Source organism: Pseudomonas sp. TE36184 (assembly GCF_054060055.1).
Genome location: NZ_JBSSCU010000001.1, coordinates 6,563,190 through 6,658,385, shown reverse-complemented (window position 1 = coordinate 6,658,385; position 95,196 = coordinate 6,563,190). Strand labels below are relative to the sequence as shown.

84 protein-coding genes, 1 tRNA gene, 1 rRNA gene and 5 pseudogenes (1 of these 91 cut by a window edge) are annotated in these 95,196 nt (G+C 60.5%); 36 read left to right on the top strand and 55 right to left on the bottom strand.

Translation table 11 applies throughout. The features are described from left to right. Positions 1–115 precede the first annotated feature (115 nt). Positions 116–1,652, bottom strand: a 16S ribosomal RNA gene (locus ACVWZP_RS30240). A 416-nt stretch (positions 1,653–2,068) separates the two neighbouring features. After that, complete coding sequence (locus ACVWZP_RS30235) at positions 2,069–3,250, bottom strand: PDDEXK-like family protein (RefSeq protein ID WP_457370380.1); 1,182 nt, start codon at positions 3,248–3,250, stop codon at positions 2,069–2,071. A gap of 134 nt (positions 3,251–3,384) precedes the next feature. Here ACVWZP_RS30235 and ACVWZP_RS30230 point away from each other — a divergent pair, with 134 nt between their 5' ends. Beyond that, on the top strand, positions 3,385–3,531 hold the full coding sequence (locus ACVWZP_RS30230) for a DUF2986 domain-containing protein (RefSeq protein ID WP_017849362.1): 147 nt from the start codon (positions 3,385–3,387) through the stop codon (positions 3,529–3,531). Positions 3,532–3,555: 24 nt separating this feature from the next. Here the strand turns inward: ACVWZP_RS30230 and ACVWZP_RS30225 are convergent, their stop codons facing one another. From ACVWZP_RS30225 to ACVWZP_RS30185, 9 genes are all read right to left on the bottom strand, one after another. After that, positions 3,556–5,613: a methyl-accepting chemotaxis protein gene (locus ACVWZP_RS30225; RefSeq protein WP_108524621.1), complete on the bottom strand. Its 2,058-nt coding sequence runs from the start codon at positions 5,611–5,613 to the stop codon at positions 3,556–3,558. Between the two features lie 241 nt (positions 5,614–5,854). Then, positions 5,855–6,550: a tRNA (adenine(22)-N(1))-methyltransferase gene (locus ACVWZP_RS30220; RefSeq protein ID WP_026140332.1), complete on the bottom strand. Its 696-nt coding sequence runs from the start codon at positions 6,548–6,550 to the stop codon at positions 5,855–5,857. Between the two features lie 38 nt (positions 6,551–6,588). Further along, on the bottom strand, positions 6,589–7,740 hold the full coding sequence (gene argE, locus ACVWZP_RS30215; protein WP_457370379.1) for an acetylornithine deacetylase: 1,152 nt from the start codon (positions 7,738–7,740) through the stop codon (positions 6,589–6,591). Beyond that, positions 7,737–8,414 (bottom strand): DUF1028 domain-containing protein, encoded by a 678-nt coding sequence (locus tag ACVWZP_RS30210; protein WP_017849366.1) that lies wholly within the window; start codon positions 8,412–8,414, stop codon positions 7,737–7,739. Before ACVWZP_RS30210 ends, argE begins: the two co-directional genes overlap by 4 nt. A 9-nt stretch (positions 8,415–8,423) precedes the next feature. Beyond that, positions 8,424–9,155 carry a class II aldolase and adducin N-terminal domain-containing protein gene (locus ACVWZP_RS30205; RefSeq protein WP_169886377.1) on the bottom strand — a complete coding sequence of 244 codons (732 nt, stop codon included), beginning with the start codon at positions 9,153–9,155 and terminating at the stop codon, positions 8,424–8,426. 50 nt (positions 9,156–9,205) lie between these two features. Then, entirely contained in the window at positions 9,206–10,036 is an 831-nt protein-coding gene (locus ACVWZP_RS30200; RefSeq protein ID WP_079444401.1) for an ABC transporter substrate-binding protein, read from the bottom strand. A 28-nt stretch (positions 10,037–10,064) separates the two neighbouring features. Beyond that, on the bottom strand, positions 10,065–10,937 hold the full coding sequence (locus tag ACVWZP_RS30195; RefSeq protein WP_017849369.1) for a phytanoyl-CoA dioxygenase family protein: 873 nt from the start codon (positions 10,935–10,937) through the stop codon (positions 10,065–10,067). 25 nt (positions 10,938–10,962) lie between these two features. Then, complete coding sequence (locus tag ACVWZP_RS30190; RefSeq protein WP_046382612.1) at positions 10,963–12,480, bottom strand: amino acid ABC transporter permease/ATP-binding protein; 1,518 nt, start codon at positions 12,478–12,480, stop codon at positions 10,963–10,965. Positions 12,481–12,804: 324 nt separating this feature from the next. After that, positions 12,805–13,779 carry a LysR family transcriptional regulator gene (locus tag ACVWZP_RS30185; RefSeq protein WP_457370378.1) on the bottom strand — a complete coding sequence of 325 codons (975 nt, stop codon included), beginning with the start codon at positions 13,777–13,779 and terminating at the stop codon, positions 12,805–12,807. Between the two features lie 196 nt (positions 13,780–13,975). Here ACVWZP_RS30185 and ACVWZP_RS30180 point away from each other — a divergent pair, with 196 nt between their 5' ends. The 6 genes from ACVWZP_RS30180 (at position 13,976) to ACVWZP_RS30155 (ending at position 20,222) form a co-directional block, all read left to right on the top strand. Further along, positions 13,976–14,398 (top strand): RidA family protein, encoded by a 423-nt coding sequence (locus ACVWZP_RS30180; RefSeq protein WP_017849372.1) that lies wholly within the window; start codon positions 13,976–13,978, stop codon positions 14,396–14,398. Positions 14,399–14,452: 54 nt separating this feature from the next. After that, positions 14,453–14,902 carry a type II 3-dehydroquinate dehydratase gene (locus ACVWZP_RS30175; protein WP_169865565.1) on the top strand — a complete coding sequence of 150 codons (450 nt, stop codon included), beginning with the start codon at positions 14,453–14,455 and terminating at the stop codon, positions 14,900–14,902. Positions 14,903–14,990: 88 nt separating this feature from the next. Continuing rightward, positions 14,991–16,241 carry a flavin-containing monooxygenase gene (locus tag ACVWZP_RS30170; RefSeq protein ID WP_046382610.1) on the top strand — a complete coding sequence of 417 codons (1,251 nt, stop codon included), beginning with the start codon at positions 14,991–14,993 and terminating at the stop codon, positions 16,239–16,241. Positions 16,242–16,316: 75 nt separating this feature from the next. Continuing rightward, positions 16,317–16,673: a VOC family protein gene (locus ACVWZP_RS30165; RefSeq protein WP_177029995.1), complete on the top strand. Its 357-nt coding sequence runs from the start codon at positions 16,317–16,319 to the stop codon at positions 16,671–16,673. A 341-nt stretch (positions 16,674–17,014) separates the two neighbouring features. Beyond that, positions 17,015–19,036, top strand: a complete 2,022-nt coding sequence (locus ACVWZP_RS30160; RefSeq protein WP_372812797.1) for an FIST N-terminal domain-containing protein — start codon at positions 17,015–17,017, stop codon at positions 19,034–19,036. A gap of 145 nt (positions 19,037–19,181) precedes the next feature. After that, a complete protein-coding gene (locus ACVWZP_RS30155) occupies positions 19,182–20,222 on the top strand; it encodes an alpha/beta hydrolase family protein (protein WP_457370377.1) in 1,041 nt (346 codons plus the stop codon). A gap of 54 nt (positions 20,223–20,276) precedes the next feature. On the opposite strand, the gene ACVWZP_RS30150 is transcribed toward ACVWZP_RS30155, so the two are convergent. Further along, entirely contained in the window at positions 20,277–21,488 is a 1,212-nt protein-coding gene (locus tag ACVWZP_RS30150; RefSeq protein ID WP_046486823.1) for a YeeE/YedE family protein, read from the bottom strand. Between the two features lie 139 nt (positions 21,489–21,627). On the opposite strand from ACVWZP_RS30150, the gene ACVWZP_RS30145 reads away from it, so the two are divergent. Beyond that, positions 21,628–21,903, top strand: coding sequence for a metal/formaldehyde-sensitive transcriptional repressor (locus tag ACVWZP_RS30145; RefSeq protein ID WP_017849380.1), 276 nt, complete (start codon positions 21,628–21,630; stop codon positions 21,901–21,903). Further along, positions 21,900–22,820, top strand: a complete 921-nt coding sequence (dmeF, locus tag ACVWZP_RS30140; RefSeq protein WP_017849381.1) for a CDF family Co(II)/Ni(II) efflux transporter DmeF — start codon at positions 21,900–21,902, stop codon at positions 22,818–22,820. The genes ACVWZP_RS30145 and dmeF overlap by 4 nt, the downstream gene beginning before the upstream one ends. A gap of 25 nt (positions 22,821–22,845) precedes the next feature. Here the strand turns inward: dmeF and ACVWZP_RS30135 are convergent, their stop codons facing one another. The 5 genes from ACVWZP_RS30135 to ACVWZP_RS30115 all read right to left on the bottom strand — a co-directional run bounded on the left by ACVWZP_RS30135 (position 22,846) and on the right by ACVWZP_RS30115 (position 28,750). After that, positions 22,846–23,643, bottom strand: coding sequence for a DNA/RNA non-specific endonuclease (locus ACVWZP_RS30135; protein WP_046382606.1), 798 nt, complete (start codon positions 23,641–23,643; stop codon positions 22,846–22,848). A 168-nt stretch (positions 23,644–23,811) separates the two neighbouring features. After that, on the bottom strand, positions 23,812–24,777 hold the full coding sequence (locus ACVWZP_RS30130; protein WP_052735766.1) for a fimbrial protein: 966 nt from the start codon (positions 24,775–24,777) through the stop codon (positions 23,812–23,814). Between the two features lie 13 nt (positions 24,778–24,790). Next, positions 24,791–27,271: a fimbria/pilus outer membrane usher protein gene (locus ACVWZP_RS30125; protein WP_457370376.1), complete on the bottom strand. Its 2,481-nt coding sequence runs from the start codon at positions 27,269–27,271 to the stop codon at positions 24,791–24,793. A gap of 182 nt (positions 27,272–27,453) precedes the next feature. After that, a complete protein-coding gene (locus ACVWZP_RS30120; protein ID WP_457370375.1) occupies positions 27,454–28,134 on the bottom strand; it encodes a fimbrial biogenesis chaperone in 681 nt (226 codons plus the stop codon). A 94-nt stretch (positions 28,135–28,228) separates the two neighbouring features. Then, positions 28,229–28,750: a fimbrial protein gene (locus tag ACVWZP_RS30115; RefSeq protein WP_301556449.1), complete on the bottom strand. Its 522-nt coding sequence runs from the start codon at positions 28,748–28,750 to the stop codon at positions 28,229–28,231. 462 nt (positions 28,751–29,212) lie between these two features. Between ACVWZP_RS30115 and arsA the strand changes: the two genes are divergently transcribed. Further along, positions 29,213–30,973 carry an arsenical pump-driving ATPase gene (gene arsA / locus ACVWZP_RS30110; RefSeq protein WP_457370374.1) on the top strand — a complete coding sequence of 587 codons (1,761 nt, stop codon included), beginning with the start codon at positions 29,213–29,215 and terminating at the stop codon, positions 30,971–30,973. Positions 30,974–31,120: 147 nt separating this feature from the next. On the opposite strand, the gene ACVWZP_RS30105 is transcribed toward arsA, so the two are convergent. Continuing rightward, positions 31,121–31,396: a hypothetical protein gene (locus ACVWZP_RS30105; RefSeq protein ID WP_046382602.1), complete on the bottom strand. Its 276-nt coding sequence runs from the start codon at positions 31,394–31,396 to the stop codon at positions 31,121–31,123. Between the two features lie 299 nt (positions 31,397–31,695). On the opposite strand from ACVWZP_RS30105, the gene ACVWZP_RS30100 reads away from it, so the two are divergent. Continuing rightward, on the top strand, positions 31,696–31,926 hold the full coding sequence (locus ACVWZP_RS30100; protein ID WP_017845892.1) for a hypothetical protein: 231 nt from the start codon (positions 31,696–31,698) through the stop codon (positions 31,924–31,926). A gap of 221 nt (positions 31,927–32,147) precedes the next feature. On the opposite strand, the gene ACVWZP_RS30095 is transcribed toward ACVWZP_RS30100, so the two are convergent. The 3 genes from ACVWZP_RS30095 to ACVWZP_RS30085 all read right to left on the bottom strand — a co-directional run bounded on the left by ACVWZP_RS30095 (position 32,148) and on the right by ACVWZP_RS30085 (position 35,671). Further along, positions 32,148–33,161, bottom strand: coding sequence for an isocitrate dehydrogenase (locus ACVWZP_RS30095; RefSeq protein WP_079444408.1), 1,014 nt, complete (start codon positions 33,159–33,161; stop codon positions 32,148–32,150). Between the two features lie 548 nt (positions 33,162–33,709). After that, on the bottom strand, positions 33,710–34,954 hold the full coding sequence (locus tag ACVWZP_RS30090; protein ID WP_046382600.1) for a malic enzyme-like NAD(P)-binding protein: 1,245 nt from the start codon (positions 34,952–34,954) through the stop codon (positions 33,710–33,712). A gap of 486 nt (positions 34,955–35,440) precedes the next feature. Next, a complete protein-coding gene (locus ACVWZP_RS30085) occupies positions 35,441–35,671 on the bottom strand; it encodes a hypothetical protein (protein ID WP_017845889.1) in 231 nt (76 codons plus the stop codon). 141 nt (positions 35,672–35,812) lie between these two features. Between ACVWZP_RS30085 and ACVWZP_RS30080 the strand changes: the two genes are divergently transcribed. Then, positions 35,813–37,474 carry a SulP family inorganic anion transporter gene (locus tag ACVWZP_RS30080; RefSeq protein ID WP_026139891.1) on the top strand — a complete coding sequence of 554 codons (1,662 nt, stop codon included), beginning with the start codon at positions 35,813–35,815 and terminating at the stop codon, positions 37,472–37,474. A 60-nt stretch (positions 37,475–37,534) separates the two neighbouring features. On the opposite strand, the gene ACVWZP_RS30075 is transcribed toward ACVWZP_RS30080, so the two are convergent. From ACVWZP_RS30075 to ACVWZP_RS30065, 3 genes are all read right to left on the bottom strand, one after another. Further along, positions 37,535–37,720, bottom strand: coding sequence for a ribbon-helix-helix protein, CopG family (locus ACVWZP_RS30075; RefSeq protein WP_017845887.1), 186 nt, complete (start codon positions 37,718–37,720; stop codon positions 37,535–37,537). A gap of 131 nt (positions 37,721–37,851) precedes the next feature. Further along, entirely contained in the window at positions 37,852–38,166 is a 315-nt protein-coding gene (locus ACVWZP_RS30070; protein ID WP_057005948.1) for a hypothetical protein, read from the bottom strand. Positions 38,167–38,313: 147 nt separating this feature from the next. Then, positions 38,314–39,699, bottom strand: coding sequence for an aminotransferase-like domain-containing protein (locus ACVWZP_RS30065; protein ID WP_128192368.1), 1,386 nt, complete (start codon positions 39,697–39,699; stop codon positions 38,314–38,316). 416 nt (positions 39,700–40,115) lie between these two features. Here ACVWZP_RS30065 and ACVWZP_RS30060 point away from each other — a divergent pair, with 416 nt between their 5' ends. Genes ACVWZP_RS30060 through ACVWZP_RS30050 form a run of 3 tightly spaced genes read left to right on the top strand, consistent with a single transcriptional unit; the run spans position 40,116 to position 42,730 of the window. After that, a complete protein-coding gene (locus ACVWZP_RS30060) occupies positions 40,116–41,141 on the top strand; it encodes a TauD/TfdA family dioxygenase (RefSeq protein WP_177032352.1) in 1,026 nt (341 codons plus the stop codon). A 28-nt stretch (positions 41,142–41,169) separates the two neighbouring features. Next, on the top strand, positions 41,170–41,955 hold the full coding sequence (locus tag ACVWZP_RS30055; protein WP_017845884.1) for a sulfite exporter TauE/SafE family protein: 786 nt from the start codon (positions 41,170–41,172) through the stop codon (positions 41,953–41,955). A 22-nt stretch (positions 41,956–41,977) separates the two neighbouring features. Beyond that, a complete protein-coding gene (locus ACVWZP_RS30050) occupies positions 41,978–42,730 on the top strand; it encodes an SDR family NAD(P)-dependent oxidoreductase (protein ID WP_017845883.1) in 753 nt (250 codons plus the stop codon). 438 nt (positions 42,731–43,168) lie between these two features. Here the strand turns inward: ACVWZP_RS30050 and ACVWZP_RS30045 are convergent, their stop codons facing one another. After that, on the bottom strand, positions 43,169–44,686 hold the full coding sequence (locus tag ACVWZP_RS30045; protein WP_457370373.1) for an efflux transporter outer membrane subunit: 1,518 nt from the start codon (positions 44,684–44,686) through the stop codon (positions 43,169–43,171). Positions 44,687–44,773: 87 nt separating this feature from the next. On the opposite strand from ACVWZP_RS30045, the gene ACVWZP_RS30040 reads away from it, so the two are divergent. The 3 genes from ACVWZP_RS30040 to ACVWZP_RS30030 all read left to right on the top strand — a co-directional run bounded on the left by ACVWZP_RS30040 (position 44,774) and on the right by ACVWZP_RS30030 (position 49,776). Beyond that, a complete protein-coding gene (locus ACVWZP_RS30040; protein WP_046382597.1) occupies positions 44,774–45,394 on the top strand; it encodes a TetR/AcrR family transcriptional regulator in 621 nt (206 codons plus the stop codon). A 177-nt stretch (positions 45,395–45,571) separates the two neighbouring features. Continuing rightward, entirely contained in the window at positions 45,572–46,693 is a 1,122-nt protein-coding gene (locus ACVWZP_RS30035; RefSeq protein ID WP_457370372.1) for an efflux RND transporter periplasmic adaptor subunit, read from the top strand. Further along, the gene (locus ACVWZP_RS30030; protein ID WP_457370371.1) at positions 46,690–49,776 is read left to right on the top strand and encodes an efflux RND transporter permease subunit; all 3,087 of its coding nucleotides are present in this window, start codon (positions 46,690–46,692) and stop codon (positions 49,774–49,776) included. The genes ACVWZP_RS30035 and ACVWZP_RS30030 overlap by 4 nt, the downstream gene beginning before the upstream one ends. A gap of 834 nt (positions 49,777–50,610) precedes the next feature. Here the strand turns inward: ACVWZP_RS30030 and ACVWZP_RS30025 are convergent. The 6 genes and pseudogenes from ACVWZP_RS30025 to ACVWZP_RS30000 all read right to left on the bottom strand — a co-directional run. After that, positions 50,611–50,793 (bottom strand): annotated as a pseudogene (locus ACVWZP_RS30025) (hypothetical protein); the annotation flags it as partial. Between the two features lie 40 nt (positions 50,794–50,833). After that, complete coding sequence (locus tag ACVWZP_RS30020; RefSeq protein WP_017845876.1) at positions 50,834–51,238, bottom strand: hypothetical protein; 405 nt, start codon at positions 51,236–51,238, stop codon at positions 50,834–50,836. Between the two features lie 10 nt (positions 51,239–51,248). Beyond that, entirely contained in the window at positions 51,249–51,773 is a 525-nt protein-coding gene (locus ACVWZP_RS30015; RefSeq protein WP_288078964.1) for an EndoU domain-containing protein, read from the bottom strand. A gap of 98 nt (positions 51,774–51,871) precedes the next feature. Then, a pseudogene (locus tag ACVWZP_RS30010) lies at positions 51,872–52,087 on the bottom strand (ParA family protein); the annotation flags it as partial. 122 nt (positions 52,088–52,209) lie between these two features. Continuing rightward, positions 52,210–52,285 (bottom strand) — tRNA-Asn (locus ACVWZP_RS30005). Positions 52,286–52,368: 83 nt separating this feature from the next. Next, positions 52,369–53,253, bottom strand: a complete 885-nt coding sequence (locus ACVWZP_RS30000; protein ID WP_301556458.1) for a LysR family transcriptional regulator — start codon at positions 53,251–53,253, stop codon at positions 52,369–52,371. Positions 53,254–53,354: 101 nt separating this feature from the next. Here ACVWZP_RS30000 and lldD point away from each other — a divergent pair, with 101 nt between their 5' ends. Further along, on the top strand, positions 53,355–54,497 hold the full coding sequence (gene lldD, locus ACVWZP_RS29995; RefSeq protein ID WP_288078967.1) for an FMN-dependent L-lactate dehydrogenase LldD: 1,143 nt from the start codon (positions 53,355–53,357) through the stop codon (positions 54,495–54,497). Positions 54,498–54,801: 304 nt separating this feature from the next. After that, the gene (locus ACVWZP_RS29990) at positions 54,802–55,728 is read left to right on the top strand and encodes a GGDEF domain-containing protein (RefSeq protein ID WP_046382591.1); all 927 of its coding nucleotides are present in this window, start codon (positions 54,802–54,804) and stop codon (positions 55,726–55,728) included. Between the two features lie 21 nt (positions 55,729–55,749). Here the strand turns inward: ACVWZP_RS29990 and ACVWZP_RS29985 are convergent, their stop codons facing one another. The 5 genes and pseudogenes from ACVWZP_RS29985 to trhO form a co-directional block, all read right to left on the bottom strand. Next, positions 55,750–56,520, bottom strand: a complete 771-nt coding sequence (locus ACVWZP_RS29985) for a TenA family transcriptional regulator (protein WP_186355089.1) — start codon at positions 56,518–56,520, stop codon at positions 55,750–55,752. Positions 56,521–56,598: 78 nt separating this feature from the next. Then, entirely contained in the window at positions 56,599–59,061 is a 2,463-nt protein-coding gene (locus ACVWZP_RS29980; RefSeq protein WP_046382589.1) for an EAL domain-containing protein, read from the bottom strand. 71 nt (positions 59,062–59,132) lie between these two features. Then, on the bottom strand, positions 59,133–60,950 hold the full coding sequence (locus ACVWZP_RS29975; protein WP_457370370.1) for an ABC transporter ATP-binding protein: 1,818 nt from the start codon (positions 60,948–60,950) through the stop codon (positions 59,133–59,135). Then, entirely contained in the window at positions 60,943–61,545 is a 603-nt protein-coding gene (locus tag ACVWZP_RS29970) for a DsbA family protein (RefSeq protein ID WP_169881343.1), read from the bottom strand. The genes ACVWZP_RS29975 and ACVWZP_RS29970 overlap by 8 nt, the downstream gene beginning before the upstream one ends. 36 nt (positions 61,546–61,581) lie before the next feature. Beyond that, positions 61,582–62,524: pseudogene (trhO, locus tag ACVWZP_RS29965) on the bottom strand (oxygen-dependent tRNA uridine(34) hydroxylase TrhO). 86 nt (positions 62,525–62,610) lie between these two features. Here trhO and ACVWZP_RS29960 point away from each other — a divergent pair. Further along, positions 62,611–62,733 (top strand): annotated as a pseudogene (locus ACVWZP_RS29960) (outer membrane lipoprotein carrier protein LolA); the annotation flags it as partial. 17 nt (positions 62,734–62,750) lie between these two features. Here ACVWZP_RS29960 and ACVWZP_RS29955 read toward each other — a convergent pair. Further along, positions 62,751–63,044, bottom strand: a complete 294-nt coding sequence (locus tag ACVWZP_RS29955) for a BolA family protein (RefSeq protein ID WP_026139887.1) — start codon at positions 63,042–63,044, stop codon at positions 62,751–62,753. A 6-nt stretch (positions 63,045–63,050) separates the two neighbouring features. Then, positions 63,051–63,569, bottom strand: coding sequence for a DUF2059 domain-containing protein (locus ACVWZP_RS29950; protein WP_010567461.1), 519 nt, complete (start codon positions 63,567–63,569; stop codon positions 63,051–63,053). A gap of 193 nt (positions 63,570–63,762) precedes the next feature. On the opposite strand from ACVWZP_RS29950, the gene ACVWZP_RS29945 reads away from it, so the two are divergent. Continuing rightward, the gene (locus ACVWZP_RS29945; RefSeq protein ID WP_457370369.1) at positions 63,763–65,151 is read left to right on the top strand and encodes a class II fumarate hydratase; all 1,389 of its coding nucleotides are present in this window, start codon (positions 63,763–63,765) and stop codon (positions 65,149–65,151) included. Positions 65,152–65,656: 505 nt separating this feature from the next. Here the strand turns inward: ACVWZP_RS29945 and ACVWZP_RS29940 are convergent. From ACVWZP_RS29940 to pap, 3 genes are all read right to left on the bottom strand, one after another. Then, positions 65,657–66,613 (bottom strand): DMT family transporter, encoded by a 957-nt coding sequence (locus ACVWZP_RS29940; RefSeq protein WP_017845864.1) that lies wholly within the window; start codon positions 66,611–66,613, stop codon positions 65,657–65,659. A gap of 108 nt (positions 66,614–66,721) precedes the next feature. Further along, positions 66,722–67,906 (bottom strand): thiolase family protein, encoded by a 1,185-nt coding sequence (locus tag ACVWZP_RS29935; RefSeq protein WP_046483950.1) that lies wholly within the window; start codon positions 67,904–67,906, stop codon positions 66,722–66,724. Positions 67,907–67,998: 92 nt separating this feature from the next. After that, positions 67,999–69,516 (bottom strand): polyphosphate:AMP phosphotransferase, encoded by a 1,518-nt coding sequence (gene pap, locus ACVWZP_RS29930; protein ID WP_046382583.1) that lies wholly within the window; start codon positions 69,514–69,516, stop codon positions 67,999–68,001. Positions 69,517–69,657: 141 nt separating this feature from the next. Here pap and mnmC point away from each other — a divergent pair, with 141 nt between their 5' ends. The 5 genes from mnmC (at position 69,658) to ACVWZP_RS29905 (ending at position 76,996) form a co-directional block, all read left to right on the top strand. Next, entirely contained in the window at positions 69,658–71,643 is a 1,986-nt protein-coding gene (gene mnmC, locus ACVWZP_RS29925) for a bifunctional tRNA (5-methylaminomethyl-2-thiouridine)(34)-methyltransferase MnmD/FAD-dependent 5-carboxymethylaminomethyl-2-thiouridine(34) oxidoreductase MnmC (RefSeq protein WP_046382582.1), read from the top strand. A gap of 284 nt (positions 71,644–71,927) precedes the next feature. Further along, positions 71,928–73,700 (top strand): N-acetylglutaminylglutamine amidotransferase, encoded by a 1,773-nt coding sequence (locus ACVWZP_RS29920; protein ID WP_128192360.1) that lies wholly within the window; start codon positions 71,928–71,930, stop codon positions 73,698–73,700. Between the two features lie 3 nt (positions 73,701–73,703). After that, positions 73,704–75,449: an N-acetylglutaminylglutamine synthetase gene (gene ngg / locus ACVWZP_RS29915; RefSeq protein WP_457370368.1), complete on the top strand. Its 1,746-nt coding sequence runs from the start codon at positions 73,704–73,706 to the stop codon at positions 75,447–75,449. 75 nt (positions 75,450–75,524) lie between these two features. Then, positions 75,525–76,709, top strand: a complete 1,185-nt coding sequence (locus ACVWZP_RS29910) for an osmoprotectant NAGGN system M42 family peptidase (RefSeq protein WP_046382579.1) — start codon at positions 75,525–75,527, stop codon at positions 76,707–76,709. Positions 76,710–76,768: 59 nt separating this feature from the next. Further along, complete coding sequence (locus ACVWZP_RS29905; protein ID WP_003236706.1) at positions 76,769–76,996, top strand: YheU family protein; 228 nt, start codon at positions 76,769–76,771, stop codon at positions 76,994–76,996. Positions 76,997–77,005: 9 nt separating this feature from the next. Here ACVWZP_RS29905 and csrA read toward each other — a convergent pair whose 3' ends face one another. Together csrA and ACVWZP_RS29895 are read right to left on the bottom strand one after the other, a co-directional pair. Beyond that, positions 77,006–77,203, bottom strand: coding sequence for a carbon storage regulator CsrA (gene csrA / locus ACVWZP_RS29900; protein ID WP_017845857.1), 198 nt, complete (start codon positions 77,201–77,203; stop codon positions 77,006–77,008). A gap of 169 nt (positions 77,204–77,372) precedes the next feature. Beyond that, positions 77,373–78,188, bottom strand: coding sequence for an SDR family oxidoreductase (locus ACVWZP_RS29895; RefSeq protein WP_457370367.1), 816 nt, complete (start codon positions 78,186–78,188; stop codon positions 77,373–77,375). A 331-nt stretch (positions 78,189–78,519) separates the two neighbouring features. Between ACVWZP_RS29895 and ACVWZP_RS29890 the strand changes: the two genes are divergently transcribed. After that, positions 78,520–78,672 carry a DUF3309 family protein gene (locus ACVWZP_RS29890; protein ID WP_010208879.1) on the top strand — a complete coding sequence of 51 codons (153 nt, stop codon included), beginning with the start codon at positions 78,520–78,522 and terminating at the stop codon, positions 78,670–78,672. A 54-nt stretch (positions 78,673–78,726) separates the two neighbouring features. On the opposite strand, the gene ACVWZP_RS29885 is transcribed toward ACVWZP_RS29890, so the two are convergent. The 5 genes and pseudogenes from ACVWZP_RS29885 to ACVWZP_RS29865 all read right to left on the bottom strand — a co-directional run bounded on the left by ACVWZP_RS29885 (position 78,727) and on the right by ACVWZP_RS29865 (position 84,514). Then, the gene (locus ACVWZP_RS29885; RefSeq protein WP_046382577.1) at positions 78,727–80,814 is read right to left on the bottom strand and encodes an LTA synthase family protein; all 2,088 of its coding nucleotides are present in this window, start codon (positions 80,812–80,814) and stop codon (positions 78,727–78,729) included. A gap of 414 nt (positions 80,815–81,228) precedes the next feature. Beyond that, on the bottom strand, positions 81,229–81,420 hold the full coding sequence (locus tag ACVWZP_RS29880) for a PLDc N-terminal domain-containing protein (RefSeq protein WP_010567448.1): 192 nt from the start codon (positions 81,418–81,420) through the stop codon (positions 81,229–81,231). 67 nt (positions 81,421–81,487) lie between these two features. Then, positions 81,488–82,018, bottom strand: a complete 531-nt coding sequence (locus ACVWZP_RS29875) for a hypothetical protein (RefSeq protein ID WP_017845854.1) — start codon at positions 82,016–82,018, stop codon at positions 81,488–81,490. 41 nt (positions 82,019–82,059) lie between these two features. Continuing rightward, complete coding sequence (locus tag ACVWZP_RS29870; RefSeq protein WP_017845853.1) at positions 82,060–82,575, bottom strand: ankyrin repeat domain-containing protein; 516 nt, start codon at positions 82,573–82,575, stop codon at positions 82,060–82,062. 111 nt (positions 82,576–82,686) lie between these two features. After that, positions 82,687–84,514: pseudogene (locus tag ACVWZP_RS29865) on the bottom strand (long-chain-acyl-CoA synthetase). A gap of 395 nt (positions 84,515–84,909) precedes the next feature. Here ACVWZP_RS29865 and ACVWZP_RS29860 point away from each other — a divergent pair. Further along, positions 84,910–85,188 carry a DUF3509 domain-containing protein gene (locus ACVWZP_RS29860; protein WP_016970113.1) on the top strand — a complete coding sequence of 93 codons (279 nt, stop codon included), beginning with the start codon at positions 84,910–84,912 and terminating at the stop codon, positions 85,186–85,188. Between the two features lie 55 nt (positions 85,189–85,243). Here ACVWZP_RS29860 and ACVWZP_RS29855 read toward each other — a convergent pair whose 3' ends face one another. The 4 genes from ACVWZP_RS29855 to aroC form a co-directional block, all read right to left on the bottom strand. Beyond that, entirely contained in the window at positions 85,244–85,510 is a 267-nt protein-coding gene (locus tag ACVWZP_RS29855; RefSeq protein ID WP_046382574.1) for a response regulator transcription factor, read from the bottom strand. Between the two features lie 210 nt (positions 85,511–85,720). Next, positions 85,721–86,251, bottom strand: coding sequence for an acireductone dioxygenase (locus ACVWZP_RS29850; RefSeq protein WP_017845848.1), 531 nt, complete (start codon positions 86,249–86,251; stop codon positions 85,721–85,723). Further along, positions 86,248–87,411 carry an MFS transporter gene (locus ACVWZP_RS29845; protein ID WP_046382573.1) on the bottom strand — a complete coding sequence of 388 codons (1,164 nt, stop codon included), beginning with the start codon at positions 87,409–87,411 and terminating at the stop codon, positions 86,248–86,250. The genes ACVWZP_RS29850 and ACVWZP_RS29845 overlap by 4 nt, the downstream gene beginning before the upstream one ends. 52 nt (positions 87,412–87,463) lie before the next feature. After that, positions 87,464–88,555, bottom strand: coding sequence for a chorismate synthase (gene aroC / locus ACVWZP_RS29840; RefSeq protein ID WP_046382572.1), 1,092 nt, complete (start codon positions 88,553–88,555; stop codon positions 87,464–87,466). A 142-nt stretch (positions 88,556–88,697) separates the two neighbouring features. Here aroC and ACVWZP_RS29835 point away from each other — a divergent pair, with 142 nt between their 5' ends. Both ACVWZP_RS29835 and ACVWZP_RS29830 read left to right on the top strand, forming a co-directional pair. Then, positions 88,698–89,660, top strand: coding sequence for an alpha/beta hydrolase (locus tag ACVWZP_RS29835; RefSeq protein WP_126589154.1), 963 nt, complete (start codon positions 88,698–88,700; stop codon positions 89,658–89,660). Between the two features lie 99 nt (positions 89,661–89,759). Then, the gene (locus ACVWZP_RS29830) at positions 89,760–90,566 is read left to right on the top strand and encodes a hypothetical protein (protein WP_017845844.1); all 807 of its coding nucleotides are present in this window, start codon (positions 89,760–89,762) and stop codon (positions 90,564–90,566) included. A 105-nt stretch (positions 90,567–90,671) separates the two neighbouring features. On the opposite strand, the gene prmB is transcribed toward ACVWZP_RS29830, so the two are convergent. Beyond that, entirely contained in the window at positions 90,672–91,580 is a 909-nt protein-coding gene (gene prmB, locus ACVWZP_RS29825) for a 50S ribosomal protein L3 N(5)-glutamine methyltransferase (protein WP_057003896.1), read from the bottom strand. A 240-nt stretch (positions 91,581–91,820) separates the two neighbouring features. Here prmB and ACVWZP_RS29820 point away from each other — a divergent pair, with 240 nt between their 5' ends. The 5 genes from ACVWZP_RS29820 (at position 91,821) to ACVWZP_RS29800 (ending at position 94,601) form a co-directional block, all read left to right on the top strand. Next, positions 91,821–92,411, top strand: coding sequence for a cysteine hydrolase family protein (locus ACVWZP_RS29820; protein ID WP_026139885.1), 591 nt, complete (start codon positions 91,821–91,823; stop codon positions 92,409–92,411). Between the two features lie 140 nt (positions 92,412–92,551). Next, complete coding sequence (locus tag ACVWZP_RS29815) at positions 92,552–92,872, top strand: hypothetical protein (protein WP_457370366.1); 321 nt, start codon at positions 92,552–92,554, stop codon at positions 92,870–92,872. A 75-nt stretch (positions 92,873–92,947) separates the two neighbouring features. Beyond that, on the top strand, positions 92,948–93,505 hold the full coding sequence (locus ACVWZP_RS29810) for a Smr/MutS family protein (RefSeq protein ID WP_017845840.1): 558 nt from the start codon (positions 92,948–92,950) through the stop codon (positions 93,503–93,505). Between the two features lie 78 nt (positions 93,506–93,583). Then, positions 93,584–94,129, top strand: a complete 546-nt coding sequence (folE, locus tag ACVWZP_RS29805) for a GTP cyclohydrolase I FolE (protein WP_017845839.1) — start codon at positions 93,584–93,586, stop codon at positions 94,127–94,129. Between the two features lie 100 nt (positions 94,130–94,229). Then, positions 94,230–94,601, top strand: coding sequence for a glutathione S-transferase N-terminal domain-containing protein (locus ACVWZP_RS29800; RefSeq protein ID WP_017845838.1), 372 nt, complete (start codon positions 94,230–94,232; stop codon positions 94,599–94,601). A 111-nt stretch (positions 94,602–94,712) separates the two neighbouring features. On the opposite strand, the gene ACVWZP_RS29795 is transcribed toward ACVWZP_RS29800, so the two are convergent. After that, positions 94,713–95,030 carry an AtuA-related protein gene (locus ACVWZP_RS29795; RefSeq protein WP_046382567.1) on the bottom strand — a complete coding sequence of 106 codons (318 nt, stop codon included), beginning with the start codon at positions 95,028–95,030 and terminating at the stop codon, positions 94,713–94,715. Beyond that, positions 95,027–95,196 carry the 3' end of an acyclic terpene utilization AtuA family protein gene (locus ACVWZP_RS29790; RefSeq protein WP_288074491.1) on the bottom strand. The gene runs 1,156 nt beyond the window's last position, so 170 of the gene's 1,326 nt are visible here — the last part of the coding sequence; its start codon lies beyond the right edge, outside the window; it ends in the stop codon at positions 95,027–95,029. The genes ACVWZP_RS29795 and ACVWZP_RS29790 overlap by 4 nt, the downstream gene beginning before the upstream one ends.

Genomic DNA, 95,196 nt, shown 5'->3' with positions numbered 1-95,196 from the left:
GTTCTGAAAAAGATCAGAGCTAACTATTCGATTCGAATATTTAGCTCTGCACTTTGACAAACGCATGAATCAAGCAATTCGTGTGGGAACTTATGGAGCAGCTGATGTCGTCGATTAAGGAGGTGATCCAGCCGCAGGTTCCCCTACGGCTACCTTGTTACGACTTCACCCCAGTCATGAATCACACCGTGGTAACCGTCCCCCCGAAGGTTAGACTAGCTACTTCTGGTGCAACCCACTCCCATGGTGTGACGGGCGGTGTGTACAAGGCCCGGGAACGTATTCACCGCGACATTCTGATTCGCGATTACTAGCGATTCCGACTTCACGCAGTCGAGTTGCAGACTGCGATCCGGACTACGATCGGTTTTCTGGGATTAGCTCCACCTCGCGGCTTGGCAACCCTCTGTACCGACCATTGTAGCACGTGTGTAGCCCAGGCCGTAAGGGCCATGATGACTTGACGTCATCCCCACCTTCCTCCGGTTTGTCACCGGCAGTCTCCTTAGAGTGCCCACCATTACGTGCTGGTAACTAAGGACAAGGGTTGCGCTCGTTACGGGACTTAACCCAACATCTCACGACACGAGCTGACGACAGCCATGCAGCACCTGTCTCAATGTTCCCGAAGGCACCAATCTATCTCTAGAAAGTTCATTGGATGTCAAGGCCTGGTAAGGTTCTTCGCGTTGCTTCGAATTAAACCACATGCTCCACCGCTTGTGCGGGCCCCCGTCAATTCATTTGAGTTTTAACCTTGCGGCCGTACTCCCCAGGCGGTCAACTTAATGCGTTAGCTGCGCCACTAAGAGCTCAAGGCTCCCAACGGCTAGTTGACATCGTTTACGGCGTGGACTACCAGGGTATCTAATCCTGTTTGCTCCCCACGCTTTCGCACCTCAGTGTCAGTATCAGTCCAGGTGGTCGCCTTCGCCACTGGTGTTCCTTCCTATATCTACGCATTTCACCGCTACACAGGAAATTCCACCACCCTCTACCATACTCTAGTCAGTCAGTTTTGAATGCAGTTCCCAGGTTGAGCCCGGGGATTTCACATCCAACTTAACTAACCACCTACGCGCGCTTTACGCCCAGTAATTCCGATTAACGCTTGCACCCTCTGTATTACCGCGGCTGCTGGCACAGAGTTAGCCGGTGCTTATTCTGTCGGTAACGTCAAAACAATCACGTATTAGGTAACTGCCCTTCCTCCCAACTTAAAGTGCTTTACAATCCGAAGACCTTCTTCACACACGCGGCATGGCTGGATCAGGCTTTCGCCCATTGTCCAATATTCCCCACTGCTGCCTCCCGTAGGAGTCTGGACCGTGTCTCAGTTCCAGTGTGACTGATCATCCTCTCAGACCAGTTACGGATCGTCGCCTTGGTGAGCCATTACCTCACCAACTAGCTAATCCGACCTAGGCTCATCTGATAGCGCAAGGCCCGAAGGTCCCCTGCTTTCTCCCGTAGGACGTATGCGGTATTAGCGTCCGTTTCCGAACGTTATCCCCCACTACCAGGCAGATTCCTAGGCATTACTCACCCGTCCGCCGCTCTCAAGAGAAGCAAGCTTCTCTCTACCGCCCGACTTGCATGTGTTAGGCCTGCCGCCAGCGTTCAATCTGAGCCATGATCAAACTCTTCAGTTCAAACATCTTTGGGTTTTTAAGAAACCCTAAACTTGGCTCAGCAATCGTTGGTTACATCTTTGATTTCTCGCGGAGTAACTTGTGATGCTGATAATCTTGTTGACTATCAGTCTGACTCCACAAGCACCCACACGAATTGCTTGATTCAGTTGTTAAAGAGCGATTGGTTAAGATCTTTCGTCTCAACCGAGGAGCGCACTCTACAGCACACTCTTCGAAGTAGCAACCCTAAAAGTTTTTAATTTTATCAACAAAATCAATTACTTAAGCCAGACCAGCAGCGAACTGCTCGTTAGCGGGAGGCAAATAATACAGGATTAAATTACGTGGTCAACCCCCGCCTGAAAATTCTTTTCCCTACCCAGGCTCAGGAGTCTGAGTAGGGCAAGTAGCTGTCCAGCGGCGCGGCCCCAAGCCTAGCCTGGCTGATCGACCGCCATGCGGCCCGCGCCCGACGCTGCTGCGCCGTAGAGTTCATGCGCCTTGTACCAGAGGTCATAAAGGTCGTCTGCCATGCGCTCTGCCGCTTGCGCTCGCGTCCCCAATGCAAGCAGTGTCATCAGGTGCTCGTCGCTGGGGTGTTTCATATTGAGTTCGGTGGTGAAGCGCCAGAGCAAGCCATTTTCGCTGACGCCATCGTTCGCCAACAACAGCGTCAACATTTCCAGTTGCCCGAAATCGCGAGGATGGGATTCGGCATCGCAGCAATAGCCACAATAGAAGCGATGATTGAGCTCGATGTAGACCGAGCCCGCCATAAAGCCCAGCTCGTAGTGAAGGCCGTAATAACGGTTATCCCTGGCCGCGCTGTAGTAACGGTCGATAACCGCCGCAGTGGGCGCTTCAGAGGGCTTGGGCAGCGTGGGGTATTTATCTTCGACGCACTTGGCAACGGCTTGCCAGAGTTCCAGTTGCAGGTCTTTGAGCGTCTCGGTGAAGGCTCTCTGCAGGTCCTTGACCACGAGCAGGTTGTTGTCCTGGCGTAACGTCTGCTTGAGCGCGTCCATGTAGGCGTGTCCTTGGTTCTGGAAAGTCAGTTTTGCGATGAGGTCGATGTACTGCAGCAGGCTTTCTCGCACGCCCGCTTCGCGGATCACCCAAGGTTGGCATTGCGCAAGCCAAGGCAGGATGTCGGCGGCGTAGCTGATGCGTTGGTAGTCGATGCCCAGGCAACTGCGCGTGTCGGCATCGCGCCCGTCCAGGGTGAGGTACAACGGCGGGAACGTCTGGTAGCCCTCGCCCTGGAGCGCTTCCAGGTAACGGTGCAACTGGGCATCCTGGTCCTCGGCGTTGAGCTTGTTCTCAATGATGATCGCCTGGCGCTTGCCGTTGCGGATCAGGATGTCGACATTGCGGTACTCGACATCCACCGTGACAGCGCGACAATCGAAGCCTTCTATATTCAACGCCGCGAGCCACAGCTCCAGCAGTTTCCCGCCCGCGGCGTGGGCGCCCTTGGGGTTGAGCAAAAAAGCCAGGTAGCGAGAGTGCAGGCGGACCTCGTCCGAAGCGCTGCGCAACAGCGTGAACAGATTGAAGGGTTCAGGGCGATGAAGCGTGGCCCTGAGTGAGGCGGCGCGAGTGATCAATAGGTGCAAGGCTCATCTCCTTGTGCTTGCGATGCCTGAGAATGAGGCATTGTGCCACTATTTTATGACACCGCACCGTCAAAATCGGGCCCATTGTTTTTAGCTGATATCATTCGAGAATTGACCAGGTGGGTGAGACCAACATGAACCGTCGTAAAAAGATCAATCAGCTATTAAAGGCCAACGCGAAAAAGGCCAGTGCCAAATTGGCGCCGAAAACCAAGGACAAGTACATCAGCAAGGCTGACCGATTGAAACTCGAGGTAGAGTCCAGTCAGGACACAAACTAGACCGGCTTACACCCGGCGGCCTATTCAGCTCAGGCGGAAACGTGCGGTGTTGTCACTCAGCGCACGACTGCCCTTGCTCAACGTATCCGCTGCCTGATTCACCGCCCGCGCGCCATCGAGCAAGCGCCCTGCCGCCTGATCCACTTGCTGGATATTGCCGCTCACCTCGTCCGCCGTCGTCGCTTGTTCTTCCACCGCCGCCGCGATATGCGCCAAGGTGTCGGTGACGTTCTGCACGGCTCCGGCGATCTCGCCCAGCCGCGCGCCCAGCCCGGTAACGGATTCGGCGTCGGTCAGCGCCTGGGCACAGGCGACGCTCATCAGTGTGACGGCCTGGCTGACCGTGGCGCGCAGGCTGTCGACGGTGCCGGCGATTTGCGCGGTGGAGGCCTGGGTGCGTTGCGACAGGCTGCGCACTTCATCGGCGACCACGGCAAACCCCCTGCCCTGTTCGCCAGCTCGCGCGGCTTCGATGGCGGCGTTGAGTGCCAACAGGTTGGTTTGCTCGGCGATGCCTCGAATGGTGTCGACCACCGACTGAATCTGCTGGCCCTGCTGACTCACTTGCTCCAGGGCGTTGGCGGTGTCGGTCAGGCGCTGGTTGAGTTGCTGGATGCTCGCCGTAGTGCGCTGGCTGTCGCGGCTGCTGTCTTCAGCGATGCGGCGGGTGTGTTGGGCGCTGCCGGAGGCTTGCTCACAACTTTTGGCGACGCCCATGGAGGTGGCGGCCAATTGCGTCGCCGCCGCAGCGATCTGGCTGATCTGGTGTTGCTGGTCTTCGACGTCGCTGAGGGTACTGCCCGACTGCGAATTGAGCGTAAGCACCGCCGACCCGAGTTGCTGAGTCTCGTGATTGACCCCCAGCAGGCTGGTACGCAGTTGCACCACCGCCACGTTGAGCGCCGCGCTGATCGCCGCCAGCTCATCGCGACCGTCCACCGCCACTTCCACACACAGGTTGCCGTCGCGCAACGACTCAGCCAGCGTGGTGATACCGCTGGCACTGCGGCGGATCGACGCTTGCAGGCACATGAACAGGTACAGCGCCGCCAGGGCCAGCAGGCTGAAAATGGCCGCTACGGGGATGAATTGCTGCAAGGAGCGGTCGTGGTAATGGGTCAGGCGCGCATCCAGCGAGCCGAGCGATTGCTTGCGCAACGCGCCCAGGCTGCCGAGCATGGTGTCGACACTGCGCTCGAAACTGGCAGGGTCAAGCTTGATGGTGCCGCCAAACACGCCGTCGTCGAGCACTTTGAGCTCGCTGTCCAGTTGTTGCAGGCTGTTGTCGTACTGCGCGGTCCAGGGTTCCAGGCCGGCATATGGCTTGGCCTTGAGCGATGCCGCAGCCTTGATCAACTGGTCCCGCGCATCGCCGATACGGCCGCGCAGGTCGCGCATCTGCAAGCGGCTTTGCAAGGTGAACTGGCCCGAGGCGATGGACGACTGACCAATACTGGCCATGCGCCCGATACGCTCGATCAGGTCCGGCGTGTGCTGGCTGGAAATCTGCATCAGCAGGTAAGTCTCCAGCCAGGGGTCGAGGATCAGGCCGGCGTCGAGGGTGATCTGTTCACGCAGGGTTTGCATGGCGCTCAGCGCCGAGGTGAAGCGGTCGTAGCCGTCTGGCCACCAGCCGACGGTGCGCAGGGATTGCACATCCATCCCCTTGACCGCTGCCTGCAACGCATCGAAGCGGGCCAGGGTATCGGCGCTCGCGCCCTGTTTCTTGAGCGCGTCGCCCAGGGCTTGCAGGCTTTGCAGGATGAGCGGGTTGTTCGCATCCACCTGGTCCATCGCCGCCTTGGCTGCAGGAGTCGGTTCACGCAGCAGGTCCAGCGCTTTCCAGCGCGACGCCAGGTTGCGTTGGGCCGTTAATTGGCCATCTAGCGCGTCCAGGGTCAGCAGTTGAGAAACGCCGGACTTTTCGCTGGAAATCACCGCGAGTTTGTCGCGATAGTCCAGCCCGATCATCCAGAGGCTCCCGGCCAAGGGCAGAATGAACAGAATGAACAGAATCTGGAATTTGCGTGCGAAGCCGAAACGTCCGAGCAGGCGGATACCGGGTGACAAAAGACTGTGCATGGCCGACTACTCCCTAAAACCACCCACACGCGGCAACGATGGGTGACGCCTTGAAATGACTAACGGCAAAGTGCCATGTCATTGATTGGGAAGGCTCAAGCAAGATACGGGCCGCAGAGAGCGGCCCCCTGAACAGGCGGTGCGACACCCGAAAAATCGTGTGCCGTGCGCGAAGATGGGGCGAAAGCACTCAGCGTCGGGAACGACCGCGTAGCGAGTGGGTTCGATCAACCCGCTGCGCTCACGCCAGCAACGCGGTGATCCACTGCACTTGCCGGGCGACCTCTTGCACCTTGGCCGGCGGTAACGCCTGGCGGGCCTGTTCGAAACCGGCCAGGGTTTTCTGCTTTTGCCGCAGCAGGCGTTGCCACTTGGCCAGGAAGTCCGGGCTGCGGGCCTGCAGGTGCAGCGGGCCGAAGTACAACTCCTCGGCACTGTACACCCGCGGTTCGGCGCGCTCGGCGACGATGATCTCGTAGTAGAAGCGGTTTTCCCGCAACAACTCTTCGACCAGGATGCGGTAACCGTTGTCCATCAGCCATTGGCGCAACGGTTGTTCACCGCCGTTGGGTTGCAGGATCAGGCGCTCCTGGCCGGTGAGGCAGGCCTTGCCGCTGTCGAGGATGTCGCGGATGGTCTCGCCGCCCATGCCGCAGACGCTGATCGCACTGATCGCGTCGCCGGGTTCGATGGCTGCCAGGCCATCGGCCAGGCGCACGCTGACATGTCGCTCCAGGCCATTTTCGCGCACGGTGCGTTCGGCGGCCTGGAATGGCGTCGCGGCCACCTCCCCCGCCACCGCCGCCGCGATCAGGCCGCGGCGCAGCAACGCCACCGGCAGGTAGCCATGGTCGGAGCCGATATCCGCCAACCGCGCCCCGGCCGGCACATGCGCCGCCACGCGTTCCAGGCGCATGGACAATGTGTGTTCGTTCAACTGGGGCCCCTTCTTCACCACGAGTGTCAGTGCGAGGGCTATTGACGCACAAACTCCACCACCCGCTCCAGCATTCGATCACAGGCATCCAGTTGTTGCAGGCTGATGAATTCATCCGCCTTGTGCCCCTGCTCCATGCTGCCCGGCCCGCACACCACGGTGGGAATCCCCGCCTGATCGAACAACCCGCCTTCGCTGCCGAAGGCGACGGTACCGAAGTCCCGCGAACCGCAAAACTGCGCGACCCACTCAGCGGCCTGGCTTTGCGACGAAGTCGCCAACCCCGGATAGCTGGACAACTCACTGAAACCGATCGCGCACTGCGCACTCACCGCCTGCATCGCCGGTAGCAGGGTGTGCTCGGCATACAACCGTAACTGGTGCGCCACCTGCCACGGGTCCTGGGCCGGCAGCGAGCGTACTTCGAAATCGAAGCAGCACTGCTGCGGCACGATATTCAGCGCCTTGCCGCCGCTCATCACCCCGGTTTGCACCGTGGAAAACGGCGGATCGAACGCCGCGTTCAGGTGTTGCGGCGCCTTGAGTTCTTCACCGAGCCGCACCAGTTCCCGGATCAAGCAGGCCGCGTATTCGATGGCGTTGACGCCCGACGGCGCATAGGCCGAATGACACGCCGCGCCATGCACATCGCAACGCATGGCCAATTTGCCTTTGTGCCCCAGCACCGGCTTGAGCTCGGTGGGCTCGCCGATCACGCACAACAGCGGCTTGACCGGCTGCGCGCGAAACCGTTCGATCAATGAACGCACGCCCAGGCAACCCACCTCCTCGTCATAGGACAGCGCGATATGCACCGGCACGCGCAACGACGCCCGCACCAGCGCCGGCACACAGGCCAACACACAGGCGATATAGCCCTTCATGTCGGCGGTGCCACGCCCGTACAACTTGCCGTCTTGTTCGGTGAGGTCGAACGGCGCCACGCTCCAGCGCTGGCCGTCCACCGGCACCCCATCGGTATGCCCGGACAACACGATGCCGGGCACATCCGCCGGGCCGATGGTCGCCAGCAGGTTGGCCTTGTTCTTGTGTTCGTTGAACACCAGTTCACAGGTGACGCCGTGGCCCTGCAAATAAGTACGCACGAAGTCGATCAACGCGAGGTTGGATTCGCGGCTGGTGGTGTCAAAGCGCACCAGTTGCGCCAGCAGGTCACGGCTGTGGCTCATCGGTCATCTCCCGGCACCGCATAGCCCGGCGCGATGTGCGGGTGGAGGGCGCGGTCGAGGTAGTCTTGCAGTTGCCCGCGATAGGCCTGCCACAACTGATCGAGGGCGCCGATCGGCTCGGCATCGGCCCAGTCCACGCGCAGATTGACGATGGGCCAGAGCAGATCGTCGACCACCACCAAGGCTGCCGAATGCACCGGCCCCGCTTCGCCGCCGAGGGCCTGGCCTGCGTGCATCGCGGCGAGCAGCCGGTCAGCCAGATGCCCCGAGGCGTTTTCAAACGCGCCGACCATCGCGGCAATCACACCGGGATTGGCCAGCATGTTCCCCGCCGCAACACATTGCTCGCCGCTCTGCGCGGCATGCAGGCCGAGGGTCTGCGCGCCGCTGAAGTGCGCGGTGCGGCCCAGCCGATCGATCACCGTCACCTGCCGATAGTCGCGGTGGTCCTGCCCGGCGAACACTGCCGCCACGGCCTCACTCGGCGTCATGCCCTGCTCCAGCAGGTCGAGAATCTGCGGGCCCAGGCTCGGCAAAGTGATGTTCTGCGATGCCACCGCGCCCACTCCGGGGCGCAGCCACGGGCAACGCGCGCCCACGGCGATGCTCGACGAACTGATGGCGATCCCCAACTGGCCCGTCTCGGCACAGCGGGCAACAACGGAAAAGGTCATAGCGCTTCCTCAGTCGAGCACCGACGCATCGGCATCGATCATCATTTGCTTCATTTCTTCAAAATGCCGGCGCGAGAAATCGGTAATGCCTTCCCAGCCCCGCGCGGTTTTTTCCGCCACTTCATCGGACAACACCCGCAGCGGCTGCCCGGTGGACCACGCCGTGACGAGGATCTGGCAGGCGCGCTCCAGGGTCCAGATATCGTCGAACGCTTCACCGATGGACGAAGCGGTCACCATCACGCCGTGGTTGCCCATCAATAGGCGGCTCTTGCCGTCGAGCAGGCCGACCAGGCGCGCGCCTTCGGCTTCGGTATCGGCCATGCCGCCGTAGAGCTCGTCCACCGCCACGCGGTTGAAATAGCGCGCGGTGTTCTGGTCGATCGCCGGGATGTGCGGCTTGGCTAGGCACGCCACCGCCGTGGTGTAGACCGGGTGCAGGTGCAGCACGGCGCGGGTGTGCGGCAGCAGTCGGTGGATCTGCCCGTGGATCGACCAGGCGGTGGCGTCCACGTTCGGGTGGTCGGCACAGCTGGGGTCATCGGCGTTCAATAGCAGCAGGTCGCTGGCGCGAATGCGCGAGAAGTGCTTCCACTTCGGGTTGAGCAAAAACTGTTTGCCATCGGCCGACACGGCAGCGCTGAAGTGGTTGGCCACCGCTTCGTGCATACCCAGGTGGGCGACGATGCGAAAGGTCGCTGCCAGGTCAATGCGCGTCTGTTCTTCGAGGGATAACGCCATGGATCGGTCTCCGCAGGGCGCGACCGCAAGACAGCGGCCGCGCAATAGGCTTACTTGGGCATCAGCGCCGCAAGGTCGGCATCGGTGGGGGCCTCGAAGTTGTACTTCTTGAGCAAGGCCGCGTATTCCGGCGTGGCGCGGTACTTCTCCAGGCCATCGAGCAGGGCTTTTTTCACCGTGTCATTGCCCTTCTTCACGCCGAAGCCGTTCAGCACCGGGTAGATCAAGGCGTCGGAGGAAATCACCACGCGGCTGCCCAGCTTGTCGATCACGCCACGGGCCACGGCCGCGTCGGTGATCTGCGCTTCGACCGCATGGGCCAGCAACGCCTGGGTGGTTTGCGGGTCGGTGCTGTACTCGCTGATCTGGATCGGCTTCAAGCCCTTGGCCACGCAGTACTCGGCCGACAGTTTGTTCATCTGCGCGAGCCAGGACGTAGCGCCCATGGAACCGATCTTGTGGCCGCAGAACTCCTCGGGGGTCTTGGGTTGGAAGGTGCTGTCCTTGAGGGTCAGGATCGACTCACCGCTTTTCAGGTAGGGGATCATGTCGATGACCTTGACCCGCTCGGCGGTGATGTACATCGACGAGTTGGTCACATCGAAACGCCCGGCCTGCAGGCCGGTGATCAGGTTGGGGAAACGCGTGTCGAGGGTCTCGACCTTGCGCCCCATGACCTTGCCCAGGCCGTCCATGAACTCGATATCGAAGCCCGCTGGCTTGTTGTTATCCATGTACTCATAGGGGAAGAACGTCACATCGGAACCGGCGATGATCTTGCCGTCCTGCTGGAACGCCGAAGCCGCCAACGAGGTCATCGCAACCGCTGCGCCCAGCAGGCACACGGCAAGGGGACGAACACTTTTACGAAACGCTGTCATGGTCAATACCTGCAAGGGGGTTGGGAGGTTAGGCAGTGGCAGAATCTTGTCCGGCCTGTTGCACGAAGAAAGACGCGCCACGGGGTTTCTGCGGCAAGCGCAGTTGGTTGTCCGTGGAACGTATCAAGCCACTTTCTTCACCGGCCACCAGCAGGCCGGCATGTGCGCTGGGCAGAGGGTTTTCGCCGAATGGCAACGCGTCTTCAGCGGCGTAGACGCTGATGAACAGGGTGCGCGGCAGTTCGGTCTCGTTAGGGCTGGAGGCATGCAAAAGCCGGGTGTGCATGAAGCACACGGAACCGGCCGGGCCGTAGCAGGCGACCGGTTGCCGACAGTGTTGCGCGACCACGGCGTCGTCCACCGCGCCGGTGAAACGCTGGTTCTGCCAGTGCGACCACAACGGGCCTTTATGGCTGCCGGGGATCACATTCAGCGGGCCGTTTTGCGGGGTCACTTCGCTGACCATCAGCAAGGCGGTGATGATGTCGTCGTTGCTGTGGGGCGTGAATAAAAAGTCCTGGTGCCACTTCACCTGGGTCGCGGTGCGGGGCAGCTTCGAGTTGATCTTGCTGTGGTGAAAGCGCGTGCCACTGGCGCCGATCAACTGCGCGGAAATCGCCGCCATGCGTGAATGCAACGCCACGCGCTCATACACCGGGGAAATCTCGGTGGGCGAACTGACCCGCCGCAGCGACGGGTGATCGGCGCGATGGTCGCCCTCCAGATCGAAGCGTGCGCGGCCATCCACGGTGGTGCCCCAGCCCTGGTCATGGCGGCGACTTTCTTCTACCCATTGGTCGAAGTCGTGCTGCAACGCGGCCACTTCGTCCATCGACAACACGCCTTCCACCACCAGGTAGCCGTCGCGCTGGAACTGCTCGATTTGATGTTGCTCGATCATTTTGTTTTTCCTGAACGTTAGAGGGTCACGCCAGCGAGACGTCCTTGAGGAACGCCTCCACGCGTGGGTTCTGGCCGCTGCGCAATACCGCAGGCGTGTCGTCGCAGACCACACGCCCCTTCTCCATGAACACGATCCGATCGGAGACCTTGAACGCGAAATTCATCTCGTGGGTGACGATCACCATGGTGATGCCCTCCTCGGCCAAGGCTTCGATGACTTGCAGCACTTCGTTGACTTTCTCCGGGTCGAGCGCCGAGGTGGGCTCGTCGAACAGCATGATCTGCGGGCGCATCATCAACGCGCGGGCGATCGCCACGCGTTGTTGCTGGCCGCCGGAGAGTTGGTGCGGGTACTTCCAGGCGTGGTCGAGCATGCCAACCTTGTGCAGCAGCGCGTAGGCCTGTTGCTTGAGCGCGTCGGTACGCCCCAGGCCGTGGTATTTCGGCGCCATCAGCAGGTTGTCGAGCACGCTCAAGTGCGGGAACAGGTTGAAGCTCTGGAACACCATGCCGATGTTCAGGCGATGCTCGGCGTGTTCGACGTACTGCGGTTTCTGCGCGCCGGTTTTGTTCAGGTGGATGAACGGCTGGCCGTTGATCTTGATCTCGCCGTTGTCCAGTTGCTCCAGGCCGTTGAGCAGGCGAATCAAGGTGGTTTTGCCCGACCCCGACGGCCCGATCACCGACACCACTTCACCGGGCTGGACCTGCAGGTTGACCGAGCCCAGCACCTCGATGTCGTTGTAGGCCTTGTGCAGCCGCGTGGCTTGCAGCGCCGGGGCCCCGGTGGTTGCCGGGCGTTGCAGCGCAACCCGTTGTTGCGTGGCCAGCGCCAGCACCGCCGCATCGGGAACCCGCGACACATTGCGTTGGTTGACGTCGAGAAAGCGCTCCAGGCGTTTGAGCAGGAAGTCGAACACGGTGACGATAAACACGTAGAAAAACGCCACCGCCGCCATGGTTTCGATCACCAGGAAGTTCTGCGAATACAGGCGCTGGCCGACCATCAGGATTTCCGTCAGCGAGATCACCGACACCAGCGAGGTGAGCTTGACGATGGAGATGTATTCGTTGGCCAGGGACGGCAGCGCCACCCGCACAGCCTGGGGGATCACCACGCGCCATTGGGTGCCGAAAAACTTCAAGCCCAACGCCCGCGCTGCCTCGCCCTGGCCTTTGGGGATCGAGAGCAGACCGCCGCGATGGATCTCGGCCACATACGCCGTTTCGCAGATCACCAGGGCCAACAGGCCGGACCAGAACGGGTCGGCCAGAATCGCCGATGTGCCGGGCAGCGCTTGTGGCAGGTTGTAGATAAAGATCAACAACACCAACAACGGCAGGCTGCGGAACAGCCAGATATAGCCACGCGCAGGAACGCTGAGCAGCCCATGCCTGGATTGCTTGGCCAGCGCCAGCAGAAAGCCCAGACCGATACTCAAGACCCAGGTCAGGGTGCTGAGCTTGATCACCGTCCACGTTGCGCGCCAGAACTCGGCGTCACCCAGCAGACCCAACATATAATTCCAGTCGAATGTCATCGTCGCGCTGCCCTGCCCCAAAAGAAGGAAATTGATCTGCATCAATGAAATCAGAGTCGTGGGGACGGGCCCTTGGGGTCAATTCGTAAAACCCGGTCCACTGGGTAGGCAGAACCTACGCAGCCCGCCGCCACCCTCGAAACCACCAAAAATCAATGTGGGAGGGGGCTTGCCCCCGATAGCGGCGCATCAGCAACACATCAGCAAGCTGACCCACTGCAATCGGGGGCAAGCCCCCTCCCACATTGGATAGGCTGTAGGCCCTGACCGAAAGGGTGCGCGCCTGAACTCACCGCGCCGAACACGCCACCTTTTGGTGCAAATTCAGCTCACACTGCTGAGCGAGCGCACCGCATGCGGGTCAAAAAAGCTCGGCGGGGCCATGCCGGGGATGTACTGGTCGGACACAAACATGCGGCAGCGCTCGGCAAACGCCGACACCACACGCGACAGCTGGGTGTTGCTCGCCGTGGCGTAGCCCAGCTTCATCGGCCGGTGCTCGCCCGCCAGGCGCAGGCGGATCACGCGTTTGCCGTCCTGGGACAGGTTCGATTTGGGCCGCGCATTCGCGAAGGAATAACCGATCCCGTTGCCGACCATGGCGCGCACCGTTTCGAGGTTGGTGGAGCGCATGATGATGTTCGGCGTGGTGCCTGCCTGCATAAACAGGCTGAGGAAATAGTCGCGGCTCCAGGGCGTGTCGAGCAGCACCACCGGGTACGCCTCCAGGTCCTGCATGCTGACCGCCGACAGACTCGCCAGCGGGTGGTACTCGCCGACCATCACATACGGCGGCAGGTGCGCCAGGGGTTGGAAATCGATGTCGGAGCTGGTCACCAGGTCGTAGGTCAGGGCGATGTCCAGCTCGCCACTGCGCAGTTTTTCCAGCAGTTCCTCGTGGTTGCCTTCGGCCTGGGTCAGGCGCACACCGGGAAACGCACGACCGAAACCAAACACCAGCTCGGGGGTGATCATCGGCGCCAGCGACTCCAGGCAACCCACGCGCAGCGGCCCGCGCACGGTGTTCAACGACTCCGAGGCGATGGTGTAGAGGTTGCTCACCTGCTCCAGGATCTGTTTGGCTTCTTGCATCACCAGGCGCCCCACCGCCGTCAGCGAAATGCCCTGGGCGTGATGCCGGATAAACAGCTGGATGCCCAGCTCGGCCTCCATGTGAGTGATCGCCGCCGAGATCGACGGCGACGAAACATGGATGCGTTCAGCCGCGGCACTGATGCTGCCGGCCTCGCCCGACGCGACGAAATATTCCAGTTGGCGCTGAGTGATACGACTGAGCATCAGGCCTGTACCTCGGTAATGACTGTATGCCCAGCGCGTTGCAGGGTTCATGCCGGGATAGGCGCAGGCCCTGCGCAGGGCGATGACCTGCACGGGCTTCGGTTTTTCCTAAGCACTACCCCGCACAAATGCTGGTTTCGTCCGGCGACCGGCGATGTGAAGCTGATTGCATCCCGCTGCCGACGAGTCGCTCGCCATGCCCACCCATACCCGTATCCGCATGTTCAATACCAAACAGACCTATCCCAACCAGGCGCTGGACAACGACCTGTGCCAGGCCGTGCGCGCTGGTAACACCATCTATGTGCGCGGCCAGATCGGCACCGATTTCGACGGCAACCTGGTCGGCCTCGGCGACCCGCGTGCCCAGGCCGAACAGGCAATGAAAAACGTCAAGCAACTGCTTGAGGAGGCGGGTTCCGACCTGTCCCATATCGTCAAGACCACCACCTATCTGATCGACCCGCGCTACCGCGAGCCGGTGTACCAGGAGGTCGGCAAATGGCTCAAGGGCGTGTTCCCGATTTCCACCGGGCTGGTGATTTCCGGCCTCGGTCAACCGGAGTGGTTGATGGAGATCGATGTGATCGCCGTGGTGCCGGACGACTGGAGCGTATGAAGGCGGCCGACGCCCACCTCGTGCTGCACCTCGCCGAATAAGCCGGAGAACCTCATGCCCCACACCGTGTACTTCCTCAATGGCCCCAACGCCAACCTCTATGGGCTGGGCAAGGACGGCACCTACGGCAGTGCCAGCTTCGCCAGCATCGAAGCGCGTTGCCAGGGCCACGCCGCGGAGTTGGGCCTGACCCTGGACTTTCGCCAGAGCAACCATGAAGGCGTGCTGGTGGACTGGATTCAAGAGGCCCGCCTGAACGCCGACGCCATCGTGATCAACGCCGCCGGGCTGAGCTACAGCTCGGTGCCGATCCTCGATGCGCTGCTGGCGTTCGACGGCCCGATCATCGAAGCGCACATGAGCAATATCTGGAAGCGCGAAAGCTTCCGGCATCACTCCTACGTGTCCAAAGCCGCCACCGGCGTGGTCGCCGGGTTGGGCGCGCTGGGTTACCAACTGGCACTCACGGCGGTGGCCGAACTGCTCACAGAGCCGCCGCAGTGAACGGTATCACCCACGCGTCCACATTGGCGGTCCACCGCGACCGCGCCCGTTCTTTTCAGACAGACTTCTTACTATTCAGGCCTTTCCTATGTCAGTAGAAACCATCAACACCCTGGTAGTCGGCGCTGGCCAGGCCGGCGTCGCCATGAGCGAACACCTGTCCCTGATGGGCGTGCCGCATATCGTGCTGGAGCGCAGCCGCATCGCCGAGCGCTGGCGTTCGGAGCGCTGGGACTCGCTGGTCGCCAACGGCCCGGCCTGGCACGACCGCTTCCCCGGCCTGAAATTCGACGGCATCTCCCCCGAAGCCTTCCCGCCCAAGGAGCGCATGGCCGACTACTTCCAAGCCTATGTCGAAATGCTCAACGCCCCGGTGCGTACCGGCGTCGAAGTACAGCAAGTGGAGCGCCATGTCGGGCGCCCCGGCTTCAAGGTGACCACCTCGGCGGGCGTGATCGAGGCCGCTAACGTGGTGGCCGCCACCGGCCCGTTCCAACGCCCCTCGATCCCGGACATCGTCCCCGCCACCGCGCCGCTGCATCAGTTGCATTCCTGCGCCTACAAGAACCCCGGCCAACTGCCCGAAGGCGCCGTGCTGGTGGTCGGCGCCGGGGCCTCCGGCGCGCAAATCGCCGAAGAACTGCAAAAGGCCGGCAAAACGGTGTACCTCTCGGTCGGCGAACACTACCGCCCTCCCCGCGCCTACCGCGGCCGCGACTACTGCTGGTGGCTCGGCGCCCTGGGCCTGTGGGACGAAGTCAAAATCCAGCCGAAGAAAAAACACGTGGCCTTTGCCGTCAGCGGCTACGAAGGCGGCAAGACCGTCGACTTCCGCCGCCTCGCGCATCAAGGGATCAACCTGGTGGGCGTCACCGAACAGTGGAACGCTGGCGTCATGACCTTCGCCCCAGGCCTGGCCGCCAACGTGGCGCAGGGCGATCGGGCGTACTTCGACGTACTGCGCGACGCCGATGCGTACATCGAGGCAAACGGCTTGCCGTTCCCCGAAGAACCGCAAGCCTGGGAACTGCTGCCCGACCCGCAGTGCCTGCTGAACCCGACCCTCAGCCTGGACCTGGCCGAAGCCGGCGTGACCACGATTCTATGGGCCACCGGCTTCAAGTTCGACTTCAGTTGGTTGAAGGTGGATGCGTTCGACGAGAACGGCGAACCGTTCCACAAACGCGGGATTTCGGCGCAGAGCGGGATCTATTTCCTGGGCCTGCCAAACCTGGTGAACCGGGCGTCGTCGTTTATCTATGGGGTTTGGCATGATGCGAAGTACGTGGCGGATCACATCGTGTTGCAGAACGAGTACATGGCGTATGGTAAGGCTTAGCGCCTTGTTCCCAGCGACATTTCAACGCTCGAACCGTTACAATCGCCGCTTTGGACATTCGCCAAGGAGGCAACCATGAGCGTTCGTGGTCAAGATCGACAGATCGACAATATTGAATTCAATGTCAGCGACATTGCCCGCAGCAAAGCCTTCTACGGCAACGCCTTCGGCTGGACGTTCGTCGACTACGGCCCGACCTATACCGAATTCAGCGATGGCCGGCTGACCGGTGGTTTCACCACCGGGGAGCCGGTTCGACCGGGCGGCCCTTTAATCATCTTGTATTCGGACAATCTGGCAGACGCGCAACAGCGGCTCAAGGCTCTGGGCGCAGTGATCTCCCGCGAAATTTTTGCGTTCCCCGGTGGAAGCAGGTTCCACTTCATTGATCCCGACGGCTATGAACTGGCCGTGTGGACCGCGCAACCGTAGATCCAGTTGGAATACCAGCGGCTTCGACACTTTATGTTTGCCGACCTTGAGTTCAATGGCGCCCGCGACCAAAAGACAATTGCGCGCGCAAAGTATATTGGCCTCAATCAATGGGAAATCTGGCTGGAAGGTGTCAAGACCGGTGAAGTTGTCAGTCAACGCCTACACTGATCCGCGATAAAGGGGGCACACTTATTCGCCAGTTAAATGGCGGCAATAAATTGTCCTGTTCACTTTGTCGCACCCCCTCTGTTACTGCTCCAGCCCCCGCCATATCGGCCGATAACTTGATTAACCGCAAGCCCAACGCATGCGCCCCTCACTGGATCGAGCCCGCCGCCATGAACCCACTCAACCTTCTAAAAAAAGCCCGGGCCGATCGACAAGGCACCGCCACCCTCACCTGCACCGCCAATGAACTGGAGTACTCATTGGCCAACCTGCGCATCGCGCCCGTGCTGATCACCGGTTTCATCTCTCCGCACCTGGACATCGACCAGATTGCCGCCAAGCTCAAGCGTCGCTTTCCCCACACCAGCATCAGCCTGTGTACCACCGCTGGCGAGTTGTGCAACGCGGCGAATTCGCTGTATTGCACCACCGGCGAGCGCTGGGACCGGATTGTCCTGCAGTTGTTCGACGACAGTCTGATCGCCTCGGCCGAGGTGGTGATGGTGCCGCTGGAGTGTGAGGACATCCGCAGCGGCGGCAAGCGCATGGGGATGAAGGAGCGGATTGCCAAGCTGACGAGCAATATCAAGCGGGTACAGGCACACACGCCGATCGACCATCGCGACACCCTGGCCTACGTGGTGTTCGATGGGCTGTCCGCGTCGGAGTCGTTTTTCATGGAGGCGCTGTATGAGTCGGGGCGCTTCCCCTGCCTGTTTGTCGGCGGTTCGGCCGGGGGTAAGTTGGATTTCCAGAAAACCCTGATCCATGACGGCCAGCGCAGTTATCAGAACCACGCACAGATCGTGTTCCTGAAAACCGCCGCGAATGTGCGTTTTGGCGTATTTAAAAGCCAGAATTTCAAACCGGCTGACTTGACCTTCAGCGTGCTGACCGCCTCCGAAGAGGACCGCACGATTGACCAGGTGATCGACAGCGCGGGCAATATCAAGAGCATGGTGCAGGCGCTGTGTGACGCATTCAGTTGCACGCCCCAGGCGCTGGAAGCGAAGTTGGCGGATTTCTCGTTCGCCATCCGCGTGGGCAATGAATTGTTCGTGCGCTCCATCGCACGGATCGACTATGAACAGCAGATCGTCCAGCTGTATTGCGACGTGGCCCCCGGCGAGGAGCTGGTGATGGTGCGGCGCACGCCGTTGCGTGAGGCCACCCGCACGGACTACGCGCAGTTCCTGCGCGGCAAGGGCGGCCAGCCGGTGGCGGGCATTCTCAATGACTGCATTTTGCGCAGGCTGAACAACCCAAGCGAATTGGGCAGCATGGCCGGGACGTTTGGCGATGTGCCGCTGGCGGGGCTGTCGACCTTCGGTGAAATCCTTGGCCTGAACCTGAACCAGACCCTGACCGCGATTTTCTTCTTTCGAGTGGCCAAGGGCGCCAGCTACAGCGACGAATACCTGGACAACTTCATTGCGCACTACGGCGAGTTCAAAGCCTTCTTCCTACGCCGCCAGGTAAATAAGCTGGCCGGATTAAACCATGTGGTGGTCAAGCAGATTGCCGCGTTCAAAAACAATGACTTCAGCGGCGCCCTGAATACCCGCGGGCTGGACAGCAATATCCTGCCGGTGTTCGAGGGCCTGGCAGACCTCGGCCAAGTGCTGGCCCAGGCCGAACGTCAACAGGCGGAAATCGCCTCGCAGATCAAGCATTACTCCGGCGAATTGCACGCCTCGATGGACGAACTGGTGGGCACCATCGACCAGCAGAACAGTGTGTCTGCAAAGGCCGGGGCGACGGTCGAGGGCTTGTCCAGCCAGGCGGATGATGCCGTGGTCGGCGCGCGGACCCTGGCCGGTTCGAGTTTGCGTATCCAGTCGATTGTGCAGGTGATTCAGCAAATCGCCGGCCAGACCAACCTGCTGGCGCTCAACGCCGCCATCGAAGCCGCGCGCGCAGGCGACCTGGGCCGCGGTTTTGCGGTAGTGGCGGATGAGGTGCGCAAGCTGGCGGAAATCACCCGCAAGAATGCGGCGGAAATCGGTGTGGATATCGACCTGCTGTCCGGCGAAATCCAGCGTGTTGCCCAGCAGATTGAAGACCAGTCCAGCGGCGTCGGCGCCTTGCGCGAAATGCTCGATGCGCTGGAGGCGTCAAGCCGCGCCACCGAGGGGACCGCGCAACGGACCAAGACGATTGCGGATACGCTGACTGGGCTTACGCATGCGTAGGCCCCCAAGGGGTCGATGTCGGATGTTCGAGTAGCGGGAACAGCGTGTTCAGCCAGAGGTCGCGCGTGTTGGGCTGCTCGCGAGTATCTGGCTGGGCAGCCTTTCAGGCTATGATGCGGCGCTCACATCAAGGACGATAGAAACCGTGAAAACCGCCCTCACCGCTCTGCTCCTGATCTGCCTGACCACGCCCGCGCTCGCGGTCGACAACGCCATCGGCTTCCAAACCGCTACGCTGGCCGATGCTCACCATGAGCGTCCGCTGGAGATGGTCGTCTGGTACCCCGCCACCACCACCGCAACCGCCGAACCGATCGCCGACAGCGTGGCTTTTATCGGCGCCCTCGCGGTGCCCAACGCGCCGCCGGCGAGCGGCGAGCATCCGCTGGTTGTGCTCTCCCACGGTTACGGCGGTAATTGGGGCAATCAGGCGTGGCTGGCCAGTGCATTGGCGCACCGGGGTTACATCGTCGCAGCGGTCAATCACCCGGGCACCACCACCAGGGATCGCAGCCCGCAAGCCGCCGCGCAGTTATGGCAACGGCCCAAAGACGTGAGCCGGGCCATCGATGCGGTGCTGGCGCAGCCGAAGCAATTTGGCGCGGTCGCCAAAAACCGGATCGCTGCGGCGGGCCATTCCCTCGGTGGCTGGACCGTGATGGAACTCGCCGGGGCGCGGTTCGACCCCGACCTTTTCGCCCAGGACTGCGACGCACACCCGAAGTTGGGCGGTTGCATCGTCTACCACCAGATCAACCCCGCCAACACGCCAGCCGCAAAGGCCCAACTGGCCGCGGACCTGCGCGACAAGCGCGTCAGCGCCGTGGTGTCATTGGACCTGGGCCTGTCACGCGGCATGACCGACGCCAGTCTGGCCGCATTGTCAGTGCCGACGCTGGTGATCGCGGGAGCGGTGCCCTCGGAGGATATGCCCGCCGAGTTGGAGTCCGCCGACTTGGCCAGGCGCCTGCCAACAGCCTCGACGCGCTACGTAGCGATCAGCGACGCCACCCACTTCAGCTTTATGTCGAGCTGCAAGCCCGGCGCGGTGGCGTTGATTGAGGAAGATTCGCCAGGCGATGGCGTGATCTGCCGGGACGGCGACGGCGCGCGGCCACGGCAGGTGATCCAGCAGCAGGTCGTTGCGCTGATCACACAGTTTCTGCAGCCGACACCCCACAATTAAAACAAAGGGCGGCTCAAGACAAAGCGCATCGGGGCAGCATGTGTGCGGGCATTCTCAGCACCCGCTCAACGCCACCTGCGGCCGCTCGCCGGCAAAGAAGAACGGGCGCAACCGCACGCCGACGCTGTTGCCGATGAACGCCGCCACCAGCCACACCCAGCCATGCAGGCTGCCGGAGGCGATGCCGCTGAAGTACGCGCCGATGTTGCAACCGTAGGCCAGGCGCGAGCCGTAACCGAGCAGCAGGCCACCGATCACCGCCGCCATCAGCGAGCGCGCAGGAATGTTCAGGTTGGGGGCGAAACGCCCGGCCAGGCCGGCGGCCAGGAGCGCACCGAGGACGATGCCAATGTCCATCACGCTGGTGATGTCTTCCCACACCGGCGCGGCCAGGGCCTTGGCGTTGCCCGGCATTTGCCAGAACGCCCAACTGCCCACCTCCACACCCAGGCCACTCGCCACCTTGGCGCCCCACAGCGCGAACGCCGAGGTGATGCCCCACGGCCGCCCGGCCAGGGCCAGGGTTGCGTAATTGAGCAGGGCCAGGCCAATCGCGCCCCACACCAAGGGCCAGGGGCCACGCAGGAAACGGCGCAAGCCTTGATGCTCGCTGGTCACGCCGGCTTCCAGTTGACCATGACGGGCCTTTTCCAGGCGCACGCTGACGGCTGCGATAAGGCCGAACACCGCCAGGTTCAGAAGCAGCGCCGGCATGACGCCGACACTTTTGACGATCGACGTCGCCGGGAACGCCGGCAGTGCAAACCACCAGCCCACATGGTGCGTGGCGATCAACGAACCACAGATAAAGAAGAACAGCGTCACCAACATGCGCGCATTACCGCCGCCCACGGTGAACAGAGTGCCCGACGCACAGCCGCCGCCCAGCTGCATGCCGATGCCGAAAATGAACGCACCGAACACCACCGATACCCCGGCCGGCGCTACCAGCCCGACCACCGGCTGGCCGAACAACGTGCCCGCCCCCAGCGCCGGGAAGAACAGCAATACCGCTATCGCCAGCATCACCATTTGCGCACGCAAACCGGCGCCGCGCCGGTCATTGATAAACACGCGCCAGGCCGAGGTGAAACCGAAGGCGGCGTGGTACAGGGTCAAGCCCAGCGCCGCGCCGACGACCAGCAACAGCACCTGGCGCATGCCGACAAGGTTGTGCAGGAACACGGCGCCCAGCACCAGGAGCACAAAGGCCACCAGGGGCGCGACAGGCTTGCGCGCAGAGGTTGTGGAAAGAGAGGTGCTCATGAAGTATCTCAATTCATTTGAAGGGGGTTGATGACCAGACCGTCGAGTATAAACCGAGAGGGTCTGTCTCTCGGCGGAAGATTGCATAGGGGGGCGGGGTATGCCATGCTCCGCGCCTCATAGGTAGGGGGGGTATATTTTGAGCCATATAGCGGCCAATAAAGACAGTCTGATCAAGCGCGTCAAGCGCATTGCCGGTCAGATTCAAGCGGTGGAAAGAGCGTTGGAATCGGACAGCGATTGCGCCAAGACCCTGCACCTGGTCGCCGCCACACGCGGCGCCATCAACGGCTTGATGGAAGAAATCATCGAAGAACATGCCCGGGCGCATGTGGCGGACCCATCCCTCAGCGAGGAAGAACGCAACCAGGGCGTCGAAGAGTTGCTTGAAGCCATTCGGCGGTACTCCAAATGAGCCTTGATCATACCCACGAGCATGTCTTCCTCGGCTCGGCCCACGAAGAAAACGCCAAGCGCACCTTATGGGTGGTGATGTTGACGGTGGTGATGATGGTCGCGGAAATCGCCGCCGGCGCCCTCACCGGTTCGATGGCCCTGCTGGCCGACGGTTTTCATATGGCCACCCACGCGGGTGCGTTGGGCATCGCCGCCGCGGCCTACGCCTATGCCCGACGCCATGCGTCGAGCCCGCGTTTCAGCTTCGGCACCGGCAAGGTCGGTGATCTGGGCGGCTTTGCCTCGGCGCTGATCCTGGCGCTGGTGTCCCTGGGCATTGGCATCGAGTCGGTCATGCGCCTGTTGCAACCGACCGACGTGCAGTTCGGCACCGCGACGTTGATTGCCGTGGTGGGGCTGGTGGTCAATATCGTCAGTGCGCTGTTGCTCGGCCACGGTCATAGCCACGGGCATGACCACGAACACGAACATGCCCACGGCCACCATGGCCACGATAACAACCTGAGATCCGCCTATGTGCATGTGCTCGCCGATGCACTGACCTCGGTGCTGGCAATCGCTGCGCTGCTCGCGGGGCGGTACCTGGGTTGGGTCTGGCTCGACCCGTTGATGGGTATCGTCGGCGCCATCGTGATCGCACGCTGGGCCTGGAGCTTGATGGGCGTGACTGCCGGCGTACTACTCGATCAGACCCATGAGCATGTTGCTGCGGAGATCCGGGAGCTGGTGGAACAACCGGGCGACGCGACGATTACCGACTTGCACGTCTGGCAGGTAGGGCCCGGTGTGCATGCGGCAATCGTGAGCGTTGTCGGCCGCTCCACAGCGGATGCCGACAGCATTCGCGAGCGCCTCAAACCGGTGCATGAAGTGAGTCACCTCACCGTCGAGTTTCGCACGCTCGATGTGGCGTAGCGCGACGCTGGGGTGACTCCCCCTCTTACGTGCGCCCTACTGACCCGGAGACCGGAAGATTACCGAGCAACTTCAGCCCGGTACTCTTCACGAACGCGTCATAGTCCATTGGCCGCTGGATGCGCGTCTGCGCGTTGGGCAGCACGTAAGCCCAGGCGCGTTTCGACGAAGCGTCGTACACCAGCTTGAACAGGCGCGTCGGCACCCAGACCTGGTTGTCGCCGATGGTGCCATAGCCGGGGTCAAACAACGGACCGGTGAACACAAACACATCACCGCCAGCGCGCTTGGCGAACTTGCGCACATCCGCCTCGACCTTGCTCCAGATCTTACGGTTGTTGGTAGGGTCTTGCGGCACCATGTTCGACAGTGCAAACGACTGCGCCATGGCATGGGCGTTCGGTGCGTCGGCGGCCGGCGACTGGTGGCCACGGTCGACGGCCGGATGCTGGCTGTGGTAGTCACTCAACTCTGCACGGCCATCCTTGGGGATGCGCGGGTCGGGGTAGAACAGGTTGGTGCGCTCCTCGCCTTTGGCATCCTGCAATTGCTCGGCGTTCAGGCGCTCGACCACCACCAGCGGCGTCTTGCTGGTCTGCGAATAGAGCACCGCAAAATTGTCCGAACACAGGGCCAGGGGCCGCATGCTGGCGGGCACGGTGGCAGTGTTGATGGGTTTGGCGGCGGGGAAAAGATCGGCACAGCCATCAAAGGAGGCACGTTGTTCGGTGGCCGTGTAGAGGTCAGGCAGACTGCGGGCATGGGCCGCGGTCGAGAGTAAAACAAGGGCCGACAGCCCGACTGCAATGTTGCGTAGGTACATGTTCTAGATCTTTTGGCTGAGGATAAACCGACAACCATCAACGATGGTGCGGGGGCTGTTGACCGTGAAAAACCAGGTTAGTGCCGCAGGGCTGCGCCTGCTCTAGCCCCGGCATTACAGCAGAGAATTCCCACACCCCGCAGCGCTACGTCCGACCTTCGGGTTTGGTCAGTTGTAGGTCATGGTAAACGTCGCGGTGCTGTTGGCCTGGCCGGCGGTAACGTTGGCATCGGTCTGGTAGTAACGTGCCACCAACGGGATTGCATAGGGGCCGTCGCTGACCGTAGTGCCCGCGGCAATCGGCGTTCTAAGCGTGACGGGGGCATTGTTGTAGTAGAGCCTTACGCCAACTCCGGTTGCGGCGGTAGGAGACGCATTCAGTGCCAGCACCCCAGCAATCCCGGAGCTGTGGGCGTTGCCATCCAGGGCAACTTTGACCCGTGTATTGGCATCGCAATCGAGCGGGATGGAAAAGTTGATTTCATCTCCCGCGCTTCCCGGGCCGGTGAACTGGCTTCGCGGCACATTGCCCATGGGCACAGGGATGGACGTATTGGAGACCGAACAAGCGACGGGAATGATGGTATTGCTGCCGGACAGGCTGGCGTAAGCAGCATAAAAATAATTAACGATACTGCCTGAGGCGAGTCTTCCATTCGTCAGAACACCGGCCCCAACTGCCCCCGAAGTGGTTTTTACCAACTGCACGGTAATTCCGGGTTCAGGCAGCGCAACAGTGCTGGGCCCGTTAAAGTTGACATCGTAAGGCATAGCGCCGCCGAAGAATAATACACGAATCCCCACACCCGCTATATTGGTGTTGTATACGTTATTCCCATATGCACTGATGACTCTGAACTGTTCCATTGCAAAGCGATGCACATAATTCACACTGCAGCCGTAAAAATACCGGCCACCATTGTAGGCGCCGGTATTGGCGGTTGCCAAAACCGTGCCGATGGGAGTATCACGCTGGACAATCAACGTTCCAAAATTTACCGTTCGCGTCAACGCCGACGACACGCCATTGTAAAAACGGCACGATGCCAATGCGTTATTCGATAACACCGTTAAAACCCATGCCGCACTGCCAAAACAGAACAACCTAATCAGCGTCCGTTGTACACCCAGCATAAAAAGCCCTCGATTAATTGCATGACACCGATAACGTCCTGATGATTGAAAACGGCTGCGACCCTTCAATGGATATCGGTAAAACAAAAGCTGCCGTGCATTGTTGGTCCGCTTGCTCACCCCACTGAACCTTCACTTCACCCTGTTCCGGCATGCCGCTTAGATAAACCTCCCCTTCCAGGCCGACAATGCCGCTGCTGGCAAACGTCGTCGACTCTTGCACCAGCGTTGCGCTGGCGCCGAACGTGACGGGTTTTCCCTGATATGTGAGGGCCATCAGTACCCGGCTGCCGACGCGGGTCTGGAAATCCGCGAGCACCAAGGCGCCACGGGTCGGGATGACCGATTGGGTATTGGCCTCGATGTCGATGTCATCGGCCAGTGTTTCGGTGCTCAACGCAATGCGGTTGCGACGATAGGTGCTGACATGAGGAACCAGCGCATAACCGCGCCAATCGGTATTGACCCCGGTGTTGTTTTGCACTTTGACCCCGGCAGCGCCAGGCGCGCGCACCAGCGCCATGGTTTCACCCTGGGGTTGGGAGAAAGTAATGCCGAACGGGTGCGCAACGACGCCACCCTGTGCGCCATAGTTGAGTTGTCGGGAGTGTCGCTCGTAGTTGTAACCGAGCTTGGTTTCCGCGTAAGAGCCTTTATACGTCGCGTGAGCATTGCCGCTGTTGCCTTGCCCTGGGCTGGCATAACCCTGGCTGACGCTGTAGATCAGATTATCGTCCGGCAGCGTCGCGCCACTGAGCCCCAGTTCGTGGGCGGTCTTTCCCTGTGCATCGGTATTCAGGTTGTAATTCACCCAGCTATTACGCAGAGCACTCCCCAACGGCAACTGGATATTGAATGCCAGTTGCTGGTCATTGCGCTTGCGCCCGTTATACGCGGGGGTCTGCGTGTAGGCATAACTCAAACCGTAGGTCACGCCGCCCCGGCTCAGGTTATAACCGGCACTCAGGCTCCGTTCGTAACCGGTTTGTCGCCAGAAGTCCTGCTGATAACCATTGATATAAAAGTTGCCGTATTCGCCCAGGGACTGATTGATATTGAGTTGCGCACGGCTGCGCCGGTTATACAGGCGTCGCCAGTCATTGAAGTTGCCGGGGTCGATCTCATTGGCTTCCTGGAAATCGTAATAACCGCTGGTGGAATAACGGTAACCGGCCAGGGTGAACGTGGTGTTGGTGGCCGCGATATCCTTCGCATATTGAAAGCGTACCGACTGGCCATCGTGCCGGGAACCCTGGCGCAACTCGGTGCGGGCCTGGCTCACATCCATGGAAAGCGAGCCCCATTCGCCAAACCCGTGGCCGACGCCCAAGGACGTCGCCGAATACTTCGCCGAGGCAAGGACACCCGCGTACACGGTGGTGTCACCGGGCAACCCGTAAATCAGCGTACCCTGGGCAAATGCGGGGGTGCTGCTCTTGCTCGCCGTCGAACGGTATTCGCCCGCGACCAGCGAATACTTGAAGCGCCCTTCCCGGACCATCACCGGCACCGCCGAAAAAGGCTGAATCGAGCTGCGCACGCTGCCATCAGCCTCGGTGATGGTGACTTCCATATCGCCGCTGGAAGACGTGGGGTACAAATCCGTGATTTCGAATGCGCCGGCGGGCACATAAGTCTGATAGATGATGTAGCCGTTCTGGCGCACCGTCACCTGGGCGTTGCTGCGGGCGATGCCTCTCACCACCGGGGCGAACCCACGCAGGCTGTCGGGGTACATGTTGTCGTCCGAGGCCAATTGAATGCCCTGATACTGCACGCTGTTGAACAACTCCCCCGGCGTGAAGCTGTCCCCCACGACCAACTGGCTCTTCAACGAATGCACATCACGCTGAAGGTACGTATTGAGGCTGGCCCATTGGGCTCGGCTGTCACCTTGGGTGTAAGTCGAGTAGTTACGTAGCCGCCAGGCGCCCAGGTTCAACCCGCTGCGCAGGTTCAGGTAGTAATTGTCATCGCTGCCGGAACGCCCTTCGCGCCGAGTGTTCGCGCCGCTGAAACTGTAATTGAGCAGCGCGGCCGGCAGGCCTTGGTCCCACTGTTCAGGATCAATCTGCCCGCGTGCTTCACGGGTCAGTGCCGCTTGGGGAATGCTGATGTCCAGACGTCGCTGATGAAAGTTGAACACGCTGCCCGCATCTGGAATGTATGCCTGCAGGTTGCTGATGGGGGTTTCCTGGGGCAGTTCGCGCAACGCAGGAAACGCCTGCAACTTGACGCCCATCTCCTGTAATTGTCGTGGGGTAAGTTCAGGTTGCAACAGACCGTCCAGCGCAACGAAGTTAATATCACGACTGGCTATTCGTCGGTCGTTCAAGTAGAGGTCCACTGAATAACTTCCAGGCAACTGCCCGCCCTGATTGGAGAATGCGTCGAGGTCGACCCACGTTTGTTCTGCATTGTCGATCTCCAAGGCACTGGCATTGAAATACTCGCGCGCCAGCGCATTGGATGAACACAGCGTAATGCCTATCATGCATTTGAGTGCATGCGCGGCCAGCACCTTTAGTTTCAGGCGTAGCATTCCATTATTTATAGCGTTCATATAAGAAGCCCCGCAATCCGGGCAACACAGTGCCCGCCACCCCAACACCAAAGGGCGGTTGATCCAACGCATTAACGAAACAGGTAGCCGTTAAAACTAACAGCCCTTATGAATTAGAGTGGCGCACTGGCCTGCGGCGTAATACCGCCATAATCATTGATGGCTTGCCAACTGACGGCTCCACTTGCACCATCCGGCATCGGCCAGGCCAATGTACTTTTGGGAGCAACCATACCGGCATCGTTAATAACCTGGTCACCCACGCTCACGCGAAAAAAAGACACGTGATACGCCGTAGGGTTGTTGACCTGCAACGCTTTACCTACCCGCGTAAAGACCAGTGCCTTATAAGCATTCAGCGACTCTCCTGGCATTCCCGGCGGGCGATAGAAGAGTTTTATCCGACTCTTCACAGAAATCAGCAGTTGGTTTTCTTCGGTTTTTTCCGAGGCGGGAATCGACTTGATATTCACCCAGAACACCGACTCTCTGTCCTGCGGAAAATCCCCTCCGGTGCGAATGATGCGCAGTACATTCTCCTGCTCGGCATCCAGCCGAAACAGCGGCGGCGTCATGATAAACGGCGCCTTGCCAAGTGCAGTCTGCGCCCCGTCATCGACCCATGACTGAATCAGATACGGCTTGGTCTTCTCGGTGTTTTTCACCGAAATCGAGGCTTCTTTCCTTGAGCCGTCGTACACCACCCGCGTGCCCCCCACCACCACACCCGCAATAGCCGTATGCACCGTACCGACCAGCAGGCCGGCGGTTAACATGTATTTCAGCCACCCCATCGACGTATCTCCTACCGACGCTTTGCTCAAGCCTGCACGTGAGCAAACCCACTTGTTGAGAAGGCCGAGCAGCGTGCCCGGCCTGTCTTAGTGATCAGTTATAAATAACTGTGAAATCACTGACGGCGTTGCCGGAACCGGCCACCACTGGAGCGGTTGCCACATATTTGGCGAAGAAGTTGAAGGTGGTGTCGACTACCGGAGAAAGAGGCTTGCTGACGGACGGGGAGCCCACGGGAATCAACGTAGCGGCATCCCCCTCATACACACCGATCGCCACACCCTCGGCGGTTCCAGCCCCACTCGTCAGGGCAATCAAACTGCTGTTATTCCCGTCGGTCGGGCCATCAAACTTTACGACCGCGCTGGTGGCCGTGGCCGGGCAGTTAGTCAGGACGATATCGAACCGGGTCGGGGCCGCGGTATCGCCGACATTGGCCAATGCCGTTGAACTGACCGTCCCCATTGTCACCGTCTGATTGGCAGTACCGGGTGTAACAGTACACGCGGCATCGGTGATCGTACCGGTGAAGTTAATAGTGCCGTCCGCCGCATGGCTGAGCGCCGAAAATGCAGAGCACGCCAACAATGTGCATACGATTATTTTTTTATTCACACGACTATTCCTTATCACGTCAAGTTATGCAGGCATTCAACTAACTACTGGGGAGCAAGTCTCAATGCCAACCTTTTTCTAGAGCAAACAACTCCACAGGCGGATGACTGTCAGCCAGCTCGTCTTTGCTTTTCAGATTTGCCCTCTTGTTGTGAGAGAGCGGCGTCGATGATCAAGGCTTTTTAAAGAAATACCTACGTCGAAAAATCGGCGTGTGCTGTGGGGCTTTTCTCTGTTTTCCAATTATTTGAATTGCAGCACGCTCGACGATGTGATCCGCAGGGCAAAAACCAGCCAAACAGGCTGTTCACTTGGGTTATGGATTACTGCCCTCTTCCGACAGAACACTCCTCTATCAGGACGGTAAAAATTACCGTTTGATTGATATGACCCCATTGGCGATTCTGAACATCGGTCTAAACTGCAAAACCCAGTCATGCTCCGCAAGGGAGTCAGCGTGCCATGCAGCCCACCCTCAAATTGCTCGATCAACCCACCCGATATATGTTCTTCACCGGCAAGGGCGGTGTCGGCAAAACGTCGGTCTCAACCGCGGTATCACTCGCACTGGCCGAGGCCGGCAAGAAGGTACTGCTGGTCAGCACGGACGCTGCCTCGAACCTTGACGAGATGCTCGGCGTCGAGCTGAGCAATCAGCCTGTCGCGGTGCCGCACGTGCCTGGAATGTTCGTGCTCAATATCGACCCAGGGACCGCAGCAATTGACTATCGGGCCCGGGTGATCGAGCAAATGGGCGACCAGGCCCGCGATGAAGACATCGCCTTGGTGCGTGAGCAACTCTCCGGGGCATGCACGACCGAAATCGCAACCTTCGACGAGTTCTCCCACCTGCTGTCGCAGGGCAGCGCGGCGTATGACCACATCGTGTTCGATACCGCGCCCACGGGGCACACGCTCAGATTGTTGAGCCTGCCAAAAGCGTGGAGCGGCTTTCTAAAAGGCAACGATCGTGGCGCATCATGCCTGGGGCCGCACTCGGGCTTGAAAATGCAGGAGCAGTTGTTCAATCAGGCATTGGTGGCGCTCAATGATCCAGCCCTGACTACCGTTGTTCTGGTGACGCGCCCTGATAAAGGCGCCCTCAGCGAGGCTGCACGCTCCAGCGACGAACTCCGTGAACTGGGCTTGAACCACCAGCGCCTGGTGGTCAATGCTGTATTTAAACGCAGCGACTTGAATGACCCGATCGCCGCCGCGATCGAAGCTATGGGCCAGCAGGCGCTCGACGAGATGCCCGCATCACTGCGTCAGCTTTCAGCCGACTACATCCCACTCAAGGCCGTGGATTCGGTTGGCTTGCCCGCGCTTCGCGCACTGCTGACACCCGAGCTTGCTGTCCCAGCCAGCATTGCAAACCCAGTACCGTCGCGCCTGGAATATCACGCACTCGCGGAATTGATCGCCGAGTTAGCCCACGACCAGCGCGGCCTGATCATGGTCATGGGCAAAGGCGGTGTGGGCAAAACCACCATTGCCGCCGCCATCGCCCTGGGACTGGTACAGCATGGCAAGTCCGTACACCTGAGTACGACAGATCCTGCAGCGCATCTGGCGGTAACCCTCAATGCCGACGTGCAGGGACTCAGCGTCGGCCGCATCGACCCTAAGGTCGAGACCCAAAAATACGTGGACAAGATCGTCGCCTCCCGCGCGCCAAGCCTGACGGAAGACGAAACCGCCTTGCTCATCGAGGATCTGCAATCCCCGTGTACCGAAGAGGTCGCGGTGTTCCACGCATTTTCCCGTGTGGTTGCGCAAGCCAGAAGTGCATTCGTGGTACTCGACACGGCCCCCACAGGTCACTCCCTGCTCCTGATGGACGCCACAGGCGCCTATCACCGCCAGATGGTTCGCGAATTCAAAGGCAAAGCCTCGGACCACATCGTCACGCCGTTGATGCGCCTGCAAGATGCGGACTACACCAAGATCATCCTCGTCACGCTGCCCGAAGCCACCCCGGTGTCGCAGGCGGCGGCGCTGCAGGATGACTTGCGCAGGGCCGACATCGAACCGTTTGCCTGGGTGGTCAATAAGTCGTTGCTGGCCACCGATACGACAGACCCGCTGCTACAAGCGCGCCTGGATAGCGAGCGCAAACAAATGGCGAGAGTGGCCGAAGAAACCAACCATGCTGTCATCGTAGTGCCGTGGACAGTGGAGCCGCCGGTTGGCGTCGCCGGGTTGAAGCGCTTGCTGGATTGAAGTATCGCTCGGCTTGCTCACACCGTGCGCCTGGATGACTGGAACGACACCAGCAAAAAAGCCTGCATGGCTGCAGGCTTTTCTCTATCTGGCACGACCTGGCTGCGCTCAGCCAAGCGTACTGTCGATCAGAGCCGTGACTGCCTGTCAGTCTTCAGACCCTGCTCTCAGCACCGAGACAAAGCGTTCCAATGAAGGATCTTGCTCAGCGTGCCGCTTAATCCGGCCGATGAACATCCACTCATATTCCGCCCAAAAAACCCGAGCAGTCTTGGGGGCTTTGCAGTCGAATACAACTTGATGGATCCCTGTTTCTCGCTGCCGAACGACGACACATTGCTCAAGGCCAACCAACAGTCGTTGCCCTGGCTCCAGGGGCGGAGCATTCAGCGCAAGGCGTTTCTCAATTGCTGTTTTGCGCATGATGACTGTCGTCCTTAAAATTCAGAAACCTTATGCATTGAATCAAAAGCAAAGCCAGCCGCATGGCGGTGTGCCTTGAACGCCAGGGCATCGGGCGGACCCGCGTGGCTCAGGCGCTTCGACAGCTCTGCACACGACTATCCTCCACTGGATCATATGTGCATAATATTATCATGCAGTGATAATAGAAAGGCAATCGACGTCGCCCTGGCCTCAGGCCCGGACGAGGTCTTTTGATTGATTGCCAGGAGGCAGAGACATGCATGAAAGCAGCACTACGTGAGCGCTTGGAGACCCGTATGAAACGTGAAGACGTAAAAACCAAATACGCTGAAGGCATTCAGTTTGATACCCATTTGATTGCCAACCCGGCCAACACCCAGGAGTGGATCGTCTTCTTTAAAAAGGATGCCGGAAGAAGCTTCTTCCTAGTCAATGACAACGAAGAAATCGAACCTTTTCGGTACCTTGATGATTTGATTCATGAGCTGCGCGAAATCGGTATCAAGGTAGCTGAAATTCATTTCTGAATTGTTTCCTTGGCACCTCGCGCATCTACAAGTGCGATCGCAGCAAATAATGATGTTGGATTAACGTCTATTAACGCCAACGTTACGGCAACAAAAGACTGCTGGAGGACTCGAGTATCGGAAGGTTTTCCAGCCAGCGGCCCTACGGGCAGGTCCGCGTGGAGCACACGTAGAAAGTCGCCAGCTCGCAGTGAGCTGGCGCGCGTTTCCTGACGCTCTACTCAGGCACGCAAGTAGGCCACCAAGGCATCGGCGAAGGACTCAGTGGTACCGGCCCCGCCCATATCGGGTGTCACTTGGTCACGGGAGTTTTCCAGAACAACGCGGATAGCGGTACGAATGCGCGTGCCCTTGTCCACCATGCCCAGGTAATCAAGCATGTCTGCGGCGGCCAATAACAATGCACACGGGTTCGCGATGTTCTTGCCGGCGATGTCCGGTGCCGAACCGTGGACCGCTTCGAAGATGGCTGCATCGGCACCGATGTTGGACCCCGGCGCCAAGCCCAACCCACCGACCAGGCCTGCGCACAGGTCTGAAAGGATGTCGCCAAACAGGTTGGTGGTGACGATGACATCGAATTGATGGGGATTCATCACCAACTGCATACAGGCATTGTCGACGATCATCTCGTGGAATTCGATTTCCGGATAATCCTCGGCAACCTCACGCGCCACGTCAAGGAACAGCCCGGAGCACGACTTGATGATGTTGGCCTTGTGTACCGCGGTCACTTTTTTGCGGCCTTTGCTACGAGCCAGCTCGAACGCGTAGCGCACGATGCGTTCGGAGGCTGTGCGTGTTACGCGAATGCTTGCCAGAGCGACTTCGCCGTCTTCCGAAATACTTTGCCCTTCTGGCAGGTACGCCCCTTCGGTATTTTCACGCACCGTGATGATATCGATACCCTCGAAGCGCGAACGAGTGCCGGGGAAACTGATCGCCGGTCGGACGTTGGCGTAGAGATCGAAGTGGCGGCGAAGGTGGACGTTGATCGAGGAGAAGCCGCGGCCAATCGGCGTGGTCAGAGGGCCTTTGAGTGCGACGCCGTGTTTGGCGATCGTATCGATGGACGCGGGCGGCATCAGCTGCCCATGCTGCTGCAAGGCCTCCAAGCCGGCCTCAACGAAGTCGTACTGAAGATTGCAGTCAAGGGCATCGAGTACGCGTAGCGTCGCTTGCATGATCTCAGGGCCGATGCCGTCACCCTTGATGATTGCGATGGTTTTGCTCATGGTCTCTTCCTTAACAGCGCTGTGTCAGCCTGCTGTATTGATGGGGTCACTGAGACTGGTGTCACGAGTCTGCTGATAGGCATTGACTGTCTGACGGCTTTCACCGCGGCAGAGTGCTATGTTTCATCCTCCGCGCCGTGACCGCGCAGGTCATTGCGGATCAATTGACGAGCGACCTGAACGGGTGTCAGCTCTCGCTATGGATGCGGCGGTTACAGGTGAGCGCCCGGATCAAGCGTGCAGTCATTTGCTCCATCGATGACGCGCATAACATTAACATACAATGCTAATTCCACGTGGTAGAAAGCAGCGTTTTCCGGATGATACCAAGGTCTTAGAACGCCTGTGCGTGACAGGGTGAGATCGCTTTTAGGCAGGCATAAAAGGAAGACGGGTTGTGGCTCGGATCATTCAAGAACGGATGATCTTGCAAATGGCGGGCTGTCGATGTTCAGGAGCTGCGGCGGCCGGATATCCGCCGAGTGCGACAGCTGCCAACCGTGCAAAAGGTCGTGCAACTGCCGCACATCAGCCTGATTGACCTCCGCTTACAGCGGGTAGTGCGCCGGGTAATGCAGCTTCGCAACACCGGTGTCGATAGCGGCCTTGGCCACTGCGCCGGCGATTGCCCCGAGCAGGCGAGCATCGAGCGCTTTGGGGAGAATGTAATCGCGCCCAAACTCAAGCTTGTCGACGTTGAACGCTCGCAGCACTTCCACAGGGGTTGGCTCTTTGGCCAATTGGCGCAGTGCTTCCACTGCCGCAATTTTCATCGCTTCGTTGATCCGGGTTGCCCGAACATCCAGGGTGCCGCGGAAGATGAACGGAAAGCCCAGAACGTTATTGACCTGGTTCGGGTAGTCGGAGCGACCGGTCGCCATGATCAAGTCATCACGCGTGGCCATGGCCAACTCGTAGCTGATTTCAGGATCGGGGTTCGAGCAGGCAAACACGATCGGCTTGGGAGCCATCGCCGCCAGCGCTTCAGCCGGAAGCAGATTGGCGCCAGACAACCCCACGAACACATCGGCACCGTTCATGGCTTCCATCAACGTGCGCGGGCCACCGTCGTTAACGAATTGTGCTTTGTATTGGTTGAGGTCTTTGCGCGCCGAGTGGATGACCCCGGTACGATCAACCATGTACAGATTGCTTTTTTGCGCGCCAAGGCTGAGCAGGAGGCGCATGCACGCCGTGGCTGCGGCACCGGCGCCAAGGCAGACGATTCTCGCGTTCTCCAGCGTTTTGCCCTGAATCTCCAGCGCATTGAGCATGCCGGCCGCGGTGACGATGGCGGTGCCGTGCTGGTCGTCATGGAAGACCGGGATGTTGCACTGTTCGATCAGTGCGTCCTCGATTTCAAAGCACTCAGGGGCTTTGATGTCTTCCAGATTGATCCCACCAAAGGTGTCGGCGATACGCACGACGGTATCGATAAAAGCCTGGGAACTCTCGGCATTGACTTCGATATCGATCGAGTCGATACCGGCAAAACGCTTGAACAGCAACGCTTTGCCTTCCATCACCGGCTTACTGGCCAAGGGGCCCAGATCGCCGAGGCCCAAAATGGCCGTACCGTTTGTGATCACGGCCACCAGATTGCCTTTTCCGGTAAAGCGATAGACGTTCTCCGGGTCCTTCGCGATTTCGCGAACGGGCTCGGCCACGCCAGGGCTGTACGCCAGTGCGAGTTGGGCGGCGGTATCGGCAGGCTTGGTCAGCGCAATGCCGATTTTTCCTGGGGTCGGGAATTCATGGTAATCCAGTGCAGCCTTCTTGAAGTCGGTAGTCATGCGAGCCCCTAATTAGACGTTGATTACAATATTATGTTAACACTATTATAATACAAGGCAACGAGGTCCTGAGCCACAGACCAGGATCGAGTTGCCGGCTTGAATGCTGCTGACGAAGGGGTTTGTCAGCCAGCAGACCAACGCTATTGGCCCTAAGACTTCAGGGCGGGCCTGTATTTTTTGGCCAATAGAGCCCTCCTATGCTTGAACCCGTTTAGGCCACCTTGCGTGGCCTTTTTTTTGCGCGCTCGAAAGCCCGGCGCGCCATGCACCAAGCACGACACACTAGGACTCGGGGGTTTGCTTATCGCGTCTTGGAGCCGCCCTACGCACTTCGACAATCGCGTAAGGGCGTCGACGCGGCTCATGGGGCCGGATCAGCGTTGATCCGTGTCAGGCGATCGCGGAAAAGGATGGGGGGCGTCGATTCTTTCTTTAACAGAACTCAATCTTTACTGACCTGCTCAACCTTTCTGAGGGTGGCTGTCAGAAATGTACTTCGGCAGATTTGATACCCAGCTCGCGAAGCTCATGGATCAGATCATCGAGGCGTCCAAATGACTCCACTTCCTCGTTGTCATTGACCAGAAAATAGCTTCTCCCGGCATCCTTTTTGAAAAGAATGATCCACTCGTGCGTGTTGGCCGGGTTGGCTATCACATGCGTGTCGAAGTGCATGCCTTCCCCGTGTTTGGTTTTGACATCTTCGCGTTTCATGCGCGGTCTCCGAGCATAGGGCTCAGCTCTCTGAGCACTGAATCTAGAGCGTCGCCGGTGTTGTACCGAGGCTAGGCCAATTGCTTTGCTATTATCATAACGTGTGAATAGTATGCACATGCCACCAGAACGAGGCTAGTCATGATTGCGATACGAGAAGCTTGGAAAGCGGGCTTGTTAGGGCGCGAGCATTGGCTTGGAAATATCGTCTCAGGGATCATCGTCGGCGTCGTGGCGCTGCCCTTGGCCATGGCATTTGCCATCGCCTCCGGCGTCAAGCCGGAACAGGGGATCTACACAGCCATTGTGGGTGGTTTGCTGGTTTCGCTGTTCGGCGGAAGCCGGCTGCAGATTGCGGGCCCCACAGGCGCATTCATCGTCATTCTGGCCAGCGTGACAGCCAAGTACGGCGTTGATGGCTTACAGGTCGCGACAATGATGGCCGGGGCAATTTTATTGCTGCTCGGCATCACCAAACTTGGCGCACTTATCAAGTTCATCCCTGACCCGGTGATTGTGGGATTCACCGCCGGCATCGGGGTGATCATTTGGGTCGGGCAATGGAAAGACTTTCTGGGCTTGCCGAAAATCAGTGGCGAGCACTTCCACCAGCGGCTGTGGCACCTCATCCAGGCATTCCCCAACCTTCATGTACCCACGACACTGTTAGCCCTGCTGAGCCTGGCACTGGTGATCCTTGCGCCTAAACTGCCGGGTTTAAAGCGTGTTCCCGGCCCGCTGATCGCGATGGTCGTGGTCACGGCATTACATGCCTATTTTCAGTTCGACGGCGTGGCCACGATCGGCAGTGCATTTGGGGGCATTCCTCAAGGCCTTCCCCAAATCGGCCTTCCAGCAATAACGCTGCCCCAGGTCATTGAGTTGATTGGCCCTGCGTTTGCAATCGCGATGCTTGGGGCTATCGAGTCACTGTTGTCGGCGATTGTCGCCGACGGGATGGCCGGCACCAAACATGACTCCAATCAGGAACTGATCGGACAAGGCATCGCCAATCTGGTCACCCCTCTGTTCGGTGGCTTCGCTGCGACAGGGGCGATCGCTCGAACGGCCACCAACATCCGCAATGGCGGCAATAGCCCAATCGCGGGCATTGCCCACTCCCTCACGTTGATTTTGCTGATCTTCTTTCTGGCGCCGCTGGCTTCGGATATCCCGCTTTGCGCATTGGCGGCGATCTTGTTCGTGGTCGCTTACAACATGAGCGAACTGAAGCACTTCAAGCGCATGGTCAAACGCGCGCCCAAAGCCGACGTTGCCATCTTGCTAATCACCTTCGGCCTGACCGTATTCAGTGACCTGACGATCGCCGTGAACATTGGGGTGATTCTTGCCATGCTGCAATTCATGCGTCGCATGGCGTCCTCTGTCGAGGTACAGCTAATGGTCGAAGATGAGCTGGAGGCAGAGTTGCGTACAAATGGACATGCACATCTTCCTCCCGGTGTTTTGGTCTACACCATCGAGGGGCCTCTGTTCTTTGGCGCCGCAGAAACCTTTGAACGTGTTTTGGCGCAAACGCACACCGATCCCAGAACGTTGATTATTCGCCTGAAGCGCGTGCCGTTCATGGACATCACGGGCTTGCAAACGCTGCTCGAAGTCATTGAGCAACTGCACAAGCGCGGCATTGTCGTAAAGCTGTGTGAAGCCAATGAGAAAGTGCTTGGCAAGCTCGACCGGGCCGGGATTCTTCAGGTGCTCGGTTCACAGCATTATCATGCCGACTTCAATGGCGCACTGGTCAGTCATACCCAGATCAACGAGAGTCAGGGCGAGACGTAGGAGACAGTGAATGACGCGCGATGAGCAGGCACTTGTCGTGCCCGCTCATACAGGGATGAATTACTTGGCATTGGCCGCAATTTTGCTTTTGGTCGCGTAGGACACGCCATGCGTCTCGAGGTAGTCCCGAATCAGCTGACGAACGACCTGAGAAGGTGTCAGGTCCTGAGACGCGCAAAGCTCCTCAAGGGCTTTTTTCTTGACGGGATCAATGAGCACAGTCAGTCGTGCAGTCTTGTTTTCCATGGAATTGCCTGTCGCCTAAATCGATCAATGATAATCAAATTATAATAGCAGGGCATTCATTTGTCACCGCTTAGGTTCGCCGCTGCACTGTTCGATCCGAAAGCCCGAGCACCTTCGAAAACACATGGTGGTCACGTAGCGGGGGCGATTACCAACTCCGACGGAAATCCTTTCTCCATCATCGAATGAAGCTCAAATGCGCTGGTGATCTTGAGTTTCGTGCCTTCACCAAACAGCAGCGGTAAAGGCCTGGCCGGATCGTATGCTGTTGCTTGTAGGGTTTTGCTCGCCGGAATCATGCCCTCCCTCCTCCGCCATATGGCTAAAAAAAACGCCAACAGCAAAGAAAGCCATCCGACGATGGGCAGCCAGATCACTCGAACCCTAAAAAACCGCGAGGCCGAATGGGTGACAGGCTGCGCAAGGTTTTGGGCGAGTCGCATCATGAAAGGACTAGGCTGACATCCGGCTTGCCAACTCTCGCGGCAGAGAAGGTGAGCCGAGGAACGTCGCACGAGCGGCGCTCAATCTTGAGAGCGCAAAAGACCTCAAGACAATCGCCTTCAGGCCTCCCACCGACCGCCCCACAACAATCAATAAAACAACCGCGGCTCTGGCGCAGCCAGCAGGCTGACCAACTTGGTCAACGCAAACCCCAACTCCGCACGGCTAGGGCCCATCAGGGCGATGCGTACCCCACGGGTGCTGGCGCTGCGCTGGGCCAGGAACTGGCTGCCACTGACCACGATCACGCCGTTGGCGCGCGCGAGGTTGGCGAACTCGTCGCTGGTCCAGGGCTCGGGCAATTCGAGCCACACATGGAAGCTGTTGGGTTGGGTGCGAATGTCGTACGAGCCCAGTAGCTGCCGCGCCAGGCGCTGGCGCTCCGCGGCTTCCTCCTGCTGCACCCGCACCAATTGCGCCCCACGGCCACTGGTGATCAGGTTGCTGGCCAATTGAGCCATCAACGGCGACGGCATCCACACACTGCTGCGCACCATGGACGACAGCCGCGATAGGGTTTGCGGCGGCGCGTACAGGTAACCGATGCGCAGGGCCGGTAACAAGCTCTTGGACAGGCTGGTCAGGTATACCGAGCGCTCCGGGGCATAGGCCGACAACGGCTTGTGCGCGGGGCGTGTCTCAAGAAAGCCGTAGATATCATCATCGATGATGTACAGATCAAACTCGCGGGCGATCTCGGCGATTTCCAGGCGACGCGATTCGGGCATGATCGAGTTGGTGGGGTTCTGGTGCGTGGCCACCGTCACCAGCAGCGTGGGCCGGTGCTCGATGCACGCGGCCCGCAGCGCCGCCGGTACCAGGCCGTACTCATCGACCTGCACCCCGTGCAGGCGACGGCCTAGGCTGTGGGCCAGGGAGATGATCCCCGGATAGCAATATTCCTCACACAGAATCATATCGCCGACGCTGGACAGGCCGCCGATGGCCACCAGCAAGCCGTGCTGGGCACCGGCGGTCAACACGATCTGTTGGGCGTTGGCGTCCGGCAGGCAGCGCTGCACCCACAACGCGCCGGCCTCCTTATGCACGGAATGGCCGCCGTCGGTGACGTAATCCAGGATCGATCCCAACTCGGGCGCCTGCGCCAACTCCTCGATTGCTCCTCGCAGCCAGTCGCTCATGCCGGCGTCGCAGGGCTTGATGATCGACAGGTCTATCTGCCCGGTATCTACCTTGGAGGCAACGCCGAGTCTGGCCACCGGCGCCAAGACAGCGCGGGTCGGCAGCACGAATGTGCCTCGCCCCACTTCCCCGATCACCAGGCCGCGCTTGGCCGCCTCGTCGTAGGAGCGGCCTATGGTGCCCGGCGTCACTTTCAACGCCTCAGCCAGCTCCTTGAGGGTGGGCAGGCGCTCGCCCGCGGCCAAGTGCCCGGAAGCGATGTCACGCGCCAGTGCGTCGGCGATCATCAAGTAAACCGGCTGGCCATGGCCGCTGTATTCAGGAACCCACATAGGAACGACACCAGAAACAACTGAAGCGCGAAATCCTACCATGAAATTTTTCATAAGCGTAATCGCACAACAATCGACTCAATATTAGTCGATTCAAAACATTACACCGATCAAATACATGTCATTGATTTTCTACCGAAACACAAGACTTCAGCCGTCACCGCAAGGCAACGCGACCGAATTTTGCACGGAGCATCTGCGCCATAACGGAGGGAAAGTGCAGTCCGGCAGCAGCTGCTGCAGATTTTATTGCCAATTTAAATCAATAAAATCATCAGGTTATGATCAGTCAAGTGAAACAATGTCAATTTAGGTATCAAAAACATATTGAGTCGATTTATTTCAAGGAATTAGAATGATTGCATCGATTTAATATTTTTTACCCATCCACATCAAAATATGGAACTTCACCTGAAATGGAAAGCGCAAACCTCAAGACCGCAGTCGACGCCGCCACAGCCCTGGAAATCCGACTGCCTTGGGTCATAGCCAGCGCCTGGCAAGCGGTGCTGAATCAGACGCCACTTGAGTTCGAACACAACCGGGACATTTACTTCCAACTCAAAGAGCAGGCACAGGACGTGCTGGGCACGACGCTGACCGAGCAGATTCGCTCCTTTGTCGATAACCCGCAGTTGACCGCGCTGACCATCCGCAACTGCCCTCGTGATCGGGACACACCGCCAACGCCCTACTCCGGGGTCTTGAGCCCGCGCAGCACACCCATCGCCTGCCTGGTCAGCCTATCGATTCACAGCTTGCTAGGCATTAACCCAGTGGTATACGAAGGCGAGAATGACGGCCGTCTGTTCCGCCACGTGATCCCGTCGCGCAACGCTTCGAGCCAGAAAAGCTCCCACGGGTCGCGCCTGCGCTTCTCCTACCACGTCGACAATCCAGACCTCCCGCTATCTTCGGAAAACGTCGACACGCTCTCCTGCTGCCCCGAATACCTGTCGTTCTTCGGCATGCGCTGTGACCCACGCATCAACACGACGCTGGTCAATGTCGACGAGCTGGTGGCTGCACTGCCTGCCAGCACGGTTAATGAACTGACCGCGCCACAGTTCGTGATTCATCGCCCCGACTCCTTCACCAGCAACCGTCGCAAGACCGCCGAGCTACCCGTGCTGGTGCGTGGCTTGAGCGGCGAATGGCTGTGCCGCATGGACTGCGAAAACACCCACGCAATTAGCCTCAAAGGCGAGTGCGCGCTGAACACACTCAAAGCACTGCTCGACTCTCGCCAGTTCGATGAGCCACATCTGCTGCTGCCCGGCGACTTCATGATCTTCAAGAACCAGCGCGTGCTGCACGCCCGCGACGGTTTCGAGCCGCAGAACGACGGCGCTGATCGCTGGCTGATCCGTCTGTTCGCGGTCAACGACCTGACCCGTGTGCGCCACAGCCGCGCCGACCACCTTTACGAAGTCCTTTCCTGATCGCCACATTGACTAAACAGGTACCACCATGGAATTACTCGGATCGTTCTGGGCCCAGCACTGGATACTGGCCATCATGCTGCTGGGCACAATCGCTTTTGTCGCCGGCTTCGTAGACAGCATTGCCGGAGGGGGCGGGCTGTTCCTAGTGCCCGGTTTCCTGCTGGTGGGGCTGCCGCCGCAGGTAGCGCTGGGCCAGGAAAAGCTGGTCAGCACCCTAGGCACTCTGGCCGCCATCCGCAACTTCTTCGCCAACAGTAAGATGGTGTGGAAAGTGGCGCTGGTGGGCGTGCCGTTCGCGCTGCTGGGCGCTTACATGGGCGCCCACCTGATCGTGTCGATTTCCCCGGAAACCGTGGGCAAGATCATCCTGGCGCTTATCCCTCTTGGCATCTTGATCTTTCTCACGCCCAAGGACCGGCCGGTACAAGAGCACACACTCAGCAACCGCATGCTCTTCACCGTAGTGCCCCTGACCTGCTTGGTCATCGGTTTCTACGACGGCTTTTTCGGGCCGGGCACTGGCAGCATGTTCATCATCGCCTTCCACTACCTGCTGAAGATGGACCTGGTGTCCAGCTCGGCCAACTCGAAAAGCTTCAACTTCGCCTCCAACATTGGCGCGCTGGTCGCCTTCATTGTGGCCGGTAAGGTGGTGTACCTGCTGGCCCTGCCACTAGTGGCCTGCAACATCCTGGGCAACCACATAGGCAGCGCCCTGGCCATCCGTAAAGGCAACGATGTTGTGCGCAAGGTGCTGGTGCTTTCGATGCTTTGCCTGTTCGCCAGCCTTGGCGTGAAGTACCTGGCTTGATTCAACCCTCAAGGAGAACCTGATGAAAACTGCATTTGTGACCGGCGCTTCGGCTGGCTTCGGCAAGGCCATCTGCCGCGCATTGATCGCTGACAATTACCGCGTGATCGGCGGCGCCCGCCGCGCAGATAAATTGGCGGAACTGAAGCGCGAACTGGGCGAGCACTTCATTGCCCTGCCCCTGGACGTGACAGACGCCGCCTCGCTGGACGCGGCTTGCGAATCGATTCGCGACTCGTCGCTGCACATCGACCTGCTGGTGAACAACGCCGGCCTGGCACTGGGTATCGACCGCGCCCAGAGCGCCGATGCCAAGAACTGGGAACGCATGATCGCCACGAACGTCACCGGCCTGGCCATGGTCACCCACAAGCTGCTGCCGGCCATGGTGGAAGCTAACAACGGGCTGATCATCAACATCGGCTCCATTGCCGGCACGTATCCCTACCCGGGCGGCAACGTATATGGCGCCAGCAAGGCCTTCGTTAAACAGTTCAGCCTGAACCTGCGCGCAGACCTCGCAGGCACCAGGGTACGGGTCAGCAACATCGAGCCGGGGCTGTGCTCGGGCACGGAATTTTCACTGGTACGCCTGGCCGGTGACCAGGACGCGGTGAACGCGCTGTACCGCGACGTGGAGGCAATCCGCCCTGAGGATCTGGCCAACACGGTAGTGTGGATCGCAGGCCAGCCGCCGCACGTGAACATCAACTCGGTGGAAATCATGCCGGTAGCCCAGAGTTACGCTGCGCTGAACATCGCCCGCAACCTGTAGCCCGGGCATGCCGGTGGCTGGCACCAGGGCAGGGATTTATGCCGGGCCAAGCGCTCCAAGCGTTGCTATAACGCGCCACTACCCATGAAGGAGTCTTATGGATACCGCGCGACACCGCCAATACCCTGCTCGCTTTCCGATAGTCGCCCGTGAGTGCAGCCTTACCTAGGCCGTGGCCAGGCGAAACGACTGCAGTGACTTTCATGGGGCTTACCTCTGAATCGAAGGATCAGAGACGCATTCATGCTGTTCACGCTGTGCGCTTTGATCGCCCTGGCGAAATCCAAGGCAAAAAAAAGCCTGCATCTCTGCAGGCTTTTCTCAATGTCTGGCTCCACGACCTGGACTCGAACAGAAAAATAAACATTTGTTCTACAATGAAATTATTCTGTTTTTTAGTCTATACATCCCTACGATCATCCTGATCCAGCCCGTATTTTATTGGAGTTCTTTCGATATCCCTGGATCAGGAAAAAACATTCGAGCTTCCGCTCTTTTTGAGACAACGCGAGCATCTGAGTCATCTCGCTGCCAACCGCCGCCCAATGCTTTGAACGTGGCCACTGCAGCGCGAGCCGATTCAGTTTGTGCCTGGGCTCTGCCATCAGATGCCACTAGGAGATGTTCATCGGCATCCAGCACTTCGATCAAGCTGACCACGCCTTTTTCATAGGCGGCAAACGATGTCGCTCTGGCTTTCGCATACGCCGACTCGCCCTGGGCGAGCTGGGTCGATTGTTGCTCGCGGTTGATCCGTGCCGAAACAGCGCTTTCCACATCTTCGCAGGCCCGCAGAACGGACTGGCGGTAAGCGGCCAAGGCTTCGGCTTCCTGGCCCTTTGCCAAATCAATCTGGGCGTTGATGCGGCCAAAATCGAACAGCCGCCAGCGTAATCCCAGTGCCGCCGAAGCCTGACTGGCGCCGTTGCTGAACAGGTTCGCGCTGGATACCGATGTAGCACTGCCGAGCAGCGCAGCCACAGACAGTTTGGGGTAGTACTCGGACATGGCTTCGCCGATACGCGCGCTGGATGCCGCAAGACGGCGCTCCGCGACGATCAAGTCTGGACGCCGACGCAGCAGGTCGGCAGGAGCGCCCATGTCCGAGAGGCCTGGCACCTCAGGGATGGGCGCCAGCTTAGTCAACTGCGCGCTGTAAGTGCCGGGCGCCTTGCCCAACATGACATCCAGCGCATTCATTGCCGTGTCAATGCCTGCTTGCAGTACCGGCACGGTGGCCTGCGCTTGGCTCAGCGCGCCTTGGGCCTGGTTCAACTGCAGTTCAGCCGCCAGGCCTTTTGCGTAAAGATGTTCGATGGTGGTGAGCAGTTGTTGTCGTGTGTCGACTTGCCGCCGGGCAATTTCCAGGCGTGCTTGCAGGCCACGGATGCTGATGTAAAGGTCGGCTGTTTGCGCGACCACTGCCAGGCGTGTGGCAATCGCTCCGGCTTGCGAGGCCTGATAATCGGCGAAGGCCGCTTCTTTACCTCGGCGCAGCCCGCCAAACACATCCAGCTCCCAACCGGCATTCACGTTCGCCTCATAGGCACTGCCGTAGCGATTATAGGAAGGGTCTGAATTCAGCACTTGGCCCAACGGCGTCTCCAATGACTGACGGGCTCGGGCCGCTTGACCGTTGACGGTAGCCGACGGCAGGAGGGCTGCGTTAGCTGCGCCCAAACCGGCGCGAGCCTGCTCGATCCTTGCGCTTGCCTGGGCTAAATCGAGGTTCTGTTCAAGTGCTCGATTTATCAGTTGACTGAGTATCGGGTCATTAAATGCATTCCACCAAGCAGCGAGATCGGCATTTGCGGCGTCCACTTGTCGTGCCTTGGACGTTTGCGCCGAGAAATGCTCGGGCAATTCCACACTGGGTTTTGAGTAGTCGGGGCCCACTGCGCAACCTGCAACCATACCCAAACACAGTAAGACGGCGAAACGAAGAGGAGGATGCATGGGGTACCTGCGAAAGGGTCGATTTGTGACGATATTACAATTTGGTCACAAGTTGTCAACCACCGTTGGGATGAGTAAGCTGCTCGCATGAATCAGCCATCAGTTTCTTCGCCCAGCGCCCGTGGCCCAGCCGATCACGACATTCGAGACCAGATTGTTGCGGCGGCCAACGAACATTTCAGTCAATACGGTTATGGCAAAACAACGGTTTCTGACCTAGCCAAGGCCATCGGCTTTTCCAAGGCTTACATCTACAAATTTTTTGAATCCAAGCAGGCGATTGGTGAAGCAATCTGTACAAATTGCCTGACTGAAATCGTTACGGCAGTGGAGCAAGCCATCAATGTAGACGGCATCTCGCCGACCGAACGTTTTCGGCGCCTGGTCAAAACCTTAATCGCTACAGGTGTGAGCCTGTTCTTTAACGACCGTAAACTCTACGATATCGCAGCGTTCTCCGCGTCGGAGCGATGGCCCAGCTCACAAGTCTATGACGCTCGGATCAAGAGCTTCGTGTTGCAAATCGTGCGTGAGGGGCGAGAGCTCGGCGAGTTTGAACGCAAGACTCCGCTGGACGAGACGGTAGAGGCGATTCATCTCGCTCTGCGGCCCTTCATCAATCCTCTGCTATTGCAGTACAACCTCGATTTTGTTGAAGAAGCCCCTTCTCTCATCTCCAATCTGGTTCTGCGCAGCCTGATGCCTTAAACCTCTGCTGACGGATGCGCTGCGCATCCGTATCAGCGTGTGCGCCTGAAAAAACTGGCTATCGAGCCTCTTTGCTTTGCTCTGATCAAGTGAGCGACGTTCATTCATCTCGGCAGTGACTATTGACAGAAATGGTCACTTGAATAAGCATGGTGCATCCGCTACCGAGAGGTCTTTATGATCCAGCGCCACCGCATGTCACTCATTTTCATTGTCTTGTTGCCGTTTGCCCTAGCGGCCTGCAACGAGGCCACGCCCGCCGATCCTCGCCTTCAAGTGCCCTTGGTACGCATCGGCGTGGTTCAACCCTCCGCGCCTGCAGCACGGGTATTCACCGGTATCGTCGCGGCTCGAGTTCAGAGCGATCTCGGTTTTCGGGTGCCAGGGAAAGTCTTGGAGCGCTTGGTGGACTCTGGGCAGAGTGTCAAACGTGGGCAGCCACTCATGCGTATCGATGCCAACGACCTGACGCTGACCGCGAGGGCGCAGCAGGAAGCGGTGCTGGCCGCTATGGCTCGAGCCCGGCAGACCTCCGATGATGAGCTTCGCTACCGTGATTTGGTGTCCGTCGGTGCGGTATCTGCCTCAGCTTACGCAGGGATCAAAGCGGCTGCCGACTCGGCGAAAGCTCAGCTAAACGCTGCCCAGGCTCAGGCTGATGTGGCGAAAAACGCGACCGGTTATTCGACGTTGGTGGCGGATGCTGACGGGGTGGTAGTGGATACCTTGGCGGAGCCGGGACAGGTAGTTGGCGCAGGACAGAGGGTGGTACGCGTTGCCCATTCAGGGCAGCGCGAGGCCGTGATCCAGTTACCCGAGACGCTACGTCCTGCGCTGGGCTCGGCGGCGACGGTTGAGCTCTACGGGCAGAACCAGCGTGCAGGCAGCGCCCGCTTACGTCAGCTGTCCGACTCTGCGGACCAACAGACCCGAACGTATGAAGCGCGTTATGTGCTGGAGGGGGCGCTCTCCAACGCCACCCTGGGTTCGACTATCTCAGTGTCTATCGCTGACACGGATGTTGCTGATGCCAAGGAATTACAGGTGCCCATGGGGGCCCTCTACGACGCGGGTAAAGGCCCGGGTGTCTGGCTGGTTGAGGGAGAACCGGAGCATGTGGTGTGGCGCCCGATCAAGGTTCGCAGCTTGAACAACGAGGCCAGTGTGCGCGTGACGGGTGATCTCCAGGTGGGTGATCGTGTCGTCGCATTGGGTGCACACCTATTGAATGAGGGAGAGAAGGTCAGGACTGAACTTGCCGGTGCCACGCAAAAAACGGTGGTTGAGGTGAGTCGATGAGCGGCTTCAATCTTTCGGCGCTGGCAGTACGCGAGCGCTCAATCACCCTGTTTTTGATCCTGCTGATTTCTGTGGGTGGGTTGTACGCCTTCTTCAAACTGGGGCGTGCGGAAGACCCCGCATTCACCATTAAACAAATGACGGTGGTCACAGCCTGGCCTGGGGCGACGGCCCAGGAGATGCAGGACCAGGTGGTAGAAAAGCTGGAAAAACGCATGCAGGAACTGCGTTGGTACGATAGGACCGAGACCTTTACCCGGCCCGGCTTGGCATTCACCACGGTTTATCTGCTCGATAGCACGCCACCCTCAGCCGTCCAGGAGGAGTTTTACCAGGCGCGCAAGAAAGTCCTGGATGAGCAGAAGGGGTTGCCGTCTGGGGTGATCGGCCCGATGGTCAATGATGAGTATTCCGATGTCACCTTCGCGCTCTATGCGCTCAAGGCCAAGGGCGAGCCGCAACGTCTGTTGGTGCGCGAAGCCGAGAGCTTGCGTCAGCGTTTGCTGCATGTAGCGGGTGTGAAGAAGGTCAACATCATCGGTGAACAGGCCGAGCGCGTTTTTGTCGAGCTGTCCTACGAGCGCCTGGCGACGCTGGGCATTTCTGCACGAGACATCTTCAGTGCGTTGAACACGCAAAACATGATAACGCCGGCCGGTTCGGTAGAAGCGAAGGGACCCCAGGTTTTCATCCGCCTGGATGGCGCGTTTGATGACCTGCAGAAGATTCGCAATACCCCGCTGACAGTGCAGGGCAGAACCCTCAAGTTGTCCGACGTGGCTGAGGTCAAGCGCGGTTATGAGGACCCCGCGACATTCCTGGTACGCAACAACGGCGAGCCAGCACTGTTGCTCGGCGTGGTCATGCGCGATGGCTGGAACGGTCTGGATTTGGGGAAGTCGCTGGACGCTGAGGCAACAGCGATCAATGAGCAGATGCCTTTGGGCATGAGCCTGACCAAGGTCACGGATCAGGCGGTGAATATTGACGCATCCGTCAACGAGTTCATGGTGAAGTTTTTTGCTGCCTTGGGCGTGGTGCTGCTGGTGTGTTTTCTCAGCATGGGCTGGCGTGTCGGCGTTGTGGTTGCCGCAGCGGTGCCGCTGACCCTGGCGGCCGTGTTCATTGTCATGGCGGCCACGGGCAAAGACTTCGATCGAATTACCCTGGGCTCGTTGATTCTGGCGCTGGGACTGCTGGTGGACGATGCCATCATTGCCATTGAAATGATGGTGGTGAAGATGGAGGAAGGCTACGACCGAATCAAGGCCTCCGCTTATGCCTGGAGCCACACGGCCGCGCCGATGTTGTCGGGGACGTTGGTGACGGCGATCGGCTTTATGCCCAACGGTTTTGCCAAGTCGACCGCTGGTGAGTACACCGCGAACATGTTCTGGATCGTTGGCATTGCGCTGATCACTTCCTGGGTGGTGGCCGTGGTGTTTACCCCTTACCTGGGCGTCAAACTGCTGCCGCAGATCAAGGTGCCTGAAGGTGGGCATACAGCGATTTACGGTACACCGAACTACCAGCGTTTCAGGCGCCTGCTGGGCAGTGTGATCCGCCGCAATGGCCTGGTGGCGACATCCGTCGTGGGCTTGTTTGTTGTTGCGATTATGGGCATGGGCGTGGTCAAGAAGCAGTTCTTTCCAACATCCGACCGACCTGAGGTGCTGGTTGAGGTGCAGATGCCTTACGGCACCGCTATCGAACAGACTGATATGGCGGCGGCCAAGGTCGAGGCGTGGTTGACTCAGCAGCCGGAAGCCAAGATCGTCACCGCTTACATTGGCCAGGGCGCGCCGCGCTTCTATTTGGCGATGGCCCCTGAGCTACCCGATCCATCCTTCGCAAAAATCGTCGTCCTGACGGCGAATCAGCAAGAGCGTGAGGCGCTCAAGATTCGGCTCAGGCAAGCCACGACCGATGGTTTGGCGCCTGAAGCCCGCGTGCGGGTGACGCAGTTGGTATTCGGTCCTTACTCACCGTATCCGGTGGCCTTTCGAGTGATGGGCGCCGACCCCGCAGTGTTGCGGGATATCGCCGCGCAGGTGCGTGAGGTCATGACCGCCAGCCCCATGATGAGGACCGTCAACACCGACTTGGGCGAGCGCGTGCCGGCACTTCATCTCACGCTGGATCAGGATCGCCTGCAAGCATTCGGCTTGACCTCGACCGATGTCGCGCAACAGCTGCAATTTCTGCTCACGGGGGTGCCTGTCACCGAGGTGCGTGAGGACATTCGTTCGGTTCAGGTGGTCGCTCGCTCCGCTGGTGAGACGCGTCTTGATCCATCGAAAATTGCCGCCTTCACGCTGACCGGCGCCCAAGGCCAGCGCGTGTCGCTGTCCCAGGTAGGGACGGTGGATGTGCACATGGAGGAACCCATTCTGCGGCGGCGTGATCGGACGCCGACCATCACCGTGCGCGGTGACGTGGCTGAAGGTCTTCAGCCTCCCGATGTCTCCAACGCCTTGATAACGCAGCTGCAGCCCATCATCGAAAAACTGCCGGTGGGCTACCGCATTGAGTTTGCCGGCTCGATCGAAGAGTCGGGTAAAGCGAACAAGGCATTGCTGCCGTTGTTCCCGATCATGATTGCGCTGATGTTGCTGACCATCATCATTCAGGTGCGCTCGATGTCGGCAATGATGATGGTGTTCGCCACCGCGCCTTTGGGCCTGATTGGCGTGGTGCCAATTCTGCTGTTGTTCCAGCAGCCGTTCGGGATCAACGCCTTGGTGGGATTGATTGCCTTGTCAGGGATTCTGATGCGCAACACGCTGATCCTCATTGGCCAGATCCACTCTAATAAGCAAACCGGTCTGTCGCCTTATGACGCAGTGGTCGAAGCCACTGTGCAGCGTGCGCGGCCAGTGATTCTCACGGCATTGGCGGCGATGCTGGCGTTCATTCCGCTGACCCATTCGGTGTTCTGGGGAACGCTGGCGTACACCCTGATTGGCGGTACGTTTGCCGGCACAGTACTGACCTTGGTGTTCCTGCCAGCGATGTACACCCTCTGGTTCAAGATCAAGCCCGAGCCCGCGCATGAGCTTGCAGCGAACACTCATGTTGCTTGATACCTGCGGGGGCCTGGGGCGGCACCATCATCTGCATCGCTGTGACCGTGCGAGCCGCCGGACGCTAATCGCACTTTGGGAGAACCACCACGGTGTGGCGTAGCCTTAAAGGTTCTGGCTACCGGGGTTGCTGTCAACGACAGCGTTTTGCCCGACCTTTTCTACGCCTGGGGAGAATTCGGCTCAAGGCTCGAATTGTTGGGCGTTCTGCGGCTGCGGATGAAATTATCCACCGATGGAAATCAGAAGCGCAGCTCGCTGGAGCGTACAAACACGTGCAGCGACAGCAAGACCGTCAGCCGGGTAAGCGCGCGGCCTTTATAGGTGTCGATCCGTTCCCGCAATTCAGGCAAGCGCGATAAGGGTTCTACCCTTGAAATGGCTGGCACCCACCGGGGTCCGACAGAACGCCAAAACGAAAAAACCCGCCAGAAGACGGGTTTTTCGGGGTGTTCAGAGATTTTGAAAGCCTTCTCTGAAACCTTGTCTGGCTCCACGACCTGGACTCGAACCAGGGACCCAATGATTAACAGTCATTTGCTAGCTGTTAGTCGCAACGGTGCCACGGAAGAACGTGGTGGAGATATAGGGTTGCTGCATAGCGTGAGCCGCATGAGCGCAGCACGCCACGAAAGTTAGTCGGGTTGAATTGGGTTGTCAAAGCGTGGCAAAGCAATGATCTGTAGGAAAAGGAGGCGCCCGCTGTCAGTTGTCGTGCAGCCTCGAGTGCGTGTATGAACGGGTCGAGTTCCACATGGCGGACTTCAAGGCCGCAGCAGTTCGGAATAAAGAGGACTGGGGACCGAATAAAGGCGACAGTTTTATTTAAATTCCGATCAGGCCGCTGTTGGAAAGGTCGTTGCTGGAATTCGCCGACAGGTTATTGGTAGCACACGGCGCGCCGGCGTTAAGCAGATCTTCACCGGCTATCAGGTTCGGATTGTTACCGGCGATCAACCCGCCCCTCGGCGCGAGGCGATTGTCGGCCCGGGCTAGATAGAGCACCGGCACTAGGATTTGCGCGTCATCTACCTCGTTCTTCCTTTCTCCACAATTACTACTCACTTAACTTCTTAGCCAATGTAGTCTTCATTAGCTTTAACGTTCGATTCCCTTCCTTAAAACCCTCATTTAGAGCGAGTATGGCCTGCGACCTATCGAAAATATAGCCAGCTAAAAAAATTGATTCAATTGATTCAATTGCATGAATGACAACCGATTCCTCCTCAGCCTTTAGAAGCGCTAACAGAATACGCAGAGCCCGCTCATCATTCGAGTCCCCAAGGGACTCCGCGCACCGACCTCGCCACATTTCAGACTTCACTGAAAGCGCATACTCAAGTTCACCCCAACTCAAACTATCAAACTGAGAGATTTTGGAGGCTGCGATATCAATACCTACATCCGACCAATAATCTTCTGACCCTATCGAATCCAGCAAAAATTCATACTCTTTAAACATATTTCACCTATCAAAATTTCGTTGGATCCGTGCATCCTCTGCCACAAGGATAGCCAGCAGTAACGCGATCCCCCACCTTGATCACCTCAACTTTAACACCGTTAACTGTCGTTTGATGCAACGAGGCACCATCGGATCTAGTCGCGAGCGCCGGGCCATTTCCGGTAGCCCGAACAGCACTCATAGTTTGCGCATCAGTCCACGATGCGGGAAACAAGGTACTCGTTTTAATCTTCGAAACATTTCCATCAGTAAATTGCGCCACTAATTTGGCATTTCGTGTCCCATCCACGTTACTTGACAACACCTCCACAGCATAATCGGGGTGTGTATTGCTTATTTCGCCCGAATGAGCACCGATAATTTCGTTCTTCGGATTCCCTGAAGGGGTGGTTTTACGCTCACCATAAAGGATCTTCTGCTCCATTTCCGCAGGTATGAGGGTTTTGCTGATAGGTGAGTAAGGACCTACGATTTCATGCGCATCGAGCGCATCACCACCATTTGCAGATGCTACAGGCTTCTTGCCTGGCAACAGAACCGACGCCCCCTCTCCACTTGCAAGTTTCGAGGCGCCTTTGAATAGCGCAATTTCTATGGCTGCCCGCGCAGCCGCGGTCCCATAGTCACGCAGACCTGGTCGGCCCGAGTCTCGTTATTCGCGATCAGTTGATAGGTTCCACCAGGCGCCTCATGCGATAGCGCATAGAATGAGGACAGAGACGGCTGATTATCCAGATCAATGAGCAGGGTGCGGATCCCTGCATCGGCGCAGAACGCGCCCAGATTGACGCCGACCGTGGTTTTACCCGGCCCGCCTTTGGTTGAAACGACTGCAGCGACTTTCATGATATTTACCTCTGAATCGTAGGATTAGAGACGCATTCATGCTGGTCACGCTGTGCGCTTTGATCACCCCGGAAAAATCCAAGGCAAAAAAAAGCCTGCATCGCTGCAGGCTTTTTCCTATCTGGCTCCACGACCTGGACTCGAACCAGGGACCCAATGATTAACAGTCATTTGCTCTACCAACTGAGCTATCGCGGAATTCACCGTATGTTACTGATTAAAAAGGACAAGTCAAGCACTACCTGGCATTGCCGAACGCAATCGGATAACCCGTTCGGCTTTTACCCTACGTGGGTCATTTCCTTGGCCAGGTCCAGCCAGGCGCGCGCTGCGGGTGGCAGGTGGGCGCTGGCGCGCCAGGCCAGGGCGATGTGCCAGTCGGTGTGGGGTTCGTCCAAGGGGATCAGGGCGATGCCGGCGTGCTGGTGCTTGTGCGCGAGCATGCGTGGCAGGAAGGCGACGCCCAGCCCTGCCGCCACCAAGTCGACGATGAAGTCGATCTGCCCACTACGGGCGGTGACGCGGGGCGTCACGCCCTTGCGTTCGCAGGCAGCGAGGATTAATGCGTTCAGGGCAAAACCGGCTTCGAACAGAATGAACGGTGAATCCGCGAGGTCGGTGAAGTCGATGCGCTTGCGCCGCGCGAGCGCATGGCTCATGGGCAGCACGGCCATCAGCGGCTCATTGCGCACGGGCTGGTAGTCAAAGCCATCGTCTACCGGCAGCAACAGGGCCGCCAGGTCGACCTCCCCGGCTTCCAGGCATTCGTGCAGTTTTTTGCTGCCGTGCTCGGTAAGTTCGATATCGATGTCCGGGTAGCGGTTGCGGTAGGTGGCGAACATAGACGCGAACAACACGCCGCATCCCACCGGCGGCAGGCCGATGCGCAGCACGCCGCGCTTGAGGTCGCGCAGGTCGTTGATCTCGGCGACCAGATCGCTGCGTTCGGCGAGCAGCACCAGGGCGCGGCGGTAGGCAATTTCGCCTGCGGCGGTAAGTTCGTTCTTATGCCCAAGACGATTAAGCAGCGGCGCGCCCAGTTCTTCTTCCAGGGTCTTGACGGCCTTGCTCACCGTCGACTGGGTCAGCGACACCACCTGCGCCGCCTGGGAAAACCCGCCCTGGCGCACCACCTCGACGAAGACACGCAGTGTTCTCAGGTTCATTGGTATTCCTTTTGCGACTGGGCACTAGCGATAAAAGTTGTTTTTATCATGCCAGAAGTTTGCTTACCGTACCCCCCCTTTGCCCTGTGGAGTCACTGCTCATGATCATTTCGTCGGCATCCGATTACCGTGCCGCCGCCAAGCGCAAGCTGCCGCGCTTCCTGTTCGACTACATCGACGGTGGCGCCTACGCCGAACACACGATGCGTGCCAACAGTTCGGACCTGGCCGAGATCAGCCTGCGCCAACGCATTCTGCGCAACGTGGATAGCCTGAGCTTGAAGACCACGCTGTTCGGTCAGGAACATGCCATGCCGATCATCCTCAGCCCCGTTGGCTTGACCGGTATGTACGCACGGCGCGGCGAGGTGCAGGCGGCCAAGGCGGCGGCCAACAAGGGGATTCCCTTCTGTCTGTCGACGGTGTCGGTGTGTTCGATCGAGGAAGTGGCGTCGCAAAGCGCGCAGTCGATCTGGTTCCAGCTCTATGTGCTCAAGGACCGCGGCTTTATGCGTAACGCGCTGGAACGGGCGCAGGCCGCCGGGGTGACGACGCTGGTGTTCACCGTCGATATGCCGACGCCGGGCGCGCGTTACCGCGATGCACACTCGGGCATGTCCGGGCCGTATGCCTCGGCGCGCCGGATGCTGCAGGCCGTCACCAAGCCACAATGGGCCTGGGATGTTGGCGTGCTGGGCCGCCCGCACGACCTGGGCAATATCTCCAAGTACCTGGGCAAGCCCACCACCCTCGAAGATTACGTCGGTTGGCTGGCCAACAACTTCGACCCGTCGATCAGTTGGAAAGACTTGGAGTGGATACGCGAGTTCTGGAAAGGCCCGATGATCATCAAGGGCATCCTCGACCCGCAGGACGCCAAGGACGCAGTGAGCTTCGGCGCCGATGGCATCGTGGTCTCCAACCATGGCGGCCGCCAGTTGGACGGCGTGCTCTCCACCGCCAAGGCACTGCCGCCCATTGCCCAGGCAGTCGGCGATGACCTGACGGTGCTGGTGGACTCCGGCATCCGCTCCGGGCTCGACGTGGTACGCATGCTCGCCCTGGGCGCCAAGGCATGCCTGTTGGGACGTTCGACCGCCTATGCGTTGGCCGCCGAGGGCCAGCACGGGGTGGAAAACCTGTTGGATATCTTCGCCAAGGAAATGCGTGTGGCCATGACGCTGACCGGCGTGACGTCGATCGAGCAGATCGACGCCACCACGCTGGTTCAGTACGGCGGGTAAAACCGCCGTCACCTGCCAAATAACTGACATCCTTTCGCCATGGCTGTTTTTGACCCCATAAACAGCCTTTGATTTATAAGGATTTTATTCAAAATAAAACAAAGTGGCATGAATCTCGCTCTAGCCCTTTCAAGCAGGTTAAGCGATGACAAGACGTGTGGCAGTGCCCAAGGGTTATAACCCCTGGCAAAGCGGTTTAAACTGTTTCCAATGTTTTACGGAACTGAAGGAACAGTAAGACGCTTGGCACTCGCCACTCTCATCGAGCCTGTAAGACAGCTAAGTGCTTAGAGGCCGACTGCTTATGAAAAACCCGCCCCAGCTCCACGCAATTGACTTCGACAGTGCCAAATTGCAACGCCTGGGCTTTAGTCAGTCATCCCCTCTCTCGCACCGCCCCACCACGGTTGCTCAACTGCGCCAACAACTGGGCCTGCAACTGCAGACCAGCCTGGAACCGCAATGCATCCTCGGTCTGTTCTTTCGCGAGATCCAGCGCCTGGTGCCCCTGGACGCTCTGCACTACAGCCATCAGGCCAGTGACCTGCGCCTGGAATTCGGCCATCGCGGCCATCATTCGGTGAGCTACGCCTTGAGCCATGAAGGCGAACATCTGGGCGAGCTGGTATTCCGTCGCAACCAACGTTTGATGGAAGAAGAACTGAGTCAACTCGAATCACTGCTGGCCACCCTGCTCTACCCGATGCGTAACGCCCTGCTCTATCGCGCCGCGACCCGCAGCGCCCTGCGTGACCCGTTGACCGAAACCGGCAACCGCATCGCCATGGACCAGACCCTGCAGCGGGAAATCGACATGGCGCGGCGACACTCGACCCCGTTGTCCCTGCTGATGCTCGACATCGATCACTTCAAACGCATCAACGACACTCACGGCCACGCGGCCGGCGACAAGGTACTGCGCGCCGTGGCTGCGTCGATCAAGGGCCAGTTGCGCAATGTGGACATGGTGTTCCGCTTTGGCGGGGAAGAATTCCTGATCCTGCTCTCCAACACCGGCCGGGATGCGGCGGCGGTCGTCGGCGAGCGCCTGCGCCAGGCGACACAGGCCCAGGAATATTGGGCGGATGACATACGCATCGATCTGACGGTGAGCCTGGGCTGCTCGACGTTGTTGCCTGCCGAGTCTGCCGAAAGCCTGTTACGTCGGGCCGACAGCGCCTTGTATGTGGCCAAGCGCGAAGGTCGCAACCGCTTGGCAATGGCGGGGTAAACCCCCGCCACGCGTTTCACATCACGCTTCGCTGGCGACGCGCACCAGGCGCTCGCGAACAGGCGCGGCCGCCGGTTTGTCTTTCTCCAGGCGCATGCAGTTTTCCAGGAACAGGTACATGTAGTTGTAGCTCTTGCACACGGCCTGGCGCAGCTCTGCCTGCAGTTGTCGGCTGGGGTTCGTACCGGCCAGGGTGCAGACGATTTCCAGCGCTTCCCAAGGGTGGGCATCGTCGTACTGGGCATGCATCTTCAGCCACTTCATCGCGCGCTTGCGGTCTTCCTCGGGGAAGGCTGCCGCATAAACGCCGGTGGAGCACACCAACGCGGACCACTCCCCCGTCGCGCCCTCGATGGCGTAGTTGGTGGCGGCGATCGCAACGATCAACGAATCGGCCGAACTGGTGTGCCAGCACCAATGGCTCAGTGCATGCAATTCCGGGGGTACGTTCTGTGCTTGCAGGTCTTCGAGGCTGACGCCGTGGGCGCGGGCCCAATGCAGCCAGTAATCGGCGTGGTTCAATTCCACCCGAATATTGCGCATCAGCCAACGCCGCGCCATATCCTCGCCAGGATGACGGGCAAACTTGGTCTTGGTGAGGTTCTGTGCCATATACAAGGCAAACTGTTCGACCACCGGCCAGCCACCGATCAGGTATTGGCGCATGGTCTTGGCGCTCAGCGTGTTATCACGCATGCGCTGATACAGTTCGTGTTCGACAACTCGGCGCTTGCTCTCGCTACAGTCCTGGATCAATTGCTGAGCCCAGGCGGGGTAACTCGAGGCTTCCATAAGCGGGCCGGTTCGGTTGAAGGTGTCGATCACTGTAAGGCTCCTTTTTAAGTGTGATTGTACAGACCAGCAAATGTTTCAGCGGAATGTGCCGGGCGCCTTGAATAACAGAGGCTGCGGCCGCACAGGTCGACACTGCAAACTATCAAAGGTAAACAATTGCGGGCGTTCAATCACATAGCCCTGAGCGTAATCCACACCAATCTCAAGCAATGCCTGTTCGATGTGCGGCGTTTCAACAAACTCAGCAATTGTGCGCTTACCCATGACGTGGCCGATGTGGTTGATCACTTCGACCATGGCGCGGTTAATCGGGTCGTCCAGCATATCCTTTACGAAACTTCCATCGATCTTCAGGAAGTCTACAGGTAAATGTTTCAGATAAGCGAATGAGGACATTCCGGCGCAGAAGTCATCCAGTGAGAAATGGCAACCTAAGGCTTTGAGTTCATTAATAAAGCGAATCGCACTGCCCAAATTGGCAATAGCGCAGGTCTCAGTTATTTCAAAACAAATCATTTCTGGCGGAACACTGTAAGCCGCGAACTTCTCGCGTAAAAAACCGAGAAAAGCGTCATCACCAATCGTTATGCCTGACAGATTAATCGCACACATTGCCATGGGCCGGCCCGGACGCTCATGCATGCAACGGGCAATCAGGTTGAACACGTTGTCCACCACCCAGCGATCCAGGGAACTCATCAACCCGTAACGTTCGGCGGCCGGAATGAAACTGTCGGGCAGAATGATGCGGCCGGCCTCGTCATGCAGGCGCAGGAGGATTTCAATGTGCCCATTGTCGGCGTCGGTGTGCCCCAGGGGCGCGATTTCCTGGGAGTACAGGCAAAAACGGTTTTCTTCCAGGGCCATGTGCAGGCGCTGCACCCAGGCCATCTCGCCAAAGCGCAAGGACAGCTCGGAGTCGTCCGCGTGGTAGACCTGCACGCGGTTGCGGCCCTTTTCCTTGGCCATATAGCAGGCCATGTCGGCGGCGCGCAGCGACGTTTCCAGGGTGGTCGGCACCTGGGAGATATGCACCAGGCCAATGCTGACGGTGGTCATGAACGGCCGGCCCTTCCACACGAAATGCAGGTTCTGCACCGTGTGCCGCAGGCTTTCGGCGATTTTTTCCGCCACCGACGCCGGGCAGTTCTCCAACAGGATGCCGAACTCGTCGCCCCCCAGTCGCGCCAGGGTGTCACCTTCACGCAGATCCGATTGCAGCAGTGCGCAGATATGCCGTAACAGCTCGTCGCCTGCCGCATGGCCGCAGGTGTCGTTGACCAGCTTGAACTGGTCCAGGTCTAGGAACATCAAGGCATGCCGCCCGCTGTGCTCACGCGCGACTTGTTGCAGCACCTGTTCCAGGCGGAACTCGAACTCGCGACGGTTGGCCAGGCCGGTCAACGCGTCATGGGTCGCTTGCCACGACAGGTTGGCGATGTACTGACGTTCCTGGGTCATGTCGTGCAGCACCAGCACCGCGCCGCTGACTTTGCCGGCGCTGCGGATCGGCGCGCCCACCAGGGTCACCGAAACGGTGCTGCCGTCCAGGCGCTGGATGGTTTTGGAGTGTTCGCTGCCGCCGCTCAAGCGGCCCTTGGTGATGTGCTCGATCAGCGCAAAACCATCGGGCTGAGCATTTTCATCCAACAGGTTGAACAGTGCCGCCAGGGGCAGGCCCTGGGCATGGGCCGACGTCCAGCGCGTCAGGGCCTCGGCGGCCGGGTTCATGTAGGCAATGGCGCCATCGACATCGGTGGTGATCACCCCATCGCCGATCGACTCCAGGGTGATCTGTGCCCGCTCCTTCTCCACTTGCAGGGCATCGGCGAACGCGTGCCGCTGCGCCAACAACTTGTGGGTACGCAGCAGCGCCAGGGCGATCAGGCACAAGGCCGTGGCCAGGTTGGTGATCAGCAACAGCCGCAGGACGACGCGCGAGCCTTCACCCAAGGCATCGCTGAACGCCTTGGCCGCCGGCGTCACGCCGTCGTTGATGGCAAAGATATGCGCCTTCCATTGCCGCACATCGTCGTCATGGACCTGACCCGCGGTGATCGCCCGGTGCATCGACCGGGCCAGATCATCCAGCTGGACCAGGTAGCCATCGCCCACGGTCCACAGTTCGATGGCTTTTTCCAGGTAGCTGAAATGGCGAAAGTTGAGGTACAGCCAAATCACGCTGGAGACGTCGTCCGGGTGGTTGCCACCCTTGATGATCCCCTCGCGCGCCGCCTTGAGGTCGGGGGCGGGACGGTCCAGGGCGACACGCAGTTCATGCCCGCCCTGGGGCACGGCAATGGCTTGCTGGTATTTGAGGTAGGTGGCTTCGTCGCGATTATCGGCGTACAGCGTCAGATAGTAGATGGCGTCTTTCTGGCCCTTGGACCACAGGCTTTCGCCGCCCACATAGACGCGCACCGCTGAAAGCACATACAGACTGACACAGCCTAATAATGCCTGGAACAATACGACGGCAATAAAGGGCCAGACAATGCCCAACAACCTTGGCGTTCCGAGAGTCCGCTTCTGCTTCATGAAGTCCCTTGCACATGCACAGCTGAATACGCACGCGAACATCCGCTCCTAATAGCACAGCGTAGGCTAAATCAACGCACTTGTTGCAAGTGCCCGTAAAGTTTGGCGTACAAGCCACCCTCCGCGATCAGTTGCTGATGGTCGCCGTCCTCGGCGATATGCCCACCGTCGAACACCAGCACCCGATCAGCTTGTTTCACCGCCGAAAGCCGATGGGCAATGATCAGTGTAGTCCGCCCACTGAGAAACCGCGCCAACGCCTGGTGCAGGTTGTACTCGGTGGCGGCGTCCAGGGCCGAGGTTGCCTCATCCAGGATCACCACCTTCGGCTCGGCCAAGACCATGCGCGCAATCGCCAGGCGTTGGCGCTGGCCGCCGGAAAAGCGCACGCCAGAGCGCCCCACCACACTGTCCAGGCCCAGGGGCAACGCCTTGACGGTCGCCTCCAACTGGGCGATTTCCAGGGCCTGCCAACACGCCTGGTCACTGCGGTTGCGGCCCATGGTCAGGTTGGCACGCACGGTATCGTTGAACAGCGCGGGGTGTTGCAGCACCACCGCGACGTGCTCGCGGATAGTCTCCAGGCCGATTTCCTGCTGGGTTGCACCACCGAAACGAATACTGCCGGCCTGCGGTGTGTACAGCCCCAGCAGCAGCTGCACCAGGGTACTTTTACCGCCGCCGCTGGCGCCGACAATCGCGACCTTCTCACCAGGTTCGATGCTGAGGTTCAACTGGTCGAGCACCCGCTCTTCGCCATAGCCGAACGTCAGGCCACGCACGTCGATGCCGACCGTTTCGCGCCCAGTGAACGGGTCTGCGCCGCCGACATATTGCGGCTCATCGGCACGGGCGAGCAGCTCGTTGATCCGCGTCAGCGCCCCGCCCGCCGCGTAGTAGGCATATTGCAGGTTCAACAACTGCTCCACCGGGCCGATCATGAACCACAGGTAGCTGAACACGGCGAGCATCTGGCCAATGGACAGGTCGGAAAACAGCACGGTGAGCATGGCCGCCGCGCGAAAAATATCGATGCCGAACTGGAACAGCAAACCGCTGGCGCGGCTGGAGGCGTCGGTTTTCCATTGGGAGTGGATAGCATAGTCACGCACTTCCTGGGCGCGCTGGCCGAGGCGCCCGAGGAAAAAGCCCTGGCGATTGCCGGCACGCACTTCCTGGATGGCGTCGAGGGTTTCGGTCAACGCCTGGGTGAAGCGCGAGGTGCTGTCGTTTTCCAGTTTTTTCAGGTGTTTGACGCGCTTGCCCAACTGCACCGTGGCATAGATCACCAGCGGGTTGAACAGCAGGATCAGCAGCGCCAGTTGCCAGTGCATCCACACCAGAATCGCCGAGGTGCCGACCAGGGTCAGCATGGCCACCAGGAAACGGCTGAGGGTTTCGCCGACGAATTTGTCCAGCGTGTCCAGGTCGGTGACCAGGTGCGTGGTGACGGTGCCGCTGCCGAGGCTTTCGTACTCGCCGAGGGAAATACGCTTGAGCCGCTCGATCAGGCGCACGCGGATGCGGTAGACGATGTCCTTGGCCCGCCGCGCAAACAAGCGCGCCTGCACCACGTTGAACACCAGCGCACCACAGCGCAGGGCCAGCGTCACCAGCAGCATCAGGCCGATATAACCGGCGGCTTTCTGCCAGCCCAGGGGCAGCGCGTGGTTCATTACCTTGAGCGCGGCATCGCCATGGCCCAGCAGTACTTCGTCGACCAGCAAGGGCAACAACAGGGGGATGGGCACGCTGCACAGGGTCGCCAGTACGGCGACACCATTGGCGATCCACAGGGATTTCTTGTGACGCAAAGCCAGGCGGCGGATTTCCGCCCAGGTCAGTCGATCGACGCGGTGGGAGGGCTCTGTGTCAGGCTGATCAGGCACAGGCGGCTCGCTCCAGCCAGCGGCCGAGCAGCGGCGACAACTCGGACAGCGGCTGGTAGCCATTGGTCAGCAAGGCCAACTGGCCATTGCGCTCGGCCAGCAACGTCGGAAAACCGGCGATCCCCAAATCCTGCACCCAGGTGAAATCGGCGGCGGTGGCGGCGTGCTGCTCAGCGCGGTCAAACGCCCCGGCGAACTCGATACGCGGTATGCCGGCTTTTTCCGCCAGCTCCACCAGAATACTGGCGAGGGTCACGTCGCGCCCCTCGACATAAAACGCATGCTGGATCAGCCCCAGCAGCTTCCACGCGCAATCCGGCGCCAGGCTGCGCGCGGTGACGATGGCGCGGCACGCCGGCTCAGTGTCGTAGACAAAACCGTCGGGCAGCGCGCCTTCATGCTTGAACGTCTGCCCGGTGGCGTCGGTGACCGCCTGCCAGTGTTCCAGGATATAGCGCCGGGTCGACGGGTCCAGCGCCGCGCCGCTGCCGGTGCGCAAGCCGCCCACCACCAGGTGCAACTCCACGCCGGCCGCCTGGGCCTGCTCGACCAACGCCTCGGCTACCGGAGCAAAGCCCCAGCACCAGGAACACATCGGGTCCATTATGTAGAGCAGGCGCGCGGACATGGTTCAGGCCTCGGAAGGGGTTTGCTTGTAGTTGTAGCCAATCGGGTGCGGCATATTGCGAGCCTTGGCCAATTCAATCTGCTTTTGCCGGTCGATCGCGCTGCGACGGGTTTTCTCCGGCAGCTTATCCCAGCAATGCGGGCAACTGATGCCCGCCACGTAGTGCTCGGATGCGCGGTCTTCCACACTAACCGGTGTGCGACAGGCATGACATTGATCGTAGTCGCCTTCGCTCAAGTCGTGGCGCACAGTGACGCGGTTGTCGAACACAAAGCAGTCGCCCTGCCATTTGGTCTCGGCCTGCGGCACCTCTTCGAGGTACTTCAGGATGCCGCCCTTGAGGTGGTAAACCTCATCGAAGCCTTCGCTGAGCATATAGCTGGAGGCCTTCTCGCAACGAATGCCGCCGGTGCAGAACATGGCGACTTTCTTGTGCTTGGCCGGGTCGAAGTTGGCTTTGATGTAGTCGGGAAATTCGCGAAAACTGGTGGTTTTCGGGTCGATCGCGCCTTCAAAGGTGCCGATGGACACTTCATAGTCGTTACGCGTATCGATCAACAGCACTTGCGGGTCGCTGATCAGCGCGTTCCAGTCCTGCGGCTCGACATAGGTACCGACTTTTTTGTTCGGGTCGACGCCTTCGACGCCCAGGGTCACGATCTCTTTCTTGAGCTTGACCTTGGTGCGATAGAACGGCTGCTCGTCGCAGTACGACTCTTTGTGGTCGATATCGACCATGCGCGGGTCGTTCTTCAGCCAGGCCATCAAGCCATCAATGCCTTCGCGGCTGCCGGAAACGGTGCCGTTGATGCCTTCTTCGGCGATCAGCAAGGTGCCTTTGATGCCGTTGTCGACCATCGCCTGCAGCAGGGGCTCGCGCAGGGCGACGCTAATCTTCGAGGGTGACGAACTTATACAGTGCCGCCACGACAATCGGTTGAGTCATGGGTGTTCTCTCCAGGTGGCTACCCTCGTAAGGGGTGAACCGGATGCAAAAAAAACGCGCCGGCTAAGCGGCGCGTTGCGGATTCTATCAGGGATGAACCGTTAACTGTAGGAGCGAGCTTGCTCGCGAAGGTCGTGAACGATGACACGGATAACCTGACGCCCAGCGGCGCTCTGAGTTTTTTCGCGAGCAAGCTCGCTCCTACAGTAGATTCAACATCAACCCGTCAATGGCCGCCCGCGCAGGTCGGCGAGGCCGGGGCTGCGTCGGTTTTCGCCCATTCCTCAGGCGTATAGGTATGCAGCGCCAGCGCATGAAACTCGCTCATCAGGTCACCCAGGGTGGCGTAGACCTTCTGGTGGCGCTTGACGCGGTTAAGCCCTTCGAACTGCTGGCTGACCAGCACGGCCTTGAAGTGGGTCTGCAACCCACGGCTGTGCATGTGGCTTTCGTCCAGCACGCTCAGGTGGTCCGGGCCCAGGGCGGCAAGCGCCGTTTCGATACGCTGTTGCATGGTCATTCCTGCTTACTTCTTCTTGGCCGGTGCGGCGGCTTTAGGTGTCAGCTCGTTGGTCATGTCTTCCAACAGCTTGTTCACCACCGGCACGGCGCTTTCCAGCTTGGCCTGGGTCATCTGGGCCGATTGCTGGGTCAGTTGCGGCATTTTTTCCAGGACTTTCTTGCCCAGCGGCGACTGGTAGAAGGCAACCAGATCCTTGAGTTCGGATTCGCTGAAGTTGCTGGTGTAGAGCTTGACCATGTCCGGTTTCAGTTTTGGCCAGCCGATGGCCTGGTCCAGGGCGGCGTTGGCCTTGGCCTGGTAGCTGTCCAGTACGGACTGCTTGGCGGCAGGCGCTTTGGTCTGTTCGAAACGCTGGGCGAACATTTGCTGCACTTGCATGTACACCGGGGTCCCCAGCTTGTCAGCGTGGGCCAGGGTAAGGAAGGCTTCGGCACTGGCGTTGTGGCTGGCGGTATCGGCAAAAACCTGGCCGCTGGCGCAAACCAGAGCAACCGCGGTACAGATGGCACGAAGACGAGTCATCGAGTTTCCTTTTCTAGCAGGCGAGGTAAGACCCCAAGGGCGCCCATTCTGCGCCTAAAAAACGCCATGGCTCAACCCCACCCCTTGTCAGGCATGGATTTGCGGTGGATGAATCCGATGAAAAGGCTTTTATGGAACCCCCAGGGCCGATCACGGCCTAAACTGCGCAAACGAACCTGAAGGAGTGTGCCCGATGAGCCGTATCGAAACCGACAGCCTGGGAGAAGTCCAAGTCCCGGATGACGCTTACTGGGGCGCGCAGACCCAACGCTCGCTGGTGAACTTCGCCATCGGTGAGCAGCGCATGCCCCTGGCGGTCTTGTACGCCCTGGCCCTGATCAAGAAAGCCGCCGCCCGGGTCAACAGCCGCAACGGCGACCTGCCCGCCGACATCGCACGCCTGATCGAACAGGCCGCCGACGAAGTGCTCGACGGCCAGCATGACGACCAGTTCCCGCTGGTGGTGTGGCAGACCGGCAGCGGCACCCAGAGCAACATGAACGCCAACGAAGTGATCGCCGGGCGTGCCAACGAGCTGTCGGGCAAGACGCGCGGCGGCAAGAGCCCGGTGCATCCGAACGACCATGTGAACCGCTCCCAGAGTTCCAACGACTGCTTCCCCACCGCGATGAACATCGCGGCGGTGCAGGCGGTCAACCAGCGACTGCTGCCGGCGATCACACACCTGTCCGGCGGGCTGGCGGAATTGTCGGCGCGGCATATGAAGCTGGTGAAGACCGGTCGCACCCACATGATGGATGCCACACCGATCACCTTTGGCCAGGAACTCTCGGCGTTCATCGCCCAGCTCGATTACGCCGAACGCGCGATCCGCAGTGCCCTGCCCCAGGTGTGCGAGCTGGCCCAGGGCGGCACCGCGGTCGGCACCGGGCTCAATTCGCCCCACGGCTTTGGCGAGGCGATTGCCGCCGAGCTGGCAGCCTTGTCGGGTTTGCCGTTCGTGACCGCACCCAACAAATTCGCCGCCCTCTCCGGCCACGAACCGCTGGTAACCCTGCACGGCGCCCTGAAAACCCTGGCCGTGGCCCTGATGAAAATCGCCAACGACCTGCGCCTGCTCGGCTCCGGCCCGCGCGCCGGGCTGGCGGAAGTCAAACTGCCGGCCAACGAACCGGGCAGCTCGATCATGCCCGGCAAGGTCAACCCGACCCAGTGCGAAGCGCTGTCGATGCTCGCCTGCCAGGTCCTGGGCAACGACGTGACCATCGGCATTGCCGCCAGCCAGGGGCATTTGCAGTTGAACGTGTACAAACCGGTGATCATCCACAACCTGCTGGAATCGATCCGCTTGCTGGCCGACGGCTGCAACAACTTCCAGGAACACTGCATCACCGGCCTCGAGCCCGACGCCGACCAAATGGCCGCGCACCTGGAACGCGGGCTGATGCTGGTGACCGCGCTCAACCCACACATCGGCTATGACAAATCGGCGCAGATCGCCAAAAAGGCTTACGCCGAAGGCCTGACCCTGAGGGAAGCCGCACTGGCCCTGGGCTACCTCACCGACGAACAGTTCGACCAATGGGTACGCCCGGAAAACATGCTGGAGGCCGGACAATAAGCGCATAGCGCGTGCTTTTGCTTTGATCTTGCTCTTGATCTTGCTCTTGATCTGCTTTTGATCTTGATCTTAGGCGCCCCGTAAAACCACGCTGGCCGAACGCAGGTTTGAATCCGTGGGTAACCCGGCAGGACGCCGGGTTAGCCGTCCTGGGCCATGGATGGCCCATGACGGCGGCCCACGGATTCAAACCTGCGTTCGGGCACACCGAGCCTAAGCGAGGTGCCGAGTGGTGGGGCAAGAGCCCTTTTGGTTACTTTTGGGGCTCTTTTCCAAAAGTGACCCGCTGTAAGAGCGGAACCTATAGCAGCCGTTACCAAAGAAACGGATATGTACTCAACCCAAAAAAATGGTCGGCCCAGAGGCCGCCATCGGGGGCAAGCCCCCTCCCACATTTAGAACGAGGTGAACCTGTTAGATATGTATCGACTGTCAGGTCGCCATCGCAAGCAACCCCCCTCCCACACTTAGGCCCGCGTACACCCGATAAAAACACCTGGGCCAATCAAGACACCAACCGCGCCCGCCGCGCCTTGAGCCCCGCAAACAACGACGGCGCCAACGCCACGGTCGCCGACCCCAACACCACCACCAACGCCCCCACATACCCCAGCGCATTGATCTCTTCAGCCTGCACAAAATCCGGCCACCACCACGCCGCCAGGGCCACCGCCACAAACGTCACCAACGGCGTCAGCGCCAGGGTCGCACTCACCCGCGAGGCTTCCCAATGGGCCAGGGCCTCGGCAAATGCGCCGTAGGCCACCAGCGTGTTCATGCAGCACGCCAGCAGCAGCCAGCCTTGCAGCGGACTCAGTTGCAGGGCCTCCAGCGGATGCGCCCAAGGCGTGAGCAACACCGCGCACGACAGGTAGATCACCATCATCACCTGCAGCGAATTCCACACCGTCAGCAATTGCTTCTGGCCCAAGGCGTAGAACACCCAGATAGTAGTGGCGAGCAGGACCGTCAGTACCCCGGCGGTGTAGGTGCCCAGGGACGTCAGCAACTCCACCAGACGCTGGTTGAAGAACAGGCCAAAGCCGATGACCAGCACCACCAGGCCCAACACCTGGCCCAGGCTGAAGCGCTCTTTAAACACAAACACGCTGGCGACCATCAGGAAGATCGGCCCCATCTGCACCACCAGTTGCGCCGTGCCGGGGCTGAGCATGTTCAGACCCACCAGGTACAGCACGTAGTTGCCCACCAGCCCGCACACGGCCATCGCCACCAGCCAACCGCGACGCGGCCCGAGCACGCGCAGGCTGGGCAAGCGCTTGACGGCGGCGAGGTAGACGAACAGGCAACTGCCGGCGACCGTCAGGCGAAACCAGGTGACGGTGATCGGGTCCATCACCTGCAACACTTGTTTGAGTTTGACCGGGAGAATGCCCCAGAGCAGCGCGGCCAGCAGGGTCAAGCAAAAGCCATAGACCCAGCGGCCGGAAGAGATGTGCATGAGTGCCCCAGAAGCCAGAGGAAGTGGAACCGGCATTCTAGGGGCAAGTAGACGGATTGGGATACGGCACTGTGCAAGTGCGGGAGCCGGCCTGCCCCCACAGTGGGCTCAGCGCACAGCTTCGAACAGCCCGGTCGCCCCCATGCCGCCGCCCACGCACATAGTGACGATGCCGTAACGCAGATTACGCCGCTGCAACTCACGCACCAGGTGCCCGACTTGCCGCGAGCCGGTCATGCCGAACGGGTGGCCGATGGAGATCGAGCCGCCGTTGACGTTGTATTTGGCATTGTCGATTTCCAGGCGGTCGCGCGCATACAGGCACTGGGAGGCGAACGCCTCGTTGAGTTCCCACAGGTCGATATCCGCCACCTGCAAGCCCTTGGCCTTGAGCAACTTGGGCACCGAGAACACCGGGCCGATGCCCATCTCATCGGGCTCGCAGCCAGCCACGGCAAAGCCACGGAAAAACGCCTTGGGCTTGAGCCCCAGGGCCAGGGCTTTTTCCAGGCTCATCACCAGGGTCATCGAGGCGCCGTCGGACAATTGCGAAGAGTTGCCCGCGGTCACCGAGCCGTCTTCGGCAAACACCGGCTTCAAGCCCTGGAGACTGGCCAGGGTGGTGTCGGGGCGGTTGCAGTCGTCGCGCTCGACCACACCGTCGAGCACCTGCACGGCGCCGCTGTTCTTGTCCTCGACCGCGTACTTGACCGCCATCGGCACGATTTCATCGTTGAACAAGCCATCGGCCTGGGCCTGGGCGGTGCGCTGCTGGCTTTGCAGGGCATACCGGTCCTGGTCCTCGCGGCTGACGTGATAGCGGCGCGCAACGATTTCGGCGGTCTGGCCCATGGGAAAATAGAGGCCCGGCACCTGCGCTTTGAGCAACGGGTTGATCAGGTTGTCGGTGTTGACGCTTTTCATGGTCAGGCTGATGGACTCGACGCCGCCGGCGACAATGATATCGCTGCAGCCCGAGGCGATCTGGTTGGCTGCGATGGCAATCGCCTGCAAGCCCGAGGAACAGAAACGGTTGAGAGTCATCCCCGCCGTGCCGGTGCCCAGTTGCGACAGCACCGCGACGTTGCGCCCGATGTTGTAGCCCTGGGCGCCCTCGTTGGAGCCCGCGCCGACGATGCAATCTTCCACCGTGGCCGGGTCGATGCCGTTGCGTGTCAGCAGCGCGTTGACGCAATGGGCCGCCATGTCATCCGGTCGGGTCTGGTTGAACTTGCCGCGAAAGGACTTGGCCAGGCCGGTTCGCACGCTGTCGACGATCACTACTTCACGCATGGGGCTACCTCGATCTTGTCGTTGTTGGGAGAGCGCTCGAGAATAAATCCAGGCCCGCCCAACCGCGATGATCATTCACCCCGCCTATAGGCCTACTTCTTCTTGCCTTTCTGGTCGTGCTTGTCGGACTGGGCGAACGCCTCCTCCAACGCCAGGTTGATAGTGCGCAACACCTTGACCCGCGCCCAGCGCTTGTCATTGGCTTCGACCAGGGTCCACGGCGAAACCTCGGTGCTGGTGCGGTCGACCATATCGCCCACGGCGGCACGGTATTCGTCCCACTTCTCGCGGTTGCGCCAGTCGTCGTCGGTGATCTTGAAGCGTTTGAACGGGATCGCTTCGCGGGCCTGGAAGCGCTCCAGTTGGGTCTGCTTGTCGATGGCCAGCCAGAACTTGACCACGATCACTCCGGCATCGCGCAGTTGCTCTTCGAAATCATTGATCTCGCCATAGGCGCGCATCGAGTCCATCGGGGTGCAGAAGCCTTCGATGCGCTCCACCAGCACGCGGCCGTACCAGGAGCGGTCAAACACGGTGAACATGCCCCGTGCCGGAATCTGCCGCCAGAAACGCCACAGGTAAGGCTGGGCGCGCTCGTCCTCGGTGGGCGCGGCGATCGGCACGATGCGGTACTGGCGAGGGTCGAGGGCCGCGGCGACCCGGCGGATCGCGCCCCCTTTGCCGGCCGCATCGTTGCCTTCGAATACCGTGATCAACGCGTGCTTGCGCATGCGCTTATCCCGCATCAGGCCGGAAAGACGCGCCTGCTCGGTGATCAACTGCTCTTCGTAGTCTTCTTTTTCCAGGCTCAGGGTCATGTCGAGACTGTTGAGCAGGCTCACTTGGTCCACGGCCGCCGGCAACGGCGCCGGGTTCATGCCGCTGACTTTGCCCTTGGGTTGCCTCAGGGCGTTTTGCAGGCCCTCGAGCAGAATCTTGCCGACGGTGAGGCTGCGGTAATTGCTGTCGACCCCTTCGATCACATGCCAGGGCGCGTAGTCGCGGCTGGTGCGACGCAGCACACGTTCGCCGAAGTGGACGAACTTGTCGTAGGTCTTGGACTGCTGCCAGTCCAGCGGGCTGATCCGCCAACTGTGCAGCGGGTCGTCGGCCAGGGCCTTGAGCCGCGCCTTCATCTGTTTCTTGGACAGGTGAAACCAGAACTTGAAGATCACCGCGCCTTCGTCGCAGAACATCTTCTCCAGGCGTTCGGCGCCGGCGATGCCCTGGTCGAGCCGGGCGTCCTTGATTTCGCCCTGCACCCGGCTTTGCAGCATCTGGCTGTACCAGTTGCCGAAGAACACCCCCATGCGGCCTTTTGCGGGCAACTGCCGCCAGTAACGCCAGGCAGGCGGGTGGGCCAGTTCTTCGTCGGTCTGCTGGTCGAAGGTACGCACTTCGATCAGACGCGGGTCCATCCATTCGTTGAGCAGTTTGACCGTCTCGCCCTTGCCGGCACCTTCGACGCCGTTGATCAGGATGATCACCGGGAAACGTTTCTGCTGTTGCAGCTCGAACTGCACTTCCAGCAAGGCTTCGCGCAGGGCCGGTACTTCGGTGTCGTAAGTGTCTTTGTCGATGGCATGACCGATTTCAGCGGATTCGAACATGAGCAGCTCCGTTTCAAGATCGCTCAAGACTAGCGGATTGAGCAGCAACACGCGGGAGGAAATTCCACGTGCGCTTGCCGTGGGTCAATTCATTGCCGGTTGATCGGCTAGAATGGCCACCTTGCCTTTGCCGAGTCGCCCATGAACCCTGTAACCCACGCCCAGCTCGACTGGGATGACCAAGGTCGCCCGCATTCGCGGGTCTTCGACGATGTGTACTTTTCCGACCAGTCGGGCCTTGAAGAAACGCGCTATGTGTTCCTCGAACAGAACCGTTTGCAGGCACGGTTTGCCGCCTTGCCGGCGGGCGGACGCCTGGTGATCGGCGAAACCGGGTTCGGCACCGGGCTGAATTTTCTCTGCGCCTGGCAGTTGTTCGAACAACACGCGGTGGCCGGCGCGCGCCTGCATTTTGTCAGCGTGGAAAAATACCCGCTGAGCCACGCCGACCTGCAACGCGCCCTACTCCTCTGGCCGGAACTGCAGCCGTTCGCCGCGCAATTGCTGGCGCAGTACATCGCCATCCACCCAGGCTTCCAGCGCCTGGTGCTGGATAACGGCCGTGTGACCTTGACCCTGCTGATCGGCGATGCGCTGGAGCAGTTGCCACAGTTGGATGCACAAATCGACGCGTGGTTTCTCGACGGTTTCGCCCCGGCGAAGAACCCCGACATGTGGACCGCCGAGCTGTTTGCCGAACTGGCGCGCCTGGCGGCCCCGGGGTCGACCATCAGCACCTTCACCAGCACCGGCTGGGTACGACGCCTGATCAATGCCGCCGGGTTCAAGATGAAGCGCACGCCGGGCATCGGGCATAAATGGGAAATCCTGCGCGGTGAATTCCTCGGCTGGCCGGCCGAGACGCCGTTGCCTGCCGCAGGTAAACCGTGGTTCGCCCGCCCGGCGCCGCTGCACGGCGAACGCAGCGCCCTGGTGATCGGCGGCGGCCTGGCCGGCTGCACCACGGCGGCCAGCCTCGCCGCGCGCGGCTGGAACGTCAGCCTGCTGGAACGCCATGCCCGCCTGGCCGAGGAAGCCTCGGGCAACCCGCAAGGGGTGCTGTACCTCAAGTTGTCGGCCCATGGCACGGCCCTTTCGCAATTGATTTTGAGCGGGTTCGGCCACACCCGGCGCCTGCTCGAACACCTGCACCGGGGCGTCGACTGGGACGGTTGCGGCGTGCTGCAACTGGCGTTCAACGCCAAGGAAGCCGAGCGCCAGGCACAGCTGGCCGCGGCGTTTGCGCCCGGCCTGCTGCAGCCGTTGGACCAGGCCCAGGCTCAAGCGCGCGCCGGGGTGGCGCTGGAACACGGCGGGCTGTTTTTCCCCGAAGGGGGCTGGGTACACCCGCCGGCCTTATGCGAATGGCAAGCCCGGCACCCGTTGATCAACGTGCTGACGCATCACGAGGCCCTTGAGTTGCAACGGGTCGACGGGCAATGGCAAGCCCTGGCCGGCGACACCCTGCTGGCCAGCGCCACGGTGGTGGTGCTGGCCGGCGCGGCCGAGATCAAGCGGTTCCCGTTCAGCGCCGAGCTGCCCCTCAAGCGCATTCGCGGGCAAATCACCCGCCTGGCGCAAACCCCAGACAGCCAGGCGCTGGCCACCGTGGTCTGTGCCGAGGGCTACGTGGCTCCGGCGCGCCTCGGCGAGCACACCCTGGGCGCCAGCTTCGACTTCAAGAGTGACGACCTGACGCCGACAGTCGCCGAGCATGTCGGCAATCTGGAGATGCTGCAGGAAATCTCCGTCGACCTGGCCCACCGCTTGAACGCCGACACACTGGCCGCCGATCAGCTCGAAGGCCGCGCCGGGTTCCGCTGCACCAGCCCGGACTACCTGCCGATTATCGGGCCGCTGGCCGATCGCGCCCTCTTCGACCAGGCCTACGCCGCGCTGCGCAAGGACGCCCGTCAGCCCCCCGAGGCCGAGTGCCCGTGGCTCGACGGCGTGTACATCAACAGCGGCCACGGCTCACGCGGCCTGGTGACCGCGCCGCTGTGCGCCGAACTGCTGGCGGCCTGGCTGGACGATGAACCCCTGCCGCTGCCCAGAAGCGTGGCCGACGCCTGCCACCCCAATCGATTCGCCGTGCGCGCGTTGATTCGCGGCACCGGCGGGTCATAACAACGGCGCGGTCAAGCGCCCGAGCGACACACTGTTGGCCCTCTTCAAACAGCCGGTCCACAACGGCAAACCGCGCAAAACTTGTATATTCACCAAGCCTATTTACCACCCGCAAATCCGCCGCCACACGCTGCGCAGGCTCACGCCCGAACAGTCAAGGCGGTTTGCCTTATAACAGATTGATCTAAAACTCCACTGATAGCCGTGTGTCAGTTTCTGGGTACGCGCCTTTTGGGCGTATTGAGTATTGACCCCTCCCCAACGGAAAAACCGGTAAGGAATTTATGTGCGGATTAGCTGGAGAACTACGTTTCGATGCCCAACCTGCCGACCTGGCTGCGATTGAGCGCATCACCCATCACTTGGCCCCACGCGGCCCAGACGCCTGGGGCTTCCATGCCCAGGGGCCGATTGCCCTGGGCCATCGACGCCTGAAAATCATGGACCTGTCGGACGGCTCTGCCCAACCGATGGTCGATGCACAGCTGGGGTTGTCCCTGGCCTTCAACGGCGCGATCTATAACTTCCCGGAACTGCGCCAGGAGCTCGAAGCCCTGGGCTACGCCTTCTATTCCGGCGGCGACACCGAAGTGCTGCTCAAGGGCTATCACGCCTGGGGCGAAGCCCTGCTGCCCAAGCTCAACGGCATGTTTGCGTTTGCGATCTGGGAGCGCGACGCCCAGCGTCTGTTCATCGCCCGTGACCGTCTCGGCGTGAAGCCTTTGTACCTGTCGCGCACCGGCCAGCGCCTGCGCTTTGCCTCGACATTGCCGGCCCTGCTCAAGGGCGGCGATATCAACCCGGTGCTCGATCCGGTGGCGCTCAACCATTACCTGAACTTCCACGCCGTGGTGCCCGCGCCGCGCACGCTGCTGGCCGGCATCGAGAAACTGCCGCCGGCCAGTTGGATGCGTATCGACGCCCACGGCAACACCGAGCAGAAAACCTGGTGGACCCTGCCTTACGGCCCGCGTGAGGATGAGCAGCACCTGACCCTCGAAGACTGGACCGAGCGCGTACTCGACAGCACCCGCGCAGCCGTGGCCATCCGCCAACGCGCCGCCGTGGATGTGGGCGTGTTGCTGTCCGGCGGCGTCGACTCGAGCCTGCTCGTCGGCCTGCTGCGTGACGTCGGCGTGCAGGACCTGTCGACCTTCTCCATCGGCTTTGAAGACGCCGGCGGCGAACGCGGCGACGAGTTCCAGTACTCGGACCTGATCGCCAAGCACTACGGCACCCGGCACCACCAACTGCGCATCGCCGAGGGCGAGATCATCGAGCAACTGCCGGCCGCGTTCCGCGCCATGAGCGAGCCGATGGTCAGCCACGACTGCATCGCCTTTTACCTGCTCTCGCGGGAAGTGGCCAAGCACTGCAAAGTGGTGCAGAGCGGCCAGGGCGCCGATGAACTGTTCGCCGGTTACCACTGGTACCCGCAGGTGGACGGCGCCAGCGACCCGTATGCGGCGTACCGCGAGGCGTTTTTCGATCGCAGCCATGACGACTACGCAGCCACCGTCGCGCCGAAATGGCTGACCGCCAATGACGCCGCCGGCGACTTCGTGCGCGAGCATTTCGCAATGCCGGGCGCGGACGCCGCCGTGGACAAGGCGCTGCGCCTGGACAGCACGGTGATGCTGGTCGACGACCCGGTCAAGCGCGTCGACAACATGACCATGGCCTGGGGCCTGGAAGCGCGCACACCGTTTCTCGACTACCGCCTGGTGGAACTGTCGGCCCGCGTACCGGGCAAATTCAAATTGCCCGATGGCGGCAAGCAGGTCCTCAAAGAGGCGGCGCGTCGAGTCATCCCGAGTGAAGTCATCGACCGCAAGAAAGGTTACTTCCCGGTGCCCGGCCTCAAGCATTTGCAGGGCGATACCCTGAACTGGGTCCGCGAGTTGCTGCTGGACCCGAGCCAGGACCGCGGCCTGTTCAATCCGGCCATGCTCGACCGCTTGCTCACCGACCCACACGGTCAACTCACCCCGCTGCGCGGCTCCAAGCTGTGGCAACTGGCGGCGCTGAACCTGTGGCTCAGCGAACAAGGAATCTGATCAATGAAACCTCTCGCAGCGGCTTACAGCCAACGCTTGCTCAAAGGCCAGGCGCCGACCTACGAGCGCCTGCAAGCGCGCCTGGCCGAAGACGGCAGCCCACTGGCCGCCGAGCCGATCGCGGTGCATTGCGGCTGGGGCCGGTTGTTGATCGGCCACACGTTTCCCGACCCGGCCAGCCTGGCCGAGGAACTGCTCAACGAGCAGGCCGGCGAGCGCGACATCGCACTGTACGTGGCGGCGCCCCAGCAGATCCTCGGGATCGATCCGCAGCAACTGTTCCTCGACCCGTCCGACACCTTGCGCCTGTGGTTCTCTGACTATCGTCCGTCGACCCGCGTGTTTCGTGGCTTCCGTATTCGCCGCGTCCAGACCGCGGCCGATTGGCAGGCGGTCAACCAGCTCTACCAGGGACGCGGCATGCTGCCGGTCGACGCCGAGCGCCTGACGCCCCGACACGCGGGCGGCCCGGTGTATTGGCTGGCCGAGGACGAACACAGCGGCGCGGTGATCGGCAGCGTGATGGGCCTCAACCATCAAAAAGCCTTCCACGACCCGGAACACGGTTGCAGCCTGTGGTGCCTGGCGGTGGACCCGCACTGCACGCGCCCCGGCGTCGGCGAAGTGCTGGTGCGCCACCTGGTGGAACACTTCATGAGCCGTGGCCTGAGCTACCTGGACCTGTCGGTGCTGCACGACAACCGCCAGGCCAAGAGCCTCTACGCCAAGCTCGGCTTTCGTGCCTTGGCCACCTTTGCGATCAAGCGCAAGAACGGCATCAACCAGCCACTGTTCCTCGGCCCGGGCCCGCAGGCGGGGTTCAACCCTTACGCGCGGATCATCGTCGAAGAAGCCCATCGCCGTGGCATCGACGTGCAGGTAGACGATGCCGATGCCGGCCTGTTCACCCTCAGCCATGGCGGGCGCCGCGTGCGCTGCCGTGAATCGTTGAGCGACCTGACCAGCGCCATCAGCATGACCCTGTGCCAGGACAAAAGCCTGACCCACAAGGTGCTCAAGGGCGCCGGGTTGAAACTACCGGCGCAACAGCGGGCGGGCAGCGCCGACGACAACCTGGAGTTCCTCGACCAACACCAGCGCATCGTGGTCAAACCGCTGGATGGTGAACAGGGCCAGGGCGTGGCGGTGGACCTGCAGACCATCGAAGAGGTGCAACAGGCGATTGAAGCAGCGCGTCAGTTCGACAGCCGGGTCTTGCTCGAAAGCTTCCACGAAGGCCTGGACCTGCGCATCCTGGTGATCGGCTTCGAGGTGGTCGCCGCGGCGATCCGCCGCCCGGCCGAAGTGGTCGGCGACGGCCAGCATTCCATCCGCGCCCTGATCGAGGCGCAAAGCCGCCGACGCCAGGCCGCCACCGACGGCGAAAGCAAAATCCCGCTGGACGCCGAAACCGAACGCACCCTGCACGCGGCCGGTCATGACTACTCCAGCATCCTGCCCCGTGGCGTGCAATTGGCCGTGCGCCGCACCGCCAACCTGCACACCGGCGGCTGCCTGGAAGACGTCACCGGGATCCTCCATCCGACGCTGGTCGACGCCGCCGTGCGCGCCGCGCGTGCCCTCGACATCGCGATGGTCGGCCTCGACCTGATGGTGTCGGCCGCCGATCAACCGGAGTACGTGTTTATCGAAGCCAACGAACGGGCCGGGCTGGCCAATCATGAACCGCAGCCAACGGCAGAACGGTTTGTCGATTTGTTGTTTCCGCACAGTCAGCCCAGCGCCTGAACGAAGTGTTGCCTGGGCCGGCGCCGCTCCACCCTCATCGAAACCATCGATGCCCTCAACCCATCAGGAGTTTCCATGACCCGAACCATTCCCGAACCGGACCTCAACTACCTGCAAAAAGTGCTGCTGGAAATGCTCGCCATTCCCAGCCCGACCGGGTTTACCGACACCATCGTGCGCTATGTCGCCGAACGCCTCGAAGAACTGGGCATCCCCTTTGAAATGACGCGCCGCGGCACCATCCGCGCCACCCTCAAGGGCCAGAAAAACAGCCCCGACCGCGCAGTGTCGGCGCACCTGGACACCATCGGCGCCGCCGTGCGCGCGATCAAGGACAACGGCCGCCTGACCCTCGCTCCGGTGGGCTGCTGGTCGAGCCGCTTCGCCGAGGGCAGCCGCGTCAGCCTGTTCACCGACAATGGCGTGATCCGTGGCAGCGTGTTGCCGCTGATGGCTTCCGGGCATGCGTTCAACACCGCCGTGGATGAAATGCCGGTGAGCTGGGACCATGTCGAACTGCGCCTGGACGCGTACTGCGCCACCCGCGCCGATTGCGATTCCCTGGGGATCGGCATCGGTGACTATGTGGCGTTCGACCCGCTGCCCGAGTTCACCGAGAGCGGGCATATCAGCGCGCGTCACCTCGACGACAAAGCCGGTGTCGCCGCGCTGCTCGCCGCCCTCAAGGCGATCATCGACAGCGGCGAACCCTTGCTGATCGACTGTCACCCGCTGTTCACCATCACCGAGGAAACCGGCAGTGGCGCGGCCGCCGCCCTGCCCTGGGACGTCAGTGAGTTCGTCGGCATCGACATCGCCCCGGTCGCCCCCGGCCAGCACTCCAGCGAACACGCGGTCAGTGTGGCGATGCAGGATTCCGGCGGGCCGTATGACTATCACCTGTCGCGCCACCTGCTGCGCCTGGCGGCGGATAACGACCTGCCGGTACGCCGCGATCTGTTTCGTTATTACTTCAGCGACGCACACTCGGCGGTCACCGCCGGCCACGACATCCGCACCGCCCTGCTGGCGTTCGGGTGCGATGCGACCCACGGCTACGAGCGCACCCACATCGACAGCCTCGCGGCCCTCAGCCGGTTGTTGAGCGCTTACATTCTCAGCCCGCCGGTGTTCGCCAGCGACGCGCAACCGGCGCAAGGGTCACTGGATCGGTTCAGTCATCAGATCGAGCACGAGACCCAAATGGAGAGCGATACCCGCGTGCCGTCGGTGGACAGCCTGGTCGGCCAGAAGTCCTGACACTGGCAACAACGGTCCCGGCGCAGTAGCATCGCCGGGACTTAACCCCAGAGGCTTGTATGCTGATTCCCTACGACGCACTTGAAGTCGACACCCTGACCCGCCTCATCGAAGACTTCGTGACCCGCGACGGCACCGACAATGGCGACGACACGCCCCTGGAAACCCGCGTACTGCGCGTGCGCCAGGCACTGACCAAGGGCCAGGCATTGATCGTCTTCGACCCCGACAGCGAGCAATGCCAGTTGATGCTCAAGCACGACGTGCCCAAGCACCTGTTCGACTGAAGGTGCAGTTCAGGGATTGGGCAGCGGATGGCTGGCGGTGTCCTGGCGTTCGACGATCTTCTGGTACACCTCGGCGCGGTGGACCGACACCTCGGCCGGGGCTTGAACCCCGAACTTCACCTGGGAACCGTTGAGTTCGAGGATGTGCAAGGCGATGTCATCGCCGATGGAAATGATTTCGCCTACGGTGCGGCTTAAGACCAGCATGGCGGTTGTCCTTTTCGAGTGACAGGACCCCGACCTTGCGCGCTTGGGTGATGCTCAGCAACGGCTTGCGGTCAAATCAGGCACCACCTACAACGGTAGGTAACTTGCCTGACAGACCAAATGATTTTTTGCGCCGAGCCCCGCTCCGAGATTTACGACAGTGCCCCGCTCAGCCTTTAATCGCCTGGGCCTTGGCGCGCATTTTGTCGGCCATCACGATCATCTCGTCATACAGCAACTGCGGGTTTTTCTGCTTCAATGCCCAAGCCATCCGCCCTTGTTCGTGGGGCAGGATCATGAACTCGCCCTCGGCCACCCGCTGATAGATGTAATCGGCGATATCCGCCGCCGAGATCGGCGAGCTTTCCAGCAGCTTGCCCACCTGCGCCTTCATCGCCGGGGTCGGCCCACGGAACGAGTCCAACAGGTTGGTCTGGAAGAACGACGGGCACACCACGTGAACCCCGATTTCCTGTTGCTTGAGTTCCACCAGCAGGCTCTCCGACAACGCCACCACGCCCGCCTTGGCCACGTTGTAGTTGCTCATGGCCGGCCCTTGCATCAGCGCCGCCATCGAGGCGATGTTGATGATGCGGCCCTTGCTCTTTTCCAGCAGCGGCAGAAAGGCCTTGCAGCCCTTGACCACGCCCATCAGGTTGATTGCGATCTGCCAGTCCCAGTCTTCCAGCGACAGTTCCGCGAAGAACCCGCCGGAGGCCACGCCGGCATTGTTGACGATCACATCGATCCCGCCCAGCTTGACCTCGCAGGCCTGGGCAAAGGCGGTGAGCTGGCTGTAGTCGCGCACGTCGCAACGTTGGACAAAGCCATCGCCACCCGCCTCGCGCACCAACCTGAGAGTCTCTTGCAAGCCTGGCTCGCTGACATCCGACAAGGCCAACTGCCAACCCTCGCGGGCCCAGCGCAGCGCGATTTCGCGACCCAGGCCGGACCCGGCACCGGTGATCATCATGCGATTTTGCATAGGAAAATAGCCTTGTGGTTCACAGAAGAAGTGATCGGCAGTGTAGCGAAGGTTTTTCCTACACCCACGCACCATCCAATTGATGAATGCCCCGAGCAAACCACGGGCCGGGTCGGATACCACGGCACGCCCTAAGTTCAATCTTTTTCAACTAAGCGCAGGCATTCAGCGACGCATTAAAAGAAATAAGCAGGTCTTCGAAATGCTTTAAAAAAACACGGAATTTTCTGCGAAGCGGCACAGTCGGAGTTATTAAGGCGTCCGCGATTAAACCCACGGGCCTAACTTTAAACAACCGGTCCTTGCAGAAGGCCTATAAGGAAATACAATTATGAGCCTCATTTTAATCATCATCCTGATTCTCCTGCTGGTCGGCGGTTTGCCAGTGTTTCCGCACTCCCGTAGCTGGGGTTATGGTCCGTCGGGTATTCTCGGCGTAGTCCTGGTGGTGCTGCTGGTGCTGTTGTTACTCGGCAAGATATAAACGCCGGGCAAAAAAAGAGGCCTTCATGAAGGCCTCTTTTTTATTGCCGGTCAATCAGTCCGGCTTGCCATCGACAACACCGGCGGTGTTATCCAGCAAACTTTTGGTCGCGGTCTGCAGGAACGATTCGAGCTTCTGTTTCAGCCCTGCCTCGTCCGGCGATTCCGCGATCACTTTACCGGTCGGCTCAGCGCCCAGTTCGTATTCCCACAGCTTCGGAGGCATTTCCTTAGGCAATACCAGCACGCGGTCGCCGGTGACCAGCGCCACGGTCTGATCGCTGCCCGAAGGCTTGATCACGCCGAAACCCTTGTCGCCTTCCGGCAGGTTGAGCAGGTCACGCCCCCAGCACTGGTGCAGGGTGTCGCCACCCAGACGGCCCATGATGGTCGGCACGATGTCGATCTGGGTGCCCACGGTGTGGTCACGCACGCCGAACTTCTCTTGCATGCCCGGAGCAATCATCAGCATCGGCACGTTGAAGCGGCCCAGGTCCATCTCGGTGATCTGCTGCTCGTTGCCGAAACCGTGGTCGCCCACGATCACAAACAGGGTTTCCTTGAAGTACGGCTCCTTGCGGGCCTTTTCAAAGAACTGGCCGAGGGCCCAGTCGGAGTAGCGCATCGCCGTCAAATGCTCGTTGAGGCTGCCACGGTCGGTGACTTTCTCCACCGGCAACGGGGTCGGCAAGGCATACGGCGTGTGGTTGGACAGGGTTTGCAGCAGGGCGTAGAACGGCTTGCCGCCTTCACGCGCTTTCAGTTCTTCCAGGCCACGGTTGAACATGTCCTGGTCGGACACGCCCCAGGTCGGGTCGGAGAACACTGGGTCGACAAAGTCGTTGCGGCCGATGAAGTTGGTCATGCCCTGGTTGCTGAAGAAACCCGACTGGTTGTCCCAGGCGAAGTCGCCGTTGTAGACATACACGTCGTCAAACTTGCGCGCACTGAGCAACTGCGGCAGGCCCGACAGCTTGTGGCTGCCTTCCGGGGTCTGCATCAGGTATTCGAAACCCGGCAGGTTCGGGAAGCACGCCATGGTGGCAAACATACCCTGGTGGGTGTGGGTGCCGTTGGAGAAGAAGCGGTCGAACAGCAGGCCTTCCTTGGACAGTTTGTCGAAGTACGGCGTGATATTGCCCGGACGCCCCAGAGCGCCCACCGAGTGACCGGCGAAGCTCTCCATCAGGATCACCACGACGTTCTTGATCGGCAGGGTTTTCTCGGCCGGTGGCGTGAAATCACGGCGCACAGCGGCAGTGTCGGTATCCACCAGCTTCTCTTGCGGCAACACCAGCATGTCGCGCACGGTCTGGGTGGCCAGTGGTTGTTCGAGGGTGGCCTTCCAGATGTTGGTGCGTTCTTCGGAGAAGCGCGACTTGGCCGCGGCGATCAACGACAACGTGCCATTGAGGCCCAATTGGTTGGCGAAGTTCGAGTCGGTGGTGTAGACGTCACCCCAACGCAGCGGCGGGCCCTGGCGCAGGGTGCCGCGAGCGGCGACCACGGCGACCAGCAGGCACACCACAAACACCGCGATGCGCGAATACCACGGCGCCACCTGGCGGGTGCCGATGCTGCCGCCGCTGAACGGGCCGCGCGGGCGCGTCGCCCGATCGGCGCCCTTGAAGGCCACGCTCAGGATCAGCGTGCCCACGGCCCAGGCCAGCAGGTAGCGCACCACCGGGAAACCGTACCAGAGCATGCTCATCACGGTTTTCGGGTCTTCCTTCACGTACTGGAAGACCAGGCCGTTGAGGCGCTGGTGGAATTCGCGGTAGAAGTCCATCTCCATCAGGCCCAGGAACAGCGCGATGCTGGAGGCAAGGGTCAGCCAGAAACGGAAGAACCCCCGCGCGGCCATGGCCCGCACGCTGAACAGTGACAGCAGCAAGGGGATCGTCAGGTACACCACCAGGCGAATGTCCAGGCGCAGGCCGTTGGCGAACGCTTCCAGGAAGGTCGAGGCCGGTGTGTCGAGGATCATCTCGCGGTTGTAGGCCAGCAGCGCCAGGCGCAGCAGGGAGAACATCACCATCATGACCAGTGCACAAAGCAGCGTGTATGCCAGATGGGATTTGACGGTCGGTTGCAGCAGGCGATTAGAAGCTCGCTGCTGATTCAGGGCGTCCGGGTTTGCCATGTCGTTTCAGGACCCATTGGAGGTTTAAGTTGCGAAAAAGAGTGCAGTGGCGTCCGGCCCTCGCCCAGGCTGGCTGGGGTAGGCGGTAAACGCGATGGCGCAAATGGTGCCCGATCACTGCCGGCAACGCCATTAATTACTGAACGCGTGCCGCAATCCTGCAACTGGCGGTGCTTGAGATAGAGCCGTTGCAGGGAGATAAAGCCGGCGAATTGTCTTGGATGAGATGTGAAAATTTCGTACAGCGAATATTTCGAAACACAATATCAAGGCATTTGCTGAAACCATTGTGGGAGGGGGCTTGCCCCCGATAGCGGTGGTTCAGTCACTGTTGTAACGACTGATACACCGCTATCGGGGGCAAGCCCCCTCCCACATTTTCCGTGCCCGCTTCAGCTTGAGTGAAGCTGGCGCTCAGAACCGCACGTTGCCCCGCGGCCCGGCAATCGCCCAGATGATCAGGCCCAGGACCGGCAGCAGCAGGATCAACAGAATCCACAACACCTTGGCACCGGTGCTCGCGCCGCTTTTGAACACATTGATGATCGCCCAGATATCCAGCGCGAGGATGATCAGCCCGACCAGACCGTTGAAAGTGGAACCCATGGTGTCGCTCCTAAGTGAGGGCATGCCCTTGTAGGATAGCCAGCCCTGGCCGGGGTTCCGTTTTATTTCAGACGTGGACCGCGACCCGCAGGGCTTCCAGGGACGGTTCGCCGTGGATGCCGACTTCGGCGCACAGTTCCAGCACGCGCGGCAGGTCGTTGCCGTACACCAGCACGGCCTGGATCTCGTCATCCAGCGGCTGGCTGAAGTTCAGCAACACATAACCACCGTCTTGCGGGCTGAGCGCACTCATCTGGATCTGGATGCGATTGAGCGCGGTGAGGGCTTCGGTCTTGGCCAGTTGCTTGGGCTTGAGGTTGAACGCCACGCCGGGGCCGAACGAGGCGACGATCTGCGCAAACAGGTCGCCATAGGTGTCGGCCTGGAACAGCACCGTGTCCGGCAGGCTGCCGACCACCACCCACTCGCCCAGCGGAATCGGGAAAGTATCGTCGTAGTTGATGTCCGGGTTCGCCGCCAGAAAGGCCACCGGGTCGGCGTAGGCCTGCGCCGCTTCCTCGGCGATTCGCGCCACCTCGTCGTCGCCCATGACGCCGGCGCTGATTTTACGGATGAGTTCGACGAGGGCGTTTTTCATGAAGGGGTCCTGTGGCGGGCGGGTTTTCGAGGGCGCGTAGCCTACACCAGTTTCTGCAACTGCGCCGCCGTATCCACCGCGCCCATGGTCTGTGCCGCGGCCAATGCCGTGGCGCCCTGGGCGTCGGCAGTCTTGGGGTTGGCGCCCTGGCTGAGCAGGTAGTCGACCATTTCGACGCGGTTGAACATTGCGGCCATCATCAACGCCGTGCGGCCGTCGGAGGACGACGCATCAACCGGCGCGCCGCCTTCGATCAGCGCCTTGACCACGGGCAAGTTGCCCTTGAACGCCGCGCCGGCGATCGGCAGTTGATGCTTGTCGTTGGCGATCTGTGGGTCGGCCTTGAACTCCAGCAGCACTTTGACCGCGTCGGCGTGGCCGTGGTAAGCGGCCAGCATCAGCAAGGTGTCGCCATTGTGGTTACGCAGGTTGGCTGGCAAGCCCTTGGCCAGCAGCGCGGCAAGCAAGGCGGCATCGCCTCTGCGCGCGACGTCGAAGACCTGCTCGGCAAATTCGGCGGCTTCGTCTTCGGTCATTTGTTTGGCATGGTCTGACATGTGGGGGCTCCTTGTCTGGTGCGGCTTCGGGTACTGAAGAGTAGGCGCCCAGTGTCGCGAGGGAGTTCCCCACTGTCATGGTTTTTTTGTCAACAGCCACCATAGACAGAATCAATAGCGGAACTGTCCGCCCTGGATCTGCGCCAACAATTGCCCGGTGACCGGCACATAGCAATCCGAACCGGGCAGCCAGGCGTAGACCGGGTCGTTGCCGGCCTTGGCCGGATCGAACGCTTCTTCCTTGAGCCGCACTTTCTGGTATTTGAACGTGCCCGTTGTCTCCATCTTCATCTTGATCCGCAGGAACAGCGGCACCGCATAGTGCGGCAACTGGCCATGAGCGAACTGCAGCAACTCGCGCATATCCAGGGCGGCCAGGGATTCGCTGGGGGTGATGGCGACCATGCCGGCGCGGCCATTGGTGTTTTCGATCTCGACACCGTAGGCCACCACCTCGGCGATCTGCGGGTGTTGCAACAGGATGTTCTCGACCTCGGTGGTGGAAACGTTTTCGCCTTTCCAGCGATAGGTGTCGCCCAGGCGATCGACAAATTGCGCATGGCCGAAACCGATGCTGCGTAGCAGATCGCCGGTATTGAAGTAACGGTCGCCCTTTTCGAACACGTCGGTCAGCACCACCTTGCGGTTCTTTTCCGGGTCGGTGTAACCGTCGAACGGGGCCTTTTCATCGATCCTCGCCAGCAACAGGCCCTCCCCGCCCGTTTGCACCTTGCGCATGAAACCATCGGCGCCACGCAGCGGCTCACCGTTGTCGTGGGCGTAGTCCACCAGCGCCCAGCGCTGCAGGCAGAAGCCGATGGTGTTGTCGAAATTCAACACATTGGTGAAGCCGATATTGCCGTCACTCGCGGCATACAGCTCACAGATATGCTCGACGCCAAAGCGTTGCTTGAACTGCGCCCACACACCGGGCCGCAGGCCATTGCCGACCATCTTGATCACCCGGTTGTCACGGTCCTGGGCGCTGGCCGGCTGGTCGAGCAGGTAACGGCACAGCTCACCGACATAACCCAGGGTGGTCGCGTTGAACTTGCGCACATCGCCCCAGAACTGGCTGGCGCTGAATTTGCGGCGAATCGCGAACCCCGACGCGCCGACGATCGCCGAGCCCCAGCACACGCAAAGGCCAGTGGCGTGGTACAGCGGCAAGGTGCAATACATGACGTCGGCGGGGCCCATGTCGAGGGCGATGCTGGCGAAGCTGACCGCGGTTTTGGTCCAGCGGCCATGTTTCATGATGCCGGCCTTGGGCAAGCCGGTGGTGCCGGAGGTGTAGATATAGAAGCACGGGTCGTTGAAAAAGATCTGCCGGGAACTGGCCGGGTTGTCCAGCGCGCACTCGGCGCTGGCCGCCATCAGGTCGATATAGCCGCGCAGGCACCGCGCTGCCGGGTTGATCCGCGACAAACCAGGTGCGATCGGCCGCGATCACCACTTGATCGCGCACCGCTGTGTAGGCCTCCACCAACTCCGCCCCCACCACAATCGCCACCGGGTTGACCAGATTCAGGCTGTGTACCAGCGCCGCCTGGGTTTGCGAGGTATTGAGCATGGCGCAGATGCCGCCCAGCTTGGCCACGGCCAGCACGTTGAGCAGCAATTCGGGGCGATTTTCAATAAACAGCGCCACCACATCGCCTTTGCGGATGCCCTGGCTCTGCAGGTGGTGGGCGATGCGGTTCGCACGCTGGTTGGCATCGCGGTAACTGAGCACGCTGTCGCCGTACAACAACGCCGCGCCGTCAGGGTTGCGCAGGGTGGCTTGCTCGAAATGCCAGCCCAGGCCACAGGGCTGCGCGGGGTCGGTGACATTCGCGGCACGCATGCCGCGGACCACCCGTGGCAAGGCGCGGACGATGGCGGGCACCTTACGCAGCAGCATGCTCCAGGTAATCATGTCGTTTTGCGGATGGCGCATGGAGGAACGTCCTTTTTCTTATTCTTCGTCGGGGCCAGAAACTCCGGCATTTTTTGTAGGCAGGAAGCCAAATGCTCAGGGGAAAATACGCCAGCCGTTCTTCGGCTGTACACGCGGGATTTGAAATGTTTTGTATCCCGAAGCCGCAACCGCCCCACAGGGAATTTTGCGACACATCGGCAGTCCCTATCAGTGACGAGGCGCCCGCCCGGCCGGATCGAGTAGCGCAAAATGCAGGATGCATGATGGCCATTCATGCAATTTGCACGAAATCAAAAATCCTGACTTTTTACAACTTATTGATTTTTAAAGACTTTATATAAAAACGTGAGATGGCACAATCACTGCACCTATCACTCCATGCTTGCCAACTTGAGCCAACGGAGCTGATAGACATGAGCCTGATCCAAGATAAATTCGCCTCAGTATTCTCCCAATACGACGTCACCACTCAGCCACGCCCGGACGGCGGTATCCTGCTGACCCTGCGCAACAGCGAAGGCAAGCAGGTCAAGCGCTCGATCTCCTACCAGCAACTGCACACAGCCGATCAACTCACCTGGGTGATCAGTGCCATTCGCCGCGACCTGGCCGAACAAGCCAGCGAACTGCCGCAGATTTCCATGCTGCAGAGCCAGAACCGCTTTGCCCTGCCGACTTACCATTCGGCCTAAGACACACAAAAAAGGGCCGCGACGCCATCCAGCGTCGCGGCCCTTTTTCATGGGTTCAGGACAGGCCCAATCGGGCGGCTTCATTCATCGCTTGTACACGATTGTTGACTTGCAACTTGCCATAGATGTTACGCAGGTGGAATTTCACTGCGGCTTGGGACGTTTCACGAATCCGGCTGATTTCCCAGATGGTCTTGCCTTCGGAGGCCCAGCGCAAGATCTCCAATTCGGTCGGAGTCAGGGGCTTGCCGGACAGGGCCAAGCGTTTTCTGACATCGGTGGGCACGCTCAACGGCGCACCTGACGCCTCTGGATCACTCATCGCTTTCTCTCCTTATTGTTGGCTGATGCTTATCGCCTTTCGGATTCCTCCTATTGACAGGCGATACAAACATTAAGACCGGAGAGAGTTACATAATGGAGCGCGTCAAAGCGTAAGGCCGGCGATAAACAGCCAGGCCTTACAGATAAATAAGCTTCTTCCCACAACAACTTCCAACTCGTCGGGGTTGAAGATTCAAGTCGATTAAGCCTAGTCATCCAACCCAGGGAAACCAGCGGCGATATCGTCCCCGCTGAATTCAGGCACCCCGCCGCCTGCCGCATGGGACAGGCGCAGCGTCACAAAATGTGGGTGCTCGCCCATATCAAACCAATGGGGCATGCCGGCCGGGATCAGCAGCAGGTCATTTTTCTCACAGCGCACGCCGTACACATAGTCACCAATGTGCAAGGCAAACAGGCCTTGGCCGGCGATGAAAAAGCGCGCTTCATCTTCGCTGTAACGCCGCTCGGCAAGGAACTGATCGCGCAATGCCGCCTTCTGCGCAGGGTCGCCGGGGGCGTGCAGCACCTCGACGCAGGCGTAGCCGAGGGCGTCGATCCGTGGCTGGTACGCCGCGATCATGGTGGCGTCGTCTGCGCCTTTTTCAATAACGGCGGGCTGCCAGCGCTCGAATCGCACGCCATGCTCGGCCAGGGTCGACGCGATATCGTCGAAGTGGGTCAGGACTTTGTTCGGTGTGTCCGGTGTGGCGACGTGGTAAACGGCTACATAACTCATAGGACGGTTCCTTGGTTCTGCTCGTGCAATCGAAAGCCGATGATAAGGGCGGCGGCCAGGGCCGCGATGCTGGCGATACTGAAGGTCAGGGCCGGCCCCAACAGGTTCCAGCTGTAACCGGCGTACAGCGCGCCAAGCGCGCCGCCGGTGCCGGCCAAGGCCGCGTATAACGCCTGGCCCTGACCTTGCTGGCGGGCGCCGAAGCTGCGCTGCACAAAGGCAATCGCCGCCGCATGAAAACTGCCGAAGGTAGCCGCGTGCATCACCTGCGCCAGCAGCAGCACCCAGAAAAATTCCGCGAACGCGCCCAGCAACAACCAGCGCAGCGCCGCCAACAGGAAACTCGCCAGCAGCACCCGGCGCACCGAGAAACGCGTGAGGATGCGGCTCATGCCCAGGAACATCAACACTTCCGCCACCACCCCGAGGGCCCACAGCATGCCGATCACGCCACGGCTGTAGCCCAAGTGTTCCAGGTGCAGGGTGAGAAAGGTGTAATACGGGCCATGGCTCATTTGCATCAACGCCACGCAGGCGTAAAACGCCAGGACGCCGGGGCTGCGCAACTGCTTGAGGAAACCCTCGCCGGCCAGGCGGGGGCCGTGGTTCGCCGGCTGCGCATTCGGCACCCACAGGCTGGCACCGATGATCCCGGCCATGATCACCACGACCACCACCGGGTAGATATCCAGGCTCAGCCAGTCGAACAGGCGGCCCATGATCACCACCGTGAGGATGAAGCCGATGGAGCCCCACAGGCGGATCTGGCTATAGCGCGAAGTCTGCTTATGCAGATGGGCCAGGGTGATCACTTCAAACTGCGGCAGCACCGCATGCCAGAAAAACGCATGCAGGGCCATGACCAGGGCCAGCCAGGCATAGGTCTTGCTGACGAAAATCAACGCAAAACTCACCAGCGTACACAGTGCGCCCACACGCACGATGGCCAGGCGCCGGCCGGTATAGTCGCCCAGCCAGCCCCACAGATTGGGGGCCACGCAGCGCATCAGCATGGGGATGGCCACCAGCTCGCCGATACGCGCGCTGGAGAACCCCAGGTGATCGAAGTACAGCGCCAGGAACGGCGCCGTGGCCCCCAGCAGGGCGAAGTAGAAGAGGTAGAAGCTGGAGAGTCGCCAGTACGGAAGTGCTGGAGTCATGCAAAGGGCCGCTTTGCGGCAAGGCGCGAGCAAGCTCGCGCGCCACACACCGTCACAGCTGGCCCAGTACCGGAGTACTCACGCGCACATCGGCGTTTTGCCCACGGTTGCGCAGCAGGTGGTCCATCAACACGATCGCCATCATCGCTTCGGCGATCGGCGTGGCGCGGATGCCGACGCACGGGTCGTGACGGCCCTTGGTGATCACGTCCACCGGGTTGCCGTGTACATCGATCGAACGGCCCGGGGTGGTGATGCTCGACGTGGCCTTGAGCGCCAGGTGCGCAACGATCGGCTGGCCGGAGGAAATACCGCCGAGGATGCCGCCTGCATTGTTGCTGAGGAAACCCTGCGGGGTCAGTTCGTCGCGGTGCTCGGTGCCGCGCTGGGACACGCAAGCGAACCCGGCGCCGATTTCCACGCCTTTGACGGCGTTGATGCTCATCAGCGCGTGGGCCAGCTCAGCGTCCAGACGGTCGAAGATCGGCTCGCCAAGACCCGGTTTCACGCCCTCGGCGACCACGGTGATTTTCGCCCCGACCGAATCCTGGTCGCGGCGCAACTGGTCCATATAGGCTTCCAGCTCCGGCACTTTGTCCGGGTCCGGGCTGAAAAAGGCGTTGTCGTCGACGCTGTCCCAGGTCTTGAACGGGATTTCGATCGGGCCCAGTTGGCTCATGTAGCCACGGACGACGATGCCCTGGGTCGCCAGGTATTTCTTGGCGATGGCACCGGCAGCCACGCGCATCGCGGTTTCGCGGGCCGAACTGCGGCCGCCGCCACGGTAGTCGCGTTCGCCGTATTTGTGGTGGTAGGTGTAGTCGGCGTGGGCCGGGCGGAACAGGTCCTTGATCGCCGAGTAGTCCTTGGACTTCTGGTCGGTGTTGCGGATCAACAGGCCGATGGCGCAGCCGGTGGTGCGGCCTTCGAACACACCGGAGAGGATCTCGACTTCATCGGGTTCCTGGCGCTGGGTGGTGTGGCGGCTGGTGCCGGGCTTGCGGCGGTCGAGGTCACGCTGCAGGTCTTCCAGGGACAGCTCGAGGCCGGGCGGGCAGCCGTCGACAATGGCGACCAACGCCGGGCCATGGCTTTCGCCCGCGGTGGTGACAGTGAACAGCTTGCCGAAGGTATTGCCGGACATGCAGGGCGCTCCGTGAAATCAGTTGTAATCACTCAGCGGTGATAACCAAGCGCACCAGTATACGCGGGCCAACCGACTAGTTCATCCTCGAAACCTTACCGGTAGACGTTGGTCGAACCGGCACCTCCTGAATAATGGCGCAATGATGCTTCGAGTTTTGCTGTTTACCCTCACCCTGTTCACTGCCGTAGCGTATGCCGCGTCCCCCGTGGTGTTGCAACGGCCCATCAGCCTCGACACCGGCAGCGGCGAGCTGTTCGGCTCGCTGTTGCTACCGCAGTCCGACAAACCGGTGCCGGTGGTGCTGATCATTGCCGGCTCCGGCCCGACCGACCGCAACGGCAACAGTGCCGACGGCGCGCGCAACGACAGTCTCAAGCGCCTGGCGTGGGTGCTGGCCCGGCATAACATCGCCAGCGTGCGCTATGACAAGCGCGGCGTGGCGGCCAGCCTGGCCGCCACGCCCGACGAACGCGACCTGACCCTCGACGCCTACGTGGCCGACGCCGTGGCCTGGGGCAAGCTGCTCAAGGCCGACAAGCGCATGGGCCCGCTGATCGTGCTGGGCCATAGCGAAGGCGCGCTGGTGGCCGCCCTGGCGGCACCGCAACTCGACCCGGCCGGGGTGATTTCCCTGTCGGGCAGCGCCCGCCCGGTCGACCAGGTGATCCGCCAGCAACTGGCCGGTCACCTGCCCCCGGCCCTGCAGTTGCGCAGCAATGAAATCCTCGATCACCTCAAGGCCGGCCAAGTGGATACCGATGTGCCTGGCCCGCTTGAAGGGATTTTCCGACCCAGCGTGCAACCGTATCTGATCAGCCTGTTTCGCGCCGACCCGTCGGCCGCCTTTGCCAGACTGCGCATGCCCGCGCTGATCATCCAGGGCACCAACGATATCCAGGTGGGTGTGGGCGATGCGCGGCAATTGAAGGACGCCAAGCCCGATGCCGAGCTGACGGTGATCGAAGGCATGAACCATGTGATGCGTATCGTGCCCAAGGAGGTGAAGCAACAGTTGGCGTCCTACAACGACCCGCGATTGCCCCTCGCCGCCGAGCTGGAAACCCGCCTGGTTGGCTTTATCGACGGACTTCAGCCCCGTTAACCGACTAATTGCCTCCAGTACTGGGAAAAACGGCCGATAAGCCGAAAGTCGACAGCAAAAAGCCTGTCGACTGGCTGGGCTAGGACAGGATCGCGCCGCATGACTAACACCGAAGCAACACCAGAACCTACCGCCGACACCCCGGCGGAACACACCGAGGTCGTCGACGCGGCGCCCCTGCCGTGGGCGGACGTACAGGCCGAACATTTCAAAATGCTGCGCCTGGCACCCCTACCCACCGACCGCTCCACCGGGGTACGCCCCTTGCGGTTTGTGCAATTTGGCTATGTCGAACGCCACGACCACCATCACAGCCTGTTGCGCATGGTCATCCAGTTGCCGGGCCAACGGGTGCGCCGCGAGCAGAATCACCTGGATATCTGGGTCGATCACGCTAAACACCGTGTGCATTTCGGCCCGGGCAACAGCCTGGAAATCGAACCGGCCAACCGTGGCATCGGCCGCTTCCTAGTGGCCCAGGGCGCCGCGTGGGCGAAGAAGAAGTGGTCGCACTACCGCGTCGACGGGGTGGACCTGGCCAACAAGGACGCCCTCAACGAAGCCACACGCCTGCGCCGCGATCACTTCCTGCGTATCCAGGGCTTTGATGTGGCCTACGCCGACGTGCAGCATCTGAAGGGCAACGTGCAGCCCGGCAAGGTCAGCGACGTGCTCGATAGCTGGAACACCGAGAAAGTGCAGTTCGTGGAAATCCTCGAAGCCGCGCAAATGCTGCAACAGGCCGAGCAGAACCTGACGGAGCAGGAAGTGAAGCTGCGCAAGGAAGAGGAAAAGGTCACCAAGTTCAAGCGTGAGGACAGCGGGCTACGCTTCACCATCACCTGTCTGGTGGCGTTTACCGTGTTTCAGGCGGGGTTGTTGATCTGGATTGCCACCCATCGGTGATGTGGGAGCGGGCTTGCTCCCGATAGCGGTGCATCAGTCAATGCATTCAGTGACTGACACGCCCTCATCGGGGGCAAGCCCCCTCCCACACGTCAGAGCGGTCGGTTAAACCCGGGCGGCGAATACCGCCTGATGGTTGCGGCACTGCTCGGCCGTGAGCATGAACACACCGTGCCCGCCGCGCTGGAACTCCAGCCAGGCGAAGTCGACTTCCGGGTACAGCGCCTCGACATGCACCTGGCTGTTACCCACTTCGACGATCAACAAGCCCTTCTCGGTCAGGTGGTCCGCCGCTTCGGCGAGCATCCGCCGGACCAGGTTCAAGCCATCGTCGCCGCAGGCCAGGCCCAGTTCCGGTTCGTGCTGGTACTCGTCCGGCATGTCGGCGAAGTCTTCGGCGTCCACATACGGCGGGTTCGACACGATCAAGTCGAAACGCTGGCCCGGCAGCCCGTCAAAACCGTCGCCCTGTACGGTATACACACGCTCGTCGACGCCATGGCGCTCGATGTTCTGATTGGCCACTTCCAACGCTTCGAACGACACGTCACCCAACACCACTTCGGCGTCCTGGAACTCGTAGGCACAGGCGATGCCGATGCAACCGGAGCCGGTACACAGGTCGAGAATGCGTGCCGGCGGCTGGGCCAGCCAGGGTTCGAAGCGGCTTTCGATGAGTTCGCTGATCGGTGAACGCGGGATCAGCACGCGCTCGTCGACGATAAACGACATGCCACAGAACCAGGCTTCGCCAATCAAGTAGGCTGTCGGCACCCGCTCATGAATGCGACGGTGCAGCAGCCGTTGCAAGTGGGAAACTTCCTCTTCTTCCAGGTTGCAATCCAGGTAGCTGTCGGCAATTTCCCAGGGCAGATGCAAGGCGCCGAGCACCAATTGCCGGGCGTCGTCCCAGGCGTTGTCGGTACCGTGCCCGAAAAACAGCTCTTCCCCATGGAAACGGCTGACAGCCCAACGGATATGGTCGCGCAAGGTGCGCAGGCGGGAAGTGATCACGGGGGCAGACTCCTGGAAAAAACGACTGGCGATTCTAACAGCCTTCGTCTGTAGCGACGACGTGCGAAGAGCCTCAACCGTATGTCGGATTTCATCCAATTTGCCATCATTGCGTCAAACAACCGCACCGCTTGACACGGCTGCACGCCAGCAACGGCGTAGCTTACGATGGAAGCGATTCACAGAACCGCTCAGCCAGTGGACAATGGCGCAAAAGCCCCCCTCACAGGAGCCCCCAGAATGTCCGTTCCAAAGACGATGTTTCAAATCAGCGGTCGAGGTTATGCAGCGGCCAATCTCAGCCATGCGACCCTCGTGATCATCGACGCCCAGAAGGAGTACCTCAGCGGTCCACTCGCCCTCGCGGGCATGGATGCGGCGGTGGGCAATATCAAGCAACTGGTCGCTGCGGCGCGCAACGCCGGTCGCCCGATCGTGCATGTGCGCCACCTGGGCACCGTCGGCGGCCTGTTTGACCCACAAGGCGAGCGCGGCGAATTCATTCCCGGCCTGGAGCCAATGGGCAACGAAACCATCATCGGTAAACTGCTGCCCAGCGCGTTCCACGGCACCGGCCTGGAAAAACACCTGCAGGACCTCGGTTCCCTGGACCTGATCGTCTGCGGCTTCATGAGCCACTCCAGCGTCAGCACCACCGTGCGCGCCGCCAAGAACCTGGGCTTTCGCTGCACCCTGGTGGAAGACGCCTGCGCCACCCGCGACCTGCCTTACAAGGGCGGCGTCCTGAGTGCCGAGCATGTGCAACAAACCGAAATGGCCATCATGGCCGACAACTTCGCCACCCTCGCCTTGACCAAAGACCTGATCTGATTGCCCCGAAATGAGCGGTGCGGCCGATTCGAGGCCCCGCTCATCTGCAAATGCCTGTCATTTGCTGCAATTACCTCTGGCGCCGGAACAACCTGTGTATCTTCCGGTCGAAGGGCCGATACCCTGGAGGAAAGGTCGGAATGAAGATATCCGATGGTTTTGATGCTCGTCGCTTGCGCCCCAAGGACCCGAGCAACTGGCGTCTGCGCCTGGTAGCCGGCATTGCCGCGCTGCTGGCGATCATAGGTGTGCTGCTGGCGGTCGCCGGTGGCGCGGGCTTGTCGGGGCATTCCCCGGCGCTGGGCGAACTGAATGCCAGCCCCGGTGGCTCGGCGATGCTGTTGGTGGGCGGCCTGCTGGTGCTGTGGTTCGGCGTGTGGTTATGGCGCCGCAGCCGGCGGCGGATGCGCCAGCCGTTGTCGCTGAACATCGCCTCGCACCTGATGAAAAAGCACGACTGATGGCGCTTGGATAGCGTTTCCTGCGCCCCGGCCGCCGCGATTTAGGTAAACTGCCCGCCCCTCGCGGAGGCTGACATGCAAGACGACGATTTTTCCCTGTTCAAAAACGAGCTGCGCGGCGTCAAGCCGATCAAGCACGACCGCGCCGACACCGGCAAACCCAAGAGTGACCGAGCGCAGATCGCCAAGCTGCGCCAGGCCGCGACTGTACGCACTGACGCCACCACCGTGGACGGTCTGTCGGACCAGTTCGTGATTGACGTCGGCCCCGAAGACGAGCTGATGTGGGCCCGCGACGGCGTGCAGGAAAGCCAGATACGCAAGCTCAAGACCGGCCAGATCCCCTTCGAAGGCAGCCTCGACCTGCACGGCATGAGCGTGGAAAAAGCCCGGGAAACCCTCTGGGCCTTCCTCGCCGAAGCCACCCGGTTTGAGATCCGCTGCGTGCGCGTCACCCACGGCAAGGCCGTGCGCCTGGACGGCAAGCGGCCGATGATCAAGAGCCACGTCAACACCTGGCTGCGCCAGCATGCCCAAGTACTCGGCTTTACCTCCTGCCAGCCCCGCCACGGTGGCGCCGGCGCGGTGTATGTGATGCTCAAGCGCACCATGCTGGAAGGGCGCGACGAGTAACCCGTGCCATCGTCAGGCTTGCAGCGATGGGTCGGCCACCGTACCCTTGCGCTTTGCGAAAATCCCACAGGTAGTTTCATGTCCCTGGAACAGAATTACACCGCGATCCTCGGCCAACTCGGCGAGGACGTTACCCGCGAGGGCCTGCTCGACACGCCAAAGCGTGCCGCCAAGGCGATGCAGTACCTTTGCCGCGGCTATGAACAGACACTGGAAGAAGTCACCAACGGTGCCTTGTTCAGCTCCGACAACAGCGAAATGGTGCTGGTCAAGGACATCGAGTTGTACTCGTTGTGCGAACACCACCTGCTGCCGTTTATCGGCAAGGCCCACGTCGCGTATATCCCGAGCGGCAAAGTGCTGGGCCTGTCGAAGGTCGCGCGGATTGTCGACATGTATGCGCGCCGCCTGCAGATCCAGGAAAACCTCAGCCGCCAGATCGCCGATGCCGTGATGCAAGTGACCGGCGCCCTGGGCGTGGCCGTGGTGATCGAAGCCAAGCACATGTGCATGATGATGCGCGGTGTGGAGAAACAGAATTCGTCGATGATCACCTCGGTGATGCTGGGTGAGTTCCGCGAAAACGCGGCGACCCGCAGCGAATTCCTCAGCCTGATCAAATAACCGGTCGGGTAGGAAAAAGCCGGCGTTCATCGCCGGTTTTTTTTCGCCCCCACAAATCAAGTAAGATGCGGCCCTCTGTTCTGGGCAAGAGGTTTCAGCCATGTTCGTCAAAGCACTTCGAGTGGGCCTCGGCCACGTCATCATCGCGGGCGACTACATTACCCGTCCACGCAAAAAGCAGCGCCCCGCCGAGCAGCAAGCGCAGGTCAACGCGGCCGCCAAGGAACTGACCCTGTATCAGTTCCACGCCTGCCCGTTCTGCGTGAAGACCCGTCGCACCCTGCATCGCCTGAATGTGCCGGTAGCGTTGAAGGATGCGAAGAACAACGAACAGGATCGCCAGACCCTGCTGGAGCAAGGCGGCAAGATCAAAGTGCCGTGCCTGCGCATCGAAGAGAATGGCCAGACCACCTGGATGTATGACTCCAAGGTGATCATCGATTACCTGGACAAGCGCTTCGCCGCCGCCTGACAAACGCCCTCTCCTCTGTAGGAGCGAGCTTGCTCGCGAAAAACCTGAGGACGCCGCTGGGTGTCAGGTTCCCCTCGTTATCGTTGACGATTTTCGCGAGCTGGCTCGCGCCTACAGAGGGGGGATTTCCATGTCCAGTAATGCGGAGCCCAGGCACTTGCCATGGGCGTCCAGCGCCAGCGAACGGGTCACGCCGCCGCGCAAGATCCCCGGCAACACGAAGTTCAGCGCCTGCACGTTGGGCAATTCATAGCGTCGCACCGGCGCCGCCCCCGGCTCCAACAGCCCGGCGAAGAACGCCGTCACGCGCGCGGCCGTGAGCTGTTCGCAGAGCAGCGGATAATCCTCAGGGCGATAGGCAATGATCGAAATGTTCGAGGTGTCGCCCTTATCCCCGGTGCGGGAATGGGCCAGGGTATGCAGCTTCATGCTTCGATCCTCGGGTTGACGGCGTCACGCGGCAACAACAACGAGGCCACCGCCACCACCTGGCGCACGCTTTTGCTGGCACCGCCGCCGCCGGACGGGCCGTTGGTGTAGAGGGTTTCCACTTCATTGCCGACCCGCACCGCTTCGCTGCGTTCCTCACAGCGCG

Coding starts and splice junctions, on each gene's coding strand:
- ACVWZP_RS29895 (WP_457370367.1), bottom strand. CDS start 78,188: ATGCAAAATCGCATGATGATCACCGGTGCCGGGTCCGGCCTGGGTCGC.
- ACVWZP_RS30225 (WP_108524621.1), bottom strand. CDS start 5,613: ATGCACAGTCTTTTGTCACCCGGTATCCGCCTGCTCGGACGTTTCGGC.
- ACVWZP_RS30180 (WP_017849372.1), top strand. CDS start 13,976: ATGCCCACCCATACCCGTATCCGCATGTTCAATACCAAACAGACCTAT.
- ACVWZP_RS29845 (WP_046382573.1), bottom strand. CDS start 87,411: ATGACTCCAGCACTTCCGTACTGGCGACTCTCCAGCTTCTACCTCTTC.
- ACVWZP_RS30205 (WP_169886377.1), bottom strand. CDS start 9,155: ATGGCGTTATCCCTCGAAGAACAGACGCGCATTGACCTGGCAGCGACC.
- ACVWZP_RS30135 (WP_046382606.1), bottom strand. CDS start 23,643: ATGTACCTACGCAACATTGCAGTCGGGCTGTCGGCCCTTGTTTTACTC.
- ACVWZP_RS30130 (WP_052735766.1), bottom strand. CDS start 24,777: ATGCTGGGTGTACAACGGACGCTGATTAGGTTGTTCTGTTTTGGCAGT.
- ACVWZP_RS30195 (WP_017849369.1), bottom strand. CDS start 10,937: ATGATCGAGCAACATCAAATCGAGCAGTTCCAGCGCGACGGCTACCTG.
- ACVWZP_RS30080 (WP_026139891.1), top strand. CDS start 35,813: ATGATTGCGATACGAGAAGCTTGGAAAGCGGGCTTGTTAGGGCGCGAG.
- csrA (WP_017845857.1), bottom strand. CDS start 77,203: ATGCTGGTCTTAAGCCGCACCGTAGGCGAAATCATTTCCATCGGCGAT.
- mnmC (WP_046382582.1), top strand. CDS start 69,658: ATGAACCCTGTAACCCACGCCCAGCTCGACTGGGATGACCAAGGTCGC.
- ACVWZP_RS30030 (WP_457370371.1), top strand. CDS start 46,690: ATGAGCGGCTTCAATCTTTCGGCGCTGGCAGTACGCGAGCGCTCAATC.
- ACVWZP_RS29950 (WP_010567461.1), bottom strand. CDS start 63,569: ATGACTCGTCTTCGTGCCATCTGTACCGCGGTTGCTCTGGTTTGCGCC.
- ACVWZP_RS29830 (WP_017845844.1), top strand. CDS start 89,760: ATGACTAACACCGAAGCAACACCAGAACCTACCGCCGACACCCCGGCG.
- ACVWZP_RS29910 (WP_046382579.1), top strand. CDS start 75,525: ATGACCCGAACCATTCCCGAACCGGACCTCAACTACCTGCAAAAAGTG.
- ACVWZP_RS30150 (WP_046486823.1), bottom strand. CDS start 21,488: ATGAGCACCTCTCTTTCCACAACCTCTGCGCGCAAGCCTGTCGCGCCC.
- ACVWZP_RS29920 (WP_128192360.1), top strand. CDS start 71,928: ATGTGCGGATTAGCTGGAGAACTACGTTTCGATGCCCAACCTGCCGAC.
- argE (WP_457370379.1), bottom strand. CDS start 7,740: ATGAGCCACAGCCGTGACCTGCTGGCGCAACTGGTGCGCTTTGACACC.
- ACVWZP_RS29940 (WP_017845864.1), bottom strand. CDS start 66,613: ATGCACATCTCTTCCGGCCGCTGGGTCTATGGCTTTTGCTTGACCCTG.
- ACVWZP_RS29800 (WP_017845838.1), top strand. CDS start 94,230: ATGTTCGTCAAAGCACTTCGAGTGGGCCTCGGCCACGTCATCATCGCG.
- ACVWZP_RS30170 (WP_046382610.1), top strand. CDS start 14,991: ATGTCAGTAGAAACCATCAACACCCTGGTAGTCGGCGCTGGCCAGGCC.
- ACVWZP_RS29885 (WP_046382577.1), bottom strand. CDS start 80,814: ATGGCAAACCCGGACGCCCTGAATCAGCAGCGAGCTTCTAATCGCCTG.
- ACVWZP_RS30085 (WP_017845889.1), bottom strand. CDS start 35,671: ATGAAACGCGAAGATGTCAAAACCAAACACGGGGAAGGCATGCACTTC.
- ACVWZP_RS29890 (WP_010208879.1), top strand. CDS start 78,520: ATGAGCCTCATTTTAATCATCATCCTGATTCTCCTGCTGGTCGGCGGT.
- ACVWZP_RS30040 (WP_046382597.1), top strand. CDS start 44,774: ATGAATCAGCCATCAGTTTCTTCGCCCAGCGCCCGTGGCCCAGCCGAT.
- ACVWZP_RS30075 (WP_017845887.1), bottom strand. CDS start 37,720: ATGGAAAACAAGACTGCACGACTGACTGTGCTCATTGATCCCGTCAAG.
- ACVWZP_RS29820 (WP_026139885.1), top strand. CDS start 91,821: ATGTCCGTTCCAAAGACGATGTTTCAAATCAGCGGTCGAGGTTATGCA.
- ACVWZP_RS30060 (WP_177032352.1), top strand. CDS start 40,116: ATGGAAAGCGCAAACCTCAAGACCGCAGTCGACGCCGCCACAGCCCTG.
- ACVWZP_RS29835 (WP_126589154.1), top strand. CDS start 88,698: ATGATGCTTCGAGTTTTGCTGTTTACCCTCACCCTGTTCACTGCCGTA.
- ACVWZP_RS30045 (WP_457370373.1), bottom strand. CDS start 44,686: ATGCATCCTCCTCTTCGTTTCGCCGTCTTACTGTGTTTGGGTATGGTT.
- pap (WP_046382583.1), bottom strand. CDS start 69,516: ATGTTCGAATCCGCTGAAATCGGTCATGCCATCGACAAAGACACTTAC.
- ACVWZP_RS30100 (WP_017845892.1), top strand. CDS start 31,696: ATGAAACGTGAAGACGTAAAAACCAAATACGCTGAAGGCATTCAGTTT.
- ACVWZP_RS29815 (WP_457370366.1), top strand. CDS start 92,552: ATGAAGATATCCGATGGTTTTGATGCTCGTCGCTTGCGCCCCAAGGAC.
- ACVWZP_RS29905 (WP_003236706.1), top strand. CDS start 76,769: ATGCTGATTCCCTACGACGCACTTGAAGTCGACACCCTGACCCGCCTC.
- ACVWZP_RS29795 (WP_046382567.1), bottom strand. CDS start 95,030: ATGAAGCTGCATACCCTGGCCCATTCCCGCACCGGGGATAAGGGCGAC.
- ACVWZP_RS29870 (WP_017845853.1), bottom strand. CDS start 82,575: ATGTCAGACCATGCCAAACAAATGACCGAAGACGAAGCCGCCGAATTT.
- ACVWZP_RS29860 (WP_016970113.1), top strand. CDS start 84,910: ATGAGCCTGATCCAAGATAAATTCGCCTCAGTATTCTCCCAATACGAC.
- ACVWZP_RS30090 (WP_046382600.1), bottom strand. CDS start 34,954: ATGACTACCGACTTCAAGAAGGCTGCACTGGATTACCATGAATTCCCG.
- ACVWZP_RS29880 (WP_010567448.1), bottom strand. CDS start 81,420: ATGGGTTCCACTTTCAACGGTCTGGTCGGGCTGATCATCCTCGCGCTG.
- ACVWZP_RS30200 (WP_079444401.1), bottom strand. CDS start 10,036: ATGACAGCGTTTCGTAAAAGTGTTCGTCCCCTTGCCGTGTGCCTGCTG.
- ACVWZP_RS30055 (WP_017845884.1), top strand. CDS start 41,170: ATGGAATTACTCGGATCGTTCTGGGCCCAGCACTGGATACTGGCCATC.
- ACVWZP_RS29980 (WP_046382589.1), bottom strand. CDS start 59,061: ATGAAGCAGAAGCGGACTCTCGGAACGCCAAGGTTGTTGGGCATTGTC.
- folE (WP_017845839.1), top strand. CDS start 93,584: ATGTCCCTGGAACAGAATTACACCGCGATCCTCGGCCAACTCGGCGAG.
- ACVWZP_RS30165 (WP_177029995.1), top strand. CDS start 16,317: ATGAGCGTTCGTGGTCAAGATCGACAGATCGACAATATTGAATTCAAT.
- ACVWZP_RS30210 (WP_017849366.1), bottom strand. CDS start 8,414: ATGACCTTTTCCGTTGTTGCCCGCTGTGCCGAGACGGGCCAGTTGGGG.
- ACVWZP_RS29850 (WP_017845848.1), bottom strand. CDS start 86,251: ATGAGTTATGTAGCCGTTTACCACGTCGCCACACCGGACACACCGAAC.
- aroC (WP_046382572.1), bottom strand. CDS start 88,555: ATGTCCGGCAATACCTTCGGCAAGCTGTTCACTGTCACCACCGCGGGC.
- ngg (WP_457370368.1), top strand. CDS start 73,704: ATGAAACCTCTCGCAGCGGCTTACAGCCAACGCTTGCTCAAAGGCCAG.
- ACVWZP_RS30105 (WP_046382602.1), bottom strand. CDS start 31,396: ATGCGCAAAACAGCAATTGAGAAACGCCTTGCGCTGAATGCTCCGCCC.
- ACVWZP_RS30160 (WP_372812797.1), top strand. CDS start 17,015: ATGAACCCACTCAACCTTCTAAAAAAAGCCCGGGCCGATCGACAAGGC.
- arsA (WP_457370374.1), top strand. CDS start 29,213: ATGCAGCCCACCCTCAAATTGCTCGATCAACCCACCCGATATATGTTC.
- dmeF (WP_017849381.1), top strand. CDS start 21,900: ATGAGCCTTGATCATACCCACGAGCATGTCTTCCTCGGCTCGGCCCAC.
- ACVWZP_RS29945 (WP_457370369.1), top strand. CDS start 63,763: ATGAGCCGTATCGAAACCGACAGCCTGGGAGAAGTCCAAGTCCCGGAT.
- ACVWZP_RS29810 (WP_017845840.1), top strand. CDS start 92,948: ATGCAAGACGACGATTTTTCCCTGTTCAAAAACGAGCTGCGCGGCGTC.
- ACVWZP_RS29955 (WP_026139887.1), bottom strand. CDS start 63,044: ATGACCATGCAACAGCGTATCGAAACGGCGCTTGCCGCCCTGGGCCCG.
- ACVWZP_RS29935 (WP_046483950.1), bottom strand. CDS start 67,906: ATGCGTGAAGTAGTGATCGTCGACAGCGTGCGAACCGGCCTGGCCAAG.
- ACVWZP_RS30000 (WP_301556458.1), bottom strand. CDS start 53,253: ATGAACCTGAGAACACTGCGTGTCTTCGTCGAGGTGGTGCGCCAGGGC.
- ACVWZP_RS30185 (WP_457370378.1), bottom strand. CDS start 13,779: ATGCTCAGTCGTATCACTCAGCGCCAACTGGAATATTTCGTCGCGTCG.
- ACVWZP_RS30190 (WP_046382612.1), bottom strand. CDS start 12,480: ATGACATTCGACTGGAATTATATGTTGGGTCTGCTGGGTGACGCCGAG.
- ACVWZP_RS30120 (WP_457370375.1), bottom strand. CDS start 28,134: ATGGGGTGGCTGAAATACATGTTAACCGCCGGCCTGCTGGTCGGTACG.
- ACVWZP_RS29985 (WP_186355089.1), bottom strand. CDS start 56,520: ATGGAAGCCTCGAGTTACCCCGCCTGGGCTCAGCAATTGATCCAGGAC.
- ACVWZP_RS29990 (WP_046382591.1), top strand. CDS start 54,802: ATGAAAAACCCGCCCCAGCTCCACGCAATTGACTTCGACAGTGCCAAA.
- ACVWZP_RS30095 (WP_079444408.1), bottom strand. CDS start 33,161: ATGAGCAAAACCATCGCAATCATCAAGGGTGACGGCATCGGCCCTGAG.
- ACVWZP_RS30070 (WP_057005948.1), bottom strand. CDS start 38,166: ATGATGCGACTCGCCCAAAACCTTGCGCAGCCTGTCACCCATTCGGCC.
- ACVWZP_RS30035 (WP_457370372.1), top strand. CDS start 45,572: ATGATCCAGCGCCACCGCATGTCACTCATTTTCATTGTCTTGTTGCCG.
- ACVWZP_RS30175 (WP_169865565.1), top strand. CDS start 14,453: ATGCCCCACACCGTGTACTTCCTCAATGGCCCCAACGCCAACCTCTAT.
- ACVWZP_RS30050 (WP_017845883.1), top strand. CDS start 41,978: ATGAAAACTGCATTTGTGACCGGCGCTTCGGCTGGCTTCGGCAAGGCC.
- ACVWZP_RS30020 (WP_017845876.1), bottom strand. CDS start 51,238: ATGTTTAAAGAGTATGAATTTTTGCTGGATTCGATAGGGTCAGAAGAT.
- ACVWZP_RS30230 (WP_017849362.1), top strand. CDS start 3,385: ATGAACCGTCGTAAAAAGATCAATCAGCTATTAAAGGCCAACGCGAAA.
- ACVWZP_RS29875 (WP_017845854.1), bottom strand. CDS start 82,018: ATGAAAAACGCCCTCGTCGAACTCATCCGTAAAATCAGCGCCGGCGTC.
- ACVWZP_RS29970 (WP_169881343.1), bottom strand. CDS start 61,545: ATGTGTTCCTGGTGCTGGGGCTTTGCTCCGGTAGCCGAGGCGTTGGTC.
- lldD (WP_288078967.1), top strand. CDS start 53,355: ATGATCATTTCGTCGGCATCCGATTACCGTGCCGCCGCCAAGCGCAAG.
- ACVWZP_RS29855 (WP_046382574.1), bottom strand. CDS start 85,510: ATGAGTGATCCAGAGGCGTCAGGTGCGCCGTTGAGCGTGCCCACCGAT.
- ACVWZP_RS30125 (WP_457370376.1), bottom strand. CDS start 27,271: ATGATAGGCATTACGCTGTGTTCATCCAATGCGCTGGCGCGCGAGTAT.
- ACVWZP_RS30065 (WP_128192368.1), bottom strand. CDS start 39,699: ATGTGGGTTCCTGAATACAGCGGCCATGGCCAGCCGGTTTACTTGATG.